General features: G+C 54.4%; 111 protein-coding genes, 5 tRNA genes, 1 pseudogene and 1 riboswitch (2 of these 118 only partly in view). Of the genes and pseudogenes, 61 read left to right on the top strand and 56 right to left on the bottom strand.

What is annotated here, in order from left to right; translation table 11 throughout:
- Together LMS44_RS15990 and LMS44_RS15985 are read left to right on the top strand one after the other, a co-directional pair.
- Positions 1–270 carry the 3' end of a sodium:solute symporter family protein gene (locus tag LMS44_RS15990; RefSeq protein WP_498945663.1) on the top strand. It extends 1224 nt beyond the left edge of the window, so only the last 270 of its 1494 coding nucleotides appear in the window; the start codon falls outside the window, past its left edge; it ends in the stop codon at positions 268–270.
- A gap of 75 nt (positions 271–345) precedes the next feature.
- A complete protein-coding gene (locus LMS44_RS15985) occupies positions 346–1668 on the top strand; it encodes a DUF2252 domain-containing protein (RefSeq protein WP_476488379.1) in 1323 nt (440 codons plus the stop codon).
- Between the two features lie 20 nt (positions 1669–1688).
- Here the strand turns inward: LMS44_RS15985 and LMS44_RS15980 are convergent, their stop codons facing one another.
- From LMS44_RS15980 to LMS44_RS15970, 3 genes are all read right to left on the bottom strand, one after another.
- Complete coding sequence (locus LMS44_RS15980; protein ID WP_498945661.1) at positions 1689–3488, bottom strand: GGDEF domain-containing protein; 1800 nt, start codon at positions 3486–3488, stop codon at positions 1689–1691.
- 246 nt (positions 3489–3734) lie between these two features.
- Positions 3735–4787 carry an SPFH domain-containing protein gene (locus tag LMS44_RS15975; RefSeq protein WP_141440821.1) on the bottom strand — a complete coding sequence of 351 codons (1053 nt, stop codon included), beginning with the start codon at positions 4785–4787 and terminating at the stop codon, positions 3735–3737.
- A gap of 2 nt (positions 4788–4789) precedes the next feature.
- Entirely contained in the window at positions 4790–5284 is a 495-nt protein-coding gene (locus LMS44_RS15970; protein ID WP_027960029.1) for an NfeD family protein, read from the bottom strand.
- A 174-nt stretch (positions 5285–5458) separates the two neighbouring features.
- Between LMS44_RS15970 and LMS44_RS15965 the strand changes: the two genes are divergently transcribed.
- A complete protein-coding gene (locus LMS44_RS15965; protein ID WP_498947300.1) occupies positions 5459–6175 on the top strand; it encodes a trimeric intracellular cation channel family protein in 717 nt (238 codons plus the stop codon).
- A gap of 10 nt (positions 6176–6185) precedes the next feature.
- Here the strand turns inward: LMS44_RS15965 and LMS44_RS15960 are convergent, their stop codons facing one another.
- Positions 6186–9182, bottom strand: coding sequence for an AsmA family protein (locus tag LMS44_RS15960; RefSeq protein ID WP_498945659.1), 2997 nt, complete (start codon positions 9180–9182; stop codon positions 6186–6188).
- A gap of 109 nt (positions 9183–9291) precedes the next feature.
- On the opposite strand from LMS44_RS15960, the gene LMS44_RS15955 reads away from it, so the two are divergent.
- On the top strand, positions 9292–10005 hold the full coding sequence (locus tag LMS44_RS15955) for a DUF3581 family protein (RefSeq protein WP_498945657.1): 714 nt from the start codon (positions 9292–9294) through the stop codon (positions 10003–10005).
- A gap of 45 nt (positions 10006–10050) precedes the next feature.
- On the opposite strand, the gene LMS44_RS15950 is transcribed toward LMS44_RS15955, so the two are convergent.
- From LMS44_RS15950 to LMS44_RS15930, 5 genes are all read right to left on the bottom strand, one after another.
- On the bottom strand, positions 10051–11775 hold the full coding sequence (locus LMS44_RS15950; protein WP_498945655.1) for a potassium/proton antiporter: 1725 nt from the start codon (positions 11773–11775) through the stop codon (positions 10051–10053).
- Positions 11776–11868: 93 nt separating this feature from the next.
- Positions 11869–12294, bottom strand: a complete 426-nt coding sequence (locus LMS44_RS15945; protein ID WP_190374847.1) for a hypothetical protein — start codon at positions 12292–12294, stop codon at positions 11869–11871.
- 61 nt (positions 12295–12355) lie between these two features.
- Positions 12356–13222, bottom strand: coding sequence for a transglutaminase family protein (locus LMS44_RS15940; RefSeq protein WP_022522531.1), 867 nt, complete (start codon positions 13220–13222; stop codon positions 12356–12358).
- The gene (locus tag LMS44_RS15935; RefSeq protein WP_476488376.1) at positions 13219–15645 is read right to left on the bottom strand and encodes a circularly permuted type 2 ATP-grasp protein; all 2427 of its coding nucleotides are present in this window, start codon (positions 15643–15645) and stop codon (positions 13219–13221) included. The genes LMS44_RS15940 and LMS44_RS15935 overlap by 4 nt, the downstream gene beginning before the upstream one ends.
- Positions 15646–15708: 63 nt before the next feature.
- On the bottom strand, positions 15709–19059 hold the full coding sequence (locus tag LMS44_RS15930; protein ID WP_498945652.1) for a transglutaminase family protein: 3351 nt from the start codon (positions 19057–19059) through the stop codon (positions 15709–15711).
- Between the two features lie 364 nt (positions 19060–19423).
- Here LMS44_RS15930 and LMS44_RS15925 point away from each other — a divergent pair.
- Together LMS44_RS15925 and LMS44_RS15920 are read left to right on the top strand one after the other, a co-directional pair.
- A pseudogene (locus LMS44_RS15925) lies at positions 19424–20895 on the top strand (circularly permuted type 2 ATP-grasp protein).
- A gap of 4 nt (positions 20896–20899) precedes the next feature.
- Positions 20900–21910: an alpha-E domain-containing protein gene (locus LMS44_RS15920; RefSeq protein WP_009288212.1), complete on the top strand. Its 1011-nt coding sequence runs from the start codon at positions 20900–20902 to the stop codon at positions 21908–21910.
- Here the strand turns inward: LMS44_RS15920 and LMS44_RS15915 are convergent.
- Positions 21907–22977: a zinc-binding metallopeptidase family protein gene (locus LMS44_RS15915; protein ID WP_159177106.1), complete on the bottom strand. Its 1071-nt coding sequence runs from the start codon at positions 22975–22977 to the stop codon at positions 21907–21909. The two genes, LMS44_RS15920 and LMS44_RS15915, sit on opposite strands and share 4 nt — an antisense overlap.
- A gap of 274 nt (positions 22978–23251) precedes the next feature.
- Here LMS44_RS15915 and LMS44_RS15910 point away from each other — a divergent pair, with 274 nt between their 5' ends.
- Positions 23252–24751, top strand: coding sequence for a CoA-acylating methylmalonate-semialdehyde dehydrogenase (locus tag LMS44_RS15910; RefSeq protein ID WP_009288214.1), 1500 nt, complete (start codon positions 23252–23254; stop codon positions 24749–24751).
- Between the two features lie 88 nt (positions 24752–24839).
- Here LMS44_RS15910 and LMS44_RS15905 read toward each other — a convergent pair whose 3' ends face one another.
- Positions 24840–25532 carry a hypothetical protein gene (locus LMS44_RS15905; RefSeq protein ID WP_009288215.1) on the bottom strand — a complete coding sequence of 231 codons (693 nt, stop codon included), beginning with the start codon at positions 25530–25532 and terminating at the stop codon, positions 24840–24842.
- A gap of 178 nt (positions 25533–25710) precedes the next feature.
- Here LMS44_RS15905 and LMS44_RS15900 point away from each other — a divergent pair, with 178 nt between their 5' ends.
- The 6 genes from LMS44_RS15900 (at position 25711) to LMS44_RS15875 (ending at position 31920) form a co-directional block, all read left to right on the top strand.
- Positions 25711–26292 carry a peroxidase-related enzyme gene (locus tag LMS44_RS15900; protein WP_027960035.1) on the top strand — a complete coding sequence of 194 codons (582 nt, stop codon included), beginning with the start codon at positions 25711–25713 and terminating at the stop codon, positions 26290–26292.
- Between the two features lie 124 nt (positions 26293–26416).
- Positions 26417–26522, top strand: a riboswitch (TPP riboswitch).
- The gene (locus tag LMS44_RS15895; protein WP_159177105.1) at positions 26512–27924 is read left to right on the top strand and encodes a sodium:solute symporter family transporter; all 1413 of its coding nucleotides are present in this window, start codon (positions 26512–26514) and stop codon (positions 27922–27924) included. Its footprint overlaps the riboswitch before it by 11 nt.
- Positions 27896–28864, top strand: a complete 969-nt coding sequence (gene corA / locus LMS44_RS15890; RefSeq protein ID WP_022522538.1) for a magnesium/cobalt transporter CorA — start codon at positions 27896–27898, stop codon at positions 28862–28864. Before LMS44_RS15895 ends, corA begins: the two co-directional genes overlap by 29 nt.
- Before the next feature lie 177 nt (positions 28865–29041).
- Complete coding sequence (locus LMS44_RS15885; RefSeq protein ID WP_009288219.1) at positions 29042–29620, top strand: NnrU family protein; 579 nt, start codon at positions 29042–29044, stop codon at positions 29618–29620.
- A 45-nt stretch (positions 29621–29665) separates the two neighbouring features.
- Positions 29666–30844 (top strand): alcohol dehydrogenase catalytic domain-containing protein, encoded by a 1179-nt coding sequence (locus LMS44_RS15880; RefSeq protein ID WP_159177104.1) that lies wholly within the window; start codon positions 29666–29668, stop codon positions 30842–30844.
- Between the two features lie 11 nt (positions 30845–30855).
- On the top strand, positions 30856–31920 hold the full coding sequence (locus tag LMS44_RS15875; RefSeq protein WP_201304233.1) for a proline racemase family protein: 1065 nt from the start codon (positions 30856–30858) through the stop codon (positions 31918–31920).
- On the opposite strand, the gene LMS44_RS15870 is transcribed toward LMS44_RS15875, so the two are convergent.
- The 3 genes from LMS44_RS15870 to LMS44_RS15860 form a co-directional block, all read right to left on the bottom strand.
- Positions 31887–32117: a DUF1289 domain-containing protein gene (locus LMS44_RS15870; RefSeq protein WP_159177103.1), complete on the bottom strand. Its 231-nt coding sequence runs from the start codon at positions 32115–32117 to the stop codon at positions 31887–31889. The genes LMS44_RS15875 and LMS44_RS15870 overlap by 34 nt on opposite strands.
- Entirely contained in the window at positions 32117–32533 is a 417-nt protein-coding gene (gene arfB, locus LMS44_RS15865; RefSeq protein WP_027960041.1) for an alternative ribosome rescue aminoacyl-tRNA hydrolase ArfB, read from the bottom strand. The genes LMS44_RS15870 and arfB overlap by 1 nt, the downstream gene beginning before the upstream one ends.
- Before the next feature lie 181 nt (positions 32534–32714).
- A complete protein-coding gene (locus LMS44_RS15860) occupies positions 32715–33662 on the bottom strand; it encodes a D-2-hydroxyacid dehydrogenase family protein (RefSeq protein ID WP_159177102.1) in 948 nt (315 codons plus the stop codon).
- 122 nt (positions 33663–33784) lie between these two features.
- Here LMS44_RS15860 and LMS44_RS15855 point away from each other — a divergent pair, with 122 nt between their 5' ends.
- The 5 genes from LMS44_RS15855 (at position 33785) to LMS44_RS15835 (ending at position 39167) form a co-directional block, all read left to right on the top strand.
- Positions 33785–34399 (top strand): flavin reductase family protein, encoded by a 615-nt coding sequence (locus LMS44_RS15855; protein WP_476488373.1) that lies wholly within the window; start codon positions 33785–33787, stop codon positions 34397–34399.
- A gap of 318 nt (positions 34400–34717) precedes the next feature.
- On the top strand, positions 34718–35839 hold the full coding sequence (locus LMS44_RS15850; protein WP_236557326.1) for an ABC transporter substrate-binding protein: 1122 nt from the start codon (positions 34718–34720) through the stop codon (positions 35837–35839).
- 45 nt (positions 35840–35884) lie between these two features.
- Positions 35885–37984 (top strand): methyl-accepting chemotaxis protein, encoded by a 2100-nt coding sequence (locus LMS44_RS15845; RefSeq protein ID WP_009288225.1) that lies wholly within the window; start codon positions 35885–35887, stop codon positions 37982–37984.
- Positions 37985–38095: 111 nt separating this feature from the next.
- Entirely contained in the window at positions 38096–38665 is a 570-nt protein-coding gene (locus LMS44_RS15840) for a DJ-1/PfpI family protein (RefSeq protein WP_022522546.1), read from the top strand.
- Between the two features lie 139 nt (positions 38666–38804).
- Positions 38805–39167 (top strand): ribbon-helix-helix domain-containing protein, encoded by a 363-nt coding sequence (locus tag LMS44_RS15835; RefSeq protein ID WP_027960044.1) that lies wholly within the window; start codon positions 38805–38807, stop codon positions 39165–39167.
- Positions 39168–39196: 29 nt separating this feature from the next.
- On the opposite strand, the gene LMS44_RS15830 is transcribed toward LMS44_RS15835, so the two are convergent.
- On the bottom strand, positions 39197–39964 hold the full coding sequence (locus LMS44_RS15830) for a DUF1499 domain-containing protein (protein ID WP_159177100.1): 768 nt from the start codon (positions 39962–39964) through the stop codon (positions 39197–39199).
- Between the two features lie 127 nt (positions 39965–40091).
- On the opposite strand from LMS44_RS15830, the gene LMS44_RS15825 reads away from it, so the two are divergent.
- Positions 40092–40451, top strand: coding sequence for a hypothetical protein (locus LMS44_RS15825; protein WP_035538246.1), 360 nt, complete (start codon positions 40092–40094; stop codon positions 40449–40451).
- Here LMS44_RS15825 and LMS44_RS15820 read toward each other — a convergent pair.
- Positions 40448–40681 (bottom strand): DUF3820 family protein, encoded by a 234-nt coding sequence (locus LMS44_RS15820; RefSeq protein WP_022522550.1) that lies wholly within the window; start codon positions 40679–40681, stop codon positions 40448–40450. The genes LMS44_RS15825 and LMS44_RS15820 overlap by 4 nt on opposite strands.
- 32 nt (positions 40682–40713) lie before the next feature.
- Complete coding sequence (locus LMS44_RS15815) at positions 40714–41598, bottom strand: LysR family transcriptional regulator (RefSeq protein ID WP_027960047.1); 885 nt, start codon at positions 41596–41598, stop codon at positions 40714–40716.
- Positions 41599–41732: 134 nt separating this feature from the next.
- On the opposite strand from LMS44_RS15815, the gene LMS44_RS15810 reads away from it, so the two are divergent.
- A complete protein-coding gene (locus LMS44_RS15810) occupies positions 41733–42158 on the top strand; it encodes a VOC family protein (protein ID WP_022522552.1) in 426 nt (141 codons plus the stop codon).
- 20 nt (positions 42159–42178) lie between these two features.
- Here the strand turns inward: LMS44_RS15810 and LMS44_RS15805 are convergent, their stop codons facing one another.
- Positions 42179–43072: an AraC family transcriptional regulator gene (locus tag LMS44_RS15805; RefSeq protein ID WP_159177099.1), complete on the bottom strand. Its 894-nt coding sequence runs from the start codon at positions 43070–43072 to the stop codon at positions 42179–42181.
- Positions 43073–43292: 220 nt separating this feature from the next.
- On the opposite strand from LMS44_RS15805, the gene LMS44_RS15800 reads away from it, so the two are divergent.
- A complete protein-coding gene (locus LMS44_RS15800) occupies positions 43293–44354 on the top strand; it encodes an NAD(P)-dependent alcohol dehydrogenase (RefSeq protein ID WP_009288229.1) in 1062 nt (353 codons plus the stop codon).
- 129 nt (positions 44355–44483) lie between these two features.
- Here the strand turns inward: LMS44_RS15800 and lnt are convergent, their stop codons facing one another.
- The 5 genes from lnt to miaB all read right to left on the bottom strand — a co-directional run bounded on the left by lnt (position 44484) and on the right by miaB (position 50098).
- On the bottom strand, positions 44484–45965 hold the full coding sequence (gene lnt, locus LMS44_RS15795) for an apolipoprotein N-acyltransferase (protein ID WP_342584859.1): 1482 nt from the start codon (positions 45963–45965) through the stop codon (positions 44484–44486).
- A gap of 63 nt (positions 45966–46028) precedes the next feature.
- A complete protein-coding gene (locus LMS44_RS15790) occupies positions 46029–46928 on the bottom strand; it encodes a CorC family transporter (RefSeq protein WP_009288231.1) in 900 nt (299 codons plus the stop codon).
- Between the two features lie 179 nt (positions 46929–47107).
- Complete coding sequence (ybeY, locus tag LMS44_RS15785) at positions 47108–47593, bottom strand: rRNA maturation RNase YbeY (protein ID WP_009288232.1); 486 nt, start codon at positions 47591–47593, stop codon at positions 47108–47110.
- Positions 47590–48669 carry a PhoH family protein gene (locus LMS44_RS15780; RefSeq protein WP_009288233.1) on the bottom strand — a complete coding sequence of 360 codons (1080 nt, stop codon included), beginning with the start codon at positions 48667–48669 and terminating at the stop codon, positions 47590–47592. Before LMS44_RS15780 ends, ybeY begins: the two co-directional genes overlap by 4 nt.
- Before the next feature lie 85 nt (positions 48670–48754).
- Positions 48755–50098 (bottom strand): tRNA (N6-isopentenyl adenosine(37)-C2)-methylthiotransferase MiaB, encoded by a 1344-nt coding sequence (gene miaB / locus LMS44_RS15775; protein WP_009288234.1) that lies wholly within the window; start codon positions 50096–50098, stop codon positions 48755–48757.
- Positions 50099–50296: 198 nt separating this feature from the next.
- On the opposite strand from miaB, the gene LMS44_RS15770 reads away from it, so the two are divergent.
- From LMS44_RS15770 to LMS44_RS15755, 4 genes are all read left to right on the top strand, one after another.
- A tRNA-Asn gene (locus LMS44_RS15770) sits at positions 50297–50372 on the top strand.
- 93 nt (positions 50373–50465) lie between these two features.
- Positions 50466–50541 (top strand) — tRNA-Asn (locus tag LMS44_RS15765).
- A gap of 96 nt (positions 50542–50637) precedes the next feature.
- Positions 50638–50713, top strand: a tRNA-Asn gene (locus tag LMS44_RS15760).
- A gap of 162 nt (positions 50714–50875) precedes the next feature.
- On the top strand, positions 50876–51241 hold the full coding sequence (locus tag LMS44_RS15755) for a metalloregulator ArsR/SmtB family transcription factor (RefSeq protein WP_022522558.1): 366 nt from the start codon (positions 50876–50878) through the stop codon (positions 51239–51241).
- 92 nt (positions 51242–51333) lie between these two features.
- Here the strand turns inward: LMS44_RS15755 and LMS44_RS15750 are convergent, their stop codons facing one another.
- Positions 51334–53457, bottom strand: coding sequence for a carboxy terminal-processing peptidase (locus tag LMS44_RS15750; protein ID WP_027960050.1), 2124 nt, complete (start codon positions 53455–53457; stop codon positions 51334–51336).
- A gap of 138 nt (positions 53458–53595) precedes the next feature.
- Here LMS44_RS15750 and LMS44_RS15745 point away from each other — a divergent pair, with 138 nt between their 5' ends.
- Positions 53596–54900 (top strand): M18 family aminopeptidase, encoded by a 1305-nt coding sequence (locus tag LMS44_RS15745; protein ID WP_027960051.1) that lies wholly within the window; start codon positions 53596–53598, stop codon positions 54898–54900.
- Between the two features lie 102 nt (positions 54901–55002).
- Here the strand turns inward: LMS44_RS15745 and LMS44_RS15740 are convergent.
- The 9 genes from LMS44_RS15740 to LMS44_RS15700 form a co-directional block, all read right to left on the bottom strand.
- Positions 55003–55079 (bottom strand) — tRNA-Met (locus tag LMS44_RS15740).
- A 76-nt stretch (positions 55080–55155) separates the two neighbouring features.
- A complete protein-coding gene (gene ychF, locus LMS44_RS15735) occupies positions 55156–56247 on the bottom strand; it encodes a redox-regulated ATPase YchF (RefSeq protein ID WP_027960052.1) in 1092 nt (363 codons plus the stop codon).
- A 104-nt stretch (positions 56248–56351) separates the two neighbouring features.
- Positions 56352–56939, bottom strand: coding sequence for an aminoacyl-tRNA hydrolase (gene pth / locus LMS44_RS15730; protein WP_022522562.1), 588 nt, complete (start codon positions 56937–56939; stop codon positions 56352–56354).
- A 192-nt stretch (positions 56940–57131) separates the two neighbouring features.
- A complete protein-coding gene (locus tag LMS44_RS15725) occupies positions 57132–57776 on the bottom strand; it encodes a 50S ribosomal protein L25/general stress protein Ctc (RefSeq protein ID WP_009287568.1) in 645 nt (214 codons plus the stop codon).
- A 96-nt stretch (positions 57777–57872) separates the two neighbouring features.
- A complete protein-coding gene (locus LMS44_RS15720) occupies positions 57873–58814 on the bottom strand; it encodes a ribose-phosphate pyrophosphokinase (RefSeq protein ID WP_009287569.1) in 942 nt (313 codons plus the stop codon).
- A 58-nt stretch (positions 58815–58872) separates the two neighbouring features.
- Positions 58873–58947 (bottom strand) — tRNA-Gln (locus LMS44_RS15715).
- A 49-nt stretch (positions 58948–58996) separates the two neighbouring features.
- The gene (ispE, locus tag LMS44_RS15710; RefSeq protein WP_009287570.1) at positions 58997–59851 is read right to left on the bottom strand and encodes a 4-(cytidine 5'-diphospho)-2-C-methyl-D-erythritol kinase; all 855 of its coding nucleotides are present in this window, start codon (positions 59849–59851) and stop codon (positions 58997–58999) included.
- Positions 59852–59865: 14 nt separating this feature from the next.
- Positions 59866–60528: a lipoprotein insertase outer membrane protein LolB gene (gene lolB / locus LMS44_RS15705; protein WP_027960053.1), complete on the bottom strand. Its 663-nt coding sequence runs from the start codon at positions 60526–60528 to the stop codon at positions 59866–59868.
- Between the two features lie 109 nt (positions 60529–60637).
- The gene (locus LMS44_RS15700; RefSeq protein ID WP_081742647.1) at positions 60638–62476 is read right to left on the bottom strand and encodes a tetratricopeptide repeat protein; all 1839 of its coding nucleotides are present in this window, start codon (positions 62474–62476) and stop codon (positions 60638–60640) included.
- 289 nt (positions 62477–62765) lie between these two features.
- Between LMS44_RS15700 and hemA the strand changes: the two genes are divergently transcribed.
- The 5 genes from hemA to LMS44_RS15675 are packed head-to-tail and all read left to right on the top strand — an operon-like array spanning position 62766 to position 67306.
- Positions 62766–64079 carry a glutamyl-tRNA reductase gene (hemA, locus tag LMS44_RS15695; protein WP_027960055.1) on the top strand — a complete coding sequence of 438 codons (1314 nt, stop codon included), beginning with the start codon at positions 62766–62768 and terminating at the stop codon, positions 64077–64079.
- Positions 64076–65164, top strand: coding sequence for a peptide chain release factor 1 (prfA, locus tag LMS44_RS15690; RefSeq protein ID WP_009287574.1), 1089 nt, complete (start codon positions 64076–64078; stop codon positions 65162–65164). Before hemA ends, prfA begins: the two co-directional genes overlap by 4 nt.
- Entirely contained in the window at positions 65164–66012 is an 849-nt protein-coding gene (prmC, locus tag LMS44_RS15685) for a peptide chain release factor N(5)-glutamine methyltransferase (RefSeq protein ID WP_027960056.1), read from the top strand. The genes prfA and prmC overlap by 1 nt, the downstream gene beginning before the upstream one ends.
- Before the next feature lie 33 nt (positions 66013–66045).
- The gene (locus LMS44_RS15680; RefSeq protein WP_007113443.1) at positions 66046–66546 is read left to right on the top strand and encodes an Lrp/AsnC ligand binding domain-containing protein; all 501 of its coding nucleotides are present in this window, start codon (positions 66046–66048) and stop codon (positions 66544–66546) included.
- A 4-nt stretch (positions 66547–66550) separates the two neighbouring features.
- Positions 66551–67306 (top strand): HesA/MoeB/ThiF family protein, encoded by a 756-nt coding sequence (locus LMS44_RS15675; RefSeq protein ID WP_027960057.1) that lies wholly within the window; start codon positions 66551–66553, stop codon positions 67304–67306.
- Between the two features lie 15 nt (positions 67307–67321).
- Here LMS44_RS15675 and LMS44_RS15670 read toward each other — a convergent pair whose 3' ends face one another.
- Positions 67322–67888 carry a bactofilin family protein gene (locus tag LMS44_RS15670; RefSeq protein ID WP_035538778.1) on the bottom strand — a complete coding sequence of 189 codons (567 nt, stop codon included), beginning with the start codon at positions 67886–67888 and terminating at the stop codon, positions 67322–67324.
- 195 nt (positions 67889–68083) lie between these two features.
- Here LMS44_RS15670 and LMS44_RS15665 point away from each other — a divergent pair, with 195 nt between their 5' ends.
- Both LMS44_RS15665 and LMS44_RS15660 read left to right on the top strand, forming a co-directional pair.
- On the top strand, positions 68084–68650 hold the full coding sequence (locus LMS44_RS15665; RefSeq protein ID WP_152419273.1) for a bactofilin family protein: 567 nt from the start codon (positions 68084–68086) through the stop codon (positions 68648–68650).
- A gap of 129 nt (positions 68651–68779) precedes the next feature.
- Positions 68780–70459: a methyl-accepting chemotaxis protein gene (locus tag LMS44_RS15660; RefSeq protein ID WP_027960060.1), complete on the top strand. Its 1680-nt coding sequence runs from the start codon at positions 68780–68782 to the stop codon at positions 70457–70459.
- Between the two features lie 89 nt (positions 70460–70548).
- Here LMS44_RS15660 and LMS44_RS15655 read toward each other — a convergent pair whose 3' ends face one another.
- Positions 70549–71316 carry a class I SAM-dependent methyltransferase gene (locus LMS44_RS15655; protein ID WP_022522572.1) on the bottom strand — a complete coding sequence of 256 codons (768 nt, stop codon included), beginning with the start codon at positions 71314–71316 and terminating at the stop codon, positions 70549–70551.
- A gap of 245 nt (positions 71317–71561) precedes the next feature.
- Here LMS44_RS15655 and LMS44_RS15650 point away from each other — a divergent pair, with 245 nt between their 5' ends.
- From LMS44_RS15650 to LMS44_RS15635, 4 genes are all read left to right on the top strand, one after another.
- Entirely contained in the window at positions 71562–72041 is a 480-nt protein-coding gene (locus tag LMS44_RS15650; RefSeq protein WP_027960061.1) for a metallophosphoesterase family protein, read from the top strand.
- Between the two features lie 98 nt (positions 72042–72139).
- The gene (nfsA, locus tag LMS44_RS15645; RefSeq protein WP_027960062.1) at positions 72140–72871 is read left to right on the top strand and encodes an oxygen-insensitive NADPH nitroreductase; all 732 of its coding nucleotides are present in this window, start codon (positions 72140–72142) and stop codon (positions 72869–72871) included.
- 97 nt (positions 72872–72968) lie between these two features.
- The gene (locus LMS44_RS15640) at positions 72969–73934 is read left to right on the top strand and encodes a zinc-binding metallopeptidase family protein (protein WP_161463044.1); all 966 of its coding nucleotides are present in this window, start codon (positions 72969–72971) and stop codon (positions 73932–73934) included.
- Positions 73935–74087: 153 nt separating this feature from the next.
- Complete coding sequence (locus LMS44_RS15635) at positions 74088–74747, top strand: hypothetical protein (RefSeq protein ID WP_498945632.1); 660 nt, start codon at positions 74088–74090, stop codon at positions 74745–74747.
- Positions 74748–74756: 9 nt separating this feature from the next.
- Here LMS44_RS15635 and LMS44_RS15630 read toward each other — a convergent pair whose 3' ends face one another.
- Genes LMS44_RS15630 through LMS44_RS15615 form a run of 4 tightly spaced genes read right to left on the bottom strand, consistent with a single transcriptional unit; the run spans position 74757 to position 80140 of the window.
- Entirely contained in the window at positions 74757–75584 is an 828-nt protein-coding gene (locus LMS44_RS15630) for a PEP-CTERM/exosortase system-associated acyltransferase (protein WP_161463042.1), read from the bottom strand.
- 45 nt (positions 75585–75629) lie between these two features.
- Positions 75630–78467 (bottom strand): bifunctional diguanylate cyclase/phosphodiesterase, encoded by a 2838-nt coding sequence (locus LMS44_RS15625; RefSeq protein WP_498945630.1) that lies wholly within the window; start codon positions 78465–78467, stop codon positions 75630–75632.
- 34 nt (positions 78468–78501) lie between these two features.
- Positions 78502–79728 carry a hypothetical protein gene (locus LMS44_RS15620; protein ID WP_022522579.1) on the bottom strand — a complete coding sequence of 409 codons (1227 nt, stop codon included), beginning with the start codon at positions 79726–79728 and terminating at the stop codon, positions 78502–78504.
- Positions 79697–80140, bottom strand: coding sequence for a hypothetical protein (locus LMS44_RS15615; RefSeq protein WP_022522580.1), 444 nt, complete (start codon positions 80138–80140; stop codon positions 79697–79699). The genes LMS44_RS15620 and LMS44_RS15615 overlap by 32 nt, the downstream gene beginning before the upstream one ends.
- 381 nt (positions 80141–80521) lie before the next feature.
- Here LMS44_RS15615 and LMS44_RS15610 point away from each other — a divergent pair, with 381 nt between their 5' ends.
- Positions 80522–81415 (top strand): dihydrodipicolinate synthase family protein, encoded by an 894-nt coding sequence (locus LMS44_RS15610; RefSeq protein ID WP_022522582.1) that lies wholly within the window; start codon positions 80522–80524, stop codon positions 81413–81415.
- A 57-nt stretch (positions 81416–81472) separates the two neighbouring features.
- Here the strand turns inward: LMS44_RS15610 and LMS44_RS15605 are convergent, their stop codons facing one another.
- Together LMS44_RS15605 and LMS44_RS15600 are read right to left on the bottom strand one after the other, a co-directional pair.
- Positions 81473–82408 carry a glycerophosphodiester phosphodiesterase family protein gene (locus tag LMS44_RS15605; RefSeq protein ID WP_009287588.1) on the bottom strand — a complete coding sequence of 312 codons (936 nt, stop codon included), beginning with the start codon at positions 82406–82408 and terminating at the stop codon, positions 81473–81475.
- A gap of 149 nt (positions 82409–82557) precedes the next feature.
- On the bottom strand, positions 82558–83100 hold the full coding sequence (locus LMS44_RS15600) for a P-loop NTPase family protein (protein WP_022522583.1): 543 nt from the start codon (positions 83098–83100) through the stop codon (positions 82558–82560).
- Positions 83101–83206: 106 nt separating this feature from the next.
- On the opposite strand from LMS44_RS15600, the gene LMS44_RS15595 reads away from it, so the two are divergent.
- Complete coding sequence (locus LMS44_RS15595) at positions 83207–83356, top strand: PQQ-dependent sugar dehydrogenase (protein WP_233974233.1); 150 nt, start codon at positions 83207–83209, stop codon at positions 83354–83356.
- Between the two features lie 179 nt (positions 83357–83535).
- The gene (locus LMS44_RS15590) at positions 83536–84225 is read left to right on the top strand and encodes a VIT1/CCC1 transporter family protein (protein ID WP_009287590.1); all 690 of its coding nucleotides are present in this window, start codon (positions 83536–83538) and stop codon (positions 84223–84225) included.
- Between the two features lie 122 nt (positions 84226–84347).
- On the opposite strand, the gene LMS44_RS15585 is transcribed toward LMS44_RS15590, so the two are convergent.
- Complete coding sequence (locus tag LMS44_RS15585; protein WP_051052074.1) at positions 84348–84728, bottom strand: hypothetical protein; 381 nt, start codon at positions 84726–84728, stop codon at positions 84348–84350.
- Between the two features lie 329 nt (positions 84729–85057).
- Positions 85058–86050 (bottom strand): IS30 family transposase, encoded by a 993-nt coding sequence (locus LMS44_RS15580; protein ID WP_193054299.1) that lies wholly within the window; start codon positions 86048–86050, stop codon positions 85058–85060.
- Between the two features lie 226 nt (positions 86051–86276).
- On the opposite strand from LMS44_RS15580, the gene LMS44_RS15575 reads away from it, so the two are divergent.
- Positions 86277–86906 (top strand): SDR family oxidoreductase, encoded by a 630-nt coding sequence (locus tag LMS44_RS15575; protein ID WP_039859619.1) that lies wholly within the window; start codon positions 86277–86279, stop codon positions 86904–86906.
- Positions 86907–86936: 30 nt separating this feature from the next.
- Here LMS44_RS15575 and LMS44_RS15570 read toward each other — a convergent pair whose 3' ends face one another.
- Positions 86937–88331: an SLC13 family permease gene (locus LMS44_RS15570; RefSeq protein ID WP_498945625.1), complete on the bottom strand. Its 1395-nt coding sequence runs from the start codon at positions 88329–88331 to the stop codon at positions 86937–86939.
- A gap of 90 nt (positions 88332–88421) precedes the next feature.
- On the opposite strand from LMS44_RS15570, the gene LMS44_RS15565 reads away from it, so the two are divergent.
- On the top strand, positions 88422–89222 hold the full coding sequence (locus tag LMS44_RS15565) for an AraC family transcriptional regulator (protein ID WP_009287591.1): 801 nt from the start codon (positions 88422–88424) through the stop codon (positions 89220–89222).
- Positions 89223–89295: 73 nt separating this feature from the next.
- Here LMS44_RS15565 and LMS44_RS15560 read toward each other — a convergent pair whose 3' ends face one another.
- The gene (locus tag LMS44_RS15560) at positions 89296–90279 is read right to left on the bottom strand and encodes an aldo/keto reductase (RefSeq protein WP_138801417.1); all 984 of its coding nucleotides are present in this window, start codon (positions 90277–90279) and stop codon (positions 89296–89298) included.
- A 106-nt stretch (positions 90280–90385) separates the two neighbouring features.
- Between LMS44_RS15560 and LMS44_RS15555 the strand changes: the two genes are divergently transcribed.
- A complete protein-coding gene (locus LMS44_RS15555) occupies positions 90386–91327 on the top strand; it encodes a LysR family transcriptional regulator (RefSeq protein WP_022522592.1) in 942 nt (313 codons plus the stop codon).
- A gap of 41 nt (positions 91328–91368) precedes the next feature.
- The gene (locus LMS44_RS15550; protein ID WP_009287594.1) at positions 91369–91968 is read left to right on the top strand and encodes a class I SAM-dependent methyltransferase; all 600 of its coding nucleotides are present in this window, start codon (positions 91369–91371) and stop codon (positions 91966–91968) included.
- Positions 91969–91996: 28 nt separating this feature from the next.
- On the opposite strand, the gene LMS44_RS15545 is transcribed toward LMS44_RS15550, so the two are convergent.
- The 3 genes from LMS44_RS15545 to LMS44_RS15535 form a co-directional block, all read right to left on the bottom strand.
- Positions 91997–92269: a Txe/YoeB family addiction module toxin gene (locus tag LMS44_RS15545; protein WP_022522593.1), complete on the bottom strand. Its 273-nt coding sequence runs from the start codon at positions 92267–92269 to the stop codon at positions 91997–91999.
- A complete protein-coding gene (locus LMS44_RS15540) occupies positions 92250–92522 on the bottom strand; it encodes a type II toxin-antitoxin system Phd/YefM family antitoxin (RefSeq protein ID WP_035584465.1) in 273 nt (90 codons plus the stop codon). Before LMS44_RS15540 ends, LMS44_RS15545 begins: the two co-directional genes overlap by 20 nt.
- A 183-nt stretch (positions 92523–92705) precedes the next feature.
- Positions 92706–93476: an NAD(P)H-dependent oxidoreductase gene (locus LMS44_RS15535; protein WP_022522595.1), complete on the bottom strand. Its 771-nt coding sequence runs from the start codon at positions 93474–93476 to the stop codon at positions 92706–92708.
- Positions 93477–93607: 131 nt separating this feature from the next.
- Here LMS44_RS15535 and LMS44_RS15530 point away from each other — a divergent pair, with 131 nt between their 5' ends.
- Entirely contained in the window at positions 93608–94480 is an 873-nt protein-coding gene (locus LMS44_RS15530; RefSeq protein WP_498945621.1) for a LysR family transcriptional regulator, read from the top strand.
- A 7-nt stretch (positions 94481–94487) separates the two neighbouring features.
- Here the strand turns inward: LMS44_RS15530 and LMS44_RS15525 are convergent, their stop codons facing one another.
- A complete protein-coding gene (locus LMS44_RS15525; protein WP_498945619.1) occupies positions 94488–95402 on the bottom strand; it encodes a LysR family transcriptional regulator in 915 nt (304 codons plus the stop codon).
- 106 nt (positions 95403–95508) lie between these two features.
- Between LMS44_RS15525 and trpB the strand changes: the two genes are divergently transcribed.
- The 8 genes from trpB (at position 95509) to LMS44_RS15485 (ending at position 100679) form a co-directional block, all read left to right on the top strand.
- Positions 95509–96738, top strand: a complete 1230-nt coding sequence (trpB, locus tag LMS44_RS15520; protein ID WP_498945617.1) for a tryptophan synthase subunit beta — start codon at positions 95509–95511, stop codon at positions 96736–96738.
- Positions 96739–96758: 20 nt separating this feature from the next.
- Complete coding sequence (trpA, locus tag LMS44_RS15515) at positions 96759–97598, top strand: tryptophan synthase subunit alpha (protein WP_022522603.1); 840 nt, start codon at positions 96759–96761, stop codon at positions 97596–97598.
- 173 nt (positions 97599–97771) lie between these two features.
- Positions 97772–98392 carry a LysE family translocator gene (locus LMS44_RS15510; protein WP_278370033.1) on the top strand — a complete coding sequence of 207 codons (621 nt, stop codon included), beginning with the start codon at positions 97772–97774 and terminating at the stop codon, positions 98390–98392.
- 117 nt (positions 98393–98509) lie between these two features.
- Positions 98510–98854, top strand: coding sequence for a hypothetical protein (locus tag LMS44_RS15505; RefSeq protein WP_138801415.1), 345 nt, complete (start codon positions 98510–98512; stop codon positions 98852–98854).
- A 56-nt stretch (positions 98855–98910) separates the two neighbouring features.
- Positions 98911–99147 carry a helix-hairpin-helix domain-containing protein gene (locus tag LMS44_RS15500; RefSeq protein WP_138801414.1) on the top strand — a complete coding sequence of 79 codons (237 nt, stop codon included), beginning with the start codon at positions 98911–98913 and terminating at the stop codon, positions 99145–99147.
- 121 nt (positions 99148–99268) lie between these two features.
- Entirely contained in the window at positions 99269–99493 is a 225-nt protein-coding gene (locus tag LMS44_RS15495) for an addiction module protein (protein ID WP_498945614.1), read from the top strand.
- Positions 99490–99780 (top strand): type II toxin-antitoxin system RelE/ParE family toxin, encoded by a 291-nt coding sequence (locus tag LMS44_RS15490; RefSeq protein WP_498945612.1) that lies wholly within the window; start codon positions 99490–99492, stop codon positions 99778–99780. The genes LMS44_RS15495 and LMS44_RS15490 overlap by 4 nt, the downstream gene beginning before the upstream one ends.
- A gap of 107 nt (positions 99781–99887) precedes the next feature.
- Positions 99888–100679, top strand: coding sequence for a carbon-nitrogen hydrolase family protein (locus tag LMS44_RS15485; RefSeq protein ID WP_498945610.1), 792 nt, complete (start codon positions 99888–99890; stop codon positions 100677–100679).
- A 10-nt stretch (positions 100680–100689) separates the two neighbouring features.
- Here LMS44_RS15485 and LMS44_RS15480 read toward each other — a convergent pair whose 3' ends face one another.
- Both LMS44_RS15480 and LMS44_RS15475 read right to left on the bottom strand, forming a co-directional pair.
- Positions 100690–101037, bottom strand: coding sequence for an antibiotic biosynthesis monooxygenase family protein (locus LMS44_RS15480; protein ID WP_498945608.1), 348 nt, complete (start codon positions 101035–101037; stop codon positions 100690–100692).
- Entirely contained in the window at positions 101034–101381 is a 348-nt protein-coding gene (locus LMS44_RS15475) for an NIPSNAP family protein (RefSeq protein WP_498945607.1), read from the bottom strand. Before LMS44_RS15475 ends, LMS44_RS15480 begins: the two co-directional genes overlap by 4 nt.
- Positions 101382–101456: 75 nt before the next feature.
- Between LMS44_RS15475 and LMS44_RS15470 the strand changes: the two genes are divergently transcribed.
- The gene (locus LMS44_RS15470; RefSeq protein ID WP_498945605.1) at positions 101457–102182 is read left to right on the top strand and encodes an ArsR/SmtB family transcription factor; all 726 of its coding nucleotides are present in this window, start codon (positions 101457–101459) and stop codon (positions 102180–102182) included.
- A gap of 24 nt (positions 102183–102206) precedes the next feature.
- Positions 102207–102527 (top strand): hypothetical protein, encoded by a 321-nt coding sequence (locus LMS44_RS15465; RefSeq protein ID WP_498945603.1) that lies wholly within the window; start codon positions 102207–102209, stop codon positions 102525–102527.
- On the opposite strand, the gene LMS44_RS15460 is transcribed toward LMS44_RS15465, so the two are convergent.
- From LMS44_RS15460 to LMS44_RS15450, 3 genes are all read right to left on the bottom strand, one after another.
- Positions 102511–103122 carry a LysE family translocator gene (locus LMS44_RS15460; protein WP_022522614.1) on the bottom strand — a complete coding sequence of 204 codons (612 nt, stop codon included), beginning with the start codon at positions 103120–103122 and terminating at the stop codon, positions 102511–102513. The genes LMS44_RS15465 and LMS44_RS15460 overlap by 17 nt on opposite strands.
- Positions 103123–103201: 79 nt before the next feature.
- On the bottom strand, positions 103202–104032 hold the full coding sequence (locus tag LMS44_RS15455) for a helix-turn-helix transcriptional regulator (RefSeq protein WP_022522615.1): 831 nt from the start codon (positions 104030–104032) through the stop codon (positions 103202–103204).
- A 175-nt stretch (positions 104033–104207) separates the two neighbouring features.
- Positions 104208–105041 carry an oxidoreductase gene (locus tag LMS44_RS15450; RefSeq protein WP_022522616.1) on the bottom strand — a complete coding sequence of 278 codons (834 nt, stop codon included), beginning with the start codon at positions 105039–105041 and terminating at the stop codon, positions 104208–104210.
- Positions 105042–105154: 113 nt separating this feature from the next.
- On the opposite strand from LMS44_RS15450, the gene LMS44_RS15445 reads away from it, so the two are divergent.
- Positions 105155–106111 (top strand): AraC family transcriptional regulator, encoded by a 957-nt coding sequence (locus tag LMS44_RS15445; RefSeq protein ID WP_498945601.1) that lies wholly within the window; start codon positions 105155–105157, stop codon positions 106109–106111.
- 332 nt (positions 106112–106443) lie between these two features.
- On the top strand, positions 106444–106902 hold the full coding sequence (locus LMS44_RS15440; RefSeq protein WP_498945599.1) for a nucleotidyltransferase: 459 nt from the start codon (positions 106444–106446) through the stop codon (positions 106900–106902).
- Positions 106903–106926: 24 nt separating this feature from the next.
- Here LMS44_RS15440 and LMS44_RS15435 read toward each other — a convergent pair whose 3' ends face one another.
- Together LMS44_RS15435 and LMS44_RS15430 are read right to left on the bottom strand one after the other, a co-directional pair.
- Complete coding sequence (locus LMS44_RS15435; RefSeq protein WP_498945597.1) at positions 106927–107700, bottom strand: SDR family oxidoreductase; 774 nt, start codon at positions 107698–107700, stop codon at positions 106927–106929.
- A complete protein-coding gene (locus LMS44_RS15430) occupies positions 107700–108026 on the bottom strand; it encodes a nuclear transport factor 2 family protein (RefSeq protein ID WP_498945595.1) in 327 nt (108 codons plus the stop codon). Before LMS44_RS15430 ends, LMS44_RS15435 begins: the two co-directional genes overlap by 1 nt.
- Positions 108027–108116: 90 nt before the next feature.
- Between LMS44_RS15430 and LMS44_RS15425 the strand changes: the two genes are divergently transcribed.
- The 4 genes from LMS44_RS15425 to LMS44_RS15410 all read left to right on the top strand — a co-directional run.
- Positions 108117–108491 (top strand): winged helix-turn-helix transcriptional regulator, encoded by a 375-nt coding sequence (locus LMS44_RS15425; RefSeq protein ID WP_144810790.1) that lies wholly within the window; start codon positions 108117–108119, stop codon positions 108489–108491.
- Positions 108475–108933 carry a GNAT family N-acetyltransferase gene (locus LMS44_RS15420; RefSeq protein WP_223827917.1) on the top strand — a complete coding sequence of 153 codons (459 nt, stop codon included), beginning with the start codon at positions 108475–108477 and terminating at the stop codon, positions 108931–108933. The genes LMS44_RS15425 and LMS44_RS15420 overlap by 17 nt, the downstream gene beginning before the upstream one ends.
- 242 nt (positions 108934–109175) lie before the next feature.
- Positions 109176–110852: a methyl-accepting chemotaxis protein gene (locus tag LMS44_RS15415; protein ID WP_190372877.1), complete on the top strand. Its 1677-nt coding sequence runs from the start codon at positions 109176–109178 to the stop codon at positions 110850–110852.
- 308 nt (positions 110853–111160) lie between these two features.
- On the top strand, positions 111161–112255 hold the 5' portion of the coding sequence (locus LMS44_RS15410; protein WP_498945592.1) for an ABC-F family ATP-binding cassette domain-containing protein. Its footprint extends 525 nt past the window's final position; only the first 1095 of its 1620 coding nucleotides appear in the window; the start codon lies at positions 111161–111163; its stop codon lies beyond the right edge, outside the window.

Genomic DNA, 112255 nt, shown 5'->3' with positions numbered 1-112255 from the left:
TTTATCGGCATGTTCTTCTGGCCGCGGGCTTCTCGCTTGGGTGTAATGGCGGGTATCGTAGCGGGCTTTCTGATTACCGTGGCGTTTACTACTCTTTGGCCACACCCAATGGGTATTCACGCGGGCTTCTGGGGGCTGATGCTCAACCTGCCGGTATTTGTCGCCGTCTCTTTGATTACGCCTGCTACCCACGCTGAGGTGGTGGAGCGCTTCTTTCGTATTGCCGCTCCACGAGGTTTTACCCAACGGGGACGTCGAGCTGCGGTGTGAGTGCTGACTTAATCTATTCATGGTTATCGACTACCTTTGTACTAAAGTGTTTTTTGCATCAACAAAGGTAATTCGATGAGTCATGCATTGACTGGACATAACCGCCCTCAGCAGGTGATTGAGGCTACCCACCAGGCGAATAGCGCCTTACCAACGGCTACCCGCCAAGCTAAGTACGCCAAAATGGCTGCGTCGCCCTACCGCTTTTATCGCGGCAGTAATCATTTGTACTGGAATGATGTATGGCACGATTGGCGGTTCGCCCTGTTTGGCGGCTGGCCGGAGACCCAAACCTGGTTGCAGGGCGACGCCCACGTCTATAACTTTGGCGCTTATGGTCACCACGATGACCAAGTGCGCTACGGCATGGATGACTTCGATGATGCGCTGATTGGCGACTACCAATATGACCTGTGGCGGCTGGCTATCAGCGTCGTATTAGATGCTCGTGAAAATGCGGAGCTGGATCCAAAAACGATTGATAAAGCGCTTAAAAAGTTAATAGAGGGCTATTACCAAACGCTGGTCGATCACGTTGATAGTCAGCCCGTGCACGCCGTGACCCTTGATAGTGCAAAGGGCCTGCTTAAGCCCTTTATGAGTAAAGTCGCCGATAAGCAGAGCCGTGCGCGGATGCTCGAAAAGTGGACGACCCTAGATGAGCAGAAAGGCCGCCAGTTCGCCGAACGGCCTGGCAAGCTCGCTAACCTGCCTGCGGATGTGGCCAGCCAACTACGCCGCTTAATTGAGCAGGAGTATCAGCAAACGCTCCAACACGCTATTAAAGAGAGTGATCCCCAACATTTTCGCGTCAAAGATACGGCACGGCGTTTGGATGCAGGCACCGGTTCGTTGGGTGTCGAACGCTATTACGTCTTGATTGAAGGCGGTGTCGAGCACGAGCACGATGACATCATCCTGGATGTTAAAGAGCAGGTACCTCCAGAAGCATTTCGATTAATGGATAAAAAACAGCAGCAGGCGTGGCGTAAGCTGTTTCCTAACGAAGCCATCCGTCATGCAGCTGCCTTCCACGCCATTGCTGAGCACCCAGATGCCTATCTCGGCTGGCTAACCATGAACGGAAAGGTGTTTTCGGTGCGTGAGCGCTCGCCGTTCAAGAAAGACTTTCCGACCCATAAGCTTTCTGGCGGTAAGTCATATCGAAAACTGGCAAAGCAGTGGGGAGAAATTCTCGCCCGTGAACACCTGCGCGGTGCCCAGGCGCTTAACCAGGGTGACTCAACACGCTTTGCCAAGGCCGTTTGCCAACGATTAAAAGGGCGTGAAGACCTGTTTATTGAGGTGGTTACAACACTGGCGGTGGCTTACGCCGACTGCACAGAGCAGGATTACGCTGTGTTTATTGATCACTTCCTGGCGTCGGGGGCTGCTTAATTAACCAATACCATGAGTGGTTATTGCGGCTGTTGCCTACCGAGCATAAATCCCTGCTCTTCAAGTGTCACTTCCCATACTACACAGCGGTTACGGCCGCTGTGCTTGGCTTGATAAAGCGCTTCATCGGCAAGGCGCAGCAATTTCTTAGGGTCTTGAGTGTGATCAGGATATGTTGCGACACCGCAGGAAAGCGTGATTTTCCGCAGAGAAGAGCCTTGATGAATAAATGCCTGATGAGCAATGGATGTTAACAGCGCCTTTGCGCGCGTCTCGGCAGCGATTCGGGAGGTAGCAGGTAGCAAGGCAACAAATTCTTCGCCCCCAAAGCGACAGATCACATCCAAATCTCTTAAGTGGTGCCGCAATAACAGGGCGATTTCGACCAGCACGGCATCTCCTGCGTCATGACCAAAATCATCGTTAATCTGTTTGAAGTGATCCACATCCAGCATTAGCACGGAGAGTTGACTGTCATGCTGCTTAGCTCGCTGGCAATGGTGCTCGAATGCCGTGTCGAAATGGCGACGGTTGTGCAAGCCTGTTAATGGGTCTTTGCGTGAGAGCCCTTCCAGTTCTTGAACTAACCGGTCGAGGTCGGCGGTTCGCGCCGCCACCTGCTGCTCTAGAGTCTCATTGGCCATGGCAAGCTGTTGCTGTGTATGCCGGTAGTGCCACAGAAAAATAGCCGCGTTCGCTAAAGAAAAAGCCAGTGTGCCGTAGCTCAAGGGCACGATGCGCCAGCTCACAAAGCCGTGGGCGACCACCATATCGGCGAGTAGCAGTGGGGCAAAAAAAGTAAAACTCACTACCAGGAGACGTTGTTCCAGGGTGAGTTTTTGAAAGCGCATGAGCGCAAGCGCCAGCATTACGGGGAGCGTTAAGGCCAGCATGACATCAAAGATGGGGAAGGTTAATGACAGGCTAAGCACGCCCAATTGAACCAAACCAATCGCCAGCACCAGATACACCAAGTGAATAACCCAAAGGAGAGTTATCCAGAGCTTAGCGGTGCCCTCCAACCAATAGCTGAGTAACAACCCCAGTGCCACCGGTAGGGTGTAGTAGCTGGCTGCTCGGAGTGTGTCCCAGGCCAATGGCCCATCGGCAATGAGTTGACGGGCTGGGGTCTCCGCAAGCAGCATTAGCCCTGAAGCATAGGCAAACAACGCAATAGACCCGAAACCCCGGCGTTCGGGGCCTATTAACGCGAAAATGGTGGCCAGGATAGCGAGCACCAATACCAAAGCACTCACACCGAGATCCTGAGCAGATTCATGGATAATTTGCTTTAAAACCTCAATGCGTTCCATTACCTGGACTTGGCCCCATAAGCCAATACTGGTGTAGTAAGAGTAAAAGCGAAAGGTGAGCGTCTGACCGGCGGCATTTTCTGGTAGGTCAATCATGTGCCAGGGCCAGCCCGCAAAATCGCCTTTTCCCTGTTCGTCAAATTCACCATATTGATAGATCAGTTCATCGCCTAGATAAACTTGCCCAATCAAATTGATACTGGTGATAAAAAGTACTGGATCGTTCCAGTCACCGGCGGGCACTGTCGTGCGTAACCAGAGGTGTTCGTGCCCGTTGCGGCCAGGTGGGTTCGAAGGAGAGTCAATCGACTGCCACTCTGTCGAGTCGCTTTGCAGCCATTGAGGATGGCTATCGGCATCGTAAGGAGAGTCGCCCCAGCGATACTCCCAATTATGGAGCGGTTTGGGAGAGGTAGCAGCTAGTAGGTAGCCTGAATATGCCAACAGTAACGCAAGCGTTAAGAGCAGTAGAGTGCTTCGGCGAATGGCGAACCCACTAGGCGGCATGGTGAACGTCCTAATCTCTTGGTCGCGATCTTGCTATTAATAAGTGCTACATAGGGGCCATCACTAACGACGCTACGTGCACAATAAAAGTGAGGTTGAGCATTAAGCGTAGAGTCTAACGAATATGAGCCTTAATTAGGTGATGTTTTCTTCAACGCTTGCTAGCGGTTAGCTTCCTGAACTTAACCCAAAAGCCTGGCTACTCGGGCCAGGCTTTGCAAAGCATATAAATACTCAAGTACGCTTTTAGTTACCGCTAGCGGCTCCGCCTACCAGCCCACTGCGAAAATCACTGTCACCGTGATTACGGCTTTTAAGGTGGTTTGCGACAGTATCTTCTGGTGAGCCGGCCATTTCGCGGAACATGCCCATGGAGCCAAGCAGAGCAGAGGACTCGTAGGGTACGAATACTCGCTCACCATTCTTCGCCATATTGGGTAGTACCTTGATATAGCTCTGGCCCAGCAGGTAGCCCACTACGGTGCGCTTATTCTCTTCACTATCGCCAATGGCACTAAGCACCAGTTTAATAGACTCCTGCTCACCCTGGGCACGTAGAATGGCCGACTCTTTGTCACCTTGAGCGTTGAGGATCGAGGATTCACGTTGGCCCTGGGCCATGGCAATCGCCGCTGATTTCTCCCCCTCGGCCTCGGTGACGGTGGCACGGCGCTTACGCTCGGCGGCCATTTGCAGGCGCATAGCGGTTTCCACCTCTTCCGGCATGGCAATATCCTGTACTTCGACACGGGAGATTTTGACCCCCCACTTGGAAGCAGGCTCTTCCATCGCGGCCTGAATCTCATTATTCACTTCCGCACGGGATTCAAAGAGTTTATCCAGTTCCATTTTACCAACCACTGAACGTAGCGTGGTTTTGGCTAGTACTTCGACGGCCTGGCTCATATTCTCTACCTCATAGACGGCCCGCTTGGGGTCGATGATTTGGTAGTAGAGCGCGCCATTGATACGAACGGTGACGTTATCAGTGGTGACGACCGGCTGACCGGGGAAATCCATCACCGTTTCGCGGCGGTCAATGCGGGTTTCGTCGGTGGTGATAGCGTTATAGTCCTCACCCATTTTGCGATAGCGCAGCATGGTGATCGCGCGGGGTTGTTCGATAAATGGAATGATGATGTTAATGCCGCTTTCTAAAACGCGGTGAAACGAACCTAGGCGCTCAACCACCATCACTTCCGATTGGCGAATAATAATCAGACCTTTAGAGATGATCAGTACTGCGATCACGACAATAATGAGGCTTATTAATAAGCCGGGGCTTATAGGTAGATCCATGGTTAAGGCTCCTTGCGTTGGGAATTGTCATCTTGAAAGGCTGTGTCTTCAGGCTGATGTAATGCGACTAGCGCAGTGGTGCCTTCAAATCGTTTAAATATGACCAGCGTACCGCTGGGTAGCTCGGTTTCACCGCTTTCAAGTACGCGCAGGCGGTAGAAATCGCCGTTGACTTTAATGCCCGTGGCATCATCAAAATCCCGGCGTAGAGTAGTGTAGCGATTACCTTTTTCCACACCTGTGCCTGTTGTGCCATAAGCAACACCGCGGGGGGAGAAGCGCGGGCGAATGACCATAATGCATATTGGCAGCAGTACCCCGGTAAAAATAGCCATGCCAAGCAGTTGCCAAGGAAGCGTTAACCCTAGCGCTGTAACGGCCGCTGTTAGCGCAGCGGCAATACCCAGCGCTAGCAGCACCATCGCGCCAGAAGTCAGCTCTGCCAAACTTAATAGTAAGGCGAGTACCAACCAGCTATAAGCCGGGCTCCAGTCCATAGCAGTGTTACTCCGTCGTGAATGCAAGTGTTAATGACAATTAGGTCAGCGTAACCTAATTATGTGAACTTATCTTGCTTAGGTCGCAAGCGTGTTTTTGGGTGCGAGCATATCCTCTGAAGGGTGCTATCCTGCCTGCCTTTAAAGATAGCGAGCATAAAGGAGAAGGGCGTGTTGTCGGGTGTGGTCTATTGGCTGGATATGGCGGGTGTCATCGTGTTCGCGCTTTCAGGCGTGATTTTGGCGTGCCGGTCGCGCATGGATCCTATAGGTATGCTGGTGCTGGCAGCGGTGACCGGCATTGGTGGAGGCACGCTGCGTGATTTAGTGCTCGGTGTAAGGCCGGTGTTCTGGGTGACGGATCCAACCTACCTGTGGGTGATTTTAGCCACCGTGGGTGTGTCGTTGATGGGCTTCCACTATATCCACCGCCTGTCGCGGGGCTTTTTACCGATCGCCGATGCGTTTGGCTTAGCACTGTTTACTGTGATTGGGACTCATAAAGCACTGCTGCTGGGCACGTCTGGAACGGTAGCTGTCTTGATGGGCATGATGACCGGCGTAGCAGGCGGCATGATACGTGATGTATTGGCCCAGCGAGTGCCCATGGTGCTTCGCGAAGAAGTTTATGCGACGGCAGCGATGGCGGGTGGGGTTGTTTACGTGGCGCTGCATGCCCTGGAGGCGCCGCTAACCATGGCTATTGGCGCCTCACTAAGCGTTACCCTCGGGCTGCGTTTGGCGGCGATCCATTGGCACTTGGCGCTGCCGGTGTTTGCCTGGGTCACGGTGCCGCCGAAAACCCATGATGAGGCGGCAGCACCGCTCTCGACACCGCAAAAGGCTAAAGAGCGGGTGAGGATGATTCGCCGTGAGCGCAAAAAACGCTAATCATTAGAGACTAATGATTAAGGGAGCGGTTCGTCTCCCGCCAGCGGTCAAACCAGCGGCGGGGTTGAATAACGTGCAAGGTTGGTTCGCTGTCCTCAAGTTCAACCCCTAATCCAATCACGCCAAGGTGGGCATAGAGCGCGCCGTTTGCGCTGCGGTCTGCCAGAGCGAGATCGGAAAGCAGCAGCAGCGGGCCACCAGCGAGCGTCAAGTCGCTAAGGCTGATCTGCTTGCCGCTGATCTCTAGCTGCGCCGTGCCCTCGATATCGTGCACATTTAGCAGTCGCCCTAACCAGTCGCTATCCCTTGCGCGGGCGAGAAATAGCCGGGCGAGTAAACCGGTATCGCGCATCTCAAGGCGGAGCTGGCTGACGAGACGAATAGGATCTTCCCACGCCAATTGCGCATCCAACATGGAAAGCGTTACCCACCAACCGGCATCGGCAGAGCCATTTTCACTTTGTCGGCTAACGTTCTCCAAGCGTAAGAATGAGTCATCTGCGTTAAAACGACGCGTTTCCAGGTCGCCGTCGGTTAGGTGTAAGTCGAGATGAACGTCGCCGCGAAGCTGCTGATCCAACAGCACTAACTCTGCGCCGAAGGCGCGCAGGGTTAGTTCGCCCTGTGCATTTAATCCTTCCAACAGCCACTCGCTTTCCAGGCTGGCTTGCCCATCCAGCAACCTAACACCCGCGCCTTCGGGCAGGTAGCGGTTGTAACGGGTGAAGTCGGGCACCTCGGTAATCGGCAGCGCGATGCGCGTGGTGAAGTGCTCGGGCTGTGGAGATTCAAGCACATCGCTAAAGCGCTCGGTTTGCGTGGTGAGAGCAAAGTGGCGTCCTTCCAGGTGCGGGCTATCATCGCCTTGGCGACTCAAGGCAAAGCGGGGGATGCCAAGCGAGAGCTGGGCCCGCTCGGTGCTATCCAACTGGGCGGTGAGCTCGCCCCGTCCGGTGGCGAGATAATCTAAAAACGTGACTTCTAACTGGTCGGCGTTGACCCGCAGCCGAGTGGGTGCCAGCAAGCGGTTATCGCGAAAGGCGCCCTGAGCAAAGAGTTGTCCTTCACCCGCGATGGCTAAACCGTGGGCGTCAGGCAAAAACGCATTTAAAAAGCCTAGCCGTTGCACGCTTCCCTCGAGTGAAAATTGCCCGCTTGGTACGTCACCTCTGCGTTGAAAGCGACCATCATTTAGCACCAATATGCTCTCTAAGCGTTCGCTCGGTTGGTCGATATCGGCCACTTGCCAGCTCAACCGGGTGCCGCTGATGTTCAGCGTTGAGCCATCCATTGCTGCCTGCTGAATAGGCAGGAAAAGCTGCATATCACTGGTTAACGTGCCGACTTGTTCGCCATGTTGCCAGCGTGTGGTAAGCCCGTTTCCGGCTAAATGTACCTCTCCGCTGAGCTGTTTTGACGCCATGGTGAGCTGGCCGTGGCTTGCGGCTTTCCCGCTAAGCAACTGCAGTGGCGCGGGGTCAGGTAAAATGGCGCCTAAGTAGGTTTGTAAAACGCTGATATTAGGCAGTTGCGCGGATTGCCAGCTCAATGTCGCGGATGCTTCTTCGCGGGCCTTTTCTGGATCAGCTGGGCTCGATGCCGAGACGTTGATAGCGGCATCGTCAAGCAGCAGACGCTCCTGGTGGTGCAGCGTGGCGTTGGCAAAGTAAAGCGTTGCTTCGATAATTTCTTGTGGCGTTAGCTGGGCATCTAGTGAGCCGCCACCTCGGGCAATGAAACCACGCGTATCTGCCATCAACTCAGTTGCTTGAATACTTAGTTGGGCATCAAAAAGGCGCGATTGGCGAATGTTGGCAGAGGCCTCAATTTGCCCATGGCCGGAAAGGCTGATGCCTTCCAGTTCAGAGTTCTCTTGTTCAGAACTCTCTCCTTCAGAACCCCGTTCTCCTATACCGGGCGAAAGATATCGATCCAGCATATCCAGGCGGGTGATATCGCCTTGCAAGGCGAGTGTCGCTGAGGTGGGAAGGTCGAGCTGATCCAGTCGCTGATTAGGAATTTGGGTCGCAAGGCGTAGCTCGGTATGCTCTGCGTAAGGGTGCGTGTCGGCTAGCTCAACATCGGCCAGCTGCGTTGAAAAATGCAGTTGATCGTTCTCAACCGACAAGCGCACTTGGCCCTCGCCCGTAGCCGTGTGGCGAGGCGGAGGGGTATCCGCCAGTATCCAGCGCGGCGAGTCAGTCGGCGCATGTAAACGTTGCACATCAATCGCTAAGCGTAGCAGGGGCGCGTTCAGTATAAGCTTGCTGCCGGGCTGTAATTCTCCTGCGGTGAGCTCCAGTGCTCCAGTTAGCGCCCCGCGCCCTTCAATGGTTAGCCAGGGCAGGGTGCCTAGGTAGGGCATAAAGACATTCCAGGCATCCGCCTGGGCATCCAACTGAAGCTGCGCTGAGAGCGCTGCTAGTAGGTTGGGGTTCAGCTCGCCGCTGGTAGCGTCGACAGGAGTTATCGAATTGAGCGTTGCATCAGCGTTAAGGTTAATATCACGCACTAAGGTCTCTTGATCACTCAAGCGAACTAAACGACCATTGGTAATGGCGAGGGAAACGTTAGGAATCGCTAGGGTGTCGCGACTTAGCGTGGTCTCCGTTACCTGCAGCTGGCCGTCAGCTTCAAGCGCGATGTCACCAACGGTCAGGCGGCGAATACCCTCGGCATCGAGTGTGTCGATATGCAGTTCGCCGCGTAATAGAGCCATTAGCGAGAGCGAAAGGGTGGCGCGTTCGGCTTCAATTGAGATGGGCAGTGCTTCATCTTCACGAGCGAGATAGAGTCCCTCTACTTCCCAGCGGCCTGGGTGGCGGCTAACGCCTTGCTCCCAGCGGATGTCGATGCCCTCGAATTGTGAAATGCGCTCGGGCAGCCACTGGCTGTTAAGCAGCCAATAGCTGCCCGCCACCCAGGTAAAGAGGATAAACAGTAGGCCAACCAACGCCCTTCGCAGCAGGCGAGGTAGGCGATTTTTACGAGTGTTCGCGTCTGACATAGTGGCTTCCCTAGCAGATAACTCCTGTTGGGGCGTGTTTTATGGCATTATGCGCGGCGTTGGGCAGTGACGGGTTTTCGATTTCAACGCTAGGCAGGCAACAAACGCCATGTTCAAGGATTTTTACGCGCAGCGCGGAGAGTATGTAGTGATCTCCGCAGAGCAGGCCAGTCGCTTCGCCAAAGGCGTGGCGGGTGACTACAACCCTATTCATAACCCGGATGCACGCCGTTTTTGTGTGCCCGGTGATCTACTGTTTGTACTGATACTCACAAAGTTTGGGTTGTCGCGGCAAATGGAATTTCGCTTCACCAACATGGTGGGCGCTGATACACCGCTTAAGTTTAGCGAAGCAGACAACGGTGCACTTCACGTCTGCGATAAGAGCGGCAAATGTTACTTACAGGTGGTGCGTAGTGGTGACATTACCCACGATCCTGCGGTGGTGGAAGCCTTTGCGCGTTGCTATGTCGCGTTTTCAGGCAAAAACTTTCCGCACTATCTCAAACCGCTGATGGAAGAGCACGGGGTCATGTTTAACCCCAAACGTCCACTGGTGATCTACGATAGCATGGGGTTTTCACTCGAGCGCTTGGATGGTTTTGCACCGGGCTTGACGCTGAACCACTCTTCGCTGGAGGTGCACGGTAAACGCGCCGATGCACTGCTGGAGTTCTCTATTGAGTCCGCCGGGGAGGCCGTAGGGGTGGGGTCCAAAAAGCTCGTAGTGAGCGGCCTTTGTGACTATGACGCCGATGAAATGGCCGCTATTGTAGAAGAGTTCTATCGTCTCAAGGCCGCTTACGAGACGGCCTCGACTTGAACACTGGTACTTAGCCTCTTGCGAGGCTAAGTACGGATAGGTTGCTTATTGGTCAGGCTTATCCTGCACCGTCAAGCCAACCGTGGTAATACGGCCACCGAGTGTTGCCAGTACAGTCAGCATGATGCCATCGAGCTGAAGTGAGTCGCCTATCTCCGGTTGGCTGGAGAGTGTATTGCGCAGCAGCGCATCAAGAGTCGTCTGGCCATCCTCTCCGTCGATCAACACGCCATACGAGTGGCGTAAATCGTCTATCCTGGTACTGCCCTTGAGCTTCAGCTCCTGATCGGGCAGCTCGTCACTGACCACGCCCACCGCATCTGAAAAGACACAGTCGATAAACGGCCTCGTCTCGGGACGCAGCACCACGAACAGGTGATCGCCAGCCATTAGCTCTGTCGAGCCTCGCGGGGGAATTACGTCCTTACCCCGGGTAATCATTGCGACGACCGTCGTATCGGGTAGTGCCATTTGTGAAAGCCGCCGACCCGCGGCGCGTGGATGGTCGCTCAGGGTATACTCCACGATATCGGCATCTACCTCTTCCAGTGCGGTAATCTCAAGGCTAGCTGCCGGTACCGCTGGCGGTTTTTCAGTCAATCCCAGCTTGCGGGCCACCACTGGCAGAGTGGTGCCCTGGATGGTTGCCGAGATCAGCACCACGAAAAACACCACATTGAAGATTAATTCTGCACCCTCCAGCCCAAACATCAGCGGAAAAATAGCCAGGATAATAGGGACGGAGCCACGTAGACCTACCCAGGCCACTAAACTGGCTTCACGGGCATTGAAGCCGAACAGTTTCATGACCGGCAACACGGCGATTGGCCGGGCAACCAAAATCAGTACCGCAGCAATCACCAGCCCTTCCAGCCATACATCCAGCAGAGACACCGGGTTTATCAGCAGCCCCAATACCACGAACATCACGATCTGGCTTAGCCAGGCGAGCCCATCATGAAACAGGAATGTGCTGCGCTGAAAGGCGATACGGTGGTTGCCAATGAACACCCCGGTCAGGAAAATGGCCAGGAATCCGCTCCCCCCTGCGTTGGCTGAGATACCAAAGGAAAGGAAGCCACACGCGGCCACCATTACCGGGTAAAGGCCCGAGGCCACCAGATGGATGCGGTTAATGATCTTGACCGATGCCCATCCTACGCCAAGCCCTACCAGGCCCCCTACGCCCATCTGCATGACGAAAAGCTCAAGCAGCCCCGTGCCTGGTTTCATGCCATTGACCAGCACTTCCAGCAACCCGACGGTAAGGAAAATAGCCATCGGGTCGTTTGAGGCGCTTTCGATCTCTAGCGTGGATTTCAGTTTTTTATTGATATGTATGCCGGCGTTTCTTAACAGCGAAAATACCGCTGCGGCATCTGTGGAGCCCACGATAGCCCCTAGTAGCAGGCCTTCCAGCAGCGGTAAGTCGAGAATGTAGGCGGCTGCCACGCCGGTGATTAGAGCCGTGATCAACACCCCGAAAGTGGCGAGCAGGGAGGCGGGTTTCCAGACTTTTCGAATCGATGAGGTAGGCGTTTGAAGCCCGCCGTCAAAGAGGATCATTGCCAGCGCCAGCGTGCCTAGGGCATGTGCCCCCGCTGGGTTGTCGAAGGCGATCCCTCCAATACCACTCTCACCGGCCAGCATGCCAATGACCAAGAACAGAACCAGGACAGGTAAGCCAAGGCGGGCAGATAATTTGCTCGATACAATGCCCACCAATATCAAAATCGCAGCAAGTAAAATGAGCTTGTCAACGGGAAACATAAACGGAGAACCCTTCTAAAAAGGTGCTGATAGTTTGAGTGGCAGCGTGTCTCTAAAGCGGTGCCACTAATGAATAACTGAACAACTACGTAGTTAGCTCTTTGCGAGGATAGGCGGTGCCCGACCAGGAGGAAGAAGGAGGGCACAGCCGCTGGTGTCGTTTGAAACGACACGGCCAAGAATTGCCTGGTGGGAGATAGCTGAATGCAGCGAGGCGAAAAAGCTAACGGGAGGGGGATCGTCGGCTGACCATTCGATGGCCTTCAAAAGCTCTTTATCTACCTGCCGCTTGGTGGCAGCGTTTCTTATTCGTAGCTTGGTGGGGAGTGGCGCGAAAGCGTAGTGACTCGAAAGACTTTTCAGGCTTTCATCGGTCTGTTGCAGCTCGGTGAAATGTGGCTTGTAAAACTGTTCGACGGCACCCGATAGCAAGACCAGAAAACAGCCCAAAAGCAGGATCTGGGATGCCCAGAGAGGCGCATGCCCGACGTTTTTACCATCACCATCCCTTTGCTGCATCGGGTCTTCCTTGAACAAGCCAGCTATGTATCTGTTATACCTTAGGTGGGGTTGGTTTGCATCAGCCCACCAGTGGCATGACATCCACTTCGACTTCCAGGCGGTGTTCGCCGCCCCCGTTCATGACGCCTTTTAGCGGGGCTACGTCGGCGTAATCTCGCCCCCAGGCCAGTACAGGGTGCTGTTCACTGGCCACGGTGCCATTGGTGGGGTCAAGCGCCAGCCACCCCCATTCGGGAATCCAGGTCGCCAACCATGCATGGGAAGCATCTGCGCCGATCAGGCGTGGCTGCCCGGGCGGGGGCTGGGTTTCCAAATAGCCACTGACATAGCGCGCAGCAAGACCTACCGAACGCAATGCACCAATCGCGAGATGAGCAAAATCCTGGCAGACACCACGCCGGTTGGCGAGTACTTCGCTTAGCGGCGTTGCGAGTGTGGTAAAGCTGGGGTCGTACTCGAAGGTTTGATGAATCAGTTCATTGAGCGCGAGAGTCGCCTCGACTATTGGCCTGCCTGGGGTAAAGCAGCTGTGGGCAAAGGTGGCCAGCTCATCATTACGGCGAATAAACGGTGAGTCGAGGCGGTAAAGTTGAATGTCAAAACTGTTGTTCTGGCTAAGCTGCTGAGCGACTTGTTCCCACGTCGTTGAGGTGGTGGGTAGCGCTGCTAAGGGGTGTGTACTCAACTGCGTTACCACCGTGACATCCAAGGTTTGATGAACTTCCTCCATGGCGAAATAGAGCACTCGATTGCCGAATACATCGCGGCGCTCCATCTGTACCTGCGGCGTGGGGCTGATCTGCAGTTCTGAGGCACCACAGTGCTGATGCGGCGTTTTACGTGGTAGCACCCGAGCTTCACTATGGCACAGCGTCACGGGGGCGCTGTAGTGGTAGCGGGTGGTATGGCGCAGCGTGTAGTTCATGCATCAGGCTCCATGCTGACTAACTGGCGTGGCCGCTCCACGTGGCTGAAATGACTCTGACTGATGGCTTCAGAAAGCGCGCTTAAGGGTTCAATTAAAGCATCCAGCAGTTGCTCTAAGGCATCCTGTGCCTCCGGTGTATCGGCTAGATGACTTAAGCGATCAATGTCGGCCAGGTGCAGTGCCGCATTGGCCTGAATTAATAGCCGCCGTTCGGCGTTACGGTAGGGCGATGAGCTGCCCGGCAGGCGATCCATCTGTCGTTCAATACGCTTGAGCATATAGCCCACCGAGCGAGGATTGGTTTCATCGAACAGCAGTAGATCGAGAATCGCCGCAGGGTGAAGCTCACTGCGGTAGCGGCGGCGATAGGCGGTAAAGTTATCGGTGGTGGCGAGCACGACTTCCCACAACGCCAGCCCCGGCGAGTGCGGCGCATTGAGGGTGAGCTTGAGCAGCGAGAGCAGTCCCAGTACGCGATCCAGGAAGCGACCAATATCCATAAACCGCCAGCCGTAGTGATGGGGCATGGTTTCGTTACACAGCCCGAAGAAGGCGGCTAGCTGAGCAGACAGCCCCTCGCAAGCGCGCCGTGCCGCGCTGGCCCCCAAGCTTGGGTTGAAGGTGGCCATGCGCTGACGCAGCTGGTGCACCACCCGCCAGGAGTCGTCGCCTAAATGGTCGCGCACGCTGCGTGCGTTGCGCATTAGCTGTGCAAAAAGGGGCTGTAAGGCCTGAGGGTCTACGTCATCAAACTGGGCCAGCAGCGCAGTGCGCTTTAGATCAAAGCCAATCAGCGGTGCCTGTAGACGCTGTTGGTCCTCTTCGTTTAGCGTAGTGATATCCAGTGCCAACAGAAGTTCATCGAGCAACTGATCGGCGATCTCATCCTGGTCGTACTCCATTAGCCTCATCAGCGCTTCACGCAGCAGTCGCGCGCGGGTGTCTAAGCGCTCGCCGTAGCGGCCTAACCAAAACAGGCTTTCGGCTACTCGGCTGGGTAGGTCGGTGCCGTCACGGGTGGCCACCACCGGGCCGCGGGCCTGGCGGAGCTGGCTGACATGGGGCTGGGGAGAGGCCGCCGTAACCCAGACATCTTTAACGATGGTGCTGCTTAAGGACGGCAAGCCAGGCTCGCCGACCCAGGCTAAACCACCGGGCATTACTTGGTACTCGCCAGCCGCACTATTTTTAGCAGCAGTGCTGCTTTTGGCAGTGGCATTGGGGGTGCGTGTTACAAAGCAGCGTAGGTTGAGCGTGGTGGGTTCCAGACGCTGTAGGTGGCTATCGAAAACCGGTGCGGTGGCTGGCTGCGTAGTGGCATCGACGTTAGGCAATAGCAGGGGCTCATCGAGCAGGTGCTCACACAGCATCGGTAAGTAGTCTGCTAACACCGGGGCTTCCAAAATGCCCACCCCCAAGGCGTTAGATAGCGCCACGCCGCCTGAGCGCATGGCCTGGAGTAGCCCGGGTACGCCCAGCTGCGAATCGCCGCGCAGTTCCAGCGGGTCGCAGTAAGCGTCGTCGCAGTGGCGCAGTACCACATCGACTGGCTGTAGACCGCCCAGGGTGCGCAGCCATACTTGGGTATCGCGTACGACTAAATCCTGGCCTTCTACCAGTGCAATATTGAGGTAATTGGCTAAATAGGCGTGCTCAAAATAGCGTGGGCTCCCCGGCCCCGGCGTTAATAAGATAAGCGTGGGGTTATCGCGATGCTGATAGGCCATGGCGATCAGCGTGCGGTGGTGTAGGTCAAGAAACCCCGCTAGCCGCTTTAAGGGCGCATTGCGATACATATCCGGCAGGGCGCGGGCCATCAGTATACGGTTTTCGAGCGCAAGCCCAGTACCGGATGGCGCCTGTAGGCGGTCTGCCATCACCCGCCACTGGCCCTGAGTATCCTGAATCACATCCACACCGTGGAAAATAACCGGCGCGCGGTCATTGGGCAGCGACTGGTGGCAGGGCAGTAATAAATGCGCTGAGGCAAGCAGCTCTTGGGTGGGGAGTAGTCCAGCCTCAAAGAGCGTTTTGGGCCCATAGATATCGTCGTAGAGGGCGCTCAGCAGACGACTGCGCTGGATTAGCCCCGCTTCTAATGCTTGCCACTGTGGTTCATCAATCACCCAGGGTAGCGGGTCGAGCCGCCACGAACGTCCCTGGGTTTCATCATGCATATTGAAAATTACGCCGTTTTCAGCCAGTAGGCGCTGAATCTCGTCATGCTGCTGGTGACGACCCGTCGGGCCCAGGCCCTCCAATGAGCCGAGTAAGCTCTGCCAGCCAGGGCGTAACTGCCCCTGGCCATCGAGCATGGCGTCGAACGTGCCGGGCTGTCCCTTGCCTAGCTGGTGTAAGTAATCCTCAACGAGCCCGTTAGCCACGGGCGCGAGAAGTGAGGGAGAGACAGGGGCCGTCATTATCCTTGTAATCCTAAGCAGTAGGAGACGGATTATCCTGCACTAGTCGCTAAGAGAAAAGCATTAGCTAGGCGTCCAGCGCAGGTCGAGGGTCTGCGGCAGTTCCAGGCTGGGGGTTTCCAGCTTGGGAACCTGATGGCCATGACTATGGCCGCTGTCACTAAAACGCCCCAGTCTTCGCGCTTCGGCTTCAAACGCATTGACCGGGAAGGTATCGAAATTACGCCCTGTGGGGTGTACTACGTAGTAAGTGCAGCCCGCCACTGAGCGCTGGTTCCAAGTGTCGATCACATCAAACACCAGCGGCGCGTGGATGGGAATCTGCGGATGCAGCGCCGAGGGCGGCTGCCAGGCGCGGTAACGCACCCCGGCCACAGCTTCGCCGTTTCTGCCGGTAGCTGAAAGGGGTACCCGGCGGCCGTTGCAGGTTACCACATAGCGGTCACCACTCATGCCGCTGACTTTGACTTCCAAACGCTCCACCGAAGAGTCTACGTAGCGGGCAGTGCCGCCAGCGGAGGCCTCTTCGCCTAGCACATGCCAGGGTTCGATGGCTTGGCGCAGCTCGATATCCAGCATGGGGGTGTGCAAGCGACCGTGCAGCGGGAAGCGGAACTCCAGAAAGGGGGCGAACCACTCTAGATCAAAATCGAAGCCGTGGTGGCGCAAGTCACCCAGCACGTCGTCAAGGTCGCTCCAGAGGTAGTGGGGAAGCATCCAGCGATCCTGCAAGGCGCTGCCCCAGCGCACCGGTTTGGCCCGGTAGGGCGTTTTCCAGCAGCGTGCTACCAAGGCGCGAATCAGCAGCATCTGCATCAGCCCCATACGGGCATGGGGCGGCATCTCAAAGCCGCGGAGTTCCAGTAAACCAAGGCGACCGCTGTCGCTATCCGGCGAATAGAGTTTGTCGATACAGAATTCGGCGCGATGGGTATTGCCGGTTAAGTCGGTGAGCAGGTGGCGCAATAAGCGATCGACCAGCCAGGGCTGCACCACTTCGCCTTCGGGCATTTGCTGTAGGGCGATCTCCAGCTCATAGAGGGCTTCATGGCGAGCTTCATCCACCCGCGGCGCCTGGCTGGTGGGGCCAATAAACAGGCCCGAAAACAGGTAAGAGAGACTCGGGTGGTGCTGCCAGTAGGTGACTAAACTGGCGAGCAGATCCGGACGACGCAAAAACGGTGAATCGTCAGGCGTCAACCCGCCCAGGGTGACATGGTTGCCACCGCCGGTACCGGTGTGGCGGCCATCGAGCATAAACTTTTCAGTGCCCAGGCGGGTTTCACGGGCTTCCGCATACAGCCGTTCGGTTTGTGCAACCAAGGTTTGCCAACTGGCCGCAGGCATAATATTCACTTCGATCACGCCTGGGTCGGGGGTGATCATAAAATTTTCCAGACGCGGATCCCGAGGGGGCGAGTAGCCCTCTATCATGACCGGGCAAGCGAGTTCCTTGGCGCACTCCTCAACGGTGCTAAGTAGATCCAGGTAGTGCTCTAAGCCGGTCAGCGGGGGCAGGAAAATATGTAGGCGACCATCCCGTGGCTCCACACATAGGCTGGTGTGAATAACATTACTTTCCCTATCGCTGTTTGCCTGGGGCTGCTGTTGAACGGATTCGCCCTCGGGGTGTGATGGGCTCGGGTGGCTTGAGCGCCCCAAGCGTTCGGCATCACTGATATGCAGCTGTTCGGCGTTGCGGCGGGCAACTTCACCGTGAATATCACCCAGTTCAGGCCGAGGAGCGAACAGCGATTCAGGCTGCGGCTGCTCCTCTGGGTCAGCCCAGGGAAGCGTTGAAAGGGGTAAGCGTAGGCCCATGGGCGAATCGCCGGGCACCAGAAATAAGTGGTCGCGCTTGAGCGGCCAGCGGCCGCTCTCCCAGCGGTGGGCTTGGCTGATCGAGTGGCGCAGCGGCAGGGCGTAGCCCACGACTTCGTCTAACCCCTGCTCCAATAAACGAGCTAAACGGTGGCGTTCGGCGTCATCTTTGAGATTGGCTTCCCGGGGATCCACATTGACCGGCAGCGACTGCTCTTTCCAAAGGTAGTAGTAGGCATCCTCAAACGCCGGAATCCAGTAGCGTTCGGCCACACCCAAGCGTTCGCTAAGGGCCTTGGTGAAGCGTCGCGCCATGGCATCATCAACGTCTACCTTGGGTGCGCCTTCCATACAAGCTAACCATTTTGGATCTCGCCATAGCGGCACGCCATCTTTCCGCCAATAGCAGGCCAGCGCCCAGCGCGGTAACGGTTCACCGGGGTACCATTTGCCCTGCTGTTGCTGAATAGCGCTGCCGGGCGCATAGGCGGCTTGCAGCCGGGTTAGCAGTGCCTCGGCGCGCTCGCGCTTGTGCTCACCTAACGCTTCGGTATTCCACTGAGGGCTCTCCATATCATCGACGGATACAAACGTTGGTTCGCCCCCCATAGTAAGGCGTACGTCCTGCTGCAAGAGTTCAGCGTCCACTTGGTCGCCCAACGCGCAGATACGCCGCCACTGTTCATCGCTATAGGGTTTGGTGACCCTTGGGTCTTCATGGATGCGCTCGACCTCCATGGTCACATCAAAGGTGACTTCGCACTTATCCGAGAACCCGGTGATGGCCGCAGCGCTACCCGTCGTCGGAGTGGCGGCGAGCGGAATGTGTCCTTCGCCAGCGAACAGGCCTGAGGTGGGGTCAAGGCCTACCCAGCCAGCGCCGGGCAGGAAAACTTCTGTCCAGGCGTGCAGGTCAGTGAAGTCCACCTCGCTGCCGCTGGGTCCATCCAACGCTTTGACATCGGGTTTAAGCTGAATGAGGTAACCGGACACAAAACGAGCGGCGAGGCCCAGATGGCGGAAAATTTGCACCAGCAGCCAGGCACTGTCGCGGCAGGAGCCGCTGGCGAGTGTCAGCGTCTCTTCGCAGCTCTGAACACCGGGCTCCAGGCGTACTAGGTAGCCGATTTCATCCTGTAGTCGCTGATTAAGCGCAACCAGAAAATCGACGGTGGTAGTCGGTTCGCGGGGAACGGCTTTGAGCCACTCCATCAGCCGCGGCCCTGACTCGGTTATTTCAAGATAAGGGCTTAGTTCTTGGCGCAGCGCTTCCGGGTAAGCAAAGGGAATCGTTTGCGCAATATCGTCCAAAAAGAAATCGAACGGGTTGATCACCGTCATCGGAGCGATTAGCTCGACGGCAATGGTTAACTCTTGGCGCGGTTCAGGGAACACCACACGGGCATTGAAGTTGCCAAACGGATCCTGTTGCCAGTTTAAAAAGTGGTCATCGCCGGAGAGTTTGAGCGAGTACGACTCAATGTGAGTGCGGCAATGGGGCGCCGGGCGCAGCCGAATAACATGGGGCGAAAGACGCACCGGGCGGTCAAAGTGGTAAGTCGTACGATGATACAAGGCAACGCGAATGGTCATGAGCCACCCTCAAAAGAACCGTTATTAACCGGCTGGTCGGTTGGGTTAAGGAATAACCGAACGTTTCGCAAGTATCGTTCCACTTTTACTTTTTTGCAGCCGCTATCTTAACTAAGACGTTTAACTAAAGTGGAAATCGCGTTATGCACCAACTTGATGCCACTTGCGCGCACCAAGATAGGGCGTAAAGGCGTTTTAATTTCCTCGTGCTCTCTGTCAAGCGGCGTTTAAGTAAGTGAACGTTGAAATATCGCAAAAGATGGTACGCATTTTGCTCTCATTTGTTTGATTGTTTTGCACGCGGCAGGCCTACACTGAGCATTGAGGAAGTTGCCGCTTCCACCCCCGCGCCAGGAGAGCGCCCATGAGCCAAGTGAATTGGAATAACTATGCGTGTCGTGATTACTACGATGAGCTGATGGCCGCACCCGGTCAGCCACGGGAGTCAGCGGGTGAATTGTGCAACATGTTGGCAAGGTTTAGTGCCGAGGAGTTAGCGGAGCGAAAAACCGCAGCGGAGATCGCTATTCGTACCATGGGGATTACCTTCACCGTCTACTCTGAAGGCGCGATGATTGACCGTGCCTGGCCCTTTGATATTGTGCCGCGAATCATTCCCGCCATAAAACCGAGGCAGGCCTTAAGCAGCGCGTGCAGGCACTGAATCTATTTATCGATGACCTTTACCATGATCAAAAAGTCATTAAGGACAAAGTACTGCCCGCCGAGGTGCTGGCACAATCGGTTAATTTCCGCCCCCAGTGTGTTGGCATTAACCCTCCTCACGGTGTATGGGCTCATGTATGTGGCTCTGACCTGGTGCGCGATGGCGACGGGACGCTCTACGTGCTGGAGGATAACTTACGCATTCCTTCCGGTGTCTCCTACATGCTGGAAAACCGCAATGTCACCAAGCGGGTACTGCCGGAGCTGTTCGCCTCAGGCAAGATTTTGCCCGTTGATGACTATGTGGCTCAGCTTTACGACATGCTGGCGGCGATGTCGCCAAGGCCAGGTGATGACCCCCAGGTAGTGGTACTGACCCCCGGGATCTACAACTCTGCCTATTTTGAGCACGCCTATCTTGCCCAGCAAATGGGCGTCGAGCTGGTGCAGGGAAGTGATCTACTCGTTGATGACGATGATGTGGTGTACATGCGCACCGTGGAAGGGCTACGCCGGGTCGATGTTATTTACCGCCGTGTAGACGATGAGTTTCTCGACCCGGAAGCATTTAACCCGGAATCCATGCTGGGGGTGGCGGGCCTAATGCGCGCCTGGCGGGCGGGGAAAGTAGCACTTGCCAATGCTCCGGGGGCCGGCGTGGCGGACGATAAGGTCGTTTACGCCTTTGTTCCCGCGTTGATTCGCTACTACCTCGATCAAGAGCCGCTGATCCCCAACGTGCCCAGCTACCTGTGTATGTTCGAGGACGATCGCCGCTATGTACTCGACCACCTGGATGAATTGGTAGTGAAACCGGCCAATGAGTCGGGGGGCTACGGCATGCTCATTGGCCCACGCTCAACCAAAGAGACCCGCGAAGAGTTTGCCCGCTTGATTAAGGCGAACCCGCGCAACTATATGGCTCAACCGACCCTGGCACTGTCGACCACGCCTACGCTGGCGAATGGATTACCGCAGCCGCGCCATGTGGATTTGCGCCCCTTCATTCTTTCGGGGCCAGAAATCCATGTCACCACCGGTGGACTAACCCGCGTGGCATTGATAGAGGGTTCGTTGGTGGTGAACTCTTCTCAAGGTGGCGGCAGTAAAGACACCTGGATTGTAGAAACCGACGATAAGGCGGCAGCGGCCGCGGTGAAAGGAGCCTAACGCCATGCTGTCACGCGTTGCAGAGAACCTCTACTGGATGGCGCGCTATATTGAACGTGCGGAAGACACTGCCCGTTTGCTGAGTGTCAATAGCCACCTTATGCTCGATTTGCCGGGTCGCTTACCGCTCGGTTGGGCACCCCTTATCGAAATGACCGGCAGTCTGGAAGCCTTTACCGCACGCCATAAAGACTTTGATGAACGCAATGTGGTGCACTTTTTATGCGCTGATACTGACAATGATATTTCGATTATCTCTGCGCTTGCCAGTGCCCGTGAGAACCTCAGAACCACTCGGGATGTGGTGCCCCGGGAGATTTGGGAAGAGGTTAACCAGCTCTATCTGAGCGTGGCTGATCATGCCGAAAACGGTGTTAGTCCACGCCGTCGCGATAGCTTTCTCAAAAGCGTCATCCGTAGCTGCCAGGCGTTGACGGGCCTGATTGAAGGCACGTTAAGCCATGGCCCTGCGCGTACCTTTATTGAGCTGGGGCGTCAGTTAGAGCGGGCCGATATGACTACTCGCATCGTGGATGTGCGCTCTGCCAGCCTGCTGCCGCAAAACCCTGAAGAGCTACTGCCGTTTGAAAACCTGCAGTGGATGAGCGTACTCAAATCGCTCACCGCCTACCAAATGTACCGTCAGCAGGTACGCTTACGCGTTCGGGGCCCGGATGTGCTGCGCTTTTTGCTGCAAGATCCTAATCTGCCACGCTCCATTGCCTGCAGCTTGGAGACGCTGGGCCATGAGCTGACGCTACTGCCAAGACAGGATCGACCGGCAGCGACCGTTTCACTGGTGCGCGCCGATGTGGTGGATGCCGATATTCAAGCGCTGGCCCACTCACCCAGCAAGCTGCACCTGTTTATCGACGAACTGCAGATCGGCTTTGCCGCTATCCACGATACTCTTAGCGCAACCTACTTTGTGAATGACGACAGCGTGCCCCGCGTCACCCAAAACCAGAGTCAGAGCCAGAGTCAAAGCCACGCAGGGGATAACGATAACGACTAACCAGTGGGGGAGTCGCGCTCTAGCGGGCTGGCGGCCTGCACGATTCGATGCAGGTACGCCAGCTTCTCGCGCACCGCTGGGGCAAGCACTCCTGGGGCCAAATCGAGCAGGCCCATATCCCGGTTGAGCTCATTCACTGCCATCCCTACCTGATGAAAGGCAATCAGCATGCTCTCCAGACTGCCGTCGTACTCAACGGGGGTAATGCCCATGTGCAGTGCGGTATCCAGCACGGCGACTATATCCAAGTAGTAGGCAAATGTTTCAGCAAAATCTTCCCAGGGGTGCATGGTGGCGTAAGCAGAGATGAAGCGATTAGGCCAGTCGCTGGGCGCCCCCTGCTGGTAGTAGCGCTCTAACGCTTCGGCATAGGTTGGCCGGTGGTGATTGCCAAATACCGCACGGCAATTTTCTTCATCGCGATCCTTAACCAATACATCCCAATAGTAGTGGCCGATTTCATGGCGGAAATGACCAATTAATGTGCGATGGGATTCGTTCATGTCGACCCGCAAACGCTCGCGTTCAACGTCGTCGGCTTCTTTGATGTTGATGGTGATATGCCCTGCTGCATGGCCGGTATACACCTTCTCTGGCTTGGCGGTGGAACGCCATAAGCCCTGGTCGGGGAGGGCATCAGCCATAAATGAGAAGCTTAACGGCACAGCAATGTCGTCGTCTTTGGTACCGTGGGGAAGTTTAAGTAGATCCAGAGTATGAAAAAGGCGCCGTTTAGCAGCCTCTAGTGCCGCCCAACGCTCACGGTGGCCTGCAATATTGAGGTCGGGTATTACTTCGTTGTAACGACAGCAGTCGCAGAGCGTGTCCGCTTGGCCGTGTTCCATCACCACCAGCCGATTACATACGTTTTCAACAGCGTAGTTGTGGCACTTCATTAGCGCTGTATCGCAACCCGGGTGGGTACAGCGATAGCCGCCGTTATCCAAGGGCTCAATGGCCACGATATTGCTACAAGCAGGGCACCAGCCTACTTCTGACTGACAGGCAAGGCAGTGGGTGTTTTCGTAGAACAGCGGATTGCCACAGCGGCAGTGAAAGGTCTGCATAGATAATTCCCTGTGTTTAAACACGCGCTTTCGCCGTGGGCGATCCGCAAGCCTGCGGCACACTGATTAGCCGAAGCATAGCCAGCGTGGTGCCACAATGGAAAGGCTAATTGACGTCCTGGCGTAGATTTTGTTTACTCATGAGATACTTGGTTGACGTTAACGTCAACTTGCTGCTATACCCTGTGTACTTGCCTTACCGCGATGCGTTTTAAAAACAGCTTTTTTAATACTCGCACCCATAACAACCACAACCATAAATAGGAGCAACGCTATGTCCGTTCGCGAAATTCCCATGTATATCGATGGCCAGCCCGTGCAGTCACAGAGCCAGGAGTGGCGCGACGTGGTCAACCCCGCGACGCAAGAAGTAGTGGCTCGAGTGCCGTTCTGTACCGCTGACGAAGTAGAACGCGCTATCAGTAGTGCCAAAGAGGCGTTCAAGGAGTGGCGTAAAGTGCCGCTGGGGAAACGCATGCGCATCATGCTCAAGCTGCAGGCGCTGATTCGCGACAATACCGCTGAACTGGCGGCACTTATCACCGAGGAGCATGGTAAAACCCTGCCCGATGCGGAAGGCGAAGTGGGTCGTGGTCTGGAAGTGGTAGAGCACGCTTGTTCGATTACTTCGTTGCAGTTGGGTGAATTAGCCGAAAACGCTGCCAACGAGGTAGACGTTTACACCATGCACCAGCCGCTGGGGGTGGGGGCTGGGATTACCGCCTTTAACTTCCCGATTATGTTGCCCTGCTTTATGTTCCCGCTGGCGATTGCCACCGGAAATACCTTTGTGCTTAAGCCCTCCGAACAGGATCCCAGCTCCACCATGCGCTTAGTGGAGCTAGCCCATGAAGCGGGTATCCCAGCGGGCGTGCTCAACGTAGTGCACGGTGGCCCGGACGTGGCCAATCAAATTGCCGATCATCAGGATATCAAAGCGCTCTCGTTCATCGGCTCTACCCATGTGGGGTCGCTGCTGTATAACCGTGCAGCAGCGGCGGGCAAGCGCATGCAGGCGATGATGGGCGCCAAGAATCACTGTGTGGTTATGCCTGATGCTAACCGTAGTCAAGCGATCAACAACCTGCTGGGCTCAGCTTTTGGCGCTGCGGGCCAACGCTGCATGGCGAACTCGGTAGTGGTGCTTGTCGGCGAGGCACGCGAGTGGCTAAGCGATATAGTAGATGCGGCGCGAGCAATGAAAGTAGGCCCAGGCACTCAGCTTGATGCGGACTTGGGCCCGCTGGTGTCACCTGCTGCCCGTGATCGTGTACTACGTTTAATCGATGCAGGGGAGAAAGAGGGCGCCAAACTGATGGTTGATGGTCGCAAGGTTCAGGTAGAGGGTTACCCCAACGGTAACTTCGTGGGGCCGACCCTGTTTGCCGATGTAACCGCCGATATGACCATTTATCGCGAAGAGATTTTTGGCCCCGTGCTGTGTGTGGTCAGTGTTGAAACCCTGGATGAGGCGATTGCCTTTATCAATGCCAATCCCAACGGCAACGGTACCTCCATCTTTACTAACTCAGGCTGGGTAGCGCGCCGGTTTGAAACCGATATCGATGTTGGACAAATTGGTATTAACGTGCCAATCCCCGTACCGGTCGCTTACTTTAGTTTCACCGGGTCAAGGGCTTCAAAGCTGGGCGATTTAGGGCCCAATGGTAAGCAGGCGATTGCATTCTGGACACAAACAAAAACCGTAACGGCACGTTGGTTTGAACCCGAGAATGTTTCCAGCGGTATTAATAGCACGATTTCGCTGGGTTAAAAAAGTGGCGCTAACTGGCTCCGCTTAAGCGGGGCCAGTTGCTAACGAGGTCGGTTAACCGCTTGGCAGATCAAGCCAGGTGGCTGGCTTAAAAGTTGTCAAACAGCGGAAGGCTCTCTTCAAGCAGCTGTTCAATGGGGCCGAGCTGGCTTTCATGCAATACTAACAGCGACTCCTTACCCATAAAGTGTTCAGCAGGGGGGACGAGCAGAGCAAACTCACCCTCTTCAAGGTGAAACTCATGTATTTCGCGCATTCCCAGCGGAGTTACACACTGCGTGCAGCGGTAGGTGTCATCTTCGCCATAAATCAGCCGATGGTACATTTTAAACAGCGTATATAGTGCCAAACCACCCTCAAAGGCTGGCCAGCGCGCAGGGGTCTCGCGAATATCGTTGGTAAGGTCTTGCCCTTCGGCTTCGGCGTCTGCAATTGCATTGGCAAGCGGGGCGGCAAGAATGGCGCTGTTGTCGGCAGGTAACGGTGTGTTGTGCTTAGAAGCGTGTTCAAAATCTTGTACAGCGCGCTTAAAGTCAGGAACGCCATCAAGAGTATAGTCGACATGCTGGAGGTCTTCGGGCTCACAGCCGCCATTTTCCCAGCCATGAATGACGCGAAGTGTCATTTGACCCCGTGTCATTGGGCGGGCAAGCAGCATATGTAGCATTATACGAATGTGCAGCTGACGCTCATCGGTATCATTTTCAAATGCTCGGTAAGGGTCAGTAAACAGCTCGTTTAGACGACCGGGGGTATGTTCCTTGGCTTCGTTATGGCTCATGACAGTGTCCCTTTGAACGAACTGTTTATTAAGAGTAGCGCATGTTTTTTTGTCACAGAACGAATCTTCAGTATGGCGAGTAGGGCGGCTGAATAAAAGCCTCTTAATTCAGCTTTTTGTTACACAACCGCTAAGCCGTTTTTATGAGATGGCTAAACTTAACAAGAAAGAGGTGAGCATGTCTTCATCATTAAGTCGTTTTAACGTGCCTGAAACATTGGATGACCTGCCTGACGATATTCGCAATACCATTTTGACCGTTCAGGGTAAAGCGGGTTTTGTGCCCAATGTCTTTCTGATGTTGGCCCATCGCCCTGCTGAATTTCGTGCTTTTTTTGCCTATCACGATGCGTTGATGGAGCGCGAATCAGATACCCTCACCAAAGCCGAAAAAGAGATGATTGTAGTGGCTACCAGCGCACGTAATCGCTGCCTATATTGTGTGGTTGCTCACGGGGCACTGGTGCGCATTTACAGTAAAGACCCGCTACTCGCTGACCAAGTGGCGATCAACCATCGGGTGGCGCCGATTAGCGAGCGCCACCGGGTGATGCTCGATTTCGCCATGCACTGTGCCATCGATGTGGGTGAAATGACTGATGAATGGCTTGCCCGCCTGCTGGAAGTAGGCTTTAGTCAAGAGGATTGCTGGGATATAGGCGCGATCGCGGCGTTTTTTGGCTTGTCGAATCGGTTGGTTACCCTGGCAGGTACGCCACCCAATGAGGAGTTCTACCTGATGGGGCGAGTGCCTCGCTAAGAGGCGACCAGCGCACCTTAACTTTACTAAGCTATGATTTTGATTGAGAATAGTTCTTGAGACAGCGCTTCGAACAGTACCCAAAAACGTACTTAGAAAAAGCGCTTAGCAAAACACCTACATTCACTGTCGCCAGGGGAGCCCTGCATAAAAGGGCTGAGATGCGGCTACGCAGACCCTGGAACCTGATCCGGTTCGTACCGGCGGAGGAAGTGCGACATGCTTTACCTAACGTTAGCCGTGCTTGGTGCGGCGCTGTGCTGCTTTGCTTACTTAGGCCTCCGGGCTCGCTGGGTGAATGGCCCACTTGATGACTATGTCACCGCCCGTAACTCGCAAACGGCATCTACCCTGGGGCTCTCCTTCCTTGCCTCCGGCATGGGCGCATGGATTCTCTTTGCTCCTCCTGAAATCGGCGCCTTTGTTGGCCCGCTGGCCCTGGCAGGCTATGCATTAGGCTCTGCGCTGCCGTTTATCGTCTTGGGGCTGTATGGGCCGAAGATTCGCCGGGCGCTGCCCGAGGGGCGCAGCATCGCCGAGTTTGCCGAAGCGTGCTATGGCCCTGGTGTAAGGCGCTGGGTAACGCTGGTATCAATCGCCTATATGGCGTGCTTTTTAGCTGCCGAGCTAACCGCTATTGGCGCCATTACCGCGCTGCTTTCCGATGTGCCCCCCGCACTGGTGATTATTGGCGTGGCGCTTACCACGCTCATCTATACTGCGGCAGGTGGTCTACGGGCCAGCCTTGCCACTGACCGTTGGCAGGCGTGGTTGTTACTGGTACTGCTGTGTGTGGTCGGTGGCATGGCCCTATGGCGGCTTCCCACTATTCCCAACGAGGCTGCGCTTCCTGCCATTCCCATCACCAGTGCGCTCAGCGTAGCGTTAACGCTAGTGATCGCGGTTACCGCGGCCAATCTCTTCCATCAAGGCTATTGGCAGCGCGTGTGGGCCGCTCAAGACGATCAAAGCCTGGGGCGCGGGGCATGGTTAGGTGGCGCAATGACGGTAGTCGTCGTCATGGTGATTGGTGGTCTGGGTGTATTGGCCGCGATAAGTGGTGTGCCATTAGGCGAGCCGCCGATGCCATTTTTTGCCCTGTTAAGTGATGCTCCTGTTTGGCTGACGCTACCCGCCTTGGTATTAGCGGTGACCTTGGTGGCCTCCAGTGTTGATACGCTGCAAAATGGTATTGCCTCGTTGGTGGTCGCGCGCAGCGAGCAGCAGGGCGTATCACTGGTGGCTGCCCGCTGGGTGACAGTGGTAGTAATGGTACCGGTGGTATTAATTGCCTTGCAGGGGTTGTCAGTACTGCGTCTGTTTTTGATTGCCGACCTGCTGTGTGCTGCCATTGTGGTACCTGTGCTGTTGGGCCTGTGGCAACGAATGACGCCACTGGCCGCCATTGTAGGTGGCATCGCGGGGCTGCTGGGTGCCATTCTCCCAGGGTGGTTAAGCCAAGGAAGCTTGGTCGCCGGGATGGTGGCCGCCAGTTTTCCGGGCAGTGTCCCTACCTTGGGGCCATTCGTCGGGGCGTTAATCGCCTCAACGCTGGTGAGTGTGCTGTTAGCCTACTTAACGCTAGCTATTCGCAAGGACATCCATGATTCGAACTCTTCTGACTACCCCTGAAGGTGAGACCCACGAGGGGGATGAAAGCCTGTTGGCTGTCTGGCAGGCGACGCCTGGCAGCCATATCTGGATCGATATGCAGGGCGAGTCCCAACAAAGCGAGCGGGCGATTTTAGAGGCGTTTGAGTTTCACCCCATGGCGATTCAAGATGCCCACAAAGAGCGCCATCCGCCAAAAATTGAAGAGTTTGATAATCACACCTTGATTATTTATCGTGGCATCTCCTCCTTTGATGCCGAACTAAACTATCTGCCTCAACAGGTCTGTTTCTTTGTGGGGGAGCGATTTCTGGTCACCCTCCATCCCGGCCAAGCGCTCTCCATAGAACGGCTATTCAACGAGCACGGTAAAGCCTTGCTGGCCCATTCGCCGGAACATGTCGCGCTGCGGGTGATGTATATTTCTGCGGGCTTTTATATCGATAGCCTGCTTGAGTTCGAAACGGCGTTAAGCGATCTGGAAGACGAACTGCTGGAAAATGGTAATGATGTGCTAATGCGCAAGATCATCACTTACCGTTCCCGGCTGGTTAAAATGCGCCGCATCTTTAGCTACCACCAGGGGATTACCCAAGAACTCACCGCTTATGACTATGAGCATTTACCGCGGGAAGAGAGCGAAACCCTGCACGCCATCAACGATGTAGCGGATCGCTTCGAACGCCTCTACACATTGACCCAAATGTACTACGACATTTGCGGTGACCTAATCGATGGCTATATCTCTATTTCCTCCCACCAGCTAAATATCACCATGCGGGTGCTCACGGTGATTACCGCGATTTTTGTGCCGCTCACGTTTATTGCCGGGATTTACGGTATGAACTTCGAAAATATGCCCGAGCTGCGTTATCAGTATGGCTACTTTTTTGTCTGGGGAGCCATGTTGGGTATTGCGGGTGTCATGATTTGGCTATTTAAGCGCAAGCATTGGTTTTAAGGACAGGTTTTAAGGACAGGTTTTAAGGACGGGGTTTAGTCTCCCCATAGAACGACTCCAGGAAACAAAAAGTTGACCCATGCATAGGTGGTCGGTGGCTGAGTGTGGCATCCTCTCCAGCGACCAAGACTATAAGGCATAAAGCCGTCGACTAGCGTTTTCACTGGGAGTTGTTCCATGACGATTATGATTATCGGGCTGCTGATTTTTTTAGGCAGCCACTCTGTACGTATCTTTGCTGAAAACTGGCGTCAGCAGCAGATTGCGAAACATGGCGAAACCACTTGGAAAGTCGCCTATTCGGCGGTATCCATCGTTGGCCTGGCCATTGCTATATACGGTTTTGGCCAGATGCGCCTTGATCCCATCTATATCTGGTACCCGCCAATGGGAATGCGCCATGCGGTGGCGCTGCTGATGGTGCCGGCCTTTATTATGCTGGTGGCGGCATACATTCCGCATAACGCGATTAAGGCCAAACTTGGCCATCCGATGATGCTGGCGGTGAAAGTCTGGGCTTTTGCTCACCTGCTGGCCAACGGTCGCTTGGGTGATATTATCTTTTTTGCTGCCTTTCTTATCTGGGCTATCCTGGCGTTCAAAGCCGCCAAAAAACGTGGCCGTCTTGCACCGCCCGCGCCCGTCAGCACCCATAAAATGGCCACCATTGTTACCGTACTCGTCGGCTTGGTAGCGTATGTGGTGTTTGCCTTTTACTTGCACACAGTACTGATTGGCGTCCCTGTTTTTAGCTAATCTATTTTTAGCAGTTTGACGTTAGCCCAACCTAGGAGTCACTCCATGGCCGAGACAACACACACGGTGCCCACCACAATGGCTGCTATGCTTTTGATCGGACATGGCGGTATCGAAAAGCTGGAATACCATCAGGATGTCGCCACGCCGCAGCCCAAGGCGGGCGAAGTGCTGGTGCAGGTGACCGCCACGGCGAAGAACAACACTGATCGCAAAGCGCGTGAAGGGCTGTACCCTACCAAGGACAAAGGCGATGTCACGTCCTTTGCCATGGGAGGTACGCCAACCTTAACTTTCCCGCGTATTCAAGGCGCCGACGTCGCTGGCCGCATAGTGGCGGTGGGAGAGGGCGTTGACGCTGAGCGCATTGGTCAGCGAGGTTTGCTGGATTTTAATATTTACGCCGATGAACGCCGTGATATTAATCTAACCCCGGATTACTATGGCCATGGAGCCGACGGCGGCTTTGCTGAGTATATCGCTGTGCCTGCTGATCAGTTTTATCACGTGCCCAACCCCGAGCTTCACGACGCTGAATTGGCCTCAATGGGCATGTGCTCTTATCAAACGGCTTACCACATGATGACTGCCGCCAAGGTGAGTGCTGGCGAGCGTGTGCTGGTCAGTGGTGCTAGTGGCGGTGTGGGCACCGCGCTCATTCAGCTCTGCCGTATTGTGGGAGCGGTTCCGTATGCCGTTAGCCAGTTAGATAAAGCCGAGGCGCTCAAAGCACTAGGCGCAGAAGCGGTCATTGATCGTGGCGACCTACCGACGTTTGTTGACCGGGTGCTGGAAACCACTGGCGGCAAACCAATCGATGCGGTGATGGACTTAGTCGGCGGTGAGATGACCAACCTGTTTATTGACACCATGATTGTCGATATGCAGGGGCGTAAGAGCTACCCCCGTCTCTCCATTGCTGGTGCCAGCGGTGGCAACCTTAGCGAAATGATGTGGACCCGCGTGTACCTTTACCAAGTACAGATATTTGGCGTTTCCCATGGCACCCGCGAAGAGGCCGAACAGCTGGTGGCGTGGATTCGCAGTGGGGAATTAAAGCCGGTACTTCACGCCGCTTTTAAGCTTTCTGACCTGCATGCCGCCGAGCGCTATTTTGTTAACCGGGGCAGCAATTATCTGGGCAAAATTGTGCTTGTTCCTGATGCTCAGTGGGCATCTCACGGTGCGCCGTTCGCCCTTGAAAATCCTTCTTCTGCCGTTTAGGAGCGCCGCTAGTGCATAACCTTCATACCATCCAGCTAATGGACACTCATGCCGGTGGTGACGTTAGCCGTATCGTCACAGGGGGGATTGATATTCTGCCTGGCGCCACCGTTCGCGAGCAGATGGAGTACCTGCGTGATGACGCCGACGGTTTGCGCCGCCTGCTGCTCGAAGAGCCCTACGGCATTCCGGAAATGTCGGTCGACTTGTTGGTGCCGGCCACTCACCCTGAGGCGGTGGCGGGTTACATCATTATGGAAGTGATGGGGTACCCTATTTACTCTGGCTCCAACACGCTGTGTACCGCCACGGCCGTGCTGGAGAGCGGCATTGTGCCCAAGCAGGAAGGCATACAGCGCTTTAAGCTTGAAGCGCCGGCGGGGCTAGTGCAAATCGAAGCGAAGGTACATAACGGTGTGGTGGAGTCGGTTACTTGTGGCGGCCTTCCCAGCTATATCGATACCTATCGCGATACGATTCAAGTGCCGGGGATTGGCGAAGTCACCTATTCGATCGCCTATAGCGGTGGCTTTTACGCCTTGGTCGATGCAACCGAGCTGGGCTTTAAGTTGGTGCGTGATGAGGAGCGCGCACTTTCAGAGTGTGCCTACAAAATTGTTGAGGCAATAAAAGCGCAGCGGGGCTTTTCTCACTACACTCTGGGCGATGTGGGGCCTCTGCCATTTTTGCACTTTATGGGGCCTGAAGAGGAGATAGGGGAGGGGTATACACGTTCACGGTCAACGACCTACGTTCATCCAGGCGTTATTTGCCGCAGCACAACGGGCACCGGCACCTCGGCACGTCTAGCGCTAATGAACTACGAAGGGCGTTTGAATGTAGGTGATAAGCTAGAGACGGTGTCACTGCGTGAGACGGGGTTTATCGGCACCTTCATTGGCACCCATCAGGAAGGGGCTTACCAGGTAGTGGAAAATACCATTACTGGCCGCAGCTATGTATTGGCCCACTCGGATATTGTGATTAACTGTGATGACCCGATGGTCGCGTGTGGCGAGCTACACCATATCTTGCGCGACCGTCACTCGCCGGAAGCCCTGCCTTTAGAAACATAGCCGTTAGAAACATAGCCTTCGGCTATTAAGCGTTCCCATACCGGGGTCTTTTCGGCCTCGGTCATGCTGCCCCAAACCGCAATTTCATCCAGCGTGCGACCACACCCTTCGCACACCGATGTTGTTGGTTCAATCTGACAGATTTGTATGCAGGGCGAAAGGGGGCGCTGAGCAGGAGGTGCGGCGTCTTTAGTCATTAAGATGCCGAGACCTTACCGCGCAGCGATTTAATTTTGCCCTTACGGGTTTTGTGATCGACGCGGCGTCGCTGTGAACCTTTGGTGGGCTTAGTGGCACGGCGTGCTTTTTGCTGCTTGGTGGCACTCTGTATCAGTTCTTTTAAGCGTGCCAACGCATCCTCTTTATTCAGCTCAAGCTTACGATGGCTCTGGGCTTTAATAATCACCACGCCCTCTTTACTGATGCGCTGATCGGACAGCGCCATTAAGCGCTCTTTGTACAGCGGTGGCAGTGTTGAGCTAAGAATATCGAAGCGCAGATGTACCGCTGAAGCGACTTTATTGACGTTCTGGCCGCCCGCGCCTTGGGCGCGAATCTGGCTAATATCAATCTCCCAATCAGCCAGGGTAACATTGCTAGAAATGGTGAGCATTAATGGCCCCTGTGTTACTCGTGAACCCATAAGGCTAGCACAATTGACACACCTGAGACGAAGGAGGGCTTTCAGCACTTGTGGGAGAGAGTTTCAGCTCGCGAATGTGTGGGCTACCAGCCTGATGAGACTATGGGGCGCTTGCAGCCCTGATGTTTAGCCCACGTTTTAGCGCGCCCGGTTAGCCAGCTAGATTGTTGACTGGCTGACCATTAATGTAGGCCAGCAGGTTACTAAACGCATCGCCAAAGTAGAGCTCGTAGCTATCCTTTTCCACATAGCCAAGGTGTGGTGTGGCGACCAGATTGGACAGTCCCAGCAGTGAGTTTTCGAATACAGGTTCTGCATCGAATACGTCTACCGCAGCTTGACCGGGTCGCCCGGCTTTTAGTGCTCTTTCCAGCGCCCCAGGTGCCACTAGCTGAGAACGGCTGGTATTCACCAACAGAGATGTGGGCTTCATCTGGTCGAGGGTTTCAGCGTTGACGATACCGCGAGTATCGTCGTTTAACCGAAGGTGTAGGCTGAGTACATCCGCACGCTGGAACAAATCGGCCTGATTTTTGGCTACCTCTAGTCCAGCATCTGAAGCGCGCTGGCGGGTACCTTCTCTTCCCCACACCAAAACGTTCATTTCAAATGCCTGGCCATAGCGCGCGACTAAGCTGCCGATTTTGCCATAGCCAAAAATGCCTAGGGTGCGGCCTTTAAGGCCCGTGCCTAAGGTACGCTGCCAACGGCCCGCTTTCAGGTTCTCGACCTCTGCGGGTATATGGCGCATCGCGGCAAGCACCAAGCCCCAGGTTAGTTCTGCCGCAGCATAGGGCGAGCCAGTTCCCGTCATGACAGTGATGCCATGACGGCGGCAAGCCTCCATATCCACGTGCGCTGCACCGCCACCCGTTTGGCTAATGACTTTCAGGTTGGGCAAGCGTTCAAGCAGGGCGGCCGTGATAGGCGTGCGTTCACGGATGAGTACCAACGCCTCGGCATCCTGAAAGCGCGCGCTCAATGCATCCAGGTCAGTAAGCGTATCGTGATAAACCGTTACCTCTTGGCCTTCTAGCTGCTTGAAAGCGTCTAAACTGCGCACACAGTCCTGATAATCATCAGCAATGACAATTTTCATTGAATCGGTTCCTTGTTGGGCAGCATATGTTTGTAAAACGCGTCTATGCTGGCAATGCTGTTGTAAAGTGATAGCTGTTATAGGTTGATAATACGCCTAAACCCATTACTCAGGAGTCAAAAATGAGCAACTACCTATTGGATGATTCCCCACTAAGCCCAGGGGTTATTTATCGGTTGCTGTCGGGCACTGTTTGCCCCCGGCCTATTGCCTGGGTGTCTACCCAGAATAAGCAAGGAAATACCAATTTGGCGCCATTTTCCTTTTTTAACGTGGTCAGCGTGAATCCACCGGTGCTGGCGTTTTCTCCACTGCTGAATGGTAGCGGCGAACTTAAAGATACCGTGCGCAATTTAAAAGAAGTACCTGAATGTGTCGTACATGTGGGTAGTGAAGGGTTGATAGAAGCGCTCAATACCACTAGCGCCAGCTTGCCGCCAGGAGAGGATGAGTTTGCGCTGGCCGACCTTGAAAAAGCTGAGATGCCTGGGGTCAGCGTGCCACGCATTGCCAACGCTCCCGTGGCGTTTGGTTGCAAACTATTCGATATGATTAGCTTTGGTGACCAGCCGCTAGCAGGTACTTTGGTGCTGGCTCAGGTTGTCTCCATCCATATTGACGATTCGCTGTGGGATGGTCGCCATGTAGATATGGATCGACTCAAACCTGTTGGTCGGCTTGCAGGCAGTGATTACATCCGTATCAGTGACCGTTTCGCCATCGAAAGACCTGCTTAAAAGCATAATTTTGCGCTAATGGCGGGTGTGATATCAACTGTTACAATCTAAGTAATATTTGTTACTTAGCAACCGACGATAATTAATCTTTAGTCGTATATCCTCCCGCCGATAGAGATAAGAACTGGTTGGTGATTTCGAACGCGTGCGGTGTTAACCATTGCACGTATTCGATATTGCCATTTATGTAGTGGGGAAGTGATCTAGCCAGCAAGGAGCAGATCAATGCAACGATTGGGAATCGGGTTGTTAATAAAAGCCTTGTCACAAAAGGTCTTATTAAGAAAATACTTATTGAATATAGCATTAGCAGTGGGAATGTTTGTTCCACTTCTTGCGCAGGCAGAACTGAGTTTCGGTATTGTTGCTCCTTCCAGCGGTGGGGCCGCACCGCTAGGATTGGGTATGCAAAAAGGTATCGAGACCTACTTTGCCGAAGTCAACGAGGCAGGCGGGGTTAATGGTGAAACCCTGGCGTTAATTGCCCGGGATGATCAGTACAAACCGCTGCAGGCCGCCAGTAATACCCGACAGTTGATTCAAGAGGATGAAGTGCTCGCGGCGATCGGAAATGTCGGCACTCCGACGGCCACCGTTACTATTCCCATCTTTAACGAATATGAAACGCTGCTGTATGGCGCTTTTACTGGCGCGGGTGTGCTGCGCAAGACGCCGCCTGACCGCTACGTGATTAACTACCGGGCAAGCTATGTACAAGAAACCGCCGCCATGGTGGACGGGCTGTTGGAGGCAGGTGTTTTGCCCGAGGAGATCGCCTTCTTTACGCAGAACGATAGCTTTGGCGATGCAGGATACAATGGCGCCACCCAGGCATTAACTGCCCATGGCGTCGACAATATCGCGGCACTGGCTCATGGCCGCTTTACTCGCGGTACACGTAATATTCACCAGGGCTTAGCGACCATTCTGGAAGCGCCGGTAACACCACGCGCCGTTATCATCGTCGGTACTTACGGCCCTGCAGCGGACTTCATTCGCGAAGCGAAAAATGACCTACCTGATACGCTATTTCTGAACGTTTCTTTTGTGGGCAGCCAAGCACTTATGGATGAACTTGGCGATCTGGCGGAAGGTGTCATTATTACCCAAGTCGTCCCCCCGCTAAATGCCGACCTGCCCGCCGTTGAGGCCTACCGCAAAGCGTTGGAAACCCATGCCCGTGGTAGTGAACCTGACTTTATTTCCCTGGAAGGTTATTTGGCGGCAAAACTCTTTGTTGAGGGCGTAAGAGCGGCCGGTGCTAACCCTGACCGTGAGGCGATTGTGGATGGTCTGCTTGGGTTGGGCTCGGTTGATATTGGTTTGGAAGAGCCGTTGAGCTTGGGGCCAAATGACCATCAAGCCAGTGATGCGGTATGGCCAACCATTATTAAAAACGGCCGTTTCGAGTCGGTGGAATGGGCAAGCCTGTTGCCCTAAAGCTTACGTTACCTGTCTGTCCCCTGACACAAGTGAAAACAGATAATGAAAAAAACCTTAAGTATTCGAGCGATGTTGATCAGCCTGTTCTTAGCCGCAGTGCTAGGCGCTGTGGTGCTGGCGGCAACCGGTTGGACGACCAACCAACGGCTAATCGACTCACAGCGTTATATTACCAATGAAGTATTGCCGCTTCAGGATGCCAGCATGGGCATGGTGCTTACCATGGGGGCATTTGGTCAACGCCATGCGGATTTGCTTGCCGCAGAAAGCGTGACTGATCTAGATGAGACCACCTCTCAAGCGGCACTGGATGAGCGTTTTAATGATGCACGGCAAGGCCTCCATGGGGTTGATCAAGCGCAAGGGTTGAGTGAGCTGGATAGCCACTATCAAGCATTGCTGGAAGGAGATACGGCGCTGGAAGCCGTACGCCGCGAAGAGCTGAGCCTACAAACCCAGATGGCTGAGCGCATCAGTGCAATGCAAGCGCTTATTTCTCAAGTAATACTAAGTGCCGAAGATATTGCCGGGCGGACGGCGCTAGCACAGGTTCGCAGTGACCGTGAACAGCGCGAGTTAGTGGAAGCCTGGCGCGAAGATGGCATGACCACGTTACCGACCCAATTGCTCGACAATATGTTTACCGCGCAAGCGGACATCGGACGCCTGAGCGGCAATGCGCGCATGGCATTAGCGCAGCTGTCAGATCTTGGCCGCCAGATGATGCAAACGACTAGCGTCGATGCGCTGGTCAATTTGCGTCACAATGAAATTGCCCAGCAGGTGGGTCTAGCTCGCCAATCACTGGCGGCGATCGCCGACGCGCCTAGCACCGAAGTAGACCAGCGCGCGCAAATCAGTGATCTAGACGATGTCATCGTAGAGCTGGATGGGTTGATGGTATCCGATGACAACGCTGTCTATGAGCTGCGTTTACAGCAGTTAGAGTTAAACGCCCAGGTGCAAGCGGCGCTCACTAATGTTGCCCAAGCCATGGCGCAGATGCGCACGGCGCTGAGCGACGTGGAGGCATTTACCGTGGCTCAGGCGGACAGCGCCGCGACCCAGGCCGAAGCATTAGCCAACGCCGGGCGTTCACTGCTGATTATGGTTACTCTGGCGGTCATCGCGCTGCTTGCCATCTTTGGCTGGCGTACCATGGTGCGTGTATTGGGCCCGCTAGTGGCGATGCGCCAGCAAATGGAAAACATCAGCGGAGCCGCAGGGGAAAACGCTGACCTTTCTAAGCGACTAGAGCTTAAGCGCAATGATGAAGTGGGCCAAACTGCCCAAGCGTTTAACAACATGATGAATACTTTTGAAGGCATGGTGGCACAAATTCGTGAAAGTGCCGAAGCCATCGCGGCCAGCAGCCGCCAAATTGCCGCCGGTAATGAAAACCTCTCCCAGCGTACTGACCAGCAGGCAGCATCGTTGGCGGAAACGGCTTCAAGCCTCGAACAGATCACGGCCACGGTGAAACAGACCGCTGATTACGCTGACCAAGCCAAAGACGCTAGCGGTAATGTTGATCAGCGCGCCCGTGCCGCTGGTGAGGTATCAACGCGCACCACGGCGGCAATGGGTGATATCCGCGAGGCGAGCGAAAAGATTACCTCGATCATCAAAGCCATTGACGATATCGCTTTTCAAACCAACTTGCTGGCGCTCAACGCTTCTGTTGAAGCGGCGCGAGCGGGTGAGCAGGGCCGTGGGTTTGCCGTAGTGGCCCAAGAAGTGCGCAAATTAGCGGGACGTAGCGCCGATGAAGCGGCCCAAATTCGTCATTTGGTAGACGACAGTGTCGCCAAGGTAAGCGAGGGTGAGCAACTGGTAAACGCCTCAAGCAAACACCTGCAGGAAATCATTGATAGCCTGGGAGAGGTGACGCGCTATGTTACCGAGATTGCTGGGGCGACCCATGAGCAATCTGCTGGTATTGATCAGATCAACCAGGCAATTTCGCAGCTGGATCAGGTGACACACCAGAACGCCCGCTTGGTGCAAGAAGCGACGACTGCCAGCCATACGCTGGATGATCGTGCCGGTGATATGCATTCACTGGTAGGGCGCTTTCGGGTCGGCGACGCGGCAGGGCAACGGCATCTAGCGCTTCCGCAGCAGGAGAAAGTGACTCAGTAGTAAGCAATTACTACCTATTGTCGGAAAGCGCTTGCTAGTCTCATCTAACACGCCCTGCGTGTGCTCAAACACTCGATCAATAACCATAAGATAACCAAGAGGAGCACTGAGATGAGCAGCAAGCGCATTTTAATGATCACCGGCGATTTCACTGAAGATTATGAAACCATGGTGCCATTTCAGGCACTTATGGCAGTCGGCCATCGTGTCGATGCAGTTTGCCCCGGGAAAGCCTCGGGCGATACTGTGGCGACGGCGATTCATGACTTCGAAGGCGATCAAACCTATTCCGAAAAGCCCGGCCACCGTTTTGCCCTGAATGCCGATTTTGCCAGCATTAATCCCGCCGATTACGATGCCTTGGTAGTGCCTGGTGGACGTGCACCTGAATATCTTCGTTTGAACAAAGAGGTGCTAACCATGGTTCAGCACTTTTTTGAGACCAATAAACCCGTGGCGGCGATTTGCCACGGCGCTCAGCTATTAGCCGCTGCAAAAGTACTGGAAGGGAAGCAGTGCTCCGCTTACCCGGCCTGCCAGCCGGAAGTAGAGCTTGCGGGTGGCCACTTTGCCAACCTGGAAGTGACCGATGCGGTAACCGATGGCAACCTGGTCACCGCCCCCGCATGGCCTGCCCACCCAGCCTGGCTGGCGCAGTTTATGGCGCTACTGAATAAGTGAGCTTGGCCCACTAACCTAACGAAATTTGCGCCCAGCACCCGCTGGGCGCTCTTGTTTGCTGTGCCAATAATTGCCGCTATGCTCTAATCAGAGGATTCCTGATAATGCGTGTGGTTACGAACACCCCGAGAGACAGCCTATGTGTAAACTGTTTATTCAAGCCGACCCAGAGCTGTGGCGCAGTGCGACACACTCGCTGCGTATCGATGGCATGGTTACCAGCGTGCGAATGGAAAATTACTTCTGGCACATTCTCGAAGAGATTGCCCAGCGTGATGGAATGAACACGGCCCAAATGATTACTCGGCTTTATCATGAATCTATCGATGCCGGGCACGATTTGGGTAACTTTACCTCGTTTTTACGCGTTTGCGCTCTGCGTTATCAGGCGCTTCAATTGACGGGTGATATTCCTACCCAGCATCAAGTGCCTATCGCCACCCTGGATGCTGAGCAAATTTTAGCTCGCGAGGGCGGCAATAGACGTGATCCATTGCATTGACGGGAGTGAGTAAGGCGTTATTGAAGCGGTCACTCAAGTCGCGCTTCCAGCGCCGTTAAAAATTTTTCAATACGCGCTGCGTTGGTGCCCACGTCGCTGGCACCCAGACGTGATGCCGAGCGCATATCCACCTGTACTCCGTTCTCAAGCTCGGTTAGGCGAATGACCACATCATCCTCAAAGCCAAACCAGCGCGTGGTCGCGGTGGCTTCTATGTGGTTGTCGGTAATTCGTGCGATCCGCCAGCCAGCCTCTTCGGCCTCAGCTTGTGCGGCAGCGAGTACCATTTGTGGGGCCTCGTCCAAGACCAGCGGCTTGATATAAGGGTAGGCTGCTTGCTGCTGCTGAGCGGTGGCATCGCCCGGGTAGTCAACCGCGTTAGGCGCCGCTTCTCGTGCGTCAGCTAACGCTTCAAAGACAGGAGGGTTCTGCGTATCGGTGGTGATGTCGTGAATCGCGGGCACTTGTTGAGCGCGTTGCCAATGCTGCCAGGGTACGTAAAGCAGTACAGCAGCGGCGACGATAACCAGCGTGGCTATTAAGGCGGGCCTAGAGCGACGAGCCAGCAGACTAAACAGTAGCGTGACAATACTGACCGCGACTGCTCCTCCAGCGGCATAAACGCCGTTACGGAGTAAGTTGAACGCCTCGCCTAGGCTGATAAATTCGCCCCGATAAGCAGGCCCGGAACCCGCCATCATTAGGGCCGCCACCGCTAGCAGCAAAATGGCTAAGCCAGCCAGCACGTTTGGCCAACGGCCTCCACGAGGGCGTACCGTTGTTAGTCGCGTTACCATGTTCTCTCCTTATCACAGCGTATTTCGCTATTCTTAGCATGGATGCTTCTTAACACAGAGACTTCTTAGCACAAACACTGGGTCAATGGGCAATGTGAACGTGTTAAACCCTGACGATAGGATATATATGACCGATAACGTAGCCGCTCTTCGCCAGCTATTGCTCAGCGCACCACGTGACGCCCTGCCAATGACATATCAGCAGGTGGCTAGCGCGCTAGCGCTCACACCGCCGCGGACTATCGCTCAAGTCACTCAGGCGTTAGAGCAGTTAATGCGCGAAGATGCCGCACAGCAGAAGCCTTTCATCGCAGCACTGGTGGTCAGCCGGCGAGGCGGTGGTTTACCTGCGGCTGGCTTTTTTGAACTAGCCGTCACCTTAGGCCGCTTTCCTGCGGATACCGCACAGCACGAGGCCGCTTATCGCGCTGAGTTTCAGGGTGCCCTTGACGAGCGTGAGAACGCAGATAAAAACGCTCAGCCTTAAGTTTCGCCACGCTGGCTAGGCGTTTTTCGCAGTGGGTCAAGCAACGGGCCAAGCCCATTATGATCAATTTCGTGCATCAGATGCAGCAGTTGGCCAATTTCCCCGGAGGGAAACCCCTCCCGAGCGAACCAGTTTAAATAAGGGCCGGGAAGGTCAGCGATAAGCCGACCCTCATACTTGCCAAAGGGCATGGTACGCGTCACTAGCTTTTCCAGATCCTCTGGTTTCATGCATTTACTCCTTTGATATGTAACGAAACGTTTTAGGCGCCATTATCAGGCCGCTGGGCGATTTCGCCAATCAGTTGGGCCAGCGCCCGGGCGGGTTCGCTCAAATGGCCGCTACTGGGGTGAATTAGCCCGACATCACGGTGAAAGGTGCGTTCACCTAAATCAATCGCACGCACTTCCGCTGGCCAGCGTTGCTGCGCAATCGCTTGGGGCACCAGAGCAACGCCTACCCCTTTGGCGACCAGTTTAACGATGGCCTCCAGTTCATCCACTTCGCATACTTCACGTACATTGCAGTGATTGTCGCGTAGAAAGCGTTCGACCTGCCGTCCCCCAAAGGAAGCACGGTCGTAGCGGACAAACGGCTGGCGGGCGATCAGCTCCTGCCAGTGATCGCCCTCAATATGGCGCGGCACGATTAAACGAAATGGCTCGTGGGCAAGGGGCGTCCAGCGTAAATCGCTGTGCAGTGAAAAGGGCGGGCGAATAATCACCGCCATATCCAGTTCCCCAGCGTCGACTTGATTCACCAGCTCCATGGAGAGCCCAGGCACCACGCGGGTGCGGCATTCGCTATAGGCGTGATGAAAGCGCGCCAGCGCATCGGGCAGTAGCGAGCGCTGTATGGACGCGATGGCCCCAATGTTGACCCGTTGAGTGGTGGCTTGGCCTGCAGTCGTCGCACCCAGCGTGCTGTAGAGGGTGAGCAGTGCATGAGCTTGCTTTAACGTTTCCTGCCCACGCTGCGTCAAGATGGCGGCACGCCCTTTACGCTCAAACAGTGGGATACCCAACTCTTCCTCGAGGCGTTTCATTTGTGCGCTTACCGCCGCTTGAGTCAGGCCAATTTTATTGCCCGCTGCGGCAAAGGTGCCTTCCTGTGCTACCGCAATCAGCGTTTTTAGCTCACGGATCATTGATCAATCCTTTTTGTGAATCAGCTAAATAGTTATTGATTTTATTTTCCCATGAGCGGCCCTAGGATTAATACAGCGGGGCTGCATAAAGTGCCCGCTAACCCTCATAAAACCCAATAATGTGGAGAATGACCATGAGCCTTTCACCCTTCCATCTGGCGATTCCCGTTTACGATGTGGCGCTGGCGCGAGCGTTTTATAATGATGTGTTTGGCCTGGAAGAGGGGCGTTCCAGCGAGCAGTGGGTCGACTTTAATTTCTTTGGCCACCAACTGGTCATTCATGAGCAGCCCAAAACGCCGGGGCAAGAGAGCGCCCACACTAATCCGGTAGATGGGCACAACGTCCCGGTGCCGCACTTTGGCGTAATATTAGCGTGGGACGAGTGGGAAGCCCTGGCCGAGCGCTTGAAATCGCGCGATACGCAGTTTGTGATCGAGCCGTATATTCGCTTTAAAGGCGAAGTAGGTGAGCAGGCCACCATGTTTCTGCTCGACCCCTGCGGAAATGCCCTGGAGTTCAAGGCGTTTAAAGATATGAGTCAGGTGTTTGCTAAATAAGCCCTGCATTAAATCTCGTTTTAAGCGCGTAACGCTTGCTCCTGGCGGCGATGCTGAAGCGGGGGCTCGCCAAAGTAGCGCTTATAGTCACGGCTAAACTGAGGCACGCTGCGGTAACCCACCGCCGCAGCGGCCTGATTAACGTTGTGATTATCCTGCAGCAGCAACTGCTGCGCTTTGATTAGGCGCAACCGCTTTAAGTACTGAGCCGGTGATGAGCGGGTAATTTGCTTAAAGTGCTGGTGAAAAGTCGAGGGGCTCATATGGGCCTGTGCTGCCAACTGCTCCACGCTAAAGTCGTCGGCAAAATGGGTGTGGAGCTTAGACAGCACCTGCACAATACGTGAGTAATTACCGTGCCCTAATACCAACGCCCGTAAAGCAGGCCCCTGTTCTCCCTTCAGCGCTTCAAACACCACGTCACGAATGCGGGCGTTGCCCATGGCGCTGCACTCTACCGCTACGTTTAGCGTGCGCGCCAAGCGCAATACGGCGTCCTGCATGCCCTCTGTCATGGCCACCGAGGCCATTGGCAGCGGTGCCTGGGCGTGATGACCGGTATCGCCCATAGCTGTCACCATCTCGCTTAATAGTGCCGGATCCAGGCGCACCGATATACCCAGCAAAGGGGCTTCCGGCGAGCCGTAGGTTTCGCACTCAAAGGGCAGTGGCAACGTTTGGACTAAGTAGTGGCCGGGGTCGTAATAGATTTCGCGATCACCCAGATAACCCATTTTACGCCCCTGGGCAATGATGGTCAGGCTTGGCTCATAGATCAGCGGTGTGCGAATCTGGTGGCGGCTTAAACAGAGTAACGACACGCCGGGCAGTGATGTGCTATTGATTCCGTCGCTTTTAACCAGTGGTGCGATAACGGCAGCCAGCGTATTGCCAGCCTGAGCGGTGGAGGTCATGAGGATTTCTCTTAGGTTTCTAGTGGAATTTGCATAATCATAATGATTTATGCCAATTTTTTGTTATTTTATTACGTGTTATCGGAGTATTTGGCAAAAATGACGTAGCTTCGTTCATCGCTATCATCACTGATTAGGCGAATACTATCGGCATACCTCGCATGCGGGGAAATGTCTGCTGATTTATATGGCAGTCTTTTGCTGATAAGGAGTTTCACCGATGAGCCAAGCATTATCCTACGCCGCATTCGCTGCCGATAAGCCCTTAGCACCGTTTACTTTTGATCGTCGCCAGCCGCGCCCCGATGACGTCGCCATCGAAATTCTCTACTGTGGTGTCTGCCACAGCGATCTGCATTTTGCTCGCAATGACTGGGGCATGAGCCAGTATCCCGTTGTACCTGGCCATGAGATTGTCGGACGCGTGACCTCTGTGGGCGATAAAGTATCGCGTTTTAAAGCCGGTGACCTGGTGGGTGTCGGTTGCATGGTCGATTCATGCCGTACCTGTGCTGCCTGTAAGGACGGCGTAGAGCAGTACTGCCTGGAAGGCTTCACCATGACCTACGGCAGCGAAGACCGCCAGGATGGCACCCTAACCCAGGGTGGCTACTCCGATTCCATCGTGGTGAGCGAGCACTTCGTGCTACAGATGCCTGATGGTATTGATCTGGCCTCAGCGGCGCCGATTCTATGCGCCGGTGTAACGACTTACTCACCGCTCAAGCATCACGGCGTGGGCAAAGGCCATAAAGTCGGTGTGATCGGTATGGGTGGCTTAGGCCACATGGGCGTTAAATTGGCCAAAGCGTTGGGCGCTGAAGTCACGGTGTTCACCCGTTCCGACGCCAAGGTTGAAGAAGCGAAGCGTAACGGTGCAGACCACGTGGTGGTTTCCAGCGACCAGGCACAAATGGATGCCGTGGCTGAAACCTTTGATTTCATGCTCGACACTGTACCTGTCCAACACGATCTAAACCCCTACCTAACGTCGTTGAAGTATGACGGTACCCATATCATTGTCGGCTTGTTAGAGCCTATTGAGCCTGCTATTGAAGCGTTCAATTTGGTCTTTAAGCGTCGTGTGGTTGCCGGTTCACTAATTGGTGGCATTGCGGAGACTGAAGAGCTGCTCAAGCTGTGCGCCGATCAGGGCATTACCTGTGATATCGAGATGCTCGATATCAATAACATTAACGAAGGTTTTGAGCGCATGGAAAAAGGCGATGTGCGCTATCGTTTCGTGATTGATATGGCCACGCTAAAAAACAGTGCAGCCTAAATAACGGATTGTCTAGCTGCCTATCTATCCACTCAGGTAGGTAGCTAGCTGGAGCAAAACAAAACGGCCCGAGTCCTGCAGAGGACTCGGGCCGTTTTTCTAGCTAGCCACTTTAGCGCCTGAGGCGTTTCAACTTCGTGGTTGGCGTGTGACTCTTGCTGCCACCACGCCGGGCAAGAGCATCAAGCCTGCTAACAGCCAAGCTGGCCAGCTACCCAAGCGGGTGAAAGGCGTTAGACCCTCCATGGCGTAAAACTCACCGGTGAGCGTGGTTGTCTCAAACTGCGGCGCGCGTTCAACAATGCGCCCACTGGAATCGATAATAGCGGTAATGCCATTGCTGGTGGCGCGGATCACATAGCGTCCATTCTCTAGCGCGCGTAGGCGTGCCATCTGCAGATGCTGGTGGGGGCCAATTGAGGCGCCAAACCAGGTGTCGTTAGACACCGTCATGATGACACCGCTGTCTTGGGCTCGGCGGGCGACTAGCTGTGGGTAGATGATCTCATAGCAAATAGCGTTACCAATATGAATCCCGGTGGCCTGCATCGGTGTTTGCTCATGCTCACCTTTGGTAAAGGTCGACATGGGCAGGTCAAAAAAATCAATCGCCCCGCGGAGTACACTCTCCAGCGGCAGGTACTCACCAAAAGGCACCAGGTGTTCTTTCTGGTAGCTGCCCTCTACGTCGCCGACGCCAATCACGCTATTGAAGTAACGCTCCTGCTCGTCGCGCTGAACGATGCCGGTGAGCAGAGCGACGTCGGGCGGTAGGTTCGCTTGCACCCGCTCCAGCACCGGGCGAGCCTGGGTCTCCATCATTGGCAGCGCGGTTTCTGGCCAGATGATCAGGTCAACCTCATCGGCGACTTCGCGGGTGAGGTTGCTATAGGTATTCGCCGCCGTGCGCTGCCCTTCGGGCGTCCACTTCAGCAACTGCGGCAGGTTGCCCTGTAGCAGTGCCACGCGCGTGGGCTCGTCCACAGGCGTGGTCCACTGATGGGGGAGTGCCAAGGGAATTAGCCAAATAGCCGCCAGTGGCGCAAGTGTCCACCACTGACGGCGCAGCAGTAGTTCAGCGCCAAGCGCACCGCTAAGTGCGACCAGCAGCGAGAGCAGGTAGACGCCGCCAACGGGTGCCCAGGCAGCCAGCGGCGAGTCGACGTAGCCAGAGCCCAGCAACAGCCAGGGAAAGCCGGTAAACAAGTAGGTGCGTAGCACCTCGCCCAGTACCCAGGCGCCAGCAAAGCTGATAAACGCAAGCCGGGCGGAGGTGAAGCGCCGGTAGAGCCAGAAAGTGCCGGCAAAAAACAGCGCCAGAATCGTCACAAACAGCGCTGTTAGGAAAACAGCTAGCGGTACACCGGTGTAGCCATAGTCGTGGATAGAGACATACACCCAAGAGGTGCCGCTGGCGAACAGTGCCACACCGTATAACCAGCCCTTCAGGGCCGCCTGGGCGGGGGTTAAAGTGTGCAGGCCCACATAGAGTAAGCCAATGGCCACCGGGCCAAGCCACCAAAGCTCAAAAGGGGAAGCCGTTAGGGTGGTGAAACCGCCCGCCACCAGGGCGGCAAGCAGCTGTAACAAAAACGCGGGGGGTAAACCCATAGCGATAACCTATCTACGGTAAAGTGCGAGGGAGTGGAGAGAAAACAGCGCGACAACAAGCGCCTAGGCTGGCTTGTTCTCCTGGTCATCATCCTCTTCGTCATCGCGGCGGGTGTCGCGATAGGCTTCGAGTAGACGGATGCGTCGGGTGTCGGCATTGAGAATCACAAACCGCCAGCCGCCCAGAATGGTGTGTTCACCGCGCCGCGGTAGATGGCCAAACTGCTGCATTACCAGGCCGCCAACGGTATCGAACTCATCGTCAGAGAACTCGGTGTCAAAGCGTTCGTTGAAATCTTCGATGGGGGTCAGTGCGCGAATGGCGTAGCGGCCATTCTCTATTTCGCGGATATCGTCCTCTTCATCGGTATCGTGCTCATCTTCGATGTCGCCAACGATCTGCTCAAGAATATCTTCGATGGTGATAATGCCCGCGGTGCCGCCGTATTCATCCACCACCACTGCCATGTGATTGTGGGTATCCCGAAACTCTTTGAGTAGGCTGTTTAGCCGTTTTGATTCAGGGATAAACATCGCGGGGCGCAAAATGTCATCTAACTTGAACGCATCACGCTGGGCCTGTGTCTGGGAGAGCAGGGGGAGTAAATCTTTTACCAGCAGAATGCCTTTTACATCGTCCAGATTTTCGCCAATCACCGGGTAGCGGGAGTGGCCGGTTTCCTGAATCAGTGGTAGGTAGCCGTCGCTGGTTTGATCCAGAGCGATGGCTGAGACCTGGGAGCGAGGTATTAGCACTTCACGAACCTGCTGATCGCTGATATCAAGCGCCCCTTCGATGATCATAATGGCGTCTTGATCCAGCTTTAATTTCCCTGCGGTATGGCGTAAAAACGTCATCAGCTCATCGCGTGAGCTGGGTTCGTCATTGTCTCCGGAAAGGGCGCCAAAGAGTTTCTCGAGCCAGGATTTTTGATTGGGGTTGCTCGATCGGTCTTCGCTCATGCGTCAATTCTCTCGTTTGCGGGCAGACAGTTGCTATCTCGTTGACGACATCGTTATATAAACCATGTCGTCAGGTAGCTGTTTTATCACTGAAACGGGGGATAGTACCAGATTAGTTGTTACGTGATTTAACGCACTCACCGCTAAATAATAAAGAGGTAAGGGGCTAAGCGTGTTCCCTATTGAGCGGGGGGGCTGTCAGCATACGGATCAGGAATGCTTAGCTCGGCTAACAGCTCGCGCTCAAACTGCTCCATTTCCTCGGCCTCGTGATCATCAATATGATCGTAGCCCATTAAATGCAAGATGCCATGCACGACCATATGGGCGTAGTGGTGCTCGATCGACTTGTTTTGCTCGTTGGCTTCTTTGGCCACCACGGCATGGCAAATCACCAGGTCGCCGAGTAACGGTAAATCCACACCTGGCGGGCTCTCAAAAGGGAATGACAGCACGTTGGTGGTTTTGTCTTTGCCGCGGTAATCACGGTTGAGCGTTTGGCTTTCAAGCTCATCCACAAAGCGAATAGTCACTTCAAGACGCTGATCGTCAGGGTGGTGGGCAAACACACAGCCCACCCATTGGGTGAGCTGTGGCAGGCTGGGTAGCAGTGGTTCGTCAATCGCCGCCTGACGATCAACGATGACTTCAATGGCCTCGCTCATCGCGAACTATCCCATGCGTCTTCGCGTGCCTGCATACGTGCGTCACGCTCTTGCTGGCGTGCCTCGCGGCGAGCACGCTCTTCCACTTCCTGCTGGGATTCGAACATATCGTAGGCTTCGATAATGCGCTGTACCAGCGGGTGGCGTACCACATCCTTGGCGGCAAAGTGGGTGACGCCGATGCCTTGAGTGTCTTTCAACACGTCGAGCACCTGAATCAGCCCTGAACGCTGGCCTTTGGGGAGATCGACCTGGGTCACGTCGCCGGTAATCACGGCGGTGGAGCCAAAGCCAATCCGGGTCAGGAACATTTTCATCTGCTCCGGGGTGGTGTTCTGGCTCTCATCCAGAATGATGTAGGAGTTATTGAGTGTGCGGCCACGCATATAGGCCAGCGGGGCAATCTCAATCACCTGACGCTCAATCAGTTTTGCCACCTGCTCGAAGCCAATCATTTCATACAGGGCATCGTAAAGGGGCCGCAGGTAGGGATCGATTTTCTGGGCCAGGTCGCCGGGCAAGAAGCCAAGTTTTTCACCCGCTTCCACCGCCGGGCGCACGAGCAGGATGCGGCGTACTTCCTGTTGGTTGAGTGCCTCAACCGCGGCGGCAACAGCGAGGTAGGTTTTACCGGTACCCGCAGGGCCAATGCCGAAATTGATATCGTGTTCGCGGATACTGGATACGTAGCGCTGCTGGTTGAGCCCGCGCGGTTTGATCATGGTGCGTGGGGTGCGCATGATCACTTCATCGCTGCTGCCGACGCCGTCAGCTTCCTCTTCCAGCGCTTCAAGCCCAGACTCTTGCAGGAACAGGTGCACAGTGTCGGCCTCAAGTTCGCTCGCCGCTGTTTCGCGATAGAGGTGTTCCAACACGTTCGCCGCTGCTTTGATGCGGTTGGCTGGGCCCGCCAGTTGGAACACATTGCCCCGGTTGCGCAGCGTCACATCTAGGCGGCTTTCAATCAGCTTCAAATGCTCGTCCTGCTGGCCGCAAAGGCTAGCAAGGCGCTGCGGATCATTGGGTTCAAGGCTTAAGGTGATGATGCGATTGGCCTGAGGTGTTGGCTGGCTCAAGAGTGGGAAACCCCTCGTTAGTGTGTGTATCGTTCAGCTTACTGCCCCGCCAGAAGCGGGGCAATGATCTGTGATAAGTGAACGATCAATAGCGCTCGGGTGAGGCAAGCTCACCGCGTAGCGAATTGGGAAATGCCTCGGTGATCTCTACATCGACAAAGTAGCCGATTAGTTCGGTGGGGTTGGCAGCGCGGAAGTTAACCACTCGGTTATTCTCGGTACGCCCTGAGAGCTGGCCGGGGTCGCGGGGCGAAAAGCCGTTAACCAGTACACGCTGTGTGCTGCCGACCATGCGGCGGCTAATTTGCGCGGTTTGCTGAATGATCCGCTCCTGCAGAATCGCCAGACGCTGCTTTTTGACACTCTCCGGTGTTTCATCCGGCAGGCCAGAAGCAGGTGTGCCGGGGCGTGCGGAGTAAACGAAGCTGAACGAATGATCGAAGCCGATTTGATGAATTAAATTCATCGTCGCTTCAAAATCTTCTTCTGTTTCGCCAGGGAAGCCGATGATGAAGTCAGAAGAGAAGCTGATGTCCGGGCGGTTGGCGCGGATGCGCTCCATCTTTTCAATGTATTCGGCCGCCGTATGCCCGCGCTTCATGGCAGTAAGAATACGGTCTGAACCCGACTGTACCGGCAGGTGAAGGTGGCTCACCAGCTCAGGGATATCGGCAAAGGCGTCAACTAGGCTGTCGGTAAACTCCACCGGGTGTGAGGTGGTAAAGCGGATGCGGTCAATGCCCTCAACCGCCGCAACGCAGGCAATCAGTTCGGCCAGGTCGATTTCATCGCCAAGCTGGTTTTCACCGCGGTAGGCATTGACGTTCTGGCCCAACAGGTTGATCTCGCGCACGCCCTGGTCGGAAAGGTGAATGACTTCATCCATTACCGCCTCAAAGGGGCGCGAGACTTCTTCACCGCGGGTGTAGGGCACCACGCAGAAGGTGCAGTACTTTGAGCAACCTTCCATGATCGACACAAACGCCGTTGCGCCATCAGAAGAGGGCTTGGGCAGGTGGTCGAATTTTTCGATCTCTGGAAAGGTGACATCTACCGCCGCAATCTGATTATTGCCACGGGCATCCAGCATTGAGGGTACGCGGTGCAGGGTTTGCGGCCCGAACACCATGTCCACGTGAGGCGCGCGCTTGCGAATGGCTTCGCCTTCCTGGCTTGCCACGCAGCCGCCCACGCCAATCACCAGGTTGGGATTGGCGTCTTTAAGTTTTTTCCAGCGTCCCAGCTGATGAAAAACTTTTTCCTGCGCTTTTTCGCGAATCGAGCAGGTGTTTAACAGAATGACATCGGCTTCACGCTCATTATCAGTGAGTTCGAGCTGGTGAGATTCGCCGAGTAGATCCGCCATGCGGGAGGAGTCGTACTCGTTCATTTGGCAGCCGTGCGTTTTGATGAAGAGCTTCTTCGCCATCGGTACCTGTCATCTATGAGTCGTCGGGGGACGAGGATGAATGGAGTGTCGTCGTGCGGTCGGCAATGATGGTGCCCGAACCGCTATCGTTAGTTGGCGCATTATACGGATACAAGAAACCAGCGGCTAGCGTTCATCCATAATCGATACTTGACCCTCACGATTCTATGGGTATACTACGCACCGTGTTTGAGCAGTTCCTCGATAGCTCAGTTGGTAGAGCAAATGACTGTTAATCATTGGGTCGCAGGTTCGAGTCCTGCTCGAGGAGCCAATCAATTGCTGGAAGTTATTAGCAATTTTGGTTTCGCTTTAAACACGATAGCGTTTGAAAAGACAGCGCTTATGAAAAAATAGCTTAAGATGTTCCTCGATAGCTCAGTTGGTAGAGCAAATGACTGTTAATCATTGGGTCGCAGGTTCGAGTCCTGCTCGAGGAGCCAAGTTATCACATCAGTACTTCACAGGTACTGCGCATTAGCTAGCTGTTTAAGATATGCTGATACGGGGATATCTTCATATAACAGGTAGTGCACTGTTCCTCGATAGCTCAGTTGGTAGAGCAAATGACTGTTAATCATTGGGTCGCAGGTTCGAGTCCTGCTCGAGGAGCCATTTAATCCCCCTGTTAGTCTAAGTCTCACTGTTTCTTTAATACCCGCTGCTTAATGGCATCTGGGTGTTTTTCTGTGCCTGAATGCCGCGCATTCGCGTGGTGCTTACTGCTAACGGTTCTTGTGGCGTAAACTACACATAGTCAATCAGTCTGGGAAGTTTATGGTGGGCAAAGTGAATACACCGCAAGCCTTGCAGGTGTTTAAATGTTTAAGCGATGAGACGCGTTTGATGCTGGTGCTGCTGGTGGCTCAAGAGCAGGAGCTTTGCGTGTGCGAAATGACTTATGCGCTGCAGGAGTCCCAGCCTAAAGTATCGCGTCATTTGGCTCAGCTGCGTCAGTGTGGGTTGCTGAGTGATCAGCGTGAGGGGCAGTGGGTCTATTACCGGCTTGCCCCCCAGTTGCCTGCCTGGGCTCATGAGGTGATTCGCGCGGGTGGCCAGGGCAGTGCCGCCCAGTTAGCTGCGCTGACTCGGCGCTTAACCAAAATGGGTGACCGGCCAGCCCGCCTGGCGGCGCTCTGTTGAAACCAGGGTTAAAGCCAAAACGTTAAAACCAAAACGCCGCCCCTTGCGAAGGGGCGGCGTTTTTTTAACTAGCTTATTTTAACTCGGCGTACTTAGCGCTTTGCGGCTAACCGCTGAGTGTCTTGCAGGCGGGCGTAGTCGAGCAGGATTTCAGCCGATTCGAGCACATAGGCGCGATCAACAGCCAGTGCGTCATCTTCGTCGCTTTCCCCTTCACTGTCTTGGGTTGCCTCTGCGTCCTCAATTCCTTCTGTGACGCTTTCGGTGGCATCCGTACGAGCATCCATCCACTCATCCAGTTCTTCAAGGCCCAGTGCTCGGCGGCGTTGGTTTTCCAGCGAAAGCTGCTCGGCTTCCTGGGCTTCCATTTCACGCTTACGCTGCTCGCGATTTAGGCTCACGCTGGTATGCTGCTCGCGTAACTGGCGGGCCAGCGTGGACTGACGCTCTAAATAGCGGAAGTTGGCGTTGTCCTGGGCGCGTGCGTCGTGCTGGGCTATCAGTTTATCCAGCATGGTTTCAGGTTCGCCATAGCGGCGATACTGGACGTTCTGAACGGTGTCCCAGGCCAGGGCATTATCCAGGCTGCTCTCACCAATCCGCTCGGGGTCAATCAGGCTGGGGAAGTCGATGTCCGGCTCAACGCCGCGGTTCTGGGTGCTGTCGCCAGAAATGCGGTAGAACTTGGCGCGAGTCAGTTTGATCTGACCATGGCTCAGCTCGTTGAGCGTCTGCACGGTGCCTTTGCCAAACGTCGGCGTGCCCAATACTAAACCGCGACCATAATCCTGAATCGCACCGGCAAAAATCTCAGAGGCAGAGGCGGAGAGGCGATTCACCAGCACCCCTAGCGGGCCGTCATAAAGTGTCCCTGCTTCGCTGTCGCCATACAGTTGAATGCGCCCCTGGGCATCGCGCACTTGTACGGTGGGGCCGCGGTCGATAAACAGGCCAATAAGCGAGTTGGCTTCCTGGAGCGCACCGCCGCCGTTGTTGCGTAGGTCAAGCACGATACCTTCCACGCCCTCTTCTTTAAGGCGTTCGACTTCTTTGGCAACATCGCGAGTAGTGCTGCGATACTCCTCTTCACCCGCTTGCCAGGCGTCAAAATCGACGTAGAACGTCGGGATGTTAATCACCCCTAAGCGGTGAGGTTCTCCATCACGCTCGACTTCAATCACTTCGCCATGGGCGGCTTGGTCTTCAAGGCTAACGGTGTCACGGGTAATCTCAACGGTTTGCGAGCGGGTCATATCCACCGCTTGGGCAGGTACCACGTCCAAGCGAACAACGGAGCCTTTGGGGCCACGAATCAGATCCACCACGTTGTCCAGGCGCATGCCGACCACATTGACCATCTCACCCTCTTCCTGGCCTACGGCGATGATACGATCCGCTGGCTCAAGTACGCCGGCGCGCTCCGCTGGGCCGCCGGGCACAAGGCTGGAAACTTTGACATATTCACCATCGGACTGAAGTAGGGCGCCAATGCCCTCAAGGGAGAGGCTCATCTGAATATCGAAGGATTCGCCCTGGCGAGGGGAGAGGTAGCCAGTATGTGGGTCGATACTGCTAGTAACGGCTGCCATCAGTACGCCAAATACATCTTCAGACTCGGTTTGCTCCAGCCGCGTTAGTTGGCCTTCATAGCGCTGGCGCAGGTTGTCTTCAATCTGTTCGCTATCCTGATCGGTCAGGGCGAGCGTTAAGGCGTCGTTTTTAAGCCGCTTGCGCCATAGCTCGTCAAGCTCGCTTTGCCGGGATGCCCAGGGCGCCTCTTCACGATCAATTTCTAAACGCTCGTTGCTTTCAAAATCGAAATCAAGGCCTTCGTCCAGCTTTGCCAACAAAGACTCAAGGCGCGACCGTTGCCGATCACTAAAGGTGTTATAGAGATCAAACGCATCATCCAGCTCACCATTGAAAAGAGCGTCTGCCATGCCCGTCTCTAAGTGACGATAGGGCTCGATATCACTGCGCAGCAGGTAGGCGCGCTGGCCGTCCAGAATATCCAAATAGCGTTGGAAAGCATCCTGCGACCACGCTTCATCAAATGTAATATCAGCATAATGGCCGTAGCGGAGCGAGTCCGCAATTTCCACTGCCGCCTGGCGTTGTTCGTCGGTCGGCTCAAGTTGCGCCAAGGCGGCTGGGCTGGTAACAACCAGCATGACAGCCAGGGCGACCGAACGCGAAAGCGTTGCAAACAAGCTCATCAGTCAAGCTCTCCCGGATTTGTGTACACTCATTCTTCCCTAGACTCGCATATGACCCATGAGTTGCGTAGGTCGAAGGGGTATTGTAGCAGGTCGCCTGCGCGATGAGACTCAATCATTACTGTTATGAGGATTTCCATGTCCGAGACTTTCAACGCTGATCGTTTAACGCGGTTATGCGATTTTCTGCGCCAATCACCGACCCCGTGGCACGCTGCAGGCAATATGGCTGAGCGATTGGAGCAAGCTGGTTTTCAGCGGCTGGAAGAGAAGGCCAATTGGCAGCTAACCCCGGGCAAGCGCTACTATGTCACCCGTAATGATTCGGCGATTATTGCTTTTCAGTTGCCTGAGTCTGAAGTGACGGCGCTGCGTATGATCGGTGCCCACACCGATAGCCCTGGGCTGCATCTAAAGCCTAACGCCACGCAGTGCTCTGCAGGCTGGCTACAGTTGGGAGTGCAGGTGTATGGCGGTGTTTTGTTGGCGCCGTGGTTTGACCGTGACCTGGGGCTGGCAGGGCGTGTGCATGTGCGCCATGCCGATGGTCGCTTGGAAAGCGTATTGCTTAATGTCGATCAGGCAATTGCCATGGTGCCGAGCCTGGCGATTCACCTGGATCGTGATGTCAACGCAGGACGGCCGATTAACCCGCAGACGCAAATGGCGCCAGTATTGATGCAGAGCGATACGGCTACGCTAGGCGAGCTAGTGGCGCAGTGGTTAGAAGAGCAGCACGGCCTGCGTGCAGTGGAAGTAGTGGACTTTGAATTAGGCTTTTACGATGTTCAGCCACCGTCCCTGGTCGGTGTTAAGCAAGAACTGGTGGCCAGCGCCCGGTTGGATAACTTGCTCTCCTGCTTCATCGGTTTAGAGGCACTCTTGGCTTGCGATGGCAGTCAAGGCGCTTTGTTGGTGGCCAACGATCACGAGGAAGTCGGCAGTGCCAGTGCCTGTGGTGCCCAAGGCCCATTCTTGGCGGATGTGCTAAAGCGCATTAATGGCCAGGTGGGCAAGGGAGACGACGAGTCGCTGATTCAACTGATTCAGTCGTCGCTGATGATTTCTTGCGATAATGCCCACGCACTGCATCCTAACTTTCGCGACAAGCACGATGAGCGCCATGGTCCAGCGATTAATGGTGGCCCGGTCATCAAGGTGAACTCCAGCCAGCGTTACGCCACCAATAGTGTCACTGGTGCGCTGTTTCGCGATGTCTGTCGTGAGGCTGACGTACCCGTGCAGTCGTTTGTTACCCGGGCGGATATGGGCTGTGGCAGTACGATTGGCCCGATTACCGCCACCGAGCTGGGTGTGCCCACTATTGATGTGGGGGTGCCTCAATGGGCGATGCATTCGATTCGGGAAACCGCGGGTACTAAAGATGTCGAGTATCTAACCCGCGCCCTAACGCTATTTCTAAACCGTCCTGCGTTAAGCTAGTCCAAGTAAATAGCTGAGTTTTGCTTAGCAATAACGGCTTGGCAACACAAATTGGCAACACAAAAAGGCCCGCTAATAAAATTAGCGGGCCTTTAATATGCTTGGTGGCTACGCCCTGATTTGAACAGGGGACCCCATCATTATGAGTGATGTGCTCTAACCAGCTGAGCTACGTAGCCTTTCAACGGGGGCGAATGATACTGATAACCCCGCCTTCAGTCAATGTTTTATTGCTGGTCGTATGGGTGTTGCCGCTTACACATTAAAGCGGAAGTGCACCACATCGCCATCTTTGACAATGTACTCTTTGCCTTCCAGGCGCCATTTTCCGGCGTCTTTGGCTGCCTGCTCGCCGCCTAACGATACGAAGTCCTCATAGGCAACTACTTCTGCACGGATAAAGCCTTTCTGGAAGTCGGTGTGAATCACGCCAGCGGCTTCGGGGGCTGTTGCGCCTTCTTTCACTGTCCAGGCGCGCACTTCTTTAACACCGGCAGTGAAGTAGGTTTGCAGACCCAGCAGTGAGTAGCCCGCGCGAATGACACGATCAAGGCCTGGTTCATCCATGCCCATCTCACTTAAGAACATCGAGCGCTCTTCATCATCCAGCTCGGCAATTTCGGCTTCCAGCTGATTGCAAACAGGCACCACAAGAGCGCCTTCTTCAGCGGCGATTTCGTTAACAATATCCAGGTAAGGATTGTTCTCAAAACCATCTTCATTGACGTTGGCGATGTACATGGTCGGTTTCAGAGTCAAAAAGCCGAAGCTCTTCACCTGGCGCTGCTCTTCCTCGCTTAAGCCAAAGCTGCGTAGCGGTAAGCCTTCCGCAACGTGGGGCTGAATACGATCAAGAATCGTCTTAGTGGCAATGGCCTCTTTATCACCGCCTTTCACCGAACGAACCAGACGCTGGCTGGCTTTTTCGACAGTATCCAGGTCGGCCAGCGCCAGCTCTAAATTGATCGTTTCGATATCGGCGCGCGGGTCGACCTGGTTGGCTACGTGGATAACGTTGTCGTTATCGAAGCAGCGCACCACATGGGCAATCGCCTGGGTTTCACGAATGTTAGCCAGAAACTTGTTGCCTAAGCCCTCACCTTTGGAGGCCCCGGCGACCAAGCCAGCAATGTCGACGAACTCCATGGTGGTCGGCAGTACTTTTTGCGGCTTGACGATCTCGGCGAGCTTATCAAGGCGCGGATCCGGCATCGGCACGATACCCACGTTCGGCTCAATGGTACAGAAGGGGAAGTTTTCTGCATCGATGCCTGATTTGGTCAGTGCATTGAATAGTGTGGACTTGCCGACGTTAGGCAGGCCGACGATGCCGCAATTGAAACCCATAAAATGTTCCTGAGAATAAGGTGGTAGGGCGTAAAAGTAATCGCCATTCTACGAGATGCGCTAGCCATCAGCTACCGGCGTAACTTAACAGCTTTTGGCGGCGTCTATGCTGGCTTGAGGCTGTGCAGCTGGTTCATGGCTTTGGCCCAGTCTCCCGCGAGTGCTAGCGGTAGGGTGGTGACACACTCGTCCATGGCGCGAACAATGGCCTCGTGTTCGGCCTTGCCGGGACGCCCCAGTACATAATTAGTGACTTGGCGCGCCTCGCCGGGGTGACCAATGCCAATTCGTACCCGGTGAAACTGCTTCTGGCCGCCTAGTGCGCTAATAATATCGCGCAGGCCATTGTGGCCTCCATGCCCGCCACCGGTTTTGTAGCGTGCTTGGCCGGGGGGGAGGTCGAGCTCGTCGTGGGCGACCAGTAGGTTTTCAGGGGCAAGTTTGAAAAACTGGCACAAGGCTGCCACCGCGGCGCCACTGCGATTCATAAAGGTGGCAGGGTTGAGCAGGTGCAGTTCATGGTCGCCTAGGCGTACCTTGGCGTAGTGGCCGAAAAATTTCTTTTCCGGTCGTAGCTCTGCATGGGCGCTCTGCGCAATAGCCTCTACCAGCCAGAAACCGGCGTTATGGCGCGTGGCTTCATATTCCGCTCCGGGGTTGCCTAATCCAATAATGGCTGTTACCTGGCTCATCTTCCCACCTCGCACAAAATATTCAGAAGACCAAAACTATCCAGAAGACTAAAACAATCCAGAAAACATGGTTGACGCCGCGCCAGCGACGGCCCTAAAAAAAATCAAGCGCCGAGGCGCTTGATTCTAACATCGTGTCAGCATCACAAGGGCCATGCAGGCATGGCCCCCATAAGATGCTTAACGGGATACTTACTCGGCGCTGCTGTCTTCTTCGCCTTCGCTTTCACCATCTTCATCTTCTGCATCAGCACGCACTTTTACTTTCGTGATGCTGAGTACTGCATTGTCGTGCTCTTCACCGTGGGACAGGTCAACTGAGGTGACGCCGGCCGGTAGGGTAAGGTCAGACAGGTGCAGTGTCGTGCCAAGCTCAACGGCAGCGATGTCGACTTCGATAAAGTCAGGCAGGTCTTTCGGCAAGCAGCTGATCGCCACTTCGTTGGCCAGTACGTGCAGTTCGCCGCCTTGGTCTTTGATACCGACACACTTCTCTTCGCCCGTCACGTGCAGTGGCACGTTGATGGTGATTTCGTGAGTCGCATCAACGCGCAGGAAGTCGGCGTGGGTCAGCAGCGGCTTGAAAGGGTGACGCTGCAGGTCACGAACAACGACTTGCTCTTCTTTACCTTCGATCATCAGTTTGATGACGGAAGAGAAGAAAGACTCATCTTCAATCGCTTTGTAGAAAGCGGTTTTTTCAACAGCGATGGACTGCGCACCTTTTTCGCCACCGTATACAACGGCCGGCACTTGCTGGTTCGCACGACGCAGGCGGCGGCTCGCACCTTTCCCCAGGTCGTTACGAACGCTGGCTTTCAGGATAAAATCAGACATGGAATTGCCTCTTAGTTTAAGTAAGGAAGACGCCGCCGACCGCGACCAGACGACGACGTTTCCGTGGCCCCAAAAGGGGGCTGTATCGTCAGCGGATTAGTGGAACATCGCGCTGACAGATTCTTCGTTGCTGACCCGGCGAATCGCTTCTGCGATCAGTCCAGCAACGCTCAACTGGCGAATTTTTCCGCTACGACGGGCAACGTCAGATAGCGGGATGGTGTCGGTCACCACCACTTCATCCAGTACGGAGTTGGTAATATTATCGACCGCAGGGCCGGACAGGATCGGGTGTGTCGCATAGGCCACCACGCGCTTGGCGCCGTGATCTTTTAACGCTTCACCGGCTTTACACAGCGTGCCTGCGGTGTCGATCATGTCGTCGACTACGACACAGGTGCGGCCCTCAATCTCGCCGATGATATGCATCACCTGGGCCTGGTTGGCCTGAGGGCGACGCTTATCGATAATGGCGAGATCGGCATTCAGCTGTTTGGCGATGGCACGGGCGCGAACAACGCCGCCCACGTCAGGGGAAACAACGACGAGGTCGCTGTAATTCTGACGCTCGATATCATCCAGCAGAATGGGAGAGCCGTAGACGTTGTCGACAGGAACATCAAAGAAGCCCTGGATCTGATCAGCATGTAGATCCATGGTCATCACGCGGTCAACGCCTGCTTTAACCATCATGTCCGCCACTACTTTGGCGGAAATCGGTACCCGTGCGGAGCGCACGCGGCGATCCTGGCGAGCATAACCAAAGTAGGGAAGTACTGCCGTGATGCGAGTTGCCGAGGCGCGACGCAGTGCGTCGACCATCAGGATCAACTCCATCAGATTGTCGTTTGTCGGTGCACAGGTGGATTGTAGAATGAAGACATCCTTACCGCGCACGTTCTCATTGATCTCGACTGCGATTTCGCCGTCGCTGAATTGACCCACCGTAGCGTTACCCATACGGCTGTCTAAGCTCTCGGCAATTTTTTGAGCGAGTGCGGGATTGGCGTTCCCGGCGAAAACCATCAATTTTGACACGCGCAGCCACCTTTGCAGTGTTGGGGATCAGGGGAAAAAACGCAGGCCATTGTTGGGTTGGCTGGGGTACCAGGATTCGAACCTGGGAATGCCGATACCAAAAACCGGTGCCTTACCACTTGGCGATACCCCAGCAATAACCTAACGCACTGACCGGGCGCTTTTAGCTGCCCAGAGCGGAACTATAAATAGCCCAGAGCATCATGTAGGGGAGAGGTGTTGAGTCCGCGTGCTACCCATGCCGGCCAATGTTGTCCCGCTAATTGCGCGATTGCTTGTGCCGATTGCTGTGTATCGAAAGCAGCAAATAGACAAGCCCCCGTGCCGGTCAACCGACTAGGTGCGTGCTGTGCAAGCCAGTTCAGGGCTTCCGCAATTGGCGGATAGCGTTCCTTTACCACGGCCTCACAGTCATTGCGCCACTCCGGCGCTCCCCCCTGCAGTGCGCGCGCCATAGTAATGGGGCGGCTGTCACGTGTCAATTGCGGGTCTTGGAAGACGCCTGACGTAGACACACTAATACCCGGGTGAATAATCACAAACCAAGGGGTATCAAGCGTCACCGGGGTAAGCCGTTCGCCAACGCCTTCGCCCCAGGCGCTATGGCCATGTACGAATACCGGCACATCGGCCCCCAGCTGAAGCCCCAGGCGAGCTAGTTCGACTAACGGTAGATTGAGCTGCCAGAGGTGGTTGAGCCCCACTAATGCGGTGGCTGCGTTGGAACTGCCACCCCCTAAACCGCCTCCCATCGGCAACTGCTTATCGATCGTAAGCGTAGCGCCTAGTGCAGTGCCGCTATGCTGTTGCAATAACCGTGCGGCGCGTACGATCAAATTGTCATCGTGGCTAACGCCGCTAACCTCACTGGTTAACTGAATTTCCCCGTCATCGCGGGGGGCCAACGTAAGGTGGTCGCACAGGTCGATAAACTGAAATAGCGTTTGCAGTGCGTGGTAGCCGTCTTCACGACGGCCCACTATATGCAGCATGCGGTTAAGCTTGGCCGGCGCGGGAAGCGTTAATGGCGCGTTCATTGAAACGGTTACCTTTACTCTTCGCTAGCTTGCCACTGGTTGACGACCAGCGTAATACGCACATCATCGTAGTGCATGACCATGCGCCGTGGCAGCCATAAATCGTCGACTTTCTCCCAGTCGCGGTAGTCGATTTCCCAGCCGTCTTGGGTAAGATGGCTAGGAAAGCCCAGTTCGTCGGTTTCTAGCTGATAACTGCCGGTATTGTCATTATCAGGATCACCGGGCAGGCCGCGCACCCAGTTGGGCATAGCGGTGACGGGGAGTGACCAGCCCAACTGCTCTTCCATAAGCGCTTCTGGGGTTTCTGCCTCAAAGCGGCCGTCGCTATTGGAGAGGGAGAAACGTCCCTCGCGCCCCTCAAGCACGTTGCGTCCGCCGCCAAAGGGCCCGCTGATCAGCATACGGAAATAGTAGGGGGTTTGATTCCAGTCCAGGTTGGCGCTGACGTTCTCTTCTGGGGTGCGCAATCCTGCCTTGCCGACCAGCGTCCAGGTATCGAATGCTTCTACATCGGCCTGCTGGCGTTCCCACTGACCTGCCTGGCGGCCACTTTCATCTATGGGAGCCTGGGAGGCACAGCCGGCGAGCAAGAGAAGCGCGAAGCCGGCAAGCCAGAGGCGCGAAGTGTGACGTGTCAATGGCCAGCGGGGCGAGGGGGACGTCAGTGTCAACATAAACAGGCTCCATGTCAGGTGGTTATAGCGCAAGGGTAACATGATGGGGGCGCTTAAAATGGGGTTCGCAGGGTTAGGGTGCCTCTGGCGGCGTTAGTTCAGGACTTATTTAAGGACTGAGCTCAGGGCTTAGCTCAGGATAACGCTCGAGTAGCCCGTCGATCAGTGGGTGTTGGTTCGTCCGCTGCATGATTTGCTGGATCAACTGGCGCGCTTCTTCATCACGCCCCAGTGCATTTAGCACTTCGGCCAGATGCGCAGCGACCTCCTGGTCAGGTAGCTGCATATAGGCGCTTTCAAGCCAGGGCAGCGCTTCTTCAGGTTCGCCAAGGCGGAAGTAGACCCAGCCCATGCTATCGAGCACGGCAGGGTTGTCCGGATCAGCCTCGTAGGCACGCTCAATCAGCTCAAACGCCTCTTGCAAGCGCCCTGGCAAGTTAAGGTCGGCCAGTGTGTAGCCCAGCGCATTGAGCGCTTCGGCATTGTCTGGGTCGGTGCGCAGTATCTGACGCAAATCCTGCTCCATGCCCGCGATGTCGCCTGCTTCCCAACGCCGCATGGCACGCATATAAAGCAGCGATGCGTCATCAGGTGTACGGCTAATTTCGCGGTCTAATAGCGCATCAGCGTCCGCAGGTTGATTTATTTCGTCCAGCAACTGGACTTCGAGCATCACCAATTCAGTAAAGTAATTATCAAAGCGCATCCGTTCAATGCGTAGGAAGGCGCGAGCATCCAGCAGACGATCTTCCTCAATCAGCATTTGCGCGGCCGCCGCGCGAGCGGGCAAAAATTCACTGCCCTCGCTGACTTGGCGATAATAGAGCAGCGCATTATCGATATCGCCTTGCTCTTGGGTGATGGCGCCAAGTAGGTAATAGGCTAAATCTGGCACGTTAGGTTGGCCAATCAGCGGCTGCAGCAAGCGTTGCGCGGGTTCGGGGTGCCCCTCTTCCAGATAAAGCTGGGCTAGCGATAAGCGCAGATCTTCATTGCCTGCATGGCTCTCTAGCAGAGCGTTGGTTTGCACTTCAGCCGCGCTAATATTGTTAAGGCGGATTTCTGCTTGAGCCAGTAGCAGGATAAACCGCACATCGTCAGGGGCGAGTTCAAGGCCCTGTTGGGCAGCGCGTTGAGCGGCCGGGTAATCCTCAACCTCCAGTGCCAAGCGAGCTTTCACCAACCATAACGCAGCAGATTCGGGGTCGAGCAACTCGACTTGATCAAGCCGCCGCTGGGCAAGCGTTGTATCACCCAGGGCAGCCTCAATCAGTGCCGTGCCCAACAGTACATCGCTGTGATGGGGCAGTTGGTCAGTGTTTGGGCGGGCTAAATGCTCACGCAGCTGCTGGGCGATCAACGTTAATGGTGCCTCTTCAGCCACCGCGATCTCTGCAAAGGCGGTGATATCGCCATGGCCGCCAGCTTCAGCAATCGCAATGCGCTGTTCAAGGCTGTCGAGCCAATCACCACGCTGCAGTGAAAAGGCCGCCAGCAGACGATTGGGTGCTTCTGCCTGGGGGGCAAGCTCTCGCCAGCGAAGTGCCGAGGCTTCGACTAATGAAGCTTCATCGCCAAAGCGGGCCGCGAAGGTGGCGCGTTCAGCAAGCGCTGGCTCGCGATAGCGCTTAGCCGCTTCCAGGTAGCCCTGGCTCGCGTAGCGATAGTCGCCACGCTGGCCAGCAAGCTCAGCGCCCAGCAGCGTACTGAGCCCCGCGGCATCCAGCCCGCGGGTTATTGGCGGCGCATTGCGCATTGGGTCATCGGCCCAGGTGCCGAGGTGGCTATCCTGAGGGCTGGGCGTAGATTGGCAGGCGCTCAGCAGCAGAGCAGCAGAAGCGGCCAAAGGTAATCGCATCGAATGCCGGAACATAGCGCTCACTAGTGAGAAGCCCGAACAGGTAGAGCCCTTTAAACCAGGGCCCAATAAAGAAAAGCGAGGTCGCATGCGTCTCTCGATTAAGTGGCCAGATGCCCAGCATAGCGGCTTGCCTGCCTGCGGCAAAGTGGTGTGGGCCAGATGATAGCCTGCTGTGATAGAATGTTCCTCCTTGAAAAAGTGGTCAGCAAACTTTATGCCTACTTATTAAAGACCATTGTAGGCAGCTTACAGATATTTGTAGGCAGCGCCGAACCACGCTAAAGACTTGTTTTAGCAAGCCCTAATTGACGGTGCAGCCGCTTATCATCACGACGGCTGCCAAAAAGTCCGACACACTAGCGAAGACGCATAACGCATGACGCTTCTTGCCCTGGGAATAAATCATCGTACCGCCAGCGTGGCCGTGCGTGAGCAGGTGGCTTTTACGCCAACGCAGCTTGAAACCGCATTGGCTGAATTGCGTAACCTGCCACAAATCAGTGAAGCGGCGGTGCTCTCTACCTGCAACCGCACGGAGCTTTACTGTGTCACGGATGCGGCTGGCGAGCAGGCAGTACTCAATTGGCTCGGACGCTTTCATAACTTACGCGTCGATGAGCTGATGCGCTGTGCCTACCACTATCTAGACAACGATGCAGCGCGCCATTTAATGCGCGTAGCGGTTGGCCTGGATTCCATGGTGCTGGGCGAGCCGCAGATTCTGGGGCAGTTGAAGGATGCCTATCAGCAGGCGCGCCAATCCAAGGGCTTGGGTGGCGAGCTTGAACGCTTATTCCAGCACACCTTCGCGGTGGCCAAGCAGGTGCGCACCGAAACCGGCATCGGTAAAAACCCCGTTTCAGTGGCTTACGCTGCCGTCAGCATGGCCAGCCGCATTTTCGATGACTTTAGCCGTTCTCGGGCGCTGCTCATCGGCGCTGGTGAAACTATTGAATTAGTTGCGCGCCATCTAAATGAGGCGGGTGTTCGAGAGCTTACGGTTGCTAACCGCACCCGAGAACGCGCTGAGTTGGTCGCCGGCCCTCTGGGAGGAACGGCGATCACCCTGCAAGAGATTCCTGACGCTCTCGAGAACGCCGATATTGTGATCTCTTCCACCGCGTCCCCGCTGCCTATACTTGGTAAAGGCATGGTTGAGCGCGCGCTCAAAAAACGTCGCCATCGGCCGGTATTTATGGTCGATATCGCGGTGCCTCGGGATATTGAGCCTGAAGTGGGCGAATTAGCGGATGTGTTTCTTTACACCGTGGATGACTTGGAAGAGGTCATCCAGGAAAATCGCCGTCACCGCCAGGTTGCCGCTGACCAAGCCGAGTCGCTGATCGAACACGGGGTGGGTAGTTGGCAGCATGAGCAGCGTATTCGTAATGGTGGTGAACTGATCCGCGACTACCGCCAGCATGGTGAAGCGCTGCGCGATCTTTCCCGCGACCAAGCGTTGGAGCGGCTGGCACGAGGTGAAGATCCGGCTAAAGTCATTGAGCGCTTGGCGCATCAATTGACTAACCGTTTGCTCCACCAGCCCACCCAGGCCATACGCGATGCTGCGTCTGAAGAGCACCACGATTTGCTCAACGCCGCTCCGCGCCTGCTGTTGCCCACTAAGCCTGCTTTTGAGACTACACCAGCGCCCCCGGTTAACCGCCAGAAGGATGATACGCCCGCATGAAAGAGACTCTGCGCCAACGCTTAGACAGCTTTACCGAACGCTTTGAAGAGCTGGCGATGCTGCTGTCGGATCCCGACGTGATCAATAACCAGCAACGCTTTCGCGATTATTCGCGTGAGTATGCTGAGTTAGAGGAGCTGGTGGCGGCCTGGCAGCGCTATCGTGATATTGAAACCAATATGCACGAAGCCGAGCAGCTTAGCCGCGATAGCGACGCGGACATGCGCGAGTTGGCGGAGATGGAGCTAAGCGAAGGGCGGGAGCGGTTAGCCGAGCTGGATATCGAGCTGAAGCGCCTGCTGGTGCCTAAAGACCCTGATGATGGCCGTGGGGTGTTTCTGGAAGTGCGTGCTGGTACCGGCGGCGACGAAGCGGCAATTTTTGCCGGTGACCTGTTTCGCATGTACTCCCGCTACGCTGAAAAACGTGGTTGGCGGGTCGAGGTGGTGAGCGCCAGTCATGGCGAGCAGGGCGGCTACAAAGAGATCATTTCCCGCGTCAAAGGCGATGGTGTTTACGCCCAGCTGAAATTTGAATCCGGCGCCCACCGCGTACAGCGCGTCCCTGCGACCGAGTCCCAGGGCCGCATTCACACCTCTGCTTGCACCGTCGCAGTGATGCCTGAAGTCGATGACGTGGGCGATATCGATATCAATCCTTCGGATCTGCGCGTGGATACCTACCGCTCCAGCGGCGCCGGTGGTCAGCACGTTAACACCACGGACTCTGCGATCCGCATTACTCACCTGCCTACCGGCGTGGTGGTGGAGTGTCAGGAAGAGCGCAGTCAGCATAAAAACCGTGCCAAAGCGATGTCGCTACTGGCCGCGAAGTTGAAGCGTAACGCCGTCGATAGCCAGCGTCAGACGCAAGCAGATGCACGCCGTTCTCTAGTGGGTTCGGGGGATCGCAGTGAGCGTATCCGCACCTATAATTTCCCTCAGGGGCGGATTACCGACCATCGCATTAATTTGACGCTTTATAAACTCAATGAAGTGGTCAGCGGCGAGCAGTTGGATGACGTGATTAGCCCGCTGATTCACGAGTATCAAGCGGAACAGCTCTCAGCCCTTCAGGATGTCTAATGACCCTTGATGCGCTGTTGAAACAGGCTGCCCAACGTTTGCAGGCGGCGGGTTCCAGCTCGCCGCGTATCGACGCTGAAGTGCTGTTATGCCACGTGCTCGGGCGTGATCGCACTTGGCTCTACACCTGGGGCGATAAAATATGCTCCTTATGGGAGCAGGCCCGTTTCGATGCGCTCATCGCTGCACGTTCCCAGGGCACTCCGGTTGCCTACCTTACCGGGGAACGCGAATTTTGGGGGCTGCGCTTAGCCACCTCACCTGATACGTTGATACCCAGGCCTGATACTGAAACCCTGGTTGAGCTTGCCCTAAAGCGGGCGACGCTCCCCTCAGGCCGGCTGCTCGATCTTGGCACGGGAACGGGTGCCATTGCCCTGGCATTTGCCAGCGAACAACCTCACTGGCAGGTAGTGGGGGTGGATCTGCGCTTTGAGGCGGTCGCGTTGGCAACCCGTAACGCGCGCTCGTTAGGCATATCCAATGCTAGGTTTTTACAGAGTGATTGGTTTGCTGCTTTGGAAACGTGTGCGGATGCAGATAAGCAGTTCGATATTATCGTCAGTAATCCCCCGTATATTGCCGCCGATGATCCTCATCTAGCCGAAGGCGATGTGCGTTTTGAGCCACGCTCAGCGCTGGTTGCTAACGCCTGCGGCATGGCGGATTTGCTGCATTTGGTAAACTCCGCGCAGCGCTATCTAGCGGCTTCTGGTTGGTTGCTGCTAGAGCACGGCTATAAACAGGCCGAAATGGTGCGTGAGGCGCTTGAGCGCGCTGGCTATAAAAACGTTGAAAGTGCTCGTGACCTGGGGGGGCATGAACGGGTTACCCTGGGGCACCTTTAATAACTGCCTGATTCATCAGTATTGGATCCTGCCATGAAACCAAAAAATAGAACGCTGGACCGTATCGACCTTAAAATCCTGCGCTGCTTGCAGGAAAATGCGCGTATTTCTTACGTCGATTTAGCTTCGGAAGTGGGTTTATCCACAACCCCTTGCCTTGAACGCGTTAAGCGTTTGGAGAAAGCGGGTATTATTCGTGGTTACCAAGCCATTCTTGATCCGCGGGCTTTGAAGGCCAATTTATTAGTTTTTGTCGAGATCAGCTTAGAAACGCAGTCGCCAGCGGTCTTTGATGAGTTTCGCCGTGCTGTGGAGAAGTTACCGCAGATTCAGGAGTGCCACCTTGTCTCGGGGCAGTTCGACTACATCTTGAAGTGCCGCATTCCCGAAATGGCCGCTTATCGCCAGCTATTGGGCGATGTGGTGTTAACGCTACCGGGCGTGAAAGAGTCGAAAAGCTACGTGGTGATGGAAGAGGTCAAAGAGAGCTTCAATTTACACATTCCTGCCTTTGAGGAATTTGAGGATAAGTAAGCCGATGATGGATGACCAGGCGCTGCTGCGCTATAGCCGTCAGATCATGCTGCCCGAGGTGGATTTCGAGGGCCAAGAGCGCCTGCAATCTGCCCATGTAGTGATTATTGGGGCCGGCGGTTTGGGCTCTCCGGCAGCGCTCTATTTAGCTGCTGCTGGGGTCGGGCGCATCACCATTGCCGATGCCGATCATGTCGAGCTTTCCAATCTTCAACGGCAAATTGCCCATCAGCAGTCCAGTATTGGTTTAAATAAAGCGCACTCTGCCCAGGCCAGCATGTGCGCACTCAATCCCCACTGCCAAGTGGTTGCGTTAGACCAACATGTTGAAGGCGAATCGCTTGAGCGGTTAGTCGCTTCGGCGGATGTGGTGCTCGACTGTACCGACCGTTTCTCAAGCCGCTATGCGGTGAATGCGGCGTCCCAAAAAGCAGGTGTGCCGCTGGTATCGGGTGCGGCAATTCGCTTTTCAGGTCAGTTGGCAGTCTTTGACCCACGCAATGCCGAGTGTCCCTGCTACGCCTGCCTCTATCCGCCCGACGAAAGTGGCGATGAAGCGCTAAGCTGCTCAGAAAGTGGCGTCATGGCGCCACTGGTGGGCTTGATCGGCTGCTTTCAGGCGGTTGAAGCCTTTAAGCTGCTTAGTGGCGCAGGTTCTGCCCACCAAGGCCTCTCTACCTTTGATGGTTTAAGCGGCCAATGGCGGCACTTCCTAGTGCCTCGCGATCCCGCTTGCCCAGTGTGCGCTCAGCGCCTCTGATGTGCTGAAAGCGGCTTAATCGTTAGCTTTTGCTTCTGTGGTGTCATGCTCTGCGGCGTTCGCACTCGTGGTTGAATGCTTTTCAACGGTTGCTTTTGGCGAGGTTTTAGTCATGCTGCCGATAGCGTCGCTAAAGGCACTTTTCAGCACATCGTTGTCGGGGTTCATATCGATACTGCCGTGGAAAACGCTGCCATCTTCAAGTACCAGGCAGGGGGCAACAATAGTGCCTGAAACCTGGGCTCCCTTATGAATGGTTGCGCGGTGGTGTGCCACCAGGTTTCCGGTTACCTCGCCTGATATATGCAGTGTGTGAGCAAATACATCGCCGTTGATATAGCCATTGGCACCTAGCGTCACGGTGTGTTGTTTACATGTGATAATGCCGCTTACGCGTCCCTCTACCGTCAAATCCTCATCGCTATTAATGTCTCCCTCCACTTGCGTATGACCCCCAATAACGGAGAGGCTTGGTCGTGCACTGCTGGTTGGCGTGCCTAGTGTTGCTGATGAGCGTGTATCAGGTGGCGTTAGCGCCGCAGCCTTATTCTCAGGTGGGGCATTCTTGGCTTTGTTAAACATAGGGTGGCTCCTAGTGAATGACGCCAGAGCGCCTTTGGGGTGCGTGGTATTGAGCATTGAATACCTTAATCGGCTTGTTACTGTCTCAAAGCCTGGAGTTAAGCCAAGTGAGTGGGCTTATTCACGCCGCCGCAATATAAAAGAGCGAGTATAACGTTAGCTGGGGCAACCACATCTAAAGCGGCAGGAAGCGGTATGGGCATTCAAGTATGGTTTATTGTGCTGGGCGTTGGCGTAATGACGCTGATCGTATGGGATGGCAAGCGCCGTAAGCTAAAACAGCGCGCTTTAAGCGCCGCAGGGAGACCACACAAAGCGCCTGCAGTGGATTCCGCTTCCATCTCAGAACACCCCTTTGAAGCAATGTCGCCACCTGAAGAAGCCTCCGCTGTGACGTCTCCCGCCATCCAGTGCATGCCAGGTGGCAGCCGAATTGGGTCAGCCACTCATATTTTAGGCAAAGTGATCGCCGATGAGCCTGTGCTCATTAAGGGCCGTTTGGAGGGGACTCTTATTGCGCCTAATCATCCTGTCTCTGTGACTGCCTCTGGCCACGTCGCATCGTATCTTGAAGGCAACAGTGTCGATATTGACGGAAAAATGGTCGGTACGCTTAAAGCCAACACTAAAGCCACACTGCTGTCTCGGGCGCGTATTCAGGGGATAGTCGAGGCGCCTAGCCTAGAGTGCATGGCGGGAGCTTGGCTCCAGGTGGATGTGGCTAAGAAGGTCAACCTACACAAAATTGCCATGGTGTCTTAACCGCTAGCTGCTACATCTGTCACGCTATTTATTATACCAACGTCTAGATTCGCTCTGCAGTGCTTCAGTTGGTTTTAACCTGGCCGATACCTAATTAAATGACTTATAAACGAAAAAGGGATCAACGGGATGAAGCACCTCTCTATTAAATGGAGCCTGACTGCTGCGTTAGCCCTGCTGGTGCTTATGATTGGGTTGATCAGTGGTCTTGGTTTTTTTGCTAATCACAATAGCTCTCAGGCGCTTGAAGAACTGACGGCTACCAACGTGCGGCTGACGAATTTAGCCAACCGCACGCAAGTCAATGCACTCAGAGCACAAACGTTTTTAGACCGCTCGGCAAGTTTTAGCACTCAGGGTAATCCAGAAAAGGGGCAGGAGAGCCTTGCCATGGCTGCAGAGGCGGTAGCTGAGGCAGAGGCACGTTTTAATGAGTTTCGTGCTGTGCCAATCAATCCTGAAGGCACACTTGCACCCCACCGTGATGCGATTATCAGCGCTTACAATGCCTTTGTGACAGAGGGCATTTCGCCACTGCTCGAGGCTGCCCCTTTCCAAATCCAGCGCAGGCAGGAGGAACTGGGAGTATTAAGCGCCGAGCTGGATCTGGCCATGAGCGGTTTTATTGCTTATACCGAAGAGCGTGGCGCTAGCGTCCTTCAGCAGGTCAATCGCTTGGCGACGACTATTGGCGTCATTGCGATTACCCTTTTAGTGATTTCACTGGTGGCCGTGGTGGTCATTCGGTGGGCAATGATGCGTAGCGTTGTAAGGCCCCTTCGGCGTGCCAGTGAGCACTTTGCACGGATTGCCGATGGCGATCTGACAGGTCAAATTGAAGATCGGGGCCGTAATGAAATTGGTCAGTTGTTCGGTGGCCTAGCGGCTATGCAGGAGAAGTTAAAACAGCTGGTGATAGCGTTGAGAGGCAGTAGCGAGCAGGTTTTCAGCGGGGCGGGTGATATCTCTGCAGGAAGCCAGGATCTCTCTTCACGAACCGAGCAGCAGGCCTCCGCGCTTCAGCAAACCGCTTCCAGCATGGAGGAGATGTCGACGACGGTAAGTAAAAATGCTGAAACGGCCGAAGAAGCGGATCAGCTCTCGGTGGCGGCGTCACAGTCGGCGGAGACAGGTGGTGAAGAGGTGGAGCGCACGGTGCAACTCATGCGTGAGATTGCGGCCAGTGCGAGCCAGGTAAACGATATTATCGGCGTGATTGACTCTATTGCCTTCCAAACCAATATCTTAGCGCTCAATGCATCGGTTGAAGCCGCGCGTGCAGGCGAACAAGGTCGTGGCTTTGCCGTGGTGGCCAGTGAAGTTCGCTCACTAGCGACGCGAAGTGCTGACTCGGCCAAAGAGATTCGTAGCCTGATCGAGCAGACCACCACGAAAATTAACGGCGGCGCTGAACAAGCGGAGCGCAGTGGACAGACGATTTACCAAACAGTGGATGCGATTCGTCAAGTCACCACTCTGATGGGCGAAATTTCGACCGCGACGCGGGAGCAGAATAGTGGCATTGAGCAGATTAACGCTGCTCTTACTGAAATGGATTCGGTCACCCAGCAAAACGCTGCGCTGGTGCAACAAACCAGCTCGGCGGCTAGCGCTCTAGAGGGGCAGGCCCGCGAGCTGGCCGACTTGATGGCTACCTTCCGCATTGATGAGAGTGCTGCAAGCGCTGTTGCGCTGACGCATAAGGGCGCTACTCGGCAGCAACAAGTTGACGGCCACATTGAGCCAGCGCCACGCCAGCAGGCGACGCAAAGTAAAAAAGAGGCCGTCGATGAATGGGATGAGTTCTAGGTCTGAATTAACTACAAGCTGCCGGTGACAAGCGCACTTATCATCGGCAGCTTTTTTACATCTCAGCACACCTCAGAGGCAGCTATCGCTTACGCGCGAGCAGAAACACGCAGACGCACATAATCTGCCGTCCAGTTTCCTTGCTCATCGCGTAGGCTGTGGCCCAGCAGCGTCATGGTATTCTCAAGCACGGCATCGCGCACATCCTCGTCGAGCCCATGTAAGAACGGGCTGGCAAACGTCTCAAGCCATCCAATCATGCCGGTGGGCAGCGGAGTCGGGCGTGGGATCAGCTCAATGCTTTCTACTTTGAAACCGACGGTTTCCAGCAGATGGCCATATTCATGGGTGGTCGGGAAATACCACGGATGACGGCCGCGGGCGCTAATGCCCCGAAACTGGAGAGCGGCAATCAGCGCGGTGCAAATAGCGGCGACATTGCCATGACCACCGAACTCAGCCACAAACCGGCCTCCCGGCTTCAATGCACGCTTAACGCCTGCGAGTACCGACTGAGGGTCAAGCATCCAGTGCAGCGCCGCATTGCTAAATACCGCATCAAACTCATGGTCGAAGGGCAGTTGGTGGCCATCAACAACGCGAGCGGTAATGCCCCGTTGGCGGGCGGCATTTACCATCTCTTCTGAAGCGTCAACACCGAGAACGTCAGCGCCCAGTTGCACAAGGCGCTCTGTCAAAGAGCCGTCGCCGCAGCCAAGATCCAAAATACGTTCGCCGGGTTGAGGCGCTAACAGCTTGACCACTTCGCTGCCTAGCTTAGGTACAAAATTAGCATTCTGGGCGTAGTCGCTGGCATTCCACTCTTGCCCGGGTGCATTTTGAGGGGTATGGGTCATATCGGCTTCCTGGCGTCGTTATTATTCCGTCAAAATTCAGTTATCAACGTATAGCCATATCAGTATAGCTTGCTGGTGCCTAACTTATTAGATAGCCAATGAAAATCATAATAAATGACTCGCCAGCACTATCTATTTGATAACTTAGATATCGGCCTTGATAAGCAACTTTTAATAGTGGTCTAGTAAAAAAAGCTAGAATGACACCATTTAGCCGCTGGAAGAGGTTGTTAATGAGCCCATCTATGCCTTGCTATAGAGTTAATTCTCCCGTTGGAGTGATTGCCGATACCCACGGTTTGCTGCGTGATGAGGCACTTTGTCTGCTGCAGGGGTGCGAGCTCATTCTTCACTTGGGGGATGTAGGTAGCAAAGAGGCAGATAAAACGATTTTGCAGCGTTTGGAGACACTGGCGCCGGTGCATTGCGTTAAGGGCAATATCGATACGGCGGCGTGGGCGACGAGTTTACCGACACATCAGGACATCATTGTGAACGAGAAGCACCTGCGCCTTGTGCACCGCTTAGAGGATTACGACCCGAGGTTGGCTTGCGATGCACTTCTGCATGGCCACTCCCATAAGCCCCGCAATGAATACCAGGAGGGAATGCTGCTTTTCAACCCAGGTGCGGCGGGAAAGCGGCGATTCAAACTGCCGATTACCCTAGGCAAATTATGGATAGATCAATATGGCGTACGGGGCGCGATCATGCATTTGCTATAGCCATGTTAACGCCATCCGCAATCCTGTCATGTTGTACAAATCTGTTACCCTGTTAGTTAGCTGTTTTAAATAAGCGTTATCAAGATAAGCGAGGTTCCATGAACGACGTTATTAAGCTGCTGAAATCCCACCGTTCGATCCGTAAATTTAGCGACCGGCCGATCCCGAAAGAATTGCTGCTGGAGCTTATCCAAGCCGGGCAGGGGGCAGCGACCTCCAGCCACGTTCAGGCGTATACGGTTATCCATGTAAAAGACCAGGCGAACCGTGAGCAGATAGCAGAACTGGCCGGTGGGCAAGGTTATATTGCCACCTGTGCAGACTTTCTAGTTTTCTGTGCCGATATGAAGCGTCCCACGGAGGCTTCAGAGCGCACCGGTGCAAACGTTGTGCGGGGCATGACCGAGCAACTGTTGGTAGCAACAGTGGATACGGCGTTGATGGCGCAAAATGTGGCAGTGGCGGCTGAGTCCGAAGGGTTGGGGATCTGTTATATTGGTGGTATCCGCAATAATCCCCAGGAGGTTAGCGACCTGCTACGCCTCCCCAAGCACGTGTACCCAGTGTTTGGTATGTGCCTCGGCTATCCGGATCAAGAGCCTGAAGTGAAGCCGCGCTTACCTGTGGAGGCGGTTCTGAAAGAAGACTACTACACTGAAGACGGCGAACAGGTAGAGTCCTTCGATACGACCATGCAGGCTTACTACCGGGCTCGCAGTAGCAGTAATAAAGACACCGACTGGTCTCGCAATCTCAAGCCTTTGTTCGATAATAAGCTGCGCCCTCATATGCGCGATTTTTTAATCAAGCGCGGTTTTGAAATGAAATAAAGGGCACTGCACACTATTTTAATAGGATTTTTGGAAAAGAGAACGCTCAGTCAATCGGTTGAGGTTCTCTTTTCCTCGCTTTCAGGAGCTTTACCGTATGCGCGTATTTTCAAATCCCGTCGGTTCCGGCTCTCTATGGTTCGATAATCTCGCAACCGCAGATGGTACCCCCGTTGCCTACGACCCTCAGGCCCGGGCCTTTGTGCCAATGCCGCCTTTTTGCATCAATCGTGACGTTATTGGCTGCAACTGGATTGCCCCTAAAGAGGGGGCTTTTTGCCGCGCTTGTGCGATGACAGCACTGGCGCCAGATCCCAGCCTTCCCAACGCTATTCCGAACTGGGCACAAACGGAAGCGGCTAAACGCTGGGTTTTGGATAACCTGGGGCGTTGGCACTGGTTTCGTCCGGAAGACCCAGGCGCGCCGCCGGTTTTCCATCTACTCGCCGAAGGCCCCACGCCTGTGCCGATGGGGCACATTGAAGGGGTGGTGACCATTAGTGTGGCCGAAGTAGACCCCGTGTTAGTTACGACGCGTCGTGAAGCGCTTGAAGAGCCTTACCGTACGATGATTGGTCATATGCGCCACGAGATTTCGCACATGCTCTGGTGGCGGCTTAGCTTACGTGAGGATTTTCTGAGTGCCTTTCGTGAGATGTTTGGTGATGAGCGTCAGGATTATCAGGCCGCGCTTCAGCACCACTACCAAAATGGGCCGCCGCCTGATTGGAAAGAGCGCTATTTAACCACTTATGCCTCTGCGCACCCCCATGAAGATTGGGCCGAAACTGCTGCACATCTGCTGCATTTAACCGATATTGCCGATAGCTTTGCGGCATCAGATCTCACTTCGCCGGAGCTGCCTAGCCCGCAGTGGGATCCTTATGCAGAGCCAGATGCCGAGCGTTTAATATACGTGGCTGCAGCGCTGACCGTCGGGGTCAACCACGTTAACCGCTCAATGGGATTGCCGGATCTTTACCCCTTTGTGCTCTCAGAGACGGCACGCCGTAAGCTGGCGTTTGTTCATGATTGGCTACGCCGCGGCGCGCAGGGTTTATAACCAGTAGCAAAGGTTGACACGGCAATAGTGAAGAATTGCCGTGACCATCTATACTGAGCTTCAAGGATTTATTCGCAAGTAGATAACCGATAACAACTAACAATAAGATCGATGGCGACGCAGGCCATCGGTTAACCCGCATGGAGACTGCATATGACCCTTGATCGCGCTTACTACCTGTTAGCTGCTTTCTACAGTTTAATAGTGATTATTGGGGTAATTGCTATATTGGCTGGAGGAGGAACACTACTTGCCCCCATTCATTTGATGTTGGGGGCATTGTCGGTGATTGGGCTGTGGGGGTATATCCTCAAGCGCGGGTTTATGAACCCGCGTATGTGGAGGCCTCTGGCCGGGGTGCTGGCGGTGGGTATTGTGGTTCAAATGTTCATCATGCTGACAACGGCGCTTTCGAGCGTTTTATTAACCTGGATGCTGACCAGCAGTATTTTTTCGGTCATGCTGGTGATTATGCTCTACCGTTATGGTGACCGAGATCAACCTCTCTGGGCATCTGATGAAGAGCGCACTGCCGCTCGACAGCTAGACGTTTTATTAAGCGATAGCTCTCCATTAACGGCCATTAAACGTGATGGAAGCCGCGAAAATAGCGTAAAAGTGACTAAATCTAATGGCGGCTATAGAGCAAGCGTGACACGGCGTTCGCAAGAGGGCCAAGAGCGCTTCGAGGAGCGTTTCCAATATCCTGAAACGCTCGTGTTTTTCTTAGAGAAATTCACCAGCGTAACGGTTGATGATTTTAGACGTTCTGCTTCGTTGGATGATCGAGAAAGCGCCGCGGCCACGGTATAGATAAAATATTCAAGTTATTAGTGAGGTATTGACATCTTGAGCTAGCATTTCTTCTAGCTGGAGGGCCAGCGTTTGCTGTATGTGCAAGTAGAGGGGGAGCAATGATTTCTTTAATCCACTCTCTGCTTGCTGCTTATTGATGTAGTAAGCACTTCTTCTTCCATGGAAGTTGATTGTTTCGCCGACTTTGGTGAAGTGAAAGCCTGTCAGAGCAAGAAGTCGGGGCAAGCTAGGTTCCATCATTGCAAAAACTTGAATTTTACCTAGCTGCCTCCCTAAAGCATAGCCGGTGACAAATAGGCCTGTGGCTAGTAGTGGGAAGAGCTGCCTCTCTTCAGTAGAAAAAAAAGTAACATTGTGATTGGTAGTCGAGCTTTCTAAAGAAGTAGAGCTATCTTTAAGTTTTATTCTGAAAAGGCGATTCACAGCCAGTCGTGAGATTTCATAGTAACTGCCTTGGGCAAGTTTGTCGGGATGCAGCTCTGCGTGTGTAAGGCTTTGGCTGCCATAAGATTGTAATGGAAGCTGGTTAAGTGGATGAGGTCTGGAGGCCTGAGGCATAACCACCCGCACGCAGCCTGCCACTAGTCCTGTTCTGCGGTGTTCTATCAAACAATGAATAGAGTTTTGGTCATGGATATCAAATTCGAGTTTTTTTATGGGGTCGCTGGCTTCTTCGTACTCAAGTTCTTCGCAGTAAACATCATGTCTTAAACGATAAGCCAGTTGTTTCTCATGCTCAGTTATGCAGAGTTTGAATTTGAACTCTTGTATGAATCTTGTAATAAATACCGCTGACGCATCCTTGTTCTTCACTTGCAGTGGTAAAGAGCTCATGTACTATCCCTATTTAAATCCAGAGTTAAGTATAAACGGTATCCATTATTGAGCACTAATTCCACTAAATGCTTCGATGATTTTTATAGGCCTGCCTAAATGAAACCCCTGACCATAAGTTATCCCATAGGCCTTTAGTATTGGCAATAGCGCTTCTTGATCAACGAATTCAGCAATGGTTTGCTTGCCAAAACCTTTAGCGATGTCGGCAATAGCACGAACAATGACGCGGCTGTCAGGGCTAATCAGCAGGCTGCGAATAAAGGAACCATCTATTTTAATATAGTCGACGGGTAACTGCCCAAGGTAGTGAAAACTACTGAAGCCTACTCCAAAGTCGTCCAGTGCGGTACGGCAACCCAGGTCACGTACTGCTTGTAGTACGCCACGGGCGGTAGAAAAATCGGTTACCGCGGCAGTTTCCGTTACTTCCAATATAAGGTGGTGAGGATCAGCGCCGCTAGCCGTCAGCTCGTCTGCCAAGTATTGCTTCAACCCTCCGTCGTGAAGAGACTGACCCGAAAGGTTAACTGCCAGAGTGATACCTCGATCCTGCAATTGGCTAAGTGCTTTTAAACTGTGTCGCAATACCCAACGGTCGATTAAAATAATCTGCCCGCTTTGTTCGGCAATAGGAATAAAGTGCGCGGGAGAAATTAGGCTCCCGTCTGCGTCGCGCATTCTTAGCAACACCTCGTGGTGTTTTACGTCCTGATCTTCCAAACGCATGATGGGCTGCACCATCAACTCGAAGCTATCCTCCTCAAGCGCATTGTGTATGCGTTCAACCCAGTAGACTCGTGCTTGCAGTTCGTCTTTGGCATTCTCCGACTTGGAAAGTAAATGCCAGTGCTGAAGGCCACTCTCCTTCGCTTTGTACATTGCCACATCAGCGCTAGCCATTAGGTCAGCAGGCGTATTGCCATGGGTTGGAAACAGGGCAATACCAATACTGGCCGTTACTCGATGCCGCCGCTCACCCACAACGAAGCCGATACCGTCTAATAGTTGGACAATATATTGCGCGACACTGACGGCTTGATCGGCGTTGGTATCTTCTAATAGGAGGGAGTATTCGTCGCCACCTAGGCGTGCAATAACGCCGCGGGGGCCAAGGTTGCGGAAGAGGGTGTCAGCCACTTCACGAAGCAATTTGTCGCCTACATGGTGACCACTCAGCTCGTTAACCTCCTTGAACTGATTCAAATCAAGTAGCAGTACTGCCCCTTTTGTCTTCGATGGGCGTTCAAGGGCGGTTTGCAGTGCATGTTGGAAGAAGCGCCGATTGTAAAGTTCCGTTAGCGGGTCACGTTCGGCCAGCCACGTTAGCCGAGCTTCGGCCGCCTTACGTTCGGTAATATCCAGACCAACCGATATACGTGACACCTTGCCGTCATTACCCGTTTGTAACGGTGCATGGTACCAAGCGATAGTATGAGTCCTGTGATCGGGCGTACGGAGTGTTTTCTCCTCTTGCTGGGGATGGGAAAACGTATTCACCTTGGTAGGGGCACCTGCCTCGAATACATCAACAAAATGACGCCCGAGTAGCGAAGCTTCATTAAGTCCTAGCATCAACTGGGTATACTCATTGACCAAGCTAATTCGTCCAGTGCCATTCTGGGCAATGATAAACACCTGGGCCGTATCCAGCAGGCCATTAACGAAATCTCGCTCTTTGGCTAGCTCTCCAATGCGCTCGGCTAGTTGGTCACCGCGCTCTTGTACTTCACTCTCTAACAATTCAAGTTGGCGTGAAAGCTCAAGGGTAGTGCTCTCAAGTACATCGATCTCGTCGGGAATGCGGCGGCGGTGGTTGGGAATGGCGGCGTGTATATCGCTAAATTTTCCGTCAGCTAGGGCAGGAAGCAATCCAGCGACTCTACGCAGTCGAGCCATTGGGCCCAGCAGTATGACCAATAGCAGTAGTTCAGCGGCAATCCAGCCGAGTACGCCTACGAACAAGAGTGTGCGAGTATCCTGGTTAATTGCCTTAATTTGCTCGGTAATGTCTGATATCAGCAGCAAGTATCCATTGCTACGTTCATTATCCTCTTCCATGCGTACTGCGCTGAGTTCTAAATGTCTGCCATCATGTTCAAGATTTAATGGTGTTTCCATTAAACGGCGAACAGGAGCTGTATCTGACGCTCGCTGCAAAGGTGCTAGGGTTTGCTCTTCGCTTGTGAGGGCTAGCAGTTGACCATTCCATGATTTTAGCTCTCGAGTTGCCGTCATCCCGCTATCTTCAGTGGGCCCGGTGACAAGTAGTGCGACTTCACTGCCAGATACCTCCTTGGCCTGCCGAGTGACATCGGCTAGCGAGCGGGTCAGTACGACCATACCAACGCTTTCTCCCGCCACTAGCACCGGCACGGCAGCGAACTGTTGGCAGCTAGCTGAACAACGCAATGTAGTGAGTGGCTGCTCGGTGTGCATCACCCGCCTGATCCAACTCAGAATGGGAAGCTGCGTTTGTGTATTGCCGGTGCCCCAATTACCCAAGACTTGCCCCTGGGTATTAATAATTAATATTTCATCGATACCCGCCTCAAGCTGTAGAGCGGGCCACTGGGAGTCTAGTGCTTGCTCAACTGCGGCGGTATTACCTGCTTGCAAGGGCGAGCCTAAGCTTGCCGAGGCCGCGGTTAACCCTGCCAACTGACGTAAATTTTCCGATGAGCGAACTAGCGCTAAACGAATTTCTCGCTGTTGGCGTTCATAGTGCTGGCTTCGGCTTTCTTGAAACTGACGGGTAAGATTGTCGTGGCCTAGCCAGGTAAAGAGCGTTACCAGCGCCAGCAGCAGCAGGCTACTTAACGCGATGACCCGCCATGTCAGGCTAAGGCGTTGGGGCGTTCGGAAAAGGGTAAATGGTTTCATCGCGGTAGCGTCCTAGCCAGGATCGAGGTAAACGTCAGAAGCGCAGCGATAATTGAAACAACCACATGCTCCATCTTCTGCTGGTCGCTGATGAATCTGGATTATCCTGAATAGGCAGCCAACCCGTGCCATCGACATGGTGGTATTCACCTGCCAGCATGACTTGAGGGTGCGGCGTCCACTGCAGGCCAACGGTTAGGTCATCTGCGAATTGGGTATGGGCTGGAACGCTTCCCCCTGTACTCGCCTCGAAAGATTTACCGTTGCGGTCTGCGCGGTTGCTGGTAAGGCTGTCATAACGCATTAACCACTGCCAGTCATTTGCAAAACGCCGAGCGTATTGGATATACCAACTTTCCCCTGTCGTGTCGAAGTTTACAGAAGACTGATTGAAGTTTTTTAACCCTGAACGGCGCAGGGCGTATTCAGTCGTTACACTCCAGAGTTCTTGATTGTATTGGAGTGAAAATACCCAGGGTGTAAAATAAAAATCTCCGTCGCTGACACCTGATTGATGTGACTCTATTTGGGATCTCACGTTGGCATTGCTAATCGCTGCAACGACACGACCTCCATCATGTTCATAACGAACTTGGGCAATCGTAGACTGCTGAGGATCGAAGGTGCCTGATATACGCTGAAGTTGAAGCGTATCGCTTAAATCGTCACCAGCCTGAGGCTTTCCTAAGCCAAACTGTCCTCGTAGTACTCCGTTGCTTAATCTCTGTTCCAAATAGAACGTTAGGCCGTCACCTGTGAGAGCCATTGAGCGTGTTCGGTCAAAATAGATAGACTGAGGCAGTAAGATGCTGGGACGGGTAAATGCCACATCGCGGGTTTGATTATAAAATCCAAAAGGGTTTTTAATCCGACCAAGCTGAACACCAAACGTACGCCCTTGGTCAGAAATCATTTGGTAATCAATGAGACCGTAATCCAGTTTAGGTTCTGCGTCGCTGCTATTGCCTCCAGCTCGACGACTTAGCACCTGAGCAGCAACGAGTACATCCTGATGAGGGCGTAAGGAGACGTTGAGGCCAATTTCGGTAAATTCTATGCTGCCTTCATCCTGGCTGCTCTGACCAAAAAAGTTGTTATTGTCAGTCACGACCAGCGCCTGACTAAGAAAGCCATGTACCTGTAAAGTATCCAGAGCGTGTTCGTCGCTTTGGGCAGGAGCAGATAAACCCATTACAACGGTGCCTAGCAAAGCGGCAAGGGCTCTGCATTCATTCCATCGAAATGACTTGGACTCTATCATCCAGATACTCCCTTTCAAGATACCCAATGGCACCCGGCGTTGAGGCGACGCGCTCGCGCATCTCTTCCTGGTCATTTACTCGGTCGGGGGCTTGACCGGTACCTGAAAAAACCATGCGATCCCAGGCTAATTGAAGTTGGTGCGGGTAAACCGCCAACTGCTCTTTGGTAAAGCGAGCATGTACTGGGTTGTTGTTACTTAAAACGAAAACCCTAACCGCTTGACCATCCGGCCAGGTGCGTTGGCGCATGGCGAAAATCGCGCGGGTAGTATCACGGTTCAGCCAGTGGGTAGTGACGTCAGGGTGAGCCACTAAAAAAAGCGGCGCTTCTCGAGCGATGGCATTCGTTGTTGCGAAAGCGAGCCCCACCAACACAATAAAAGTGGTCGCTGCCAGTAAGGCCAATCGCATTAGAGAGCCGCTTATAATGGGTAATGGCATTGGTAGTGGCTTACTGGTTGATTGATGAACGCCAGGTTCACCCGCGGTGCCGTTCTGCTCTGCGCTGAAAATGTGTATGTATTGATGACGTGTTCTCCCTCGCAGCACTAACGAGACTGTTTTTATATTCAGTCATGATGGTATGACTGAAAGATACACATCTCAAGCAACTGTGCCGTATCGATACGGCGTATACGCAAACACTACATCAATTCAAGAAAAATAACAGAAAGTTATGTCAACGAATAACGAGGATAAGCTGTGGCTATTCCATTACCGTATGCTTGTACATAATAGCTAATCGTCTGTGCGACACTGCGAATGCCATCCATCTTAAAAGGATCATCCACCATGTTCACCGGCCTAAGTGCATTCCCGCTAACCCCCATGAACGAGCAGGGCATTAATGAGTATGAGTTTGTCCGTTTAGTTGCTTATTTAGCTGAGGCAGCGGTGGATTCCATTGGCGTGCTGGGCTCGACCGGCAGCTACGCCTATTTAAACCGTGATGAGCGCGCCCGTGTTATTCAGCTTAGCGTTGAAAATGCAGTTGGCGCGCCTGTCATTGCAGGCATTGGGGCGCTACGTACTCGTGATGTGCTGGCTAATGCAGAACGCGCTCAGCAGGCAGGTGCCAGCGGCGTGCTGCTAGCGCCGGTCTCCTACCAAAAGCTCACCGACGACGAGGTCTTCGATCTATACGCCACGGTTTGCCAATCGCTGAGTGTGCCGCTCTGCGTGTACGATAACCCTGGCACAACCCATTTTGAATTTAGCGATGAGCTGCATGGGCGAATCGCCCAACTGCCCCAGGTTCGCTCTATCAAAATTCCGCCGGTGAACAATGATATTGACTCTGCAAAGGAGCGAGTGACTGGGTTGCGCAAGCTGATCCCCGCTGATGTCACTATCGGCATCAGCGGCGACGCGGCAGCAGCCACCGGTCTAAATGCAGGATGTGATGCCTGGTATTCCGTTATCGGCGGGTTATACCCTAGAGCAGCGCTGGCGATAACCCGAGCTGCTCAGGCGGGGGATGTTCAACAGGCCAAGGCGCTTTCAGACGGCCTTGAGCCGCTGTGGGCACTCTACCGTGAATACGGCGGTAGCCTGCGAGTGGCGGCTACCATTGCAGAAATCACCGGGAAGGTGAGTCAGCCCTGCTTGCCCCAGCCGCTTAAAACGCTGCAAGCGGGCGATCGTAAAAGAGTAGAGCAGGTACTGGGGCAGCTTGGGCTTGAGTAAAACCTTATTATAAAAACGCCCGGCCAAGGCCGGGCGTAATATGCCATTAAACGATGGTTACTCAACGAGCTTAAGCAAGCGATCTGGATAATTTGTGAACAGGCCGTTTGCGCCCATTTCCATCAAACGCTCCATCTCATCGGTTTCATTGACGGTGTAAACGTGCACCGGCAGGCCATTTTCATTTGCTTGACGAATAAAGTCGGCATCGATGACTTCTTGGCCTTCGTAGATATAGTTAGTTCCGATTCCTGACGCGTATTCCGCTACCGCCTGGAAGTCTTCATCATTAATCTCTGCTGGGCCCGGTGTCACACCAGTCCACTCCACTAAACGCGATTCGTCCTCTTCACTGGGGTAGTACCAAACGAGCTGGATTAGCGGAATGTCATCGTTTAGTTCCTGCACTTTTAACAGGCTCTCCTGCTCGAAAGACTGCACTAATACTCGGCCACTCTCGACCATGTCGTACTCTTCCAGCGTTTTTACCAGGGCTTCTTCCAAGCCTGGGTTTAGCTGCGGTGACTTGGTTTCAATGTAGTAGCGAGCATCGTGACCGAAACGCTCGAAAAGCTCATCCAGCGTGAGGATCTGTGCCCCTGCAAAGTCCGCGTCTGCTTTATCAGCATTGGCTTCATTGAACCAAGAGCCGGTATCCAGCGCTTTCAGCTCTTCCATGGTGTAGTCGTTAATCTTGCCTTCACCATCGCTGGTGCGGTCAATGGCGTCATCATGAAATACCACGACTTCACCATCGGCGGTGATTTGGGCGTCCAGCTCTAAGTAGTCGACATTCCACTCATGGGCCAATTCATAGGCCGCCATGGTGCTTTCCGGCGCGTGGCCGCTGGCCCCGCGGTGGGCGATCACTTGGAATGACTCAAGCTCTTTGAGCTGCTCCTCCAACGGTGTGGACTCCGCCAGCGCGGTGGTTGTGGCAGCACCAGCAAAAAGCCCCAGTGACATTGCGGCGAATAGCGAATGACGTTGCATTAAAGCACCTTAATTGAATGTTCGTTCAATAAGCGTACATGGCCTGGAGCGTTAAAGCCAAGTGACGAGAACTGTTCGGTGATTCATCGAGAGCCGAAGAGAGCAGCCATCAAGCGAATACGCAGTGGGGCTATATAGTCACCTAAGGGCTAGGTACCCACGTTGAGACTCTTCACCAACGCTTGCGCTTCTTTTATAGAGGTCAAACGTATAAATTGAATAGGCGCATAGCGTGGATTCACCATATCGGCAAAGTAGCGTTTACGGTTTTGCCGCCACGTTTTTAGTGACCATAGCAGAACCGAATCACGGCTTAGAAATGTTTTGCGGAAGCTTTCGTGATTACCTGTACCGGGCCAAAGCTCCTCTTGGCTGATGATGCGTTTAACAGCACGGGTGAGGGCTTGGCTAAATACTCGCCAAAAGGGGTAGTCGATCCACACCACCATATCCACTTCGCGCCACTTTATATGCCGAGTACGGTCAAAATTACCGTCCAGTATCCACTCTTGAGGTGAGGCTGCTAAAGCCTCTTCCAGCTCGGCGAAGAACTCATCGTCCGGTGCTCCTTGCCAGTTAGCGCGCCAGAATAATTGATCAAGCTGGACGCATGGGGCGTTCAAGGCATCTGCGAGCTGCTTTGCAAGGGTACTTTTGCCACTGCCACTCGTACCAACCACATTAATTTTCATGGGAGTTCTCTTTAGGTGGCGCGACATTTTAATAAGTGCTCAAAGAGGCAGCAAGCGCACCATACGGCGTCAATGAGTACCCTGGTACCGTACCACCACTTTTAGAATGGACGCCCTCTATTGCCCCTCGGGGATAGCGCTTTACAGCGGCGAGCTGTTCCCGCAGTGGCAGGGCGATATACTGATAGGAGCGCTGGTAAATAAGAGGTGCGCCGGGTACGTTTATCTAACAATGGCCGCGAAGCCAGCGATGTAGAAGGCCTGTTTGGTGAGCTAGACGAGCGTATAAGAGATGTGCGGGTAAGGCCCAGAAGGTGAAGTGTACCTACTTACCGACAGCTCCGAGGGCAGGCTACTTCGAGTAGTGCCAGCAAAATAGTTCATGACCGTAGATGCTATTGTTGGCTTGGATGCGCCTCACAGAAAGGAAAGCCCATGATCCATTCAGAGCACCATCGATCTCACCGTTCCGGCTGGCTGCGTGCCGCTGTGATGGGCGCCAACGATGGCATCGTTTCTACTAGCAGTTTAATACTGGGGGTAGCCGCAGCCAATACCACTCAAAGCGGTATTATGCTGGCGGGTATTGCGGGCCTGGTGGCTGGCGCAATGTCGATGGCAGCGGGGGAGTATGTTTCGGTAAGCTCTCAGTCGGACACTGAAAATGCTGATCTCGATATCGAACGCAAAGCATTGGCGGAGCACTATGAACTAGAGCAGGAAGAGCTTGCCGCTATCTATGAAACGCGCGGCTTGACGCCCGAGCTGGCGCGGCAAGTCGCCGAACAGCTGATGAGCAACGATGCCCTGGGTGCCCATGCACGGGATGAAATTGGCATCACTGATACTGGTCAAGCGCGCCCGCTTCAAGCAGCCCTCTCATCAGCAGCGACCTTTACCACGGGCGCGCTGTTGCCGCTGTTGGTCGCCTGGTGGGCACCATCATCATTATTGACTCCTCTGGTAGCGCTGTTTTCACTGCTCTTCCTGGCTTTGTTGGGTGCTCTTGCGGCTCGAGTGGGCGGTGCACCTATCTTGAAAGCTGCAGCAAGAGTGATGTTCTGGGGCGCGCTTGCAATGGCGTTAACTTCTGCCATAGGGCGTGTGTTTGGGGTTGTGGCTTGAGTGCGTGAGCGCTGAATGTAGTGTTCTTGTCGAAAAGCTGGATTTCAGCGAGAAGCTTTTAGATGCACCACCAACATCCAGCTCGCGTATCTCTGGCAATTATCGACGTTGAAGTTCTTAGGTCAGACTGCAGCATTGCTGCGGCCAGAAGCCTCAATAATCTCATGGTGTATGCGTTGCTGCTGCTCAACTGAGAGGTTTTCGTACGAACAACCAAATAGTTGCTGAGCGTATCGCTCGAAAAGAGCAGCAAGGCTAGGTGGTGTTTTTTTTATTTGCTCTGCTCTCGCCAGCCCCTGCACACTTGTCAGTTTCCTATACTCATCCATGACTTGGTTGCGCATCGCATGACAGTACTCTGCTGCCTCAAGATAACTGATTCTGCCTGCTGAGATGTCTGCTTTAGCCGTCGAAGAAATACGCTGAATTTGCGATATATAACGTGCTCGGGTATGAGCATCGTTATTCGCATCAACACCGACACTGCGTTCTGCCTCGGTCATAGAGCCCCTCCTGGTAACGACTAGGCGCAAAGCGCTCACTGATTCATTATAGCTTTACCATCTCAAGTTTTACGCTTAAGCCATTCTGCCAGCGGCTCGCTGCGGGGCCATCGGCTTGCTCCGCCGGTTCAATCACCGAGTCATATATTCGCGACAACCTAACCGACGGTGCGAAAGGCCAGGTTCACAACTCCCGCAAGCATGTCTATCGCTTTAAAAAACCGTTAGATAGACCACTCGTGCTTGATGACACCCTGATGATAATTCACCCCAGCGTAAAAGCCCGCTATGAGCGCGACGCTAACTACCGGCCTCTCTACTTCCTGAATTCAACTAATAAGTGCAGCACCTGCGGTTTCTAGTGCTCCTGAATATTCTCCTAAAAACACCTGGGCTGGGGTTCGATATCCCAGCCGCTTTCTGGGTCTATCGTTCAGCTTGTGAACAACGCGTCGCAGCTCTGCATTAGTCACCTTCCGGAAGTCTGTACCTTTCGGAAAATACTGCCTGATCAGGCCGTTGGTGTTCTCGTTTGTCCCACGCTGGCCTGAACAGTAAGGATCACAGAAATACACGGAGGCGCTAACCGCTTTTGCGACCGTCTCGTGGTCTGCAAACTCCGAGCCATTGTCGAGCGTGATCGTCTTCACCGCGCCCCGACGAGGCTTAAGTAAACGGACCATGGCTCTCTGCGTTAGTTCTGCCGTTACCTTTGGCAGACGTGCCGCCAACAAGTAGCCACTTCGTCGCTCTACCAACGTCACTATCCCCGCTTGCTTGTGCCCATAAAGCACCGTGTCGCCTTCCCAGTGACCGATGGTGAGGCGTTTTTCGATAGCAGGTGGCCGATGCTCTATCCCCACACGCTTAGGAATCTTGCCTAGTCCTGCACTTTTGGCATGGGCACGATGTTTACTGCGACGCTTGGGCTGGCGGAGGTGTCGCCACAAATCGCCACCCTTGGCCTTATCGTCCCAGATCAGCGAATAGACCCATTGATGACTAACTCCTATCCCCGTCAACGGCGCCATAAAACCGCTAATCTGCTCTGGACTCCACTCTTCTCTAAGCCTGTCAGCTACGGCATTGATCAGGCTAGGGAGTTGCTTTGTCCACTTCCAGGCGGAGCGGCGTCTCTGATCGCTGTAACGCTGCGCTTGTGCGGGTTCATATCCCTTGGCACCCGAATTACGTCTCAGCTCACGGCTCACGGTACTGCTGTGAATGCCAAGCTGTTGAGCAATCTGACGTTGGCTCAATCCTACATCCCTATGGGCAAAAATTTGATATCGTTGTGCCTGGGTCAGTTGTCGGTATCCCATACTCTGCTTCACTTTGGTCGGTAAGGCGGAGAGGGTACCGCTGCTGGCCCTCCTGCCTCTACCGTATGATCCAAAGTGCTGCAGTTATTCTATGAATTCAGGCTTAAAAGCGTTGGTGGAAGAGTTCGGGTGGCAGGGGCTCACTGTGGGTAAGTGATCAGTACGGGTTGAATTTCGCCTAAGTGCCTGCATTGATAGAAGGATAAGCAATTCACAAGGAGTCGTTATGACAACGTTAGTGATTGGCGCGAATGGACAGATTGGCAAGCAGTTTTGCGAACTGGCCCAAAAAGCGGGCACGCCCATCAAGGCGATGATTCGCAGTGAAGAGCAGGCAGCCTGGTTCAAAGAGCACGGTATCGATACAGTGATAGCCGATTTAGAAGGTGAGTTTGAGCACGCCTTTGACGGTTGTGACCAAGTGGTCTTCACTGCGGGGTCAGGGCCCCACACCGGGCCGGATAAAACCTTGATGATTGACCTTTTTGGTGCCATTCGTACCGCCGATATCGCCAAGCAAAAAGGTCTCTCCCGCTACATCATGATCAGCGCTATGCGGGCAGAAAACCCTATGGAAGCGCCCGAAAAGCTGCGCCCCTATATGGCTGCTAAATTTGCCGCCGATGCCCACCTTCGCAACAGCGGTATGCCCTACGTTATTCTCAAACCAGGGCGTTTGACCGACGAAACCGCCAGCCAGCAGTTTGCCAGTTCACTGGATGAAGCAGGCGACAACCAAATCTCACGAGCCAACGTGGCCCATGCGTTACTTCACGCTGTGCAAAAGCCCGATTTGGTCAATCAGGAGTATCTGCTGCTGGATGGCAAACGCTCGATTGGTGAGATTATTCAGTAGTAGCGTCTTGCACGGAAGTTATCTGGCGGCTTAATTCACCCACCCCAACAATCGCCACCAAAGGTAGTCTAATGGCATCAATAGAAAGATCGTTATCAGCGCTAACGGGATGATAATCTTCAATAATTGGCTAAGGGGCTCTTTAGATAGCTGCATTGCCATAATCAGCGGCGCCACCTGATAAGGAAAGATTACCGTAGAAAAGCCGACGACCTGAGTCATCAATACGGCGGGTAGAGAGAGCCCTGAGGCGCCAGCGAGTTCTGCTGCCATGGGGGAAAGTACGGTAGGAACACTGGGGGTGGTGGCCACTACTCCCGTCAGGGTGGCCATCAGTGACAGCGATATAAAGTCCCCAAAACTGCCGCCATTGTCGGTTTCCATCAGTTGGGTAAAGCCTTGGCCCACAGCACTGCCAATGCCTGAAACGTTGACGAGTGTACCCAATCCCAGTGCCGCGGCCACAAATATCACAGTGCCAAAATCTACCACTGTGTTGAATGACTTCGGGTCTACGGCACCAGCCTTTGGCATCATTAGCACTACCGCCGCTACGAGTCCCACCCACGCCGGGTTTGCGCCGTGTAGTGTATCTGTTACCCAGAGGAGCAGGGTAATGCCCATGACTACAGCTACCTTTTTTTGCTGTGTAGCAGCACTGGTTGTTTTGATCGTCTCGATGGGCAGTTGGCATTGTGGTGCGATGCGAGCGGGAAATACCACGAGTACCAGTACCACGATTAAGATCGATTTCAGCATTCCCAGAATGGGAAAATGCAGTAGTAGATACTCCGCATAGCCAAGATGAATGCCATACAGACTTTCACTCGACCCTGCCAAAATCATATTAGGGAGGTTGGATGGAAGCACCGCAAAACTTGGCATGTTACAAGCGGCAGCAAGAGCGGTGGCTACGCCCAGGCGTCCAGCACTACCCGGCTCAAAGCCCACTCGTTCGGCTAGCGCTAAGCCGATAGGGATCAATACCACTGCTCGCCCCCCGGAAGAAGGCATCACAAACCCCAATGCCATAGCGGTAAACACTAACCCGCCAATCAACTTCGGGTAGCTTGCGGTGAGGAGCGGCGACAGCACTGCTGCTAGCCGATCGCCAAGCTTGCTAGATGTAATGGCTGAGCCAATGACAAATCCTGAGATAACCATCCACACGGCTGTCGAGCCAAACCCAGCGAATAGTTGCTCCGGCGGGAGCAAGCCGAATACGCTAACCAGCGCGAAAAATAGCAAACCGGTTAGGAAGGGAGGCAGCACGCCGGTACTCCATAGAACCAGCGTAATTACTACCACACTAGCGGCGTAAGAAAATGCTGTGGGATGGGGCGCTATGGGAAAAAGTGTCAGTAGCAAAGCGGCCAGCAAGGCCGTTGCCACCATGGCATGAGAGAAACTAAGCGAGCGAAGCATGGCGAGACCCTAGCTGTGGTGAGCCAATTGCGCGGTGCGCGCAGCTGGGCCTACAATAGTTTCTGTATGCTGACGTGTTAAGGGTAAGATGTGACAATAAATAGCGATAATGCGACAATGTCGCTGCCCAGTGATATAGCGTTCATCCTTGACCCTGCTCGTCCTGTATTGACCCATGCTCGCAGTATGCAGGCGGAAACCGGTGTCTTGCCTCACGCCCACCCACGCGGGCAATTGCTGTGGGCCAAGCAGGGTGTGCTGCGCGTTACTAGTGAACAGGCGGTGTGGGTTGTACCCTCTACCCACGGTGTATGGATACCCGGTAACTGCAACCACCAAGTGAGCTGCGAAACGCTGGTGGAAACCCGCAATCTCTACATTGACCCTACTTACCCGGTACGCGATCAGGACACCCAGGTGGTGATGGTGGCGATGACCGCGTTGATGCGCGAGATTGTGCTCAGGCTAAACGATTCTCCGAAGTGTAGCGGCGATGCCAGTACCGCTCGCCTAGGCTTAGTCGCTATTGATGAGCTCAATAGCCTATCCGCCGCGGACTTGTCGCTACCTGCTGGTACTGACCCGCGGTTGCGGCGCATTATTAGCCACATGGTTAGCCACCCAGACACCCGGCATATATTGGGCGAGCTGGCCAGCTTAGCTGGGGCTAGCGTGCGCACCTTGGAGCGGTTATTCAAGTCCGAAACCGGGTTGACCTTTCGTCAGTGGCGCACCCGTTTCAAGCTGATGAACGCGCTCGAAGCCTTGGATAGAGGCGAAAGTTCAACCGCTGTGGCCTATACGGTAGGTTATAAAAGCACCAGCAGTTTTGTGGCTGCCTTCAAAGCAGAGTTTGGCTATACACCCCAAGTCCACGCTCGCCGACTGTGACCTGACCCACGTCAAGACGTCAACAGACCCTAGCAACATATTGCTAGGGCATGGCGGACAACAGGCCCTTAACTCATGAATTCACCCCCTTCATGCCCTCCGGTGTATAGCGCTCGCCGATGACAGGAAGGCGAGCAGTGGCCGCCTCAAGTTGTTGCTGCTCATCAGTGGTCAGGGTGATGGACGCCGCTGCTGCATTCTCTTCAAGGTAGCGCAACCGTTTGGTGCCCGGAATCGGTACGATGTTGTCGCCTTTGGATAGCAGCCAGGCCAGCGAGAGCTGCGCAGGGGTGCAGCCTTTGAGTGCTGCCATGTCACCAATCACCTCCGCGATTCGGCGGTTAGAGTCCATGGCCTGTTCAGAGAAGCGCGGCAGGTTAGAACGAAAATCGTCTTCGCCGAAATCAGCGTTTTCTTGAAACCTTCCCGTTAAAAAACCTCGGCCGAGAGGAGAGTAGGGCACGAAGCCGATGCCGAGCTCCTTGCAGGTGGGCAGTACCGCTTGCTCCACGTCCCGTGTCCAGAGCGAGTATTCGGTTTGAACCGCCGTCACCGGGTGCACGGCGTGTGCGCGGCGCAGGGTCTCGTCGCTAACCTCGCAGAGGCCAATGTGGGCAATTTTTCCCTCTTTAACCAGTTGTGCCAAGCCCTCCATGGTCTCTTCGATAGGGGTTTCCGGGTTAACGCGGTGAACGTAGTAGAGATCGATCTGTTCGATGCCCAGCCGCTTTAGCGACGCCTCGCAAGCTTGGCGGGCATAATGGGCGCTGCTATCCAGGCTACGCTGATACTCACCAGGGTTGCGAACAATGCCGAATTTGGTGGCGATACGTACGTTTGGCTTATGGCTGGCAAGAAAACGGCCAATCAGCTCCTCGTTATGGTGTGGCCCGTACATATCCGCCGTGTCAAAAAAGTCGATTCCCAGCTCCACCGCCTGAGCCAACACCCGAAGCGACTCGCTATCGTCTCGGGGGCCGTAGAACTCGCTCATTCCCATGCAGCCTAAGCCAATGGCAGAGAGGGTCAGGTCGGTGCCGAGTGTACGTTTTTGCATGCTATATCTCCTGTAATGACTTACGAAACTATTGCCCATCAAGAGAGCGTGAGCCGTTTTCGAGCGCTTGTTGAAACGCGCAATAACAGCGTGGCACTATCCAATAATGAAAAAAATGAACGAGTTCGGTAAACCATTTTCCAGTTATGAAAACCAGATGCCCCGCGGGTGGGTCTGGGATGACACACGCGCCTTTCTGGCGGTGGCCCGCCAAGGCACTTTGAGCGGCGCGGCAGCGGAACTCCACCTGGGTATCGCGACGCTCTCCCGGCGTATCGAGCGGCTGGAAAAAGCCTTGAAGCTGCCGTTGTTTGTTCGTCAGCAGTCGGGCTATCAGCTTACTGAAGAAGGGGCCGGGCTAATCGAAAAAGCCGAAGCGCTGGAAGCCGCCGCAGCGGCCTTCTCTAGCGAGGGCGCACTCGCTACGCAGCTGAGCGGCAGGGTGCGCTTGGCCACCGCTGAAAACCTGGCCACGTCGTTGATTCTGCCCGCATTGCCACAATTTTATGCTCAGTACCCCGGCATCACACTTGAGCTGGTGACCGATATCACCACCGTCAATCTGCACCGTCGCGACGCTGATTTGGCGCTCAGAATGGTCAAGCCCGAGCGGGGTAATGTCACCCTTCGCCGACTCGGCTCGCTGGGGTTTGGGCTTTATGCTAGCCCCGGTTATGTGGCCCAGCGTGAGGTTCATCATGACGCGGGCAATTACGACAGCGACGCCTTTATTACCTGGGGAGAAATGCAAGCGCACCTGCCTGCCGCCCAATGGGTTGAGCGGGTTCTGCAAGGGCAGGAACCGGCGTTAACCACCACCTCGCTGGCGACCCAGCTAGCGGCGGCGAAAGCGGGGCTGGGGATAGCGGTGTTGCCGCATTTTCTGGCGTTGGAGGCTGGACTGGTGTGTGTCGCTGCGGATATTGGCGTGGATCAGCCCATCTATCTCGTTATTCAGACGGATCTCACCCAATCAGGCCGTACCCGGGCCGTGGCGGACTTTCTGACTGAGCTGGTGGCCAGTAACCGCAAGCGCTTGAGTGGGTGATATAGTCACTAAGTCTTCACTTTTTATCCGACAGGCCATCCATGACACCCACTGATATTGGCAGCGCCTACGATCAGATCACCCACCTCTGGCAAAGCGACAAATTCAATCTCGCTAACGGGATAGAGGCGCACAAAAGGGCGCTTTCGTTTGTGAAGGGCCGAGGAAAGGCACTCGATATCGGTTGTGGGTGTACCGGCCGCTTTATCGACTTCTTGCAACAAGAAGGCTTTACGCCTGAAGGCGTGGATATTTCCGATGAAATGCTGCGCCTCGCTAAGCAGAAGCACCCTGACGTGACCTTTCACCACCAGGATATTTGCCAGTGGCAGCCGCTGGAAAAATACGACTTTATCACCGCCTGGGACAGCATTTGGCATATTCCGCTAGTGCAGCAGGAAAGTGTGATGACCAAACTTATCGGAAGCCTGAATAAGGGTGGGGTACTGATCTTCTCTTTCGGCGGTACCGACGAACCTGGTGAGCATACCGATAGTTTTATGGGGCCCGAGGTCTACTACTCTACGCTTGGCACAAACGGCTTCGTATCCTTATTGATGAAGTTAGGCGCGGTGTGCAGACATCTGGAGTACGATCAGCACCCGGAGTTGCATACTTATTTGATAGTGCAGAAAAGGTAGCGTCGTGCTTTTCATCAATTAACTATTATCAGGACTGATCGTAATGTCCGCCGATGGCAAAAATATAAATAGCTTTGTCATCGAACCGGTAGATCAGCCGATCTCTTTGTGAAATGCGCCTTGACCACAAGCCAGAAAGATTGTGTCTGAGTGGCTCGGGTTTTCCGATACCAGCCGTTGGATCGTCAGAGCGGAGCATTTCTTTTAAGAGTTTGCAGAGCGCTTTATGCAGCTTCTTATCTGTTTCACGCATTTTTTCATAGGCTTCCCACGTACGGCCCTCAAATACCAGTGATCTCATTCATCTGCTCATTATCAGGTTGGTATCCTTGACCACGACTATGGGTATCTAGAGAAGCCGCAATTTGTTGCATGAGGTCTCGGTTCTGAAGCACATGCAGTGTTTCTTGCTCTCTTTCCCAGTCCTCAGCGCTAATCACCACAAACGCCTCTCCGGCACGACGGGTTACCTTTAAGGGTTCGTGCTGGCTAATCACTTGTTCTACTACGCTTTTCAGGTTGTCTCTGAATTTGTTAACACTGATAATATCCATAACGTCACCATAATGTACGGAAATTCCGTACAACTATATCTCACTAGCTCCGACAAGGCCAAGCGCAGCGATAGCTTTATCGCTGCGCTTGGCCTAGATTTCCTGAATTCATAGTTGCACGTGCTGGTAATATTGTGCAGCTAATAATACTTTGTCTGCATGATGTTGCTGTCTAAAAATCTGCTAATGGTCGATGTGAATGGTCAGTCCCTCTTTCCCCATAGCAATATGGTCAGCGAGTATATTTTGCTGATACTCCCCACCATTTTGCCGCCGGAATGGAATAGAGGATTCATTAAAAAGATTTTCGAGGCGTAGACGCCAAGCGGCTAGCTCCTTCGCTACGCTGACTTTCGAAAGTTTGCCGGTGCCATACACGGCATGGGTTGGCAGTACATCCATACCTGGGAAAAACAGGGCGCCGTGGGTGATGGGGAATAGCAATTCCTCCAAGGGGCCATTAATACCTCGGGGTGAATAGTCCTCCGCTGGGCCACCCACCATTACCGACAGTAATGCCCGTTTGCCTTTGAGAATACCGTCTCCATAGCGATAACGATTGCCTTCATCTTTGTATCCGTAAGCAAATCCATAGGCGTACACCCGGTCTATCCAGCCTTTGAGAATGGCGGGCATACCAAACCACCACAAGGGAAAGTGGAATATGACGGCGTCGGCGGCAAGCAGCTTGTCCTGCTCTGCGGCGACATCCTGCGTCTGCTGGTGAGTGGCATAGGCGTGCTGCGACTCTTGAATAAAGCCTAGCCGGTCATTATTTATACGGTTGGGGAAATCGTGCTCATCAAACGTCGCTTTCCAACCCATGCCATATAGGTCTGACTGCAGCACGGTTTGGCCTTGTCGCTCCAGTATTTGTACCGTTTCAGTTACGAACCGGCGGGTCAATGATGTGGGTTCTGGGTGCGCATACACAATCAATATGGTCTTGGACACTCTAATGCTCCTACAGGCGAATTTACTTGGTGGATACGCTAGAGATTGTGGGCAAGAATAAGCTATCAATGAAATTAATAGTTTTATGATCTACTATATAAAATATGGATAATAAAAGGCTGGATCTTAATTTGTTGGCGACCTTAGAGGCTTTGCTTGAAGAGCAAAATGTCACGAGAGCCGCCGCACGCCTGCATCTTAGTCAGCCTGCCGTCAGCGCTCAGCTGAGCCGCCTTAGGGATATGTTCAACGACCCGCTGCTCATTCCGGCTCACCGCGGGATGATGCCTACCACCAAAGCGTTGGAGTTACTTACCCCACTACGTATTGCACTGGATCAGGTGCGAGAGACGCTGATAACGCACCAGCACTTTGAACCTGCCCAAGCGTCGCTGACCATTACGATTGCATGCACCGATTACCTTCAAGCGGTCATTGGTTTGGCGGTCATGAACGAATTAAGGCGTCAAGCACCTGGCATTAGAATCGCCATACGTAGTCTGGAGCCACCCAGGCTGGAAGCTCAAATGGCACGGGGTGAAGTGGATCTTGCACTCATGACACCCGAAGAGGCGCCCAAGGTTTTACGAATCAGGCCGCTGTATGATGAGAACTATGTGCTGGTTGGATGCTGGAATCACTCACAGCTAAGTGAGGAAATGACGATTGAAGAGTATGTCCAGCTCGAGCATGTAATCGTTTCGCTCAGCGGAGGCGATTTTTCCACTCAGGTGGATCAGGTCTTACAAACATTGGGCTATAGACGCAATGTTGTTCTGTCGACATCTTCATTCCTGTTCGTCCTTGAGATTGTTGCTTACTCACGTTTTGTAGCACTGGTGCCGCGGCGTTTAGTTGCCCAGCGTTCCGACCTTAAAATTGTTGAATCCCCCATTAAATCACTGGGATTCAAAGTCGGTATGGTGTGGCATGAGCGCAATCATGGTCATAGTGCGCATCGTTGGGTGCGTGAGCAAATAGCACGTATCCTTTGCGCGAAATAAACGTTGATCAAGCCGTCATATTAGCAGCGTCCAGCCCCAACTCCCGCTTGAGCCACTCTGCCAGTGGCTCGCTTCGGTGGCTATCGGCTTGGCTGGGCAACCACAGGCACAGCCGGGCGGGGGTTTCGATACTTCCCCAGGGCGCAATTAGCCGCCCGCTCCTCAGGTCGTCTTCCACCAATAGCCTCGGCGCGATGGCGATACCCAGGCCCGCCACTGCCGCTTCCATCAAGTAGTAAAGGTGATCGAACCCCTGGCCTCTGCTTAGCGTCGCTTCAAGCTGTGCTAGCTCCAGCCCTTTGGTAGTGGCCCACTGCGGCCATGCCTGGGGGCGGGAAGATGTATATAAGAGCTTATTGGCAAGCAGCGATTCGGGCTTGGTTGCATCGCACTGGGCCGCCAGCTGCGGGCTTGCCACCGCACATATCTGCTCTTCCATCAGCTCGAATACCTCAACACCTGCGGGCCAGGGCGGCTCGGCAAACGCCAGGGTGGCGCTAGCATCCGTTTGTGTACCCGGCTGCTCGCTTTCACTCACTACCACCTGCAATTTCAGCTGGGGCAGCTCGTGGTGCAGACGATCCAGGCGGGGAATCAGCCAGCGGGCCAAAAGGCTGCCAGGGCAGGCCAGGGTGAAAGGAGCCTCTTCAACATCACGCTTGAGCGCTGCGCAACTATCCTTCAAGCGTGAAAACGCTTCACCAACACCACTCTGCAGTCGCTCCCCGTGCGAGGTCAGTACAATACCTCGGCCCGCTTTGGCAAAAAGTGCTACTCCAAAATGGTCATCCAGGCTCTTGAGCTGGCGGCTGACAGCACCGTGGGTAACGCTTAGCTCATCGGCAGCGGCAGTCACGCTACCCAATCGGGCAGTGGCTTCAAAGGCGCGCAGGGCGCTAAGCGGTGGCATGCTGTTTTGCATTAATACGTGACTCCAGCTCACATGTTGGTGACATCTTATCGATTTTTATCCCGGCCTGCTTGCGCTACTTTCATTGCATTGTTTGATAACGCATTCAGAGGTCGTGATGAATCAACCTGTAGACGTATCCCAGAGCCTGCCCGATGCCAACGGGCTATTTGGCAGCTTCGGTGGCCGCTTTGTCGCCGAAACGCTGATGCCACTGATTCTAGAGCTGCAAGACGAGTACACCATCGCTAAGAACGACCCCGAATTCCAGCGCCAGTTGGCTTATTTTCAGGGTGATTATGTGGGGCGGCCAAGCCCGCTCTACTTTGCCGAGCGGCTGACCGAGTACTTTGGCGGGGCGAGTATTTACTTGAAGCGCGAAGAGCTGAATCACACCGGCGCGCACAAGATCAACAACTGCATCGGTCAGGTATTGTTGGCCAAGCAGATGGGCAAAAAGCGCATCATCGCGGAAACCGGTGCAGGCATGCACGGCGTTGCCACCGCTACCGTTGCGGCGCGCTTTGGCTTGCCTTGTGTCATTTACATGGGCGCAACCGATATCGAACGTCAGCAGCCCAACGTATTCCGCATGAAGCTGCTGGGCGCGGAAGTCATCCCCGTTACCTCGGGCACAGGCACGCTAAAAGATGCCATGAACGAAGCGTTGCGCGACTGGGTAACGAATGTCGACGACACCTTCTACATCATTGGCACCGTAGCGGGGCCACACCCATACCCGGCCATGGTACGTGATTTTCAGGCCGTGATCGGTCATGAAACCCGTGCGCAAATGCTGGAAAAGAAAGGGCGCCTGCCGGATTCGCTAGTGGCCTGCATTGGCGGCGGTTCAAACGCCATGGGGATGTTTCACCCGTTCCTCGATGACCTTGATGTGAAGATGATTGGCGTAGAAGCGGGTGGCAAGGGCGTTAAAAGCGGCCTGCATGCAGCCAGCCTGAACGGCGGCACCCCCGGCGTGCTGCACGGCAACCGCACTTACTTGCTGCAAAACGAAGATGGCCAGATTATCGACGCTCACTCGATTTCCGCCGGGCTGGATTACCCCGGTATCGGGCCGGAGCACGCATGGTTGCACGAGCAGGGGCGGGTCGAGTACGTCTCTGCCACGGACGACGAAGCGTTGGAAGCCTTCCAGGTCTGCTGCCGCCAGGAGGGCATTATTCCAGCCCTGGAGACCGCCCATGCCCTGGCCGAAGTGGCCAAGCGCGCCCCCGGCCTGCCCCGCGAGCACTTAATGGTGGTCAACCTCAGCGGCCGTGGTGACAAGGACATGATGAGCGTGGCCCATCATCTTGGTGAAAAATTCGGGGTTAAACAGCTATGAGCGCAACACAGGAGAACGTCATGACCCATACCTCTCGTCTTGAACACTGCTTTGCCGCTCTCAAGCAGCAAAACCGCCCGGCGCTGGTCAGCTATCTCACCGCTGGCGATCCGGATGCCGAGACCTCCCGCCGCCTGTTGCACGGGTTGCCAAAAGCGGGGGTGGATATCATCGAACTCGGCATGCCGTTCAGTGACCCGATGGCCGATGGCCCCGCCATCCAGAAAGCCGCGCTGCGCGCCTTGAATAACGGCCAGACACAAGCCAAAACGCTGGAAATGGTGCGCCGCTTCCGTGAAGAAGACAGCACCACGCCCATTGTGCTGATGGGCTACTACAACCCCATTTACTGTTACGGCGTCGAGCGTTTCTTGACTGATGCCGCCAAGGCCGGGGTCGATGGCCTGATCGTGGTAGATCTGCCGCCCGAGCACGATGAGGAACTTTGCCAGCCAGCGGCGCAACACAACATCGATTTTATTCGCCTGGCCACGCCGACCACCGATGCCAAACGCCTGCCCAAGGTGCTGGCGAATGCCTCCGGGTTTATCTACTACGTTTCCGTTGCCGGTGTCACTGGTGGAAGTGCACCCACGCCAGAACGGTTGGAAGGCGCAGTAGCCGGGCTTCGTGAACATACGGAGCTGCCCATCGCCGTTGGTTTTGGCATCCGTACCGCCGAACAAGCCGCCACCATTGGCCGCTTCAGCGATGCAGTCGTCGTCGGCTCAGCACTGGTTGACTGTATCGAAAATGCCAACACGCCTGATGAAGCCGTTGAGCGTGTGCATGGTCTGGTAAGTGAACTGGCGGAAAGCGTCAGGGCGTGCCGGGAGGTGATTGAGCCGCAAGTTTGCTGATATGGGCACATGGGCTTCGTCCCTCACCGATTAACGCTGTTGTTGGGAAATGTATCGCCTCTGTTTGGTATCAAAGATTGAGCCAAGCCTTCGTGAGCAGCTAATCTAAGCACTTGGGCATATAGTCTAATGCTAATGAAGTACTTTGCTGCGAGCCTAGAGAGGCGATTTTCATGAATCTAACCACGCTGCTGTTGTTTATTCCTGCCTGCTTCGCCCTCAATATGGCGCCAGGGCCTAACAATCTGCTGTCACTGGCAAATGCCAAGCGCTATGGCGTTAGGGCAGCTTGTCTTGCAGGTATTGGGCGGCTGGCAGCCTTTGTTGGCATGATTACGCTTGCTGCAACCGGCTTGGCTACGCTGCTTTACACCTCTGAAAAGATTTTCCTGGTCATCAAGGTAGTTGGTGGCCTCTATCTGTTATGGCTGGCGTATCAATTATGGGGTGCCGACAGCACTGAAAGTGTTGACGGAGACACCCAGCCCAAGAGCCTATTTGAGCTGGCGCGACAAGAGTTCCTGCTTGCCGCCGGTAACCCAAAAGCCATCCTGATTTTTACCGCATTCCTACCGCAGTTTGTGGAGCCCAGCGGCCATGTAGGGCAGCAGTTTATAGTGCTAGGTGCGCTGTTTTTGCTGCTGGAATGGGTAGCGATTGCCGGTTACGCCTATGCAGGCAGCTTTTTAAGCCACTGGTTTTCACGCCCCGCCATGCGTCGTTTATTCAACCGCGGCTGCGCAGGCTTATTGGCCAGCGCAGGAGTAGGGCTGCTATTGGCTAAGAAAGAATGAGCAAGCTCTAACATGGGAGACACGCATTGAACCAAGCCGTTAACCATGGGCACTGGCTCAACGCAGATGATTATCTAATGCTAAGGGAAAGGAATGACTACAAGGTTGATAATAAAGATGATGACGGCGGTTTTTGCGCTGATCGGGTTCATAAGCGTACTGCTCCTATGTATTGGCTTCATCATGGATTTTCGATCCTTCGATCAGACCCAGGGCGGTTACGAACCCCCTTACACTGACTTCACCGGCCAGCCGATACGCTGGCAAGAGCTTGATACCACGACAGTGGGCATGGTTCATCGCGGTTATGTGGTAGACGTTCTGATCAATTGCCGCTCGGGTATGATGACGTTTGATGTGTTTGGCATGGAGATCCCGTGGCGTAGCTTTTCTGAACGCGCCTTAGTGGTGCATAAACCTCGGGATGCCTGCGAAGATCGGGGGTTCTCACCGAGGTTTTAAGAGAAAACTCTCAGCAGATGACGAAACTGATTAACTAAGTAGTGAGGTAGAAACAAGTGGCCTTTTCGGATCCAGAAAGAGACGCTCTGTTGAGAGTGAAGGGCGTTGGCCCTACCGTCATTAAGCGTTTTGAACAGATCGGTATTGATTCATTTAGCGAACTTGCCACCCGCCAGATCGATGAAATAGCCGATTTGGTTGCATCTATGCTGCACACGACTTGCTGGAAAAATAGCCCGCAATCGAAGTCAGCCATTGCTGCCGCCATTGCGAGAGCCCAGCAAGGGCTATAAAAACAGCAGCAGTGGGAGGCAGCTTTAGCTCGCGACCTTCCCAGGCTGTCTATAGACGTTGGGATAGCGAAAAGATAATAGGTGATATACCTTCAACTTGATGCATTAATAAGGTAGCGCTATGAACATTCAAGAGATTGTTAGTGAAGCAGAGTCATTACCCGTTGAAGAGCGCGCAAGAGTAGTTGATGCGCTGCTGCGTAGCCTCAATGCTCCAGAATCAAGTATCGACAAGCAGTGGGTCGAAGCTGCCCAAAGTCGTTTAGACGATATCCGGGCGGGTAGGGTGGTTACAGTTTCAAGTGAGCAAGTGTTCGCTAGTCTGCGCGCAAGGCTTGAAAGATGAATGTTCGCTTTCACCCAGATGCGGAAGCAGAGCTAGCTGAAAGCACAGAATACTATGAAGCCATTGAACCTGGCCTGGGATGGGACTTTGCACTAGAGGTGCACTCAGCCATCGAGCGTGCAAACAGTCACCCAGCAGCATGGACAGTATTAGAGGGAGATATACGTCGTTCGTTGGTACGCCGCTTTCCTTTCGGTGTTCTTTATGCTTTTGAGAATGAAGATATTTTTGTTCTCGCTGTCATGCATTTACATCGTGAGCCAAATTACTGGAAAAATCGGCTATAAGCTAGGTTACTAAATTCGCAACTTCAGATTTAAAAAACACCTTTTGCCGCTAACTGAATATTTTGTGGCTGAAGTGAACAAAATATTTAAAGGCGAGGCGTGTTGAAATGAAATTCAGAAGCACAAGCGGTACCACTATCGCACTCGCTCAGTTGCCTGTTGTAAAAGGCGCAGTGGCCGAAAATCTTGAAACGCACCTTACCTATATTCAGCAAGCTGCCGTGCGAGGGGCTGATCTAGTAGTGTTCCCTGAGCTTTCACTGACCGGCTACGAGCTTGAACTACTAGAACAGCTAGCGTTGCCGAAAGATTCAGAGGTGTTCGGCACACTTTCCACAGCCGCTGTTGCCCATAATATCGTCGTGATAGCAGGCTGTCCGCTCATTAGTGAAGGCAGAAAGCCGCAGATAGGGGCAGTTATCTGCTTCCCGAGCGGCGAGCGAGCATTCTACGCAAAGCAGTACCTGCACGAAGGGGAAGCGGTTTACTGTTCGACTGGTAACGAAAGTTATCTATGTACGGTTAACGGTACTCGAATAGCCTTGGCCATTTGTGCAGACTTCGCCAATCCCTCCCATGCAGAAGCGGCATCCGCCCAGCAAGCGGAGGTATATATTGCCAGCGCGCTGATATCTGAAGCAGGGTACGAGGTCGATGCGCAGCTACTAGCTGCCATGGCGAAACGCCACCAGTTCCCGGTGCTACTTGCTAACCACATTTCCAACACAGGTGGCTGGCAAACCTGCGGTAAAAGCGGCGCTTGGAATGTGGATGGTGAACTCGCGATCACGGCTGACGGCACTGAAGCCTGCATTGTGATTTGCGCTATAAACGGAGGCGCACTCGGCGCCTCGCTAGTGACCAATTTACCTATCGAAGACAGCTGCCCATTGGGCTAGCCCGCCCGCTCTATGATGGGTGCACGTCAAGCGAATCCCTCGGTGCCTCGCGGCGGTCATTCATTCCGTAGTCCCGGATGACGGAAGCGACGCGGAGCCGGTAGTCGGCAAAGATATCCTGCCGGCCCGCTTTCTGGACGGAACGGTGAGGTTCGAACGTGCGCCACTGCTTCACGGCTTCTTCGTCCCGCCAGAAGGAGAGCGACAGGATCTTTCCAGGATGTGTGAGGCTCTCGAAGCGCTCAATCGAGATAAAACCGTCGATGCCTTCCAGGTGTTGGCTCAGTCCGCTGGCAGCGTCCAGGTAGTCCTGTTTCCGCTCCGAATGCGGTAGCACTTCAAATATCACGGCGATCATAAAACACTCCACGGATAGACAGATTCAACGCCCAGTGTGCCGTCCACTACCTCGACGAAGCTGCGCTCCTCCTTGAGAATAAACTTCTTCTCTTGAGCCATGGTGAAGTTCGCGTGCCCGCCTTCGTCAGACTTCAGCCGGGCGCGGTAGGCCTCATAGGTAGCCAGGCTATCGAATGCGACTAGCCCCCAGGCAACATTGTTAGTGCCCTCGTAGGGAAGAAAATAACCGATAAGGTGGCCACCGCACCGGGGTATGATTTTTCCCCAGTTCTCGGCGTACGCCTTGAAGGTGTCGCGTTGGAAGGGATCGATCTCGTAGCGGATAAAGCAGGTAATGCTCATAGGGGTATCTCCTTTGAACGGTAGCTAGGACGATACCGCGTTGTCGGCCCCTGGTGGTTCGACTAGAATCGAACCATGAGTGAAGGCCCTAACATTGTGCGCGTTGCAGCACTTATCGGCGATAACGCTCGGGCGGAGGTTCTCTCCGCCCTGATGTCTGGTCGTGCGCTGACGGCGACCGAACTGGCGGACACGGCCGGTGTTACCAAGCAAACCATCAGTTTTCATCTTGGCAAGCTACTGGATGCAGGGCTGATCACGGTGGAGCAGCAGGGCCGTCACCGCTATTTCCGGCTGATGGGTCCGGAGGTGGCCAGTCTCCTGGAGTCGCTGATGGGCCTCGCTTACCGCAGTGAGGGGAACCGCCTTGTTACAGGGCCACGCGATCCCGCCCTGCGCAAGGCCCGTATCTGTTACGACCACCTTGCCGGGGAGTTGGGTGTTTCAGTGTATGAACAGATGCTGCGAACGGATATCCTTCATCAGCACCCAGGAGGGCTACAGCTCACTGAGCAGGGAAGGGTGTGGTTTAATCAATTTGGCATCGATACAGACGCGCTTGCTTCTTCAAAACGCTCATTTTGTAGGGAGTGTCTCGATTGGAGCGAGCGCAGGCATCATCTAGCGGGCGCGCTCGGCAGTGCACTGCTTACCCGAATTCAGGCGCTTGGCTGGGCGAGGCGAGAAAAAAACTCTCGCGTTATCGTCTTCAGCGCCCAAGGGGAGAAGTTGCTGTGGGCAATGCTCGCACCGCAGAGCACGCCACCGGTTTCAGCCCGACAAGCCGCTGTAACCCTCTAAGATTCTATAAAACTGAGAGAAATCATGGGAAAGCTCTTTTCACTGGTTGTATTGTTAGCGCTTGGCTATGCCGGTATTTACTTCTATTACGGCGTTGTCGTTGAACGGGAAGTTCAGCAGCAGTTGGATGACCGTGGCCTCACCGCAGTTAGCGTGGATAACATTGAGTATGGTGTGCTGGCGCCCATTAACACGACCGCGAATATTGAAGTGACCGTCACTTATCGCGGCTCTCAGGCAACGCTGGATTTGATAGTGCAGGGCCATCCGTTATTCTCTGATGAAGTAAGTGTCGAATTCGACGGCTTACAAGCCCTGCGACTGGGGATCAATTTCGGGCAGTAAGTGGTACCCACACATGCTCAACACCAATCGAAAGCGCCACGGCCACCAGCAAAGCTGCCATCAGCCAATTAAAGCCCTTAACGATAGCAGGGCTTTTAATACGGCTGCCTACGGCGCTGCCAATCACGATATAGCTACCGGGTGCGCCCGCGGCTAACATCGCCAGCCCGAATGCCCAAAACACTAAGCTAAGCCCATGAATGTCAGCGGCAGGAAACTGCAGTGTGGCAATGGGCAGGGTGGCCAAAATGGCTTTGGGATTAAGCAACTGCATGACCAGCCCATCACGATAACTGACTAGCCGTGGGGCGTTGTCTGGCTCGCTTATATCAACACTTGAACGGGCAATCTTGCTCGCGAGATAAACAATATAGCCGCAGCCCAAGGCACTCACCACGATGAGTGCTTCATCATCGATCCATGCAGCACCCGCCCAACCCAATACTAATAAGTACGCCAGCATCGCAGTACCCACGCCAAGGCAAAACCCAACCGACTGCCTGGCTTGCCCATTGATGCCAATATTCAAGCCAAGCAGATTCACAGGCCCAGGCGAATACATAGCGCCTAGGGCATAGGCGACAATTCCTAACATGGTTAAACCTCTATGCTGGTATTTAGGTGTAAGAGCCTGTACGAAAAGTCGGCGAGCGCAGGCAGTTTTCGTGCAGAGCCTAGCGTGCGATATCACGCTGGTACTGATGGGGCGTCATGCCATAAATTCGCTTAAAGCGGCGATTGAAATGGCTGAGATCGGCAAACCCATAGCGCAAAGCGACCTCTGTTAGAGAAGCGCCTAGGTCTAGCGCCGAACGGGCCGCATTGATTCGGCAATTAATCACATACTGATGCGGCGTAATGCCGTAATGCTGACGAAACAGGCGTAAGAAGTGGTACTTGGAGATATGCGCCGCTTGGCTGATGTCATCCAGGGAGATATCCGTATCCAAGTGGGCGTGAATATAATCTTTCGCCAGGCCCAGCAGCGCATCGGGGCGGGTGAGCACCTGGTTGGGCTGAGAAATCCCGCCGAGTTGCACAGTACGCTCGATTACCTGATAAAGCGCATTCTCCTGATCGATACAGCTACCAGAGTGAGAAGTGACTAAGCGCGCCAGTTCCAAAATGGCATTGCGTAGCCGAATGTCCTGAACAAGAGTGTTATTTGAGCGAAAGTCCGCCGTGCGCTCGTGGCCTAGAGCATCAGCAAACAGGGCATTAACCTGCTCGGGATGCGCATATACCATCAGGTAATCCAGTGAGCGATCTCCGCCCGGTTGGCCGTCGTGAACTTCCTCAGGGTTGAACAAAATTACGTTGCCCGGTGGGCTACGATGAAACTGCCCGCCGCTGAAGAAATCCTGACGTCCCGCCAGCGTAACGCCGAATGCATACTCCTCGTGGGCATGGCGGTCGTAGCTGAAATCCTCAATAGCAGCGTGAAGTACCGTCAGCGTTGGCACGTGCTGGCTCTTGATGAATTGAAACCGGCTTGCGTTACTCATGCCGCCCCCTCCTGATTAGTCACACCACCTAGCTTATGCCAACCCCGCACCCGGATGCTTGTACATAATTGCTAATCGGCTGCGGGGGAAGGAGGCGAGATAACCGACAACGATGCATTGGCATCTATTGCGCTATCGAAAGGTAGCCATGCGAAGGGATTTAGCAGTTGAACCTTCAGCCATCGGTCGAGCGCGTGAGTGTCTCCCATTCACTGATTTCGTCGGCAAGCGCCGACAATTTGCCGCGCACCAGCGCTAGTGCATCGCTTCCCAGCAGCAGATGCTCCGGCGGCGTGTCGCTGGCTATTGCGTCCAGCATTGCGCGAGCTGCCTTTGCCGGATCGCCAAGTTGCTGACCGCTTTTCTCGACGCGGGCATTACGAATCGGATCAAATAGCGCGTCGTAGTCGGAGATCGAGCGCGGCGAGCGGGACATCGAGCGACCAGCCCAGTCGGTACGAAACGAGCCGGGTGCCACGGCAGTGACATGAACATTGAACGATTTCACTTCCTTGCCAAGCACCTCCGAAATACCTTCCAGTGCAAATTTACTACCACAGTAATAAGCGATGCCTGGCATCGTGATGAAACCACCCATAGATGTGATGTTGAGGATATGTCCGCGCCGACGTGAGCGCATGTATGGCAACACAGCCTTTGTGACGGCAACAGCTCCGAATACGTTCACGTCAAACTGCCGACGCATTTCGGCCAATGAGGACTCCTCCAGGATACCTTCATGGCCGTAACCGGCGTTGTTGACGAGAACATCGATCTCTCCGACGTTTGCCTCTATCTCGGCCACGACCCCGTCGATGGCATCGAAGTCGGTCACATCGAGCACACGGCCCACCGCTTTCTCCGGATTGAGTGCCTCAAATGCCTGCCTGGCCCGTTCGCTGCGTACCGTGCCGACCACCTGATGGCCGGTAGCAAGTGCTTCCTGAGCCAGCGCCCGGCCAAAGCCGCTACTGACGCCCGTGATGAGTATAAGTTTGCTGGTAGACATGCAAATAGCTCCTGTGTATCAGTGGAGGATGCACATTACCCCTTTGTATTGCCTGCTTTCAGGCATAAAATTCTTATATTATTGCCTATTCTGATAATTCCAGTCGGTACCGCGTGAAAAAGACATTTTCCACTCTGCAGACGGCTGAACAGCGGCACATGGTGACGCTGCTTCAGGCGCTGGCGCCGGAAGAAGGATACAACCTCACGGCTCTGCCCGACGTACGCATTCTGCGTTCGGATCGTCCCTTGTCTCGTACCCCCGTGCTGTACGACCCCGGTATCGTGATTGTTTGCCAGGGGCGAAAGCGGGGGTATTTCGGCCATCAGGTTTATCTTTACGACGAGCAGCACTATCTGGCGGTCGCGGTGCCGGTACCCTTCACGATGGAAACCGAGGCGACGCCAGAACACCCACTGCTAGCCATATATATGCATCTGGACTTTCAGCTCGCCGCGGAGCTGATGATCCAGATCGACCGCCATCAGTCTCCTACCCAGAAAAACGTGGCCCAAAGCCTAATGTCCAGTCCCATGGATGCTGCGTTGCGGGTGTCCGTGACACGTTTTCTCGAAACGATGAGTCAGCCGCTTGAGGCGGAGATTCTCGGCCCCGCGCTGGTGAGAGAACTGTATTTTCGCGTGCTCACCGGTGCGCAGGGCAATGCCATGCGTGCGGCGCTGGCAATGCAGGGGCAGTTCGGGAAAATCGGCAAGGCGTTACGCCACATCCACGCGACCTACGCTCAGCCGCTTAACCTGTCGCAACTGGCTAGCGAGGCTGGTATGAGCGTTCCGACGTTTCTTAATCACTTCAAAGCCATTACGCACACTTCACCCATGCAGTACGTTAAATCCACGCGACTGCATCAAGCACGACTGCTGATGGTTCGTCAGAGCATGACGGCAGAGGCCGCTTGCCACGCCGTCGGCTACCTGAGTGCTTCGCAATTCAATCGGGAGTTCAAACGGCTTTTCGGATTGACGCCAGCTGCCGAAACGAAGCGAATGCGGGAGAACTTCGCGCTACCGCCTGCTTTCACCAAGTCGGATTACGTCTCGTCGCATTGAGGTTGACTTGAGTTTAGTCACAACGCCGCCATGCGCAGGCTAATGAGTTGCGCTCCCAACGCAAATAGCACCGTTAGTGCTGGCTCTTGATGAATTGAAACCGGCTTGCGTTATTCATGCCGCTCCCTCCTGATTAGTCACGCCACCTAGCTTATGCCATCGCTACCTCTCAATGCTTGTACATAATTGCTAATCGGCTGTGAGAATAAGCGCTCAGTGTCAGGTTAGTGACCAGGTAGATTATGATGGGGGGAGCTAACCTCGCGAGCCTTTGCGGTTGTGCAAAACCGGCGTGATAACCTTGGTGCTATATGTAAAAAGAAGGAGAAGACGTGCATCAGTTAGCGGCTCAATGGATAGTGGAATTACTGAGAGACAAAAATATCCCTTTTCAAATCTGCGGAGGGCTCGCAGCAAAGGGGTATGGCTCTGAACGAGCGTTGAACGATATTGACCTGTTCGTACCCGGCGAGCACTTTTTGACGGTGGTGCAGGCTGGCCAAGCGAACATATCCAAGCCCGCTACGCACTACTGCGAGGAGGGCTGGGATTTAACCTATGTCCAGTTCAAGTATGAAGGCATCAAGGTGGAGGTTGGCAACGCCGACGGCGCGCAAATTTTTGATGCAGCCAGCCAAGTCTGGGTGCCACTTAATATAGAGTTTGACCGCTATGAAACTGCCAGTGTACTGGGCCTGGAGCTTCCCTTGATGTTGAAGGAAGACTTGATTCGCTATAAGACCGTGCTCTCAAGACCCGTCGATATCGACGATATTCGCGCCATAAGATAGGCAAGCGCCATTTCACCGCCATTCTCAAGCGACGGGCACGGTGCCGCCATCAATCACGTACTCCGTTCCCGTGATAGTGGCTGCCAGCGGTGATGCCAGAAACCCAATCAGGTTGGCTACTTCCGCAGGCTTCGAGGGGCGGCCGATCGGGATGCCACCCAGCGATTCCATGATGATCTGCTTGCCGCCTGCGTAATCGGTGCCGGCCTGTTGGGCGATTCGCTCGGCCAGCGCAACGGCGGCTTCCGTCTCGATCCAGCCCGGCGACACCCGAACCACACGCACCCCTTTGGGTGACACTTCCTTGGACAAGCTCTTGCTATAGGTGGAGAGCGCTGCTTTAGCCGCCGCGTAAGCCGTGGTTGATTCGGGCAGGGGGAGTTCACGCTGAATGGAGGTCACGTGGATAATCACCCCATCGCCTTGGGCCAGCATGCCGGGCAGCAGGGCGCGATCCAGCCGCACGGCGGGAAACAGGTTGATGTCGAGCTCTCGCTGCCACTCCTCCTCCCCAAGGGCTGCGAAGCCGCCGCCGGGCGCTGATGAACCGTCCAGCACATGAACGATAATATCCACGCCACCCAAGCGTTCGTTGACCGCATCGGCTACCGTGGCACAGCCTTCGGTCGTCGTCAGGTCAGCGGTTACAAACAGCTCATCGGGCAGGTCGGCGGGGCGAGTACGGGCGGTTGTTAGCACTTGCGCGCCTTCCTCGCGAAAGAGTGCCACCGCGGCCGCGCCAACCCCTTTGCTACCGCCGGTGATCAATACGCGTCGCCCGTTCAAGTTCAGGTTCATTAGTGGATCTCCAATGACTGGATTTGCGTATCGGCAAGCTGGAAAGCGTGGTCAAGTTGAACCGGGCTGCCGGGGAAGTTGCCGGTCACGGTCGCGGTAACCACCATCGTGTTGCCTTGTTGGGAAACACTGACCGGCTCGACGCTATACTCAATCTTGTCACGGGTGGCGCGCATCCAAGCTTGAATAGCGGTGCGCCCGCGATGCGTCTCTCCTTCGTCAAACACACAGGCATCTTGAGTGAAGCAATCCGCAATGTGGGAGGCCTCCGCACCGTTGCTGATGCTGAAGTAAGTAGTGATCGCGTCTGGCAGTGACAAGCTCATGATGGTCATCTCTCGTAAGTTAATGTGAGAGAATATTCTGCCTAGACTGACGCGTTATCAAGAACGCACAAAAAGGTAAGTGGCTTACCAATGAGAAAGATTTATACGCCCACTACCGCCGCAAGCGATGTGGAAAATGTATTAAAAATGCTGGAAGGGCGCTGGAAGCTCATTATTCTCTTTCATCTGTTCGATGGAAAAGTGCAGCGCTACTCCGATTTCGGAAAACTCATCCCTGACATCTCCCAGAAAATGCTCGCCCAACAGCTGCGCCAACTGGAAGCGGATGGCATTGTGGCCCGAAAGGTCTATCCCCAGGTGCCGCCGAAAGTGGAATACCGCCTTACCGAATGGGGGCAAACGCTCTGCCCGGCGCTGGATGCCTTATTGAAATGGGCAGAGCAGAAGGATCACTTCAACAACCCTGACGAGCAGAACGAACAAAATGATGCCGCCACCCAATGAGAACCGCCTGATGCACTACCGCACCATGACCATCAACGACTATGAAGCCGCCATTGCTCTGTGGAGCGAAAGTGAAGGCGTGCGGCTGCGCGATGCCGATTCACGGGCAGGCATCGAAAAATACCTGCTGCGCAATCCTGGCCTGAGCTTTGTGGCAGAAGTGGAAGGGGAACTGGTGGGCACGATCATGGCGGGCCACGATGGCAAGCGCGGCTATGTTCAGCACTTATCGGTAGCGAATTCTCACCGTCGGTTAGGTATCGCCACACGGCTGGTAAACCTCTGCCTGGAAGCGCTGGAGAGCGAAGGCATCCTGAAATCGCACTTGATGATTCTTCCCGAGAACGAAGCCGCCCAGAAGTTCTGGGCTCATCAAGGCTGGGCCTACCGATCTGATATTTTGCTCTATTCGTTCGTGAATGGAGATAACCATAACGTTTAGTTTTAGTAGCGCTTTATACGTTATGGGGTTGGGTTGACGCACGTGAGACTACACCGGGTCGGTTGGCATGGGGTCGCACAAGGTATTGGCGATTTTTAAGATAAATACTCAATGTTTCTGAACGTGAGCCGATAATGCTAAACGGTGACTAGCAGGATACGTTCTGTATGAACACTTGCAGTTACCGAGATGGCTTCCACCTGCCCAAAGAAAAGTGCTGCGGGCTTCTACGAGATCTTTCCATGCTACTTCTGAATCGAAGCGTCAAACTGCGGCTTGCCGTGAGTTTAGGCGCGTGCATCCTGATGTTAATCGTCGTCGGTACTATCGGTCTCTACAGCCTCAGCAACACCAACGATGCCCTCAATAGAACCTATGAGGGGAACGTGCTCACCTTGGGTAACCTTACTCAGATCAACCAAGCCCTGCTCGGCAACCGGGTGAAAGTAACGGCCGAACAGCGTGATCGGAATCCAGCATCTGCCATTACCACGAAGCAGGAGGTCGCTGAGAACGACGCTATTATCGATGCTGCCTGGAATGATTACTTTCCTGATCGTGTCTCCGATGATCAAGAACGTGCCATCGCTAATGAGTTTATTGCGTCGCTGACCAGTCTTCGCGCCGGTATTGATGACATTAACGCGGCAATGATCGGCAATGATTTCGATGCTGCAAGAGAGATTGCCACCACCACGCTACGCGCAGAATATCCAAAGGTGCTAACGGCGATCCAGGGGCTCATCGACCGTAACAGCACTCAAGCCGCTGCAAATAACCAACAATCCTCAAGTGATTATGTTTGGACGCGCAATTTCGTTATTGGGGTGATGGCGGCGGCTGTCATCTTCGGAATTCTGCTCGCTATATGGTTGATCCGCGGCATCATGACGCCGCTGGGCAAGGCACAAGCACTCGCCAACGCCATGGCTGAAGGAAGGCTTGATAACGAGATTGACGTCACATGCAAAGATGAGTTTGGTGTGATGCTTCGGGCGTTAAAGAGCATGGAAAGCAAGTTCTCGCAGGTGGTCATGTCCGTTCGTCATAACGCCGAGTCTGTGAATGTGGCCGCTGACGAAATCGTGCTAGGCACCGACGATCTTAGCCGCCGTACTCAGGAGCAGGCCTCAAACATCGAAGAGACCGCGGCCTCGATGGATGAAATTACCTCGACCGTGCGTCAGAACGCAGACAATGCTGCCGAAGCCGATAAACTCGTATATGACGTCAGCCAGCAAGCCAACGCCGGGGGGGAGATCGCCGAGCAAGCCGTCAAAGCGATGGAAGACATCAACATCTCAAGCCGTAAGATCTCCGGTATCGTCGGGTTGATCGATCAAATTGCCTTCCAGACCAATTTGCTGGCGCTGAACGCCTCGGTAGAAGCCGCCCGTGCGGGCGAGCAAGGGCGCGGCTTTGCGGTGGTGGCCAACGAAGTGCGCAACCTAGCAGGGCGCAGTGCTGACGCCGCCAAAGACATCAAAAAGCTCGTCGAAGAGAGTATCGGCCAAGTGGACACCGGCTCAAACCTGGTCAACCAAGCAGGTAAGTCGCTTGAAGGTATCGTTCATGGCGTTAAGCGTGTCTCGGTGTTGATGGGTGAGATTGCCACCGCCAGCCGCGAGCAGGCCCAGGGTATCGATCAGGTCAACACCGCCGTCTCGCAAATGGACAGTGTCACCCAGCAGAACGCGAGTCTGGTGGAAGAGTCCAGCTCGGCGGGGCGTTCACTGCAAAGCCAAGCAGAGGCGTTGTTGAACGAGGTGTCGTTCTTTAGAGGAGCGACCAATGGCCAAAACCAACGCGCGCTACCCGCTACGCCAAGACCGCGCGACAGCCAGCCTCGGGCTAGTAAAGGCTTGCCGACTCATGTTCTCGGTAGTAAAAAAGAGACCGAAGAATGGGCATCTTTCTAAACGCCTGAAGCAACCATGAAGCGCCCAGCCAGGGCGCTTTTTTGTGAGCCGAAAGCCTCCGCAAGAAAATTCTGAGCCTACCGATCTGATATTTTCTTTACTCGTTTGTTAATGGGGATAATTCAAATATCTAGACCAGGACTGTCATAACCTTGTTGGTTCGCCGTCATTATTTGTATGATGGTACGTCTTTCCACGTTAAGCAGAGGTAGTTGTCCAATGAGCCATTGATGCCCGCCGTTGCAATAACGGCCAGTCTCCATTAGCCCCTAAAGCAGGGGGAGTACTTGGCATCGCTGGAATCAACTATGACCACTACCCATCTCACCTTAAAAGGTGTCTCCTACGTTTTGCAGGATGGCAGACCGCTTTTCACCGACCTTCACGAGCAGTTCGACACACGCCCCACGGGGCTGGTGGGTCGCAATGGTGTGGGTAAAACAGTTTTAGCCCAAATTCTCGCGGGTTTGTTGCAACCAACCGCTGGCTATTGTCACTGCCCCAATAGCGTGCATTACCTTGCCCAGCAAGTGGCCCAGTCGAAGGGGGCTTCTGTCGCCGATCTCGCAGGCATTCGAACAACCCTGGACGCATTGGCGCGCATTGAAGCTGGCAGCACCGCACCAGAGGATTTTGAAGCAGTCGATGACCGCTGGGATATGCCCCAGCGGTTTCGCCATGAACTTGAACGCAACGGTTTGGGCTATCTTGAAGTCACAACACCGGCCAACACACTGAGCGGTGGGGAAGCCATGCGGGTTGCCTTAATGGGCGCCATGCTCTCGAATGCTGATTTCCTGATTCTTGATGAGCCAAGCAACCATCTCGACCGACCAAACCGCCAAGCACTCATTGAACAACTGCAACGCTGGCCGCGTGGGCTGATTGTGATCAGCCATGACCGGCAATTGCTGGAAGCCATGGAGCGTATCGTAGAACTGACCCCCTCAGGGCTGCACAGTTATGGCGGCAACTACACCTTCTATGCAGAGGCGAAAGCACACGAGCAGCAAAATGCGATTGACCAACTCAATAGACACAAGCTAGAGCGCCAACGCCAAGAAAGGGCGATGCGTAAGCAGCGTGAACGCCAGGAGAAACGGCAGGCCCGCGGAAATCGGCAGGGCAAGGAAGCCAACCAGGCCAAGATACTGCTGGATGGTCAGAAAGAGCGCAGCGAGAACTCCACCGGCGCATTGCGCCAAAAGCAGGCAGCCAGCCGTGATCAGCTTAACCAGCGCGTGCGGGAAGCGGCAAAGCAGGTTGAAAACGAAGCGCACATCACCCTGCATGGGATACCCGTTAATCAGGCCACAAAGCGCAGTTTGGCAGAATTGGAGAGGGTAGAGCTACCGTTCGTCATGGGAGCCACTCGTCACATTCGCCTACAGCTGAGAGGGCAA

The organism is Halomonas profundus, from assembly GCF_020865425.1.
Taxonomy (GTDB): Bacteria; Pseudomonadota; Gammaproteobacteria; order Pseudomonadales; family Halomonadaceae; genus Vreelandella; species Vreelandella titanicae.
Note: the sequence above shows the minus strand (reverse complement) of the source record. Positions and strands in the feature narration are given on the sequence as shown.

What these genes read in the sequence shown, in the direction of transcription:
- LMS44_RS15985 (WP_476488379.1), top strand. Translation starts at nt 346, where the DNA reads ATGAGTCATGCATTGACTGGACATAACCGCCCTCAGCAGGTGATTGAG.
- LMS44_RS15980 (WP_498945661.1), bottom strand. Translation starts at nt 3,488, where the DNA reads ATGCCGCCTAGTGGGTTCGCCATTCGCCGAAGCACTCTACTGCTCTTA.
- LMS44_RS15975 (WP_141440821.1), bottom strand. Translation starts at nt 4,787, where the DNA reads ATGGATCTACCTATAAGCCCCGGCTTATTAATAAGCCTCATTATTGTC.
- LMS44_RS15970 (WP_027960029.1), bottom strand. Translation starts at nt 5,284, where the DNA reads ATGGACTGGAGCCCGGCTTATAGCTGGTTGGTACTCGCCTTACTATTA.
- LMS44_RS15960 (WP_498945659.1), bottom strand. Translation starts at nt 9,182, where the DNA reads ATGTCAGACGCGAACACTCGTAAAAATCGCCTACCTCGCCTGCTGCGA.
- LMS44_RS15955 (WP_498945657.1), top strand. Translation starts at nt 9,292, where the DNA reads ATGTTCAAGGATTTTTACGCGCAGCGCGGAGAGTATGTAGTGATCTCC.
- LMS44_RS15950 (WP_498945655.1), bottom strand. Translation starts at nt 11,775, where the DNA reads ATGTTTCCCGTTGACAAGCTCATTTTACTTGCTGCGATTTTGATATTG.
- LMS44_RS15945 (WP_190374847.1), bottom strand. Translation starts at nt 12,294, where the DNA reads ATGCAGCAAAGGGATGGTGATGGTAAAAACGTCGGGCATGCGCCTCTC.
- LMS44_RS15940 (WP_022522531.1), bottom strand. Translation starts at nt 13,222, where the DNA reads ATGAACTACACGCTGCGCCATACCACCCGCTACCACTACAGCGCCCCC.
- LMS44_RS15935 (WP_476488376.1), bottom strand. Translation starts at nt 15,645, where the DNA reads ATGACGGCCCCTGTCTCTCCCTCACTTCTCGCGCCCGTGGCTAACGGG.
- LMS44_RS15930 (WP_498945652.1), bottom strand. Translation starts at nt 19,059, where the DNA reads ATGACCATTCGCGTTGCCTTGTATCATCGTACGACTTACCACTTTGAC.
- LMS44_RS15920 (WP_009288212.1), top strand. Translation starts at nt 20,900, where the DNA reads ATGCTGTCACGCGTTGCAGAGAACCTCTACTGGATGGCGCGCTATATT.
- LMS44_RS15915 (WP_159177106.1), bottom strand. Translation starts at nt 22,977, where the DNA reads ATGCAGACCTTTCACTGCCGCTGTGGCAATCCGCTGTTCTACGAAAAC.
- LMS44_RS15910 (WP_009288214.1), top strand. Translation starts at nt 23,252, where the DNA reads ATGTCCGTTCGCGAAATTCCCATGTATATCGATGGCCAGCCCGTGCAG.
- LMS44_RS15905 (WP_009288215.1), bottom strand. Translation starts at nt 25,532, where the DNA reads ATGAGCCATAACGAAGCCAAGGAACATACCCCCGGTCGTCTAAACGAG.
- LMS44_RS15900 (WP_027960035.1), top strand. Translation starts at nt 25,711, where the DNA reads ATGTCTTCATCATTAAGTCGTTTTAACGTGCCTGAAACATTGGATGAC.
- LMS44_RS15895 (WP_159177105.1), top strand. Translation starts at nt 26,512, where the DNA reads ATGCTTTACCTAACGTTAGCCGTGCTTGGTGCGGCGCTGTGCTGCTTT.
- corA (WP_022522538.1), top strand. Translation starts at nt 27,896, where the DNA reads ATGATTCGAACTCTTCTGACTACCCCTGAAGGTGAGACCCACGAGGGG.
- LMS44_RS15885 (WP_009288219.1), top strand. Translation starts at nt 29,042, where the DNA reads ATGACGATTATGATTATCGGGCTGCTGATTTTTTTAGGCAGCCACTCT.
- LMS44_RS15880 (WP_159177104.1), top strand. Translation starts at nt 29,666, where the DNA reads ATGGCCGAGACAACACACACGGTGCCCACCACAATGGCTGCTATGCTT.
- LMS44_RS15870 (WP_159177103.1), bottom strand. Translation starts at nt 32,117, where the DNA reads ATGACTAAAGACGCCGCACCTCCTGCTCAGCGCCCCCTTTCGCCCTGC.
- arfB (WP_027960041.1), bottom strand. Translation starts at nt 32,533, where the DNA reads ATGCTCACCATTTCTAGCAATGTTACCCTGGCTGATTGGGAGATTGAT.
- LMS44_RS15860 (WP_159177102.1), bottom strand. Translation starts at nt 33,662, where the DNA reads ATGAAAATTGTCATTGCTGATGATTATCAGGACTGTGTGCGCAGTTTA.
- LMS44_RS15855 (WP_476488373.1), top strand. Translation starts at nt 33,785, where the DNA reads ATGAGCAACTACCTATTGGATGATTCCCCACTAAGCCCAGGGGTTATT.
- LMS44_RS15850 (WP_236557326.1), top strand. Translation starts at nt 34,718, where the DNA reads ATGTTTGTTCCACTTCTTGCGCAGGCAGAACTGAGTTTCGGTATTGTT.
- LMS44_RS15845 (WP_009288225.1), top strand. Translation starts at nt 35,885, where the DNA reads ATGAAAAAAACCTTAAGTATTCGAGCGATGTTGATCAGCCTGTTCTTA.
- LMS44_RS15840 (WP_022522546.1), top strand. Translation starts at nt 38,096, where the DNA reads ATGAGCAGCAAGCGCATTTTAATGATCACCGGCGATTTCACTGAAGAT.
- LMS44_RS15835 (WP_027960044.1), top strand. Translation starts at nt 38,805, where the DNA reads ATGTGTAAACTGTTTATTCAAGCCGACCCAGAGCTGTGGCGCAGTGCG.
- LMS44_RS15830 (WP_159177100.1), bottom strand. Translation starts at nt 39,964, where the DNA reads ATGGTAACGCGACTAACAACGGTACGCCCTCGTGGAGGCCGTTGGCCA.
- LMS44_RS15825 (WP_035538246.1), top strand. Translation starts at nt 40,092, where the DNA reads ATGACCGATAACGTAGCCGCTCTTCGCCAGCTATTGCTCAGCGCACCA.
- LMS44_RS15820 (WP_022522550.1), bottom strand. Translation starts at nt 40,681, where the DNA reads ATGAAACCAGAGGATCTGGAAAAGCTAGTGACGCGTACCATGCCCTTT.
- LMS44_RS15815 (WP_027960047.1), bottom strand. Translation starts at nt 41,598, where the DNA reads ATGATCCGTGAGCTAAAAACGCTGATTGCGGTAGCACAGGAAGGCACC.
- LMS44_RS15810 (WP_022522552.1), top strand. Translation starts at nt 41,733, where the DNA reads ATGAGCCTTTCACCCTTCCATCTGGCGATTCCCGTTTACGATGTGGCG.
- LMS44_RS15805 (WP_159177099.1), bottom strand. Translation starts at nt 43,072, where the DNA reads ATGACCTCCACCGCTCAGGCTGGCAATACGCTGGCTGCCGTTATCGCA.
- LMS44_RS15800 (WP_009288229.1), top strand. Translation starts at nt 43,293, where the DNA reads ATGAGCCAAGCATTATCCTACGCCGCATTCGCTGCCGATAAGCCCTTA.
- lnt (WP_342584859.1), bottom strand. Translation starts at nt 45,965, where the DNA reads ATGGGTTTACCCCCCGCGTTTTTGTTACAGCTGCTTGCCGCCCTGGTG.
- LMS44_RS15790 (WP_009288231.1), bottom strand. Translation starts at nt 46,928, where the DNA reads ATGAGCGAAGACCGATCGAGCAACCCCAATCAAAAATCCTGGCTCGAG.
- ybeY (WP_009288232.1), bottom strand. Translation starts at nt 47,593, where the DNA reads ATGAGCGAGGCCATTGAAGTCATCGTTGATCGTCAGGCGGCGATTGAC.
- miaB (WP_009288234.1), bottom strand. Translation starts at nt 50,098, where the DNA reads ATGGCGAAGAAGCTCTTCATCAAAACGCACGGCTGCCAAATGAACGAG.
- LMS44_RS15755 (WP_022522558.1), top strand. Translation starts at nt 50,876, where the DNA reads ATGGTGGGCAAAGTGAATACACCGCAAGCCTTGCAGGTGTTTAAATGT.
- LMS44_RS15750 (WP_027960050.1), bottom strand. Translation starts at nt 53,457, where the DNA reads ATGAGCTTGTTTGCAACGCTTTCGCGTTCGGTCGCCCTGGCTGTCATG.
- LMS44_RS15745 (WP_027960051.1), top strand. Translation starts at nt 53,596, where the DNA reads ATGTCCGAGACTTTCAACGCTGATCGTTTAACGCGGTTATGCGATTTT.
- ychF (WP_027960052.1), bottom strand. Translation starts at nt 56,247, where the DNA reads ATGGGTTTCAATTGCGGCATCGTCGGCCTGCCTAACGTCGGCAAGTCC.
- pth (WP_022522562.1), bottom strand. Translation starts at nt 56,939, where the DNA reads ATGAGCCAGGTAACAGCCATTATTGGATTAGGCAACCCCGGAGCGGAA.
- LMS44_RS15725 (WP_009287568.1), bottom strand. Translation starts at nt 57,776, where the DNA reads ATGTCTGATTTTATCCTGAAAGCCAGCGTTCGTAACGACCTGGGGAAA.
- ispE (WP_009287570.1), bottom strand. Translation starts at nt 59,851, where the DNA reads ATGAACGCGCCATTAACGCTTCCCGCGCCGGCCAAGCTTAACCGCATG.
- lolB (WP_027960053.1), bottom strand. Translation starts at nt 60,528, where the DNA reads ATGTTGACACTGACGTCCCCCTCGCCCCGCTGGCCATTGACACGTCAC.
- LMS44_RS15700 (WP_081742647.1), bottom strand. Translation starts at nt 62,476, where the DNA reads ATGCGACCTCGCTTTTCTTTATTGGGCCCTGGTTTAAAGGGCTCTACC.
- hemA (WP_027960055.1), top strand. Translation starts at nt 62,766, where the DNA reads ATGACGCTTCTTGCCCTGGGAATAAATCATCGTACCGCCAGCGTGGCC.
- prfA (WP_009287574.1), top strand. Translation starts at nt 64,076, where the DNA reads ATGAAAGAGACTCTGCGCCAACGCTTAGACAGCTTTACCGAACGCTTT.
- prmC (WP_027960056.1), top strand. Translation starts at nt 65,164, where the DNA reads ATGACCCTTGATGCGCTGTTGAAACAGGCTGCCCAACGTTTGCAGGCG.
- LMS44_RS15680 (WP_007113443.1), top strand. Translation starts at nt 66,046, where the DNA reads ATGAAACCAAAAAATAGAACGCTGGACCGTATCGACCTTAAAATCCTG.
- LMS44_RS15675 (WP_027960057.1), top strand. Translation starts at nt 66,551, where the DNA reads ATGATGGATGACCAGGCGCTGCTGCGCTATAGCCGTCAGATCATGCTG.
- LMS44_RS15670 (WP_035538778.1), bottom strand. Translation starts at nt 67,888, where the DNA reads ATGTTTAACAAAGCCAAGAATGCCCCACCTGAGAATAAGGCTGCGGCG.
- LMS44_RS15665 (WP_152419273.1), top strand. Translation starts at nt 68,084, where the DNA reads ATGGGCATTCAAGTATGGTTTATTGTGCTGGGCGTTGGCGTAATGACG.
- LMS44_RS15660 (WP_027960060.1), top strand. Translation starts at nt 68,780, where the DNA reads ATGAAGCACCTCTCTATTAAATGGAGCCTGACTGCTGCGTTAGCCCTG.
- LMS44_RS15655 (WP_022522572.1), bottom strand. Translation starts at nt 71,316, where the DNA reads ATGACCCATACCCCTCAAAATGCACCCGGGCAAGAGTGGAATGCCAGC.
- LMS44_RS15650 (WP_027960061.1), top strand. Translation starts at nt 71,562, where the DNA reads ATGCCTTGCTATAGAGTTAATTCTCCCGTTGGAGTGATTGCCGATACC.
- nfsA (WP_027960062.1), top strand. Translation starts at nt 72,140, where the DNA reads ATGAACGACGTTATTAAGCTGCTGAAATCCCACCGTTCGATCCGTAAA.
- LMS44_RS15640 (WP_161463044.1), top strand. Translation starts at nt 72,969, where the DNA reads ATGCGCGTATTTTCAAATCCCGTCGGTTCCGGCTCTCTATGGTTCGAT.
- LMS44_RS15635 (WP_498945632.1), top strand. Translation starts at nt 74,088, where the DNA reads ATGACCCTTGATCGCGCTTACTACCTGTTAGCTGCTTTCTACAGTTTA.
- LMS44_RS15630 (WP_161463042.1), bottom strand. Translation starts at nt 75,584, where the DNA reads ATGAGCTCTTTACCACTGCAAGTGAAGAACAAGGATGCGTCAGCGGTA.
- LMS44_RS15625 (WP_498945630.1), bottom strand. Translation starts at nt 78,467, where the DNA reads ATGAAACCATTTACCCTTTTCCGAACGCCCCAACGCCTTAGCCTGACA.
- LMS44_RS15620 (WP_022522579.1), bottom strand. Translation starts at nt 79,728, where the DNA reads ATGATAGAGTCCAAGTCATTTCGATGGAATGAATGCAGAGCCCTTGCC.
- LMS44_RS15615 (WP_022522580.1), bottom strand. Translation starts at nt 80,140, where the DNA reads ATGCGATTGGCCTTACTGGCAGCGACCACTTTTATTGTGTTGGTGGGG.
- LMS44_RS15610 (WP_022522582.1), top strand. Translation starts at nt 80,522, where the DNA reads ATGTTCACCGGCCTAAGTGCATTCCCGCTAACCCCCATGAACGAGCAG.
- LMS44_RS15605 (WP_009287588.1), bottom strand. Translation starts at nt 82,408, where the DNA reads ATGCAACGTCATTCGCTATTCGCCGCAATGTCACTGGGGCTTTTTGCT.
- LMS44_RS15600 (WP_022522583.1), bottom strand. Translation starts at nt 83,100, where the DNA reads ATGAAAATTAATGTGGTTGGTACGAGTGGCAGTGGCAAAAGTACCCTT.
- LMS44_RS15595 (WP_233974233.1), top strand. Translation starts at nt 83,207, where the DNA reads ATGGACGCCCTCTATTGCCCCTCGGGGATAGCGCTTTACAGCGGCGAG.
- LMS44_RS15590 (WP_009287590.1), top strand. Translation starts at nt 83,536, where the DNA reads ATGATCCATTCAGAGCACCATCGATCTCACCGTTCCGGCTGGCTGCGT.
- LMS44_RS15585 (WP_051052074.1), bottom strand. Translation starts at nt 84,728, where the DNA reads ATGACCGAGGCAGAACGCAGTGTCGGTGTTGATGCGAATAACGATGCT.
- LMS44_RS15580 (WP_193054299.1), bottom strand. Translation starts at nt 86,050, where the DNA reads ATGGGATACCGACAACTGACCCAGGCACAACGATATCAAATTTTTGCC.
- LMS44_RS15575 (WP_039859619.1), top strand. Translation starts at nt 86,277, where the DNA reads ATGACAACGTTAGTGATTGGCGCGAATGGACAGATTGGCAAGCAGTTT.
- LMS44_RS15570 (WP_498945625.1), bottom strand. Translation starts at nt 88,331, where the DNA reads ATGCTTCGCTCGCTTAGTTTCTCTCATGCCATGGTGGCAACGGCCTTG.
- LMS44_RS15560 (WP_138801417.1), bottom strand. Translation starts at nt 90,279, where the DNA reads ATGCAAAAACGTACACTCGGCACCGACCTGACCCTCTCTGCCATTGGC.
- LMS44_RS15555 (WP_022522592.1), top strand. Translation starts at nt 90,386, where the DNA reads ATGAAAAAAATGAACGAGTTCGGTAAACCATTTTCCAGTTATGAAAAC.
- LMS44_RS15550 (WP_009287594.1), top strand. Translation starts at nt 91,369, where the DNA reads ATGACACCCACTGATATTGGCAGCGCCTACGATCAGATCACCCACCTC.
- LMS44_RS15545 (WP_022522593.1), bottom strand. Translation starts at nt 92,269, where the DNA reads ATGAGATCACTGGTATTTGAGGGCCGTACGTGGGAAGCCTATGAAAAA.
- LMS44_RS15540 (WP_035584465.1), bottom strand. Translation starts at nt 92,522, where the DNA reads ATGGATATTATCAGTGTTAACAAATTCAGAGACAACCTGAAAAGCGTA.
- LMS44_RS15525 (WP_498945619.1), bottom strand. Translation starts at nt 95,402, where the DNA reads ATGCAAAACAGCATGCCACCGCTTAGCGCCCTGCGCGCCTTTGAAGCC.
- trpB (WP_498945617.1), top strand. Translation starts at nt 95,509, where the DNA reads ATGAATCAACCTGTAGACGTATCCCAGAGCCTGCCCGATGCCAACGGG.
- trpA (WP_022522603.1), top strand. Translation starts at nt 96,759, where the DNA reads ATGACCCATACCTCTCGTCTTGAACACTGCTTTGCCGCTCTCAAGCAG.
- LMS44_RS15510 (WP_278370033.1), top strand. Translation starts at nt 97,772, where the DNA reads ATGAATCTAACCACGCTGCTGTTGTTTATTCCTGCCTGCTTCGCCCTC.
- LMS44_RS15505 (WP_138801415.1), top strand. Translation starts at nt 98,510, where the DNA reads ATGATGACGGCGGTTTTTGCGCTGATCGGGTTCATAAGCGTACTGCTC.
- LMS44_RS15495 (WP_498945614.1), top strand. Translation starts at nt 99,269, where the DNA reads ATGAACATTCAAGAGATTGTTAGTGAAGCAGAGTCATTACCCGTTGAA.
- LMS44_RS15490 (WP_498945612.1), top strand. Translation starts at nt 99,490, where the DNA reads ATGAATGTTCGCTTTCACCCAGATGCGGAAGCAGAGCTAGCTGAAAGC.
- LMS44_RS15485 (WP_498945610.1), top strand. Translation starts at nt 99,888, where the DNA reads ATGAAATTCAGAAGCACAAGCGGTACCACTATCGCACTCGCTCAGTTG.
- LMS44_RS15480 (WP_498945608.1), bottom strand. Translation starts at nt 101,037, where the DNA reads ATGATCGCCGTGATATTTGAAGTGCTACCGCATTCGGAGCGGAAACAG.
- LMS44_RS15475 (WP_498945607.1), bottom strand. Translation starts at nt 101,381, where the DNA reads ATGAGCATTACCTGCTTTATCCGCTACGAGATCGATCCCTTCCAACGC.
- LMS44_RS15470 (WP_498945605.1), top strand. Translation starts at nt 101,457, where the DNA reads ATGAGTGAAGGCCCTAACATTGTGCGCGTTGCAGCACTTATCGGCGAT.
- LMS44_RS15465 (WP_498945603.1), top strand. Translation starts at nt 102,207, where the DNA reads ATGGGAAAGCTCTTTTCACTGGTTGTATTGTTAGCGCTTGGCTATGCC.
- LMS44_RS15460 (WP_022522614.1), bottom strand. Translation starts at nt 103,122, where the DNA reads ATGTTAGGAATTGTCGCCTATGCCCTAGGCGCTATGTATTCGCCTGGG.
- LMS44_RS15455 (WP_022522615.1), bottom strand. Translation starts at nt 104,032, where the DNA reads ATGAGTAACGCAAGCCGGTTTCAATTCATCAAGAGCCAGCACGTGCCA.
- LMS44_RS15450 (WP_022522616.1), bottom strand. Translation starts at nt 105,041, where the DNA reads ATGTCTACCAGCAAACTTATACTCATCACGGGCGTCAGTAGCGGCTTT.
- LMS44_RS15435 (WP_498945597.1), bottom strand. Translation starts at nt 107,700, where the DNA reads ATGAACCTGAACTTGAACGGGCGACGCGTATTGATCACCGGCGGTAGC.
- LMS44_RS15430 (WP_498945595.1), bottom strand. Translation starts at nt 108,026, where the DNA reads ATGAGCTTGTCACTGCCAGACGCGATCACTACTTACTTCAGCATCAGC.
- LMS44_RS15425 (WP_144810790.1), top strand. Translation starts at nt 108,117, where the DNA reads ATGAGAAAGATTTATACGCCCACTACCGCCGCAAGCGATGTGGAAAAT.
- LMS44_RS15420 (WP_223827917.1), top strand. Translation starts at nt 108,475, where the DNA reads ATGCCGCCACCCAATGAGAACCGCCTGATGCACTACCGCACCATGACC.
- LMS44_RS15415 (WP_190372877.1), top strand. Translation starts at nt 109,176, where the DNA reads ATGCTACTTCTGAATCGAAGCGTCAAACTGCGGCTTGCCGTGAGTTTA.